At 63.7% G+C, this 115343-nt stretch carries 110 protein-coding genes and 4 tRNA genes (1 of these 114 running past the window's edge); 65 read left to right on the top strand and 49 right to left on the bottom strand.

Features of this window, described 5'->3' with window-relative positions; all coding sequences use genetic code 11:
* The 7 genes from BH683_RS17800 to BH683_RS29000 all read left to right on the top strand — a co-directional run.
* A protein-coding gene (locus tag BH683_RS17800; protein ID WP_084837608.1) for an RND family transporter crosses the window boundary here: on the top strand, positions 1–1133 show its 3' end. It extends 1777 nt beyond the left edge of the window; only the last 1133 of its 2910 coding nucleotides appear in the window; its start codon lies beyond the left edge, outside the window; it ends in the stop codon at positions 1131–1133.
* A 109-nt stretch (positions 1134–1242) separates the two neighbouring features.
* The gene (locus BH683_RS17795) at positions 1243–2007 is read left to right on the top strand and encodes an SDR family oxidoreductase (RefSeq protein WP_084837607.1); all 765 of its coding nucleotides are present in this window, start codon (positions 1243–1245) and stop codon (positions 2005–2007) included.
* Positions 2008–2088: 81 nt separating this feature from the next.
* Positions 2089–2469: a hypothetical protein gene (locus tag BH683_RS17790; protein ID WP_084837606.1), complete on the top strand. Its 381-nt coding sequence runs from the start codon at positions 2089–2091 to the stop codon at positions 2467–2469.
* 5 nt (positions 2470–2474) lie between these two features.
* Positions 2475–3398: an RNA polymerase sigma-70 factor gene (locus BH683_RS17785; protein WP_084837605.1), complete on the top strand. Its 924-nt coding sequence runs from the start codon at positions 2475–2477 to the stop codon at positions 3396–3398.
* 216 nt (positions 3399–3614) lie between these two features.
* Positions 3615–4049: a hypothetical protein gene (locus tag BH683_RS17780; protein ID WP_143696079.1), complete on the top strand. Its 435-nt coding sequence runs from the start codon at positions 3615–3617 to the stop codon at positions 4047–4049.
* A 944-nt stretch (positions 4050–4993) separates the two neighbouring features.
* Positions 4994–5473, top strand: a complete 480-nt coding sequence (locus BH683_RS17770) for a hypothetical protein (protein WP_246833445.1) — start codon at positions 4994–4996, stop codon at positions 5471–5473.
* Positions 5427–5711, top strand: coding sequence for an alpha/beta hydrolase (locus tag BH683_RS29000; RefSeq protein ID WP_246833444.1), 285 nt, complete (start codon positions 5427–5429; stop codon positions 5709–5711). Before BH683_RS17770 ends, BH683_RS29000 begins: the two co-directional genes overlap by 47 nt.
* Before the next feature lie 176 nt (positions 5712–5887).
* On the opposite strand, the gene BH683_RS17765 is transcribed toward BH683_RS29000, so the two are convergent.
* Positions 5888–6622, bottom strand: a complete 735-nt coding sequence (locus BH683_RS17765) for an SDR family NAD(P)-dependent oxidoreductase (RefSeq protein ID WP_246833443.1) — start codon at positions 6620–6622, stop codon at positions 5888–5890.
* A 58-nt stretch (positions 6623–6680) separates the two neighbouring features.
* Between BH683_RS17765 and BH683_RS17760 the strand changes: the two genes are divergently transcribed.
* Positions 6681–7223: a TetR-like C-terminal domain-containing protein gene (locus tag BH683_RS17760; protein WP_084837602.1), complete on the top strand. Its 543-nt coding sequence runs from the start codon at positions 6681–6683 to the stop codon at positions 7221–7223.
* Between the two features lie 48 nt (positions 7224–7271).
* On the opposite strand, the gene BH683_RS17755 is transcribed toward BH683_RS17760, so the two are convergent.
* Genes BH683_RS17755 through BH683_RS17740 form a run of 4 tightly spaced genes read right to left on the bottom strand, consistent with a single transcriptional unit; the run spans position 7272 to position 13486 of the window.
* Positions 7272–8051 carry an enoyl-CoA hydratase-related protein gene (locus BH683_RS17755; protein ID WP_246833442.1) on the bottom strand — a complete coding sequence of 260 codons (780 nt, stop codon included), beginning with the start codon at positions 8049–8051 and terminating at the stop codon, positions 7272–7274.
* Entirely contained in the window at positions 8048–9865 is a 1818-nt protein-coding gene (locus BH683_RS17750) for an acyclic terpene utilization AtuA family protein (protein WP_084837600.1), read from the bottom strand. Before BH683_RS17750 ends, BH683_RS17755 begins: the two co-directional genes overlap by 4 nt.
* On the bottom strand, positions 9862–11886 hold the full coding sequence (locus BH683_RS17745) for a biotin carboxylase N-terminal domain-containing protein (protein WP_084837599.1): 2025 nt from the start codon (positions 11884–11886) through the stop codon (positions 9862–9864). Before BH683_RS17745 ends, BH683_RS17750 begins: the two co-directional genes overlap by 4 nt.
* Position 11887: 1 nt before the next feature.
* Entirely contained in the window at positions 11888–13486 is a 1599-nt protein-coding gene (locus BH683_RS17740) for a carboxyl transferase domain-containing protein (RefSeq protein WP_084837598.1), read from the bottom strand.
* A gap of 428 nt (positions 13487–13914) precedes the next feature.
* Here BH683_RS17740 and BH683_RS17735 point away from each other — a divergent pair, with 428 nt between their 5' ends.
* The 8 genes from BH683_RS17735 to BH683_RS17700 all read left to right on the top strand — a co-directional run bounded on the left by BH683_RS17735 (position 13915) and on the right by BH683_RS17700 (position 21378).
* Positions 13915–14826, top strand: coding sequence for an alpha/beta hydrolase (locus BH683_RS17735; RefSeq protein ID WP_084837597.1), 912 nt, complete (start codon positions 13915–13917; stop codon positions 14824–14826).
* 57 nt (positions 14827–14883) lie between these two features.
* Positions 14884–16530: an NAD(P)/FAD-dependent oxidoreductase gene (locus tag BH683_RS17730; RefSeq protein ID WP_084837596.1), complete on the top strand. Its 1647-nt coding sequence runs from the start codon at positions 14884–14886 to the stop codon at positions 16528–16530.
* A gap of 27 nt (positions 16531–16557) precedes the next feature.
* Positions 16558–16842 carry a YciI family protein gene (locus tag BH683_RS17725; protein WP_084837595.1) on the top strand — a complete coding sequence of 95 codons (285 nt, stop codon included), beginning with the start codon at positions 16558–16560 and terminating at the stop codon, positions 16840–16842.
* A gap of 103 nt (positions 16843–16945) precedes the next feature.
* Entirely contained in the window at positions 16946–18538 is a 1593-nt protein-coding gene (locus tag BH683_RS17720) for a class I adenylate-forming enzyme family protein (RefSeq protein WP_084837594.1), read from the top strand.
* Positions 18539–18590: 52 nt separating this feature from the next.
* Entirely contained in the window at positions 18591–19262 is a 672-nt protein-coding gene (locus BH683_RS17715; RefSeq protein WP_168187072.1) for a TetR/AcrR family transcriptional regulator, read from the top strand.
* Between the two features lie 538 nt (positions 19263–19800).
* A complete protein-coding gene (locus BH683_RS17710; protein ID WP_084837592.1) occupies positions 19801–20211 on the top strand; it encodes a nuclear transport factor 2 family protein in 411 nt (136 codons plus the stop codon).
* A 60-nt stretch (positions 20212–20271) separates the two neighbouring features.
* Complete coding sequence (locus BH683_RS17705; protein ID WP_246833440.1) at positions 20272–20628, top strand: GIY-YIG nuclease family protein; 357 nt, start codon at positions 20272–20274, stop codon at positions 20626–20628.
* A gap of 306 nt (positions 20629–20934) precedes the next feature.
* Positions 20935–21378 carry a DUF6308 family protein gene (locus BH683_RS17700; RefSeq protein ID WP_281492324.1) on the top strand — a complete coding sequence of 148 codons (444 nt, stop codon included), beginning with the start codon at positions 20935–20937 and terminating at the stop codon, positions 21376–21378.
* A gap of 123 nt (positions 21379–21501) precedes the next feature.
* Here the strand turns inward: BH683_RS17700 and BH683_RS17695 are convergent.
* The 3 genes from BH683_RS17695 to BH683_RS17685 all read right to left on the bottom strand — a co-directional run bounded on the left by BH683_RS17695 (position 21502) and on the right by BH683_RS17685 (position 21830).
* Positions 21502–21575, bottom strand: a tRNA-Phe gene (locus tag BH683_RS17695).
* 70 nt (positions 21576–21645) lie between these two features.
* Positions 21646–21719 (bottom strand) — tRNA-Asp (locus BH683_RS17690).
* Between the two features lie 38 nt (positions 21720–21757).
* Positions 21758–21830: transfer RNA gene (locus BH683_RS17685), tRNA-Glu, on the bottom strand.
* A 275-nt stretch (positions 21831–22105) separates the two neighbouring features.
* On the opposite strand from BH683_RS17685, the gene BH683_RS17680 reads away from it, so the two are divergent.
* The 4 genes from BH683_RS17680 to BH683_RS28445 all read left to right on the top strand — a co-directional run bounded on the left by BH683_RS17680 (position 22106) and on the right by BH683_RS28445 (position 24443).
* Positions 22106–22178 (top strand) — tRNA-Lys (locus tag BH683_RS17680).
* 128 nt (positions 22179–22306) lie between these two features.
* The gene (locus BH683_RS17675; RefSeq protein WP_084837589.1) at positions 22307–22915 is read left to right on the top strand and encodes a DUF4145 domain-containing protein; all 609 of its coding nucleotides are present in this window, start codon (positions 22307–22309) and stop codon (positions 22913–22915) included.
* Between the two features lie 23 nt (positions 22916–22938).
* Positions 22939–23805 (top strand): hypothetical protein, encoded by an 867-nt coding sequence (locus BH683_RS17670; RefSeq protein WP_084837588.1) that lies wholly within the window; start codon positions 22939–22941, stop codon positions 23803–23805.
* Positions 23802–24443 carry a hypothetical protein gene (locus BH683_RS28445; RefSeq protein ID WP_143696078.1) on the top strand — a complete coding sequence of 214 codons (642 nt, stop codon included), beginning with the start codon at positions 23802–23804 and terminating at the stop codon, positions 24441–24443. The genes BH683_RS17670 and BH683_RS28445 overlap by 4 nt, the downstream gene beginning before the upstream one ends.
* Here BH683_RS28445 and BH683_RS17665 read toward each other — a convergent pair.
* The 6 genes from BH683_RS17665 to BH683_RS17635 form a co-directional block, all read right to left on the bottom strand.
* On the bottom strand, positions 24355–25815 hold the full coding sequence (locus BH683_RS17665; protein WP_084837587.1) for a site-specific integrase: 1461 nt from the start codon (positions 25813–25815) through the stop codon (positions 24355–24357). The two genes, BH683_RS28445 and BH683_RS17665, sit on opposite strands and share 89 nt — an antisense overlap.
* Positions 25815–26573 carry a recombinase family protein gene (locus BH683_RS17660; protein WP_084837586.1) on the bottom strand — a complete coding sequence of 253 codons (759 nt, stop codon included), beginning with the start codon at positions 26571–26573 and terminating at the stop codon, positions 25815–25817. Before BH683_RS17660 ends, BH683_RS17665 begins: the two co-directional genes overlap by 1 nt.
* Before the next feature lie 619 nt (positions 26574–27192).
* Positions 27193–29436, bottom strand: coding sequence for an AAA family ATPase (locus BH683_RS17655; RefSeq protein WP_094647557.1), 2244 nt, complete (start codon positions 29434–29436; stop codon positions 27193–27195).
* Positions 29437–29710: 274 nt separating this feature from the next.
* Positions 29711–30571 (bottom strand): hypothetical protein, encoded by an 861-nt coding sequence (locus tag BH683_RS17650; RefSeq protein WP_084837585.1) that lies wholly within the window; start codon positions 30569–30571, stop codon positions 29711–29713.
* A 912-nt stretch (positions 30572–31483) separates the two neighbouring features.
* A complete protein-coding gene (locus tag BH683_RS17640) occupies positions 31484–32689 on the bottom strand; it encodes a hypothetical protein (protein WP_084837736.1) in 1206 nt (401 codons plus the stop codon).
* 167 nt (positions 32690–32856) lie between these two features.
* Positions 32857–33108: a helix-turn-helix transcriptional regulator gene (locus BH683_RS17635; protein WP_084837583.1), complete on the bottom strand. Its 252-nt coding sequence runs from the start codon at positions 33106–33108 to the stop codon at positions 32857–32859.
* 163 nt (positions 33109–33271) lie between these two features.
* Here BH683_RS17635 and BH683_RS28440 point away from each other — a divergent pair, with 163 nt between their 5' ends.
* Positions 33272–33667: a hypothetical protein gene (locus BH683_RS28440; protein ID WP_143696077.1), complete on the top strand. Its 396-nt coding sequence runs from the start codon at positions 33272–33274 to the stop codon at positions 33665–33667.
* Between the two features lie 358 nt (positions 33668–34025).
* A complete protein-coding gene (locus tag BH683_RS17625; protein WP_084837581.1) occupies positions 34026–35453 on the top strand; it encodes a hypothetical protein in 1428 nt (475 codons plus the stop codon).
* On the opposite strand, the gene BH683_RS28725 is transcribed toward BH683_RS17625, so the two are convergent.
* A complete protein-coding gene (locus tag BH683_RS28725) occupies positions 35450–35599 on the bottom strand; it encodes a hypothetical protein (protein WP_168187071.1) in 150 nt (49 codons plus the stop codon). The genes BH683_RS17625 and BH683_RS28725 overlap by 4 nt on opposite strands.
* A gap of 405 nt (positions 35600–36004) precedes the next feature.
* Here BH683_RS28725 and BH683_RS17620 point away from each other — a divergent pair, with 405 nt between their 5' ends.
* The 4 genes from BH683_RS17620 to BH683_RS17605 all read left to right on the top strand — a co-directional run bounded on the left by BH683_RS17620 (position 36005) and on the right by BH683_RS17605 (position 40193).
* Entirely contained in the window at positions 36005–37135 is a 1131-nt protein-coding gene (locus tag BH683_RS17620) for a phosphatase PAP2 family protein (RefSeq protein ID WP_210405235.1), read from the top strand.
* A 184-nt stretch (positions 37136–37319) separates the two neighbouring features.
* Complete coding sequence (locus tag BH683_RS17615; protein ID WP_084837580.1) at positions 37320–38507, top strand: sensor histidine kinase; 1188 nt, start codon at positions 37320–37322, stop codon at positions 38505–38507.
* Positions 38507–39166 (top strand): response regulator transcription factor, encoded by a 660-nt coding sequence (locus tag BH683_RS17610; RefSeq protein WP_084837579.1) that lies wholly within the window; start codon positions 38507–38509, stop codon positions 39164–39166. The genes BH683_RS17615 and BH683_RS17610 overlap by 1 nt, the downstream gene beginning before the upstream one ends.
* Positions 39167–39302: 136 nt before the next feature.
* Entirely contained in the window at positions 39303–40193 is an 891-nt protein-coding gene (locus tag BH683_RS17605) for a type II CAAX endopeptidase family protein (RefSeq protein WP_168187070.1), read from the top strand.
* On the opposite strand, the gene BH683_RS17600 is transcribed toward BH683_RS17605, so the two are convergent.
* Complete coding sequence (locus tag BH683_RS17600; RefSeq protein WP_143696076.1) at positions 40190–40876, bottom strand: TetR family transcriptional regulator C-terminal domain-containing protein; 687 nt, start codon at positions 40874–40876, stop codon at positions 40190–40192. The two genes, BH683_RS17605 and BH683_RS17600, sit on opposite strands and share 4 nt — an antisense overlap.
* Positions 40877–40965: 89 nt before the next feature.
* Between BH683_RS17600 and BH683_RS17595 the strand changes: the two genes are divergently transcribed.
* Positions 40966–42432: a serine hydrolase domain-containing protein gene (locus BH683_RS17595; protein ID WP_084837576.1), complete on the top strand. Its 1467-nt coding sequence runs from the start codon at positions 40966–40968 to the stop codon at positions 42430–42432.
* Here BH683_RS17595 and BH683_RS17590 read toward each other — a convergent pair.
* Complete coding sequence (locus tag BH683_RS17590; protein WP_168187069.1) at positions 42332–42994, bottom strand: TetR/AcrR family transcriptional regulator; 663 nt, start codon at positions 42992–42994, stop codon at positions 42332–42334. The genes BH683_RS17595 and BH683_RS17590 overlap by 101 nt on opposite strands.
* 117 nt (positions 42995–43111) lie before the next feature.
* Here BH683_RS17590 and BH683_RS17585 point away from each other — a divergent pair, with 117 nt between their 5' ends.
* From BH683_RS17585 to BH683_RS17575, 3 genes are read left to right on the top strand one after another with little or no spacing between them, the layout of a single operon-like run.
* Complete coding sequence (locus BH683_RS17585) at positions 43112–43798, top strand: hypothetical protein (protein WP_084837574.1); 687 nt, start codon at positions 43112–43114, stop codon at positions 43796–43798.
* Positions 43795–44601, top strand: coding sequence for an SDR family NAD(P)-dependent oxidoreductase (locus tag BH683_RS17580; RefSeq protein WP_084837573.1), 807 nt, complete (start codon positions 43795–43797; stop codon positions 44599–44601). Before BH683_RS17585 ends, BH683_RS17580 begins: the two co-directional genes overlap by 4 nt.
* A 41-nt stretch (positions 44602–44642) precedes the next feature.
* Entirely contained in the window at positions 44643–46028 is a 1386-nt protein-coding gene (locus BH683_RS17575) for a cytochrome P450 (protein ID WP_084837734.1), read from the top strand.
* Between the two features lie 27 nt (positions 46029–46055).
* Here the strand turns inward: BH683_RS17575 and BH683_RS17570 are convergent, their stop codons facing one another.
* Positions 46056–47054, bottom strand: coding sequence for an oxygenase MpaB family protein (locus tag BH683_RS17570; protein WP_084837572.1), 999 nt, complete (start codon positions 47052–47054; stop codon positions 46056–46058).
* A gap of 110 nt (positions 47055–47164) precedes the next feature.
* Between BH683_RS17570 and BH683_RS17565 the strand changes: the two genes are divergently transcribed.
* Positions 47165–47767: a TetR family transcriptional regulator gene (locus tag BH683_RS17565; RefSeq protein WP_084837733.1), complete on the top strand. Its 603-nt coding sequence runs from the start codon at positions 47165–47167 to the stop codon at positions 47765–47767.
* A 242-nt stretch (positions 47768–48009) separates the two neighbouring features.
* Positions 48010–49224 (top strand): HNH endonuclease signature motif containing protein, encoded by a 1215-nt coding sequence (locus BH683_RS17560; RefSeq protein WP_084837571.1) that lies wholly within the window; start codon positions 48010–48012, stop codon positions 49222–49224.
* 163 nt (positions 49225–49387) lie between these two features.
* On the opposite strand, the gene BH683_RS17555 is transcribed toward BH683_RS17560, so the two are convergent.
* On the bottom strand, positions 49388–49882 hold the full coding sequence (locus BH683_RS17555) for a hypothetical protein (RefSeq protein WP_084837732.1): 495 nt from the start codon (positions 49880–49882) through the stop codon (positions 49388–49390).
* Positions 49883–50174: 292 nt separating this feature from the next.
* Between BH683_RS17555 and BH683_RS17550 the strand changes: the two genes are divergently transcribed.
* Together BH683_RS17550 and BH683_RS17545 are read left to right on the top strand one after the other, a co-directional pair.
* Positions 50175–52418 (top strand): MMPL family transporter, encoded by a 2244-nt coding sequence (locus BH683_RS17550; protein ID WP_084837570.1) that lies wholly within the window; start codon positions 50175–50177, stop codon positions 52416–52418.
* Positions 52415–53470, top strand: a complete 1056-nt coding sequence (locus BH683_RS17545; protein WP_084837569.1) for a PHP domain-containing protein — start codon at positions 52415–52417, stop codon at positions 53468–53470. The genes BH683_RS17550 and BH683_RS17545 overlap by 4 nt, the downstream gene beginning before the upstream one ends.
* 170 nt (positions 53471–53640) lie before the next feature.
* Here BH683_RS17545 and BH683_RS17540 read toward each other — a convergent pair whose 3' ends face one another.
* Positions 53641–54321 (bottom strand): guanylate cyclase, encoded by a 681-nt coding sequence (locus tag BH683_RS17540; protein ID WP_084837731.1) that lies wholly within the window; start codon positions 54319–54321, stop codon positions 53641–53643.
* An 89-nt stretch (positions 54322–54410) separates the two neighbouring features.
* Between BH683_RS17540 and BH683_RS28720 the strand changes: the two genes are divergently transcribed.
* The gene (locus tag BH683_RS28720; protein WP_168187068.1) at positions 54411–54575 is read left to right on the top strand and encodes a hypothetical protein; all 165 of its coding nucleotides are present in this window, start codon (positions 54411–54413) and stop codon (positions 54573–54575) included.
* Between the two features lie 17 nt (positions 54576–54592).
* Here BH683_RS28720 and BH683_RS17535 read toward each other — a convergent pair whose 3' ends face one another.
* The gene (locus BH683_RS17535; protein WP_084837568.1) at positions 54593–55060 is read right to left on the bottom strand and encodes an SRPBCC family protein; all 468 of its coding nucleotides are present in this window, start codon (positions 55058–55060) and stop codon (positions 54593–54595) included.
* A gap of 24 nt (positions 55061–55084) precedes the next feature.
* Positions 55085–55969, bottom strand: a complete 885-nt coding sequence (locus BH683_RS17530; RefSeq protein ID WP_084837567.1) for an SDR family NAD(P)-dependent oxidoreductase — start codon at positions 55967–55969, stop codon at positions 55085–55087.
* 115 nt (positions 55970–56084) lie between these two features.
* Here BH683_RS17530 and BH683_RS17525 point away from each other — a divergent pair, with 115 nt between their 5' ends.
* From BH683_RS17525 to BH683_RS17515, 3 genes are read left to right on the top strand one after another with little or no spacing between them, the layout of a single operon-like run.
* Positions 56085–56444 carry a VOC family protein gene (locus BH683_RS17525; RefSeq protein WP_084837730.1) on the top strand — a complete coding sequence of 120 codons (360 nt, stop codon included), beginning with the start codon at positions 56085–56087 and terminating at the stop codon, positions 56442–56444.
* Between the two features lie 58 nt (positions 56445–56502).
* On the top strand, positions 56503–57141 hold the full coding sequence (locus BH683_RS17520; RefSeq protein WP_084837729.1) for a CoA pyrophosphatase: 639 nt from the start codon (positions 56503–56505) through the stop codon (positions 57139–57141).
* Between the two features lie 37 nt (positions 57142–57178).
* Entirely contained in the window at positions 57179–58192 is a 1014-nt protein-coding gene (locus BH683_RS17515; protein WP_084837566.1) for an iron-containing redox enzyme family protein, read from the top strand.
* A 34-nt stretch (positions 58193–58226) separates the two neighbouring features.
* On the opposite strand, the gene BH683_RS17510 is transcribed toward BH683_RS17515, so the two are convergent.
* Entirely contained in the window at positions 58227–58454 is a 228-nt protein-coding gene (locus BH683_RS17510; protein ID WP_084837565.1) for a CDGSH iron-sulfur domain-containing protein, read from the bottom strand.
* Positions 58451–59212 carry a HemK2/MTQ2 family protein methyltransferase gene (locus BH683_RS17505; RefSeq protein ID WP_084837564.1) on the bottom strand — a complete coding sequence of 254 codons (762 nt, stop codon included), beginning with the start codon at positions 59210–59212 and terminating at the stop codon, positions 58451–58453. The genes BH683_RS17510 and BH683_RS17505 overlap by 4 nt, the downstream gene beginning before the upstream one ends.
* Positions 59213–59410: 198 nt before the next feature.
* On the opposite strand from BH683_RS17505, the gene BH683_RS17500 reads away from it, so the two are divergent.
* The 5 genes from BH683_RS17500 to BH683_RS28715 all read left to right on the top strand — a co-directional run bounded on the left by BH683_RS17500 (position 59411) and on the right by BH683_RS28715 (position 64239).
* Entirely contained in the window at positions 59411–60094 is a 684-nt protein-coding gene (locus BH683_RS17500; protein ID WP_084837563.1) for a hypothetical protein, read from the top strand.
* Positions 60095–60201: 107 nt separating this feature from the next.
* Positions 60202–61677, top strand: coding sequence for an NCS2 family permease (locus BH683_RS17495; RefSeq protein ID WP_084837562.1), 1476 nt, complete (start codon positions 60202–60204; stop codon positions 61675–61677).
* Positions 61678–61775: 98 nt separating this feature from the next.
* Positions 61776–63017 (top strand): MFS transporter, encoded by a 1242-nt coding sequence (locus tag BH683_RS17490; protein WP_084837728.1) that lies wholly within the window; start codon positions 61776–61778, stop codon positions 63015–63017.
* Positions 63018–63072: 55 nt separating this feature from the next.
* Complete coding sequence (locus tag BH683_RS17485) at positions 63073–63993, top strand: alpha/beta hydrolase (protein ID WP_084837561.1); 921 nt, start codon at positions 63073–63075, stop codon at positions 63991–63993.
* Between the two features lie 81 nt (positions 63994–64074).
* On the top strand, positions 64075–64239 hold the full coding sequence (locus BH683_RS28715) for a hypothetical protein (protein WP_168176670.1): 165 nt from the start codon (positions 64075–64077) through the stop codon (positions 64237–64239).
* 88 nt (positions 64240–64327) lie between these two features.
* On the opposite strand, the gene BH683_RS17480 is transcribed toward BH683_RS28715, so the two are convergent.
* The 4 genes from BH683_RS17480 to BH683_RS17465 all read right to left on the bottom strand — a co-directional run bounded on the left by BH683_RS17480 (position 64328) and on the right by BH683_RS17465 (position 69444).
* Complete coding sequence (locus BH683_RS17480) at positions 64328–64966, bottom strand: DUF305 domain-containing protein (protein WP_084837560.1); 639 nt, start codon at positions 64964–64966, stop codon at positions 64328–64330.
* On the bottom strand, positions 64963–66522 hold the full coding sequence (locus BH683_RS17475) for a hypothetical protein (RefSeq protein WP_246833439.1): 1560 nt from the start codon (positions 66520–66522) through the stop codon (positions 64963–64965). Before BH683_RS17475 ends, BH683_RS17480 begins: the two co-directional genes overlap by 4 nt.
* Before the next feature lie 88 nt (positions 66523–66610).
* Positions 66611–67426: a hypothetical protein gene (locus BH683_RS17470; RefSeq protein WP_084837559.1), complete on the bottom strand. Its 816-nt coding sequence runs from the start codon at positions 67424–67426 to the stop codon at positions 66611–66613.
* Positions 67423–69444, bottom strand: a complete 2022-nt coding sequence (locus tag BH683_RS17465) for a serine/threonine-protein kinase (protein ID WP_084837558.1) — start codon at positions 69442–69444, stop codon at positions 67423–67425. The genes BH683_RS17470 and BH683_RS17465 overlap by 4 nt, the downstream gene beginning before the upstream one ends.
* Before the next feature lie 171 nt (positions 69445–69615).
* On the opposite strand from BH683_RS17465, the gene BH683_RS17460 reads away from it, so the two are divergent.
* The 6 genes from BH683_RS17460 (at position 69616) to phoU (ending at position 76153) form a co-directional block, all read left to right on the top strand.
* The gene (locus tag BH683_RS17460; RefSeq protein WP_084837557.1) at positions 69616–70116 is read left to right on the top strand and encodes a hypothetical protein; all 501 of its coding nucleotides are present in this window, start codon (positions 69616–69618) and stop codon (positions 70114–70116) included.
* Positions 70116–70616, top strand: coding sequence for a nuclear transport factor 2 family protein (locus BH683_RS17455; protein ID WP_084837556.1), 501 nt, complete (start codon positions 70116–70118; stop codon positions 70614–70616). The genes BH683_RS17460 and BH683_RS17455 overlap by 1 nt, the downstream gene beginning before the upstream one ends.
* Positions 70617–70834: 218 nt before the next feature.
* Entirely contained in the window at positions 70835–71833 is a 999-nt protein-coding gene (locus BH683_RS17450) for an acyl-ACP desaturase (protein ID WP_084837555.1), read from the top strand.
* A gap of 97 nt (positions 71834–71930) precedes the next feature.
* A complete protein-coding gene (gene dusB / locus BH683_RS17445; protein ID WP_094647555.1) occupies positions 71931–73064 on the top strand; it encodes a tRNA dihydrouridine synthase DusB in 1134 nt (377 codons plus the stop codon).
* Between the two features lie 200 nt (positions 73065–73264).
* Positions 73265–75412: an LCP family protein gene (locus BH683_RS17440; protein WP_084837553.1), complete on the top strand. Its 2148-nt coding sequence runs from the start codon at positions 73265–73267 to the stop codon at positions 75410–75412.
* Positions 75413–75493: 81 nt separating this feature from the next.
* The gene (phoU, locus tag BH683_RS17435) at positions 75494–76153 is read left to right on the top strand and encodes a phosphate signaling complex protein PhoU (RefSeq protein WP_084837552.1); all 660 of its coding nucleotides are present in this window, start codon (positions 75494–75496) and stop codon (positions 76151–76153) included.
* Between the two features lie 98 nt (positions 76154–76251).
* Here the strand turns inward: phoU and BH683_RS17430 are convergent, their stop codons facing one another.
* The 8 genes from BH683_RS17430 to BH683_RS17395 form a co-directional block, all read right to left on the bottom strand.
* Positions 76252–77109 carry a protein kinase gene (locus BH683_RS17430; RefSeq protein ID WP_084837551.1) on the bottom strand — a complete coding sequence of 286 codons (858 nt, stop codon included), beginning with the start codon at positions 77107–77109 and terminating at the stop codon, positions 76252–76254.
* Positions 77099–78493 carry an FHA domain-containing protein gene (locus BH683_RS17425; RefSeq protein WP_143696075.1) on the bottom strand — a complete coding sequence of 465 codons (1395 nt, stop codon included), beginning with the start codon at positions 78491–78493 and terminating at the stop codon, positions 77099–77101. Before BH683_RS17425 ends, BH683_RS17430 begins: the two co-directional genes overlap by 11 nt.
* 53 nt (positions 78494–78546) lie before the next feature.
* Positions 78547–79323: a phosphate ABC transporter ATP-binding protein PstB gene (gene pstB / locus BH683_RS17420; protein ID WP_084837549.1), complete on the bottom strand. Its 777-nt coding sequence runs from the start codon at positions 79321–79323 to the stop codon at positions 78547–78549.
* A 53-nt stretch (positions 79324–79376) separates the two neighbouring features.
* Complete coding sequence (pstA, locus tag BH683_RS17415; RefSeq protein ID WP_084837548.1) at positions 79377–80270, bottom strand: phosphate ABC transporter permease PstA; 894 nt, start codon at positions 80268–80270, stop codon at positions 79377–79379.
* 1 nt (position 80271) lies between these two features.
* On the bottom strand, positions 80272–81321 hold the full coding sequence (gene pstC, locus BH683_RS17410; protein WP_084837547.1) for a phosphate ABC transporter permease subunit PstC: 1050 nt from the start codon (positions 81319–81321) through the stop codon (positions 80272–80274).
* A gap of 50 nt (positions 81322–81371) precedes the next feature.
* On the bottom strand, positions 81372–82427 hold the full coding sequence (gene pstS / locus BH683_RS17405) for a phosphate ABC transporter substrate-binding protein PstS (protein WP_084837726.1): 1056 nt from the start codon (positions 82425–82427) through the stop codon (positions 81372–81374).
* A 259-nt stretch (positions 82428–82686) separates the two neighbouring features.
* Positions 82687–83553: a mycothiol synthase gene (gene mshD / locus BH683_RS17400; protein WP_084837546.1), complete on the bottom strand. Its 867-nt coding sequence runs from the start codon at positions 83551–83553 to the stop codon at positions 82687–82689.
* Positions 83543–84340: a response regulator transcription factor gene (locus BH683_RS17395; RefSeq protein ID WP_084837545.1), complete on the bottom strand. Its 798-nt coding sequence runs from the start codon at positions 84338–84340 to the stop codon at positions 83543–83545. Before BH683_RS17395 ends, mshD begins: the two co-directional genes overlap by 11 nt.
* A 178-nt stretch (positions 84341–84518) precedes the next feature.
* Between BH683_RS17395 and BH683_RS17390 the strand changes: the two genes are divergently transcribed.
* The 3 genes from BH683_RS17390 to BH683_RS17380 all read left to right on the top strand — a co-directional run bounded on the left by BH683_RS17390 (position 84519) and on the right by BH683_RS17380 (position 86747).
* A complete protein-coding gene (locus tag BH683_RS17390) occupies positions 84519–85331 on the top strand; it encodes an LmeA family phospholipid-binding protein (RefSeq protein ID WP_168187067.1) in 813 nt (270 codons plus the stop codon).
* Between the two features lie 271 nt (positions 85332–85602).
* Positions 85603–86436, top strand: coding sequence for a sulfurtransferase (locus tag BH683_RS17385; RefSeq protein WP_084837543.1), 834 nt, complete (start codon positions 85603–85605; stop codon positions 86434–86436).
* Between the two features lie 5 nt (positions 86437–86441).
* A complete protein-coding gene (locus BH683_RS17380; RefSeq protein ID WP_084837542.1) occupies positions 86442–86747 on the top strand; it encodes a DUF1416 domain-containing protein in 306 nt (101 codons plus the stop codon).
* Positions 86748–86902: 155 nt separating this feature from the next.
* On the opposite strand, the gene BH683_RS17375 is transcribed toward BH683_RS17380, so the two are convergent.
* Positions 86903–87226: a hypothetical protein gene (locus tag BH683_RS17375; RefSeq protein WP_143696074.1), complete on the bottom strand. Its 324-nt coding sequence runs from the start codon at positions 87224–87226 to the stop codon at positions 86903–86905.
* 323 nt (positions 87227–87549) lie between these two features.
* Here BH683_RS17375 and BH683_RS17370 point away from each other — a divergent pair, with 323 nt between their 5' ends.
* The 3 genes from BH683_RS17370 (at position 87550) to BH683_RS17355 (ending at position 90463) form a co-directional block, all read left to right on the top strand.
* Entirely contained in the window at positions 87550–89079 is a 1530-nt protein-coding gene (locus BH683_RS17370) for an alpha/beta hydrolase (RefSeq protein ID WP_084837540.1), read from the top strand.
* 44 nt (positions 89080–89123) lie between these two features.
* Entirely contained in the window at positions 89124–89678 is a 555-nt protein-coding gene (locus tag BH683_RS17365) for an LppA family lipoprotein (RefSeq protein WP_084837539.1), read from the top strand.
* A 170-nt stretch (positions 89679–89848) separates the two neighbouring features.
* Positions 89849–90463, top strand: a complete 615-nt coding sequence (locus BH683_RS17355; RefSeq protein ID WP_084837538.1) for an FABP family protein — start codon at positions 89849–89851, stop codon at positions 90461–90463.
* Here the strand turns inward: BH683_RS17355 and BH683_RS17350 are convergent.
* Complete coding sequence (locus tag BH683_RS17350; RefSeq protein WP_084837537.1) at positions 90451–91323, bottom strand: NAD-dependent epimerase/dehydratase family protein; 873 nt, start codon at positions 91321–91323, stop codon at positions 90451–90453. The two genes, BH683_RS17355 and BH683_RS17350, sit on opposite strands and share 13 nt — an antisense overlap.
* An 88-nt stretch (positions 91324–91411) precedes the next feature.
* On the opposite strand from BH683_RS17350, the gene BH683_RS17345 reads away from it, so the two are divergent.
* Positions 91412–91777 carry a helix-turn-helix domain-containing protein gene (locus BH683_RS17345; RefSeq protein ID WP_084837536.1) on the top strand — a complete coding sequence of 122 codons (366 nt, stop codon included), beginning with the start codon at positions 91412–91414 and terminating at the stop codon, positions 91775–91777.
* Here BH683_RS17345 and BH683_RS17340 read toward each other — a convergent pair.
* From BH683_RS17340 to BH683_RS17315, 6 genes are all read right to left on the bottom strand, one after another.
* A complete protein-coding gene (locus tag BH683_RS17340) occupies positions 91768–92355 on the bottom strand; it encodes a hypothetical protein (protein WP_084837535.1) in 588 nt (195 codons plus the stop codon). The genes BH683_RS17345 and BH683_RS17340 overlap by 10 nt on opposite strands.
* A 242-nt stretch (positions 92356–92597) precedes the next feature.
* A complete protein-coding gene (cydC, locus tag BH683_RS17335) occupies positions 92598–94286 on the bottom strand; it encodes a thiol reductant ABC exporter subunit CydC (protein ID WP_084837534.1) in 1689 nt (562 codons plus the stop codon).
* Positions 94279–95985: a thiol reductant ABC exporter subunit CydD gene (gene cydD, locus BH683_RS17330; RefSeq protein WP_084837533.1), complete on the bottom strand. Its 1707-nt coding sequence runs from the start codon at positions 95983–95985 to the stop codon at positions 94279–94281. Before cydD ends, cydC begins: the two co-directional genes overlap by 8 nt.
* Positions 95982–97043, bottom strand: coding sequence for a cytochrome d ubiquinol oxidase subunit II (cydB, locus tag BH683_RS17325; protein WP_084837532.1), 1062 nt, complete (start codon positions 97041–97043; stop codon positions 95982–95984). Before cydB ends, cydD begins: the two co-directional genes overlap by 4 nt.
* An 18-nt stretch (positions 97044–97061) precedes the next feature.
* On the bottom strand, positions 97062–98681 hold the full coding sequence (locus BH683_RS17320; protein WP_084837531.1) for a cytochrome ubiquinol oxidase subunit I: 1620 nt from the start codon (positions 98679–98681) through the stop codon (positions 97062–97064).
* A 202-nt stretch (positions 98682–98883) separates the two neighbouring features.
* Positions 98884–99795, bottom strand: a complete 912-nt coding sequence (locus BH683_RS17315) for an aminodeoxychorismate lyase (protein ID WP_084837530.1) — start codon at positions 99793–99795, stop codon at positions 98884–98886.
* A 111-nt stretch (positions 99796–99906) separates the two neighbouring features.
* Here BH683_RS17315 and BH683_RS17310 point away from each other — a divergent pair, with 111 nt between their 5' ends.
* From BH683_RS17310 to BH683_RS17300, 3 genes are all read left to right on the top strand, one after another.
* Positions 99907–100959: a folate-binding protein gene (locus BH683_RS17310; protein ID WP_348639228.1), complete on the top strand. Its 1053-nt coding sequence runs from the start codon at positions 99907–99909 to the stop codon at positions 100957–100959.
* On the top strand, positions 100956–101597 hold the full coding sequence (locus BH683_RS17305; RefSeq protein ID WP_084837529.1) for an MOSC domain-containing protein: 642 nt from the start codon (positions 100956–100958) through the stop codon (positions 101595–101597). Before BH683_RS17310 ends, BH683_RS17305 begins: the two co-directional genes overlap by 4 nt.
* Positions 101598–101733: 136 nt before the next feature.
* Entirely contained in the window at positions 101734–101913 is a 180-nt protein-coding gene (locus tag BH683_RS17300) for a DUF3073 domain-containing protein (RefSeq protein ID WP_084837528.1), read from the top strand.
* Positions 101914–102108: 195 nt separating this feature from the next.
* On the opposite strand, the gene purM is transcribed toward BH683_RS17300, so the two are convergent.
* From purM to BH683_RS17285, 3 genes are all read right to left on the bottom strand, one after another.
* Entirely contained in the window at positions 102109–103206 is a 1098-nt protein-coding gene (gene purM, locus BH683_RS17295) for a phosphoribosylformylglycinamidine cyclo-ligase (RefSeq protein ID WP_084837527.1), read from the bottom strand.
* Positions 103207–103377: 171 nt separating this feature from the next.
* Positions 103378–104943 carry an amidophosphoribosyltransferase gene (gene purF, locus BH683_RS17290; protein WP_246833437.1) on the bottom strand — a complete coding sequence of 522 codons (1566 nt, stop codon included), beginning with the start codon at positions 104941–104943 and terminating at the stop codon, positions 103378–103380.
* A gap of 110 nt (positions 104944–105053) precedes the next feature.
* Positions 105054–105440: a sterol carrier family protein gene (locus tag BH683_RS17285; RefSeq protein WP_084837526.1), complete on the bottom strand. Its 387-nt coding sequence runs from the start codon at positions 105438–105440 to the stop codon at positions 105054–105056.
* Between the two features lie 127 nt (positions 105441–105567).
* Between BH683_RS17285 and BH683_RS17280 the strand changes: the two genes are divergently transcribed.
* The 5 genes from BH683_RS17280 (at position 105568) to BH683_RS17255 (ending at position 111356) form a co-directional block, all read left to right on the top strand.
* Positions 105568–105759: a hypothetical protein gene (locus tag BH683_RS17280; protein ID WP_084837525.1), complete on the top strand. Its 192-nt coding sequence runs from the start codon at positions 105568–105570 to the stop codon at positions 105757–105759.
* A 228-nt stretch (positions 105760–105987) separates the two neighbouring features.
* The gene (locus BH683_RS17270; RefSeq protein WP_084837523.1) at positions 105988–107427 is read left to right on the top strand and encodes a hypothetical protein; all 1440 of its coding nucleotides are present in this window, start codon (positions 105988–105990) and stop codon (positions 107425–107427) included.
* The gene (locus tag BH683_RS17265; protein ID WP_143696073.1) at positions 107424–108113 is read left to right on the top strand and encodes a hypothetical protein; all 690 of its coding nucleotides are present in this window, start codon (positions 107424–107426) and stop codon (positions 108111–108113) included. The genes BH683_RS17270 and BH683_RS17265 overlap by 4 nt, the downstream gene beginning before the upstream one ends.
* A 51-nt stretch (positions 108114–108164) precedes the next feature.
* Positions 108165–109802, top strand: a complete 1638-nt coding sequence (locus BH683_RS17260) for an ABC-F family ATP-binding cassette domain-containing protein (RefSeq protein WP_084837521.1) — start codon at positions 108165–108167, stop codon at positions 109800–109802.
* Between the two features lie 45 nt (positions 109803–109847).
* Positions 109848–111356 carry a glutamate--cysteine ligase gene (locus BH683_RS17255; protein WP_084837520.1) on the top strand — a complete coding sequence of 503 codons (1509 nt, stop codon included), beginning with the start codon at positions 109848–109850 and terminating at the stop codon, positions 111354–111356.
* Positions 111357–111377: 21 nt separating this feature from the next.
* On the opposite strand, the gene BH683_RS17250 is transcribed toward BH683_RS17255, so the two are convergent.
* Positions 111378–112178: an AraC family transcriptional regulator gene (locus tag BH683_RS17250; RefSeq protein ID WP_168187066.1), complete on the bottom strand. Its 801-nt coding sequence runs from the start codon at positions 112176–112178 to the stop codon at positions 111378–111380.
* A gap of 176 nt (positions 112179–112354) precedes the next feature.
* On the opposite strand from BH683_RS17250, the gene BH683_RS17245 reads away from it, so the two are divergent.
* Entirely contained in the window at positions 112355–113461 is a 1107-nt protein-coding gene (locus BH683_RS17245; RefSeq protein ID WP_084837518.1) for an ABC transporter substrate-binding protein, read from the top strand.
* Between the two features lie 68 nt (positions 113462–113529).
* Here BH683_RS17245 and BH683_RS17240 read toward each other — a convergent pair.
* Positions 113530–115343, bottom strand: a 1814-nt coding sequence (locus BH683_RS17240; RefSeq protein WP_210405234.1) for an HNH endonuclease signature motif containing protein, incomplete at its 5' end; no start/stop codon positions are given.

Raw genomic sequence — 115343 nt, 5'->3', positions numbered from 1 at the left:
GCAATCCCGCAAAAGATCTCATCGAACGCGTCCCAGGCTGCCGGAACATCGAACCGTGCAACGCAGCACTGACCAGCCTGTCCCTTTTCGACGACACTTCCAAGCTCGGGCCACTGGCAAACCAGTTGCTGGCCAGCGCCGACTCCGCAGCCCGAGCACTACCGCTGGCGGCGACAGAGCTGCCGCGCATCAAAGCCACCATCGTGCAGCTCCGCGATCTCATCGCGCCGCTGCGCAGCACCCTCGGGGCCCTTATGCCGCAAGTGTCGGAGATAACCACCTTCCTCGACGAGGTCAGCAGCGCATACACGGCCGGGAACCCCGGCGCCGGCTTCTTTTTGCTCTCCCAGGCCCTGGAGAGCCCACTGTTCAAAAGTGGTATGCCGTATTACTTTTCGCCGGACGGGAAGGTGACACGAATGATCATCACCCCCACCGAGGAAGGCTTCAGTCGCGAAGCCATGGACCTGAGCGCGGACATCATCCCGACTTCGCTCACCGCGATCAAAGGCACCTCGCTGGCAGGGTCCACGGTCAGCATCGGCGGACCCGGAGGCACCCTGCTCAACATCGAATCGTTCCTGCACGAAGACTTCATCGCCATCGTCATCGCAGCGCTCGCATTCGTGTTCTGCGTCGTCCTGGCGCTGCTGCGCAGCCTGGTCGCAGCGTTCGTCGTCATCGCGACCGTGGGCCTGTCATTCCTCACGGCCTGGGGTATCGCGATCTTCCTGTGGCAGGACATCATCGGCAACCCGCTGCACTGGTCGGTAGCACCAGTGGCATTCACCTTTCTCGTCGCAGTCGGCGCCGACTACAACATGCTGCTCGTCAGCAGGTTCAAAGAAGAAATGCATGCCGGTACCAGCACCGGACTGATCAGGGCAATGGTCGGCACCGGCAGCGTCGTGACGACCGCGGGCCTCACATTCGGCGTCACCATGTTCGCCATGCTCGCCAGTTACGCCCACAACATCGCCCAAATCGGGACCACTGTCGCCATCGGACTCCTGATCGACACCGTGCTCGTGCGTTCCCTTGTCGTCCCAGCGACCGCACGGCTACTGGGTCGCTGGTTCTGGTGGCCCACCAATTTTGTTCAGTGGAACAAGAGACCGTCCCATACCAACTGACGTCCCACCCGTCACCGACGGGTGCTGTCACAAATCGAGGAGCTACTCGGTCGAATGCAGTGACCGGACAGCCAACCACGGCGTCCAGCACACAGCGGAAGAGACTCTCATGAGAATTGTTGTCATCGGCGGTACAGGACTGATCGGCTCGAAGCTCGTCACCAAGCTCGGAGCACACGGGCACGACGCCATTGCCGCGTCTCCCAACTCCGGCGTCAACACCCTCACAGGTGAGGGTTTGGCCGACATCCTCGTCGGAGCCGATGTAGTCGTCGACGTGTCCAACTCTCCGTCATTCGAAGACGCAGCTGTCCTCGACTTCTTCACGCGCGCAACGACGAACATTCTCGCCGCAGAATCCACCGCTGGTGTGGGTCACCACGTCGCACTGTCGGTCGTCGGAACCGAACGACTCACCGACAGTGGCTACATGCGGGCCAAGGTGAAGCAGGAGCAATTGATCAAGGAGTCGAAGATTCCGTACTCGATCGTCCATGCGACGCAGTTCTTCGAGTTCTTCAAGTCCATCGCTGGCGGGGCGACGTCTGATGATCAGGTGCGCTTGTCGTCGGCGTCGATCCAACCGGTCGCGGCAGACGAGGTCGCGAGCGCAGTCGCACGCGTCAGCGTCGGAGCGCCGCTGAACGGCACTGTCGAGATCGGCGGTCCGGAAGTGTTCACGCTCGCCGACTTCGTTGCCCGCGGGCTCGAAGCGCATCGGGACCCCCGAACCGTTGTCATCGACGACGACGCACTGTATTTCGGAGCCCGCTTGGCCGATCGTGAACTCCTTCCAAGTGCCGACGCCCAGCCCGCGGAGACCACGTTCCAGGAGTGGCTCGCGGTTGATGTCGTCAGCGGCCCCAAGCCGTGATCAATCGCCGCCAGGAGTTCGACCGGGCGGCGCGTGCCGAGGCCTGATGCATACTGACGACACCACAGGAAGGCTCGTCGAATGATGCATCCATCGAACGCCTACGACGCAGCAGTGGTTGCCGTCGCCACGGCATGCAGAACCGGTGATTCGTTGACGGTGAGCACATGGCTGGCGGCGAGCGTCGTCGCTGTCGTCGACGGGGAAGGCGAACGGACCGGACGAGGCAGTGTCAGCACGCTTCTGGTGCAGCACGCAACCACTGATCACCAGAGTTCGGTCAGTGTGGAGTGGGTCAACGGGCAGTCAGGACTGGCGTATCGGCGGGGCGGTCGCGTCGTGGGGATTGCTGCCATCTCGGTCGAACATGGACTGATAGAACGGGTTTGGCTCGTACTCTCACCTGACAAGCTTCACCACTGGACACTCGGCCCCTTCGACCTCGACCAACAGGAAGACTGACCGCGATGCCTCGTAATCCCCGTTCCGAACTCGACGACGTCGCGGCCGAGTTCAACCTCGTGCGACCCAGATTGTTCGGAATCGCATATCGGATGTTGGGCAGCGCCTCCGAAGCCGAGGACATCGTGCAGGACGTATGGCTGCGGTGGCAGGCCTACGACAGATCGAAAGTCGAGAACACTGCAGCATTCCTCTCCACCACCACAACCCGATTGGCGATCAACGCAGTGCAGTCTGCCCGGGCCAGGCACGAAACCTACATTGGGCCGTGGCTGCCCGAACCCGTCGACACCAGCGCGGACCCAGCACTCGGAGCCGTCAGGGGCGAAGCCCTCGGGTTCGCGGTGCTGCTGCTACTCGAAAAGCTCACACCGACCGAGCGGGCCGCGTATGTCCTGCGGGAGTCGTTCGACTATCCGTACCGTCAGATCGGCGAGATCATCGAGGTGACGGAGGCGAACGCACGTCAGCTCGTCACCCGGGCACGCAAACACATCGCAGCCGGCCGCAGTGCGCCTGTGAGCACCTCGGATCACCGGCGACTACTCACTGCGTTTGTCGATGCCGCACAGACGGGCGACCTCGAGGCACTCACCGCGTTGCTGGCCGCCGACGTCGTCAGTAACTCCGATGGCGGCGGAATAGAAGGTGTTCTCGCCGCGCGCATTCCGATCATGGGCGACGAGCGAGTGGCGAAGTTCGTCGCGGCCTTCTCCTCTCATTTCTGGACCGGCGCGCAGATCACGTGGGTGCAGGCGAACGGAGCGCCGTCCGTGCTGCTGTCCCGAGACGGCGAGCCCTATACCCTTCTCAGCGCCACAACAACCTCTTCCGGTATCGAGCAACTGCACTGGGTGATGAATCCGACCAAACTGGACGGGTTCAGGAGCAGCGCCGGCGCTGCTTCTGAACACTCGACGAGCGGATAGGGCGGACGGATCCAGGGCTAAGAACTTCTTGGCGCTCGAGCGGCACCTCACGCTGTCAAAGCGCCGGGCTAAAAGCGGCTGCTTGCCCATGAAACTAAGAATCCGGCCCTCGTGTAGCTGCACCGAAGCGCTACTCCAATGAACATGGACGACTGTCTAGACAGTAGACCAGAACAACAGTAGGGTGCGGTAGACACGTCGCTTACCGAGACAGAGGTGACCATGAGTTTGGTACCTAGCCGTCGGGCACGCCTGGCCCACGCAGCCGTTCACGCCGAGCTATGGAACGCAGGTAAACGCGAGGAATGGGTCGCGTCGTGGCGCACCATCGTGCCCGGCGAGGTCAGAATGTTCGACCCGGTGGGCACCGAGGAAAAGACTGGCTTCGACACAGCCACGACTCACGCCTTCGACCTCTTTCAGAAACACCTGCGCATTAACATGATCACCGTCCATGTCAACGGCAATGAGATGGCGTGGGTGTGCGAGAACTACTTCGGCACAGGCGAAGAAACGATGACCTCCCACAGCATCGAGACGTTCGCGTGGGACGACAACGGCGACCTACTCATCAAGACCTACTACCCCATGCCGGAAGAAGTCGGCGCTGACAGCGACCCGTATGCCCACCTTCTCGAAGGCCGAGACTGAACTCCCGGCGCAATCCAGCAAAACTCGTCTGACGTAGCGCCTATTGCAGCCGCAATCACTGATACTGCAATCCATTTCGTCACCAGCGACGAAATGAAGCATGAAATCCGTGCGTGCACGCACCGGTCGCCACGACACCTGGGCTGCCTTCATAGCGCTAGCTTCACATGGCGCTAGCCGATCCTCAGAGTGTGCTGATCGTGCTCAGGTGTTGATCGTGTCTGCACGTTTTGCCGATAGGTTGCCCGGTCGGCGACGTGACCCCTGTAGTCGCGATAGCTTTCTCTCAATCTGCCCGGACGGTTCAGCACTGGTTCGGCGCAGTCGAGGAGGTAATGCCGTGAGCCCCGTTCGAGTGACGACGTCAGGGGTGGCCGCGCGTGAGCGTGCAGACATGGTCCGAAACGTTGTCTGGACAATCTTGTTCGGGTTGAACTCGACTACGAAGAACCTGATGTATTGGCAGCGAAATTGACGTTGGGCCAGACAGGTAACTTCACGGTGTGTACGGCTGAGGAAACATCCACATCGACAACGATGCGGCGCACACAGTCTCTGATCCGCGACGATGCTGAGCCATGTGTCTTTCTCGGCATCCAGCTGTCAGGGTCCAGCATCATCATTCAGCACGACCGGGAAGTAGTACTGCGGCCTGGCGAGATGGTTCTGTACGACGCAACCCAGCCCTACACCCATGTCAACAGCAGTGGGCTGCACAAAGCATGCTTCCGTATTCCGCGGACAGCACTCGGCCTCTCCCAGAAGGCGGTCGAGGCGGTGTCGGTGACCAGTCTGAACGGGGACTCCCCGGTGGCGGAGATCGCGGCAGGGTACTTCGCGGATGTCGCCAGACACGTGCATGAACTCGGCGACGGACTCGATGAGTTGGCGGCGCCGAGCATCGCATCTCGCAATACACAGGCTTCCAAAAGTCTTTCGACGAGATGGCCGCCTTCTGCGCCGCCGGCCCGCAGTGCCCGCTCGGTAGCGACCCCAGCAAGGCCACCGAAGCATTTCACGACATCACGCGACCGCTGATCGACAACCCGATCGTTGGCCCGGACGGCCGCCGGATGGACTTCAACGGCGTCGTCGACGCCGTGGCCGCCGGACTTTACGACAAGAGCGCGTGGCCGGTGATCATCAAAGGACTCGGTGAGGTGCAGGCCCGCCGATCCGACACCCTGACCATTCTCACCGACGCCGTTGCCGGCCGCGACGCAAACGGGCGCTACCCCAACTTCAACGAGGCCCTGCTGGCGATCAACTGCATGGACGAACAACGCAGCACCCCACAGGAGCAGGTCGCTCTGCGGGCTCAGATTCAGCAGGCCACCCCGTTCACCGACCCGGACAAGGACCCGGCCGGTGCACGCGATGTATGCGAGTCCTGGCCCGCAGAGCCGACATTGGGATATCCGTAACGCCACCGACATCGACGGCCTACCGGACACGTTGACCATCTCGATCACCGGCGATCCGTCGACACCGTATGACGGCGGAGTCAGTCTGGCCGACACCCTCGGCGGCTCGTTACTCACCGTCGACGGCCAGCAGCACACCGTCGCATACTCCGGCGCCAACACCTGCGTGAATGCCGTCGTCGCGGACTATTTGATCAACCTGTCCAGCCCGGACCCGAAGACTCGCTGCACACTGTGACGCATACGGACAACCTCACCGACCTTCCACGATCCGTCGGGCAACGCAAGCGCACCGCCGTAGGGGCGGCGAGGTTCAAAGTCAGCGACCGCAACGGTCCCTGTAGCGAGGGTCGCGAGCGTAGTCCCTTTCGCGCAGTTGTAGCGCTGCGTGCACCAGGGCGGGCGCGTCGTCCCCTACGAGGAGTCTGAGGCGCTGGTCATCTTCTGCGCGACGTGGGCGAGTATGGCCGCGGCTGCATCTTCAGACTTGGTTCCTTCGCCAGAGTCGCCTCGCGGCCAGGGGATTTCGTTGGTGCCGAACAGTTCTGTCCGCACATCGTCATAGTCGCTGCAGGGTGCGCTGAACTGCATGCTCGCACCAGCCCAGTCGGTGTCAAGCGCGCCGGGTTCAACAAGGGTCACCCGGATTCCAAACCTCGCCACTTCCGATGCCATCGCTTCGCTGAACGCTTCGAGCCCCCACTTCGAGGAGTTGTAGAGCCCGAGCATGGGCATTGTGCCCACCGCACCAACAGTCGACACCTGCACGACATGCCCGGTGCCTTGAGCGCGCATGATCCCAATAGCAGCCTGGCTGAGCCAGAGAGGTCCGAGCAGGTTGGTGTCGAGGATCGCCCGTGCTTCGTCTTCGCCCGTCTCCTCGATAGCACCGATGAGTCCGTACCCGGCGTTGTTCACCAGGACATCGAGCCTGCCAAGGTGGGTTGCGGCCGACTCCACTGCCTGCTGCGCCGCATGCCGATCGCGCACGTCGAGCTGCTGCACGTAGAGGCGGTCGTGGTCGGGAAGGGAGTGCTCGCTACGTACCGTCGCGACCACTGCATGGCCGGCGCGCAAAGCCGCGAGGGTGAGTGCGCGGCCCAGTCCCCGATTGGCTCCGGTGATCATCCATGTCTGCGGTTCTGCCATGCGATCGACGCTAGCTCAAAATGGACGCTCCGTCTCGTTTTTTGAGTAGAGTGCAAATATGGCGACTCCCCGAATCCGCAACAAGGTGCATGAAGCAGTGCTGTCCCTCGCCCGCGAAAATCAGGTGGGAGCGATCACCATGGAGGGGATAGCCGCACGCGCGAGCGTCAGCAAGCAAACCCTCTACCGGACGTGGCCCTCCACCGGAGCGGTTCTCTTCGACGCTCTACTGGCTGGAAGCACGAACGCGGCAGGGGTTGTCGCGGTACCCAATTCTGGCGATGTGGCCGCAGATTTGCTATCGCTGGCCTCGGCAACGGTCGCAGAATTGACCGATCCCACCCAAGAACCCCTACTTCGAGCAGTCACCGCCGAGATACAGACAGACGAAGATCTCGCCGCGCTATATCGAGATCTGCTCTTTCGGCCGCAATTCGATGGCATTGCAGATCGATTGCGGCAAGGGAACTGGCCTGATCCCGACGCCGCGACCGAACTTTTTCTAGGCCCCATCTTTCATCGATGGTTACTCCGAACAGGCCCACTCGATCCCGCGTGGATCGCGGGGCACGTCACTCGGACATTGCGAGCTTCCTCCTGAAATACACGCGCCTCTAGCAGCATTCGGCGTCGTCGAAGTCACCGTGGGTTACGCGGTCCCCGCCCACGCTGGCAATCGTTTTTCACCGAATGCACGGACGCCCTCTTGGCCGTCTTCGGAGGAGAAGTATTGGGCGGTGAGCTGTTGCATCTGGGCCATTTCCTCAATCAGCTCACGCCGGTTCGGCCCCAGCAGCTTCTTGACGCCGTTGAGTGCGTGGGGCGATGCCAAATTCAGGGCGGCGGCCAGTGTGTCGATGGCGTCATCTAGGTCAGCCTCGCTGGTGACGGTGTCGACCAGACCGATCTGTGCCGCGTGCTTCGCATCGAAGAGGTTGCCGGTCAAAAAGAGTTCTCGGAGTGCTTGAGGTGCGACCCGGCCCCGCAGGGGAACCGAGATGATCGCTGGGACTACGCCAAGGCGGACCTCCGAAAAAACAAATGTTGTCGATTCGGTGGCGACCACGAGATCACATGCGGCGACCAGACCGATACCTCCGGCCCGTGCCGGCCCGGCCAGGCGCGCAATCACCGGTTTGTCTGCTGTCATCACTGCGGTGAGTAGCCCAACCAACTCCGAACCTGCGGGCGCCGCGTCGGCGCCGCGGGCCTCTTTGAGGTCGGCTCCTGCGCAGAACACCGGTCCGGTGTGAGTCAGGACCAATAGCCGCACGGAGTCGTCGCGTAAGGCGCTCTCGATGCTCTCGGCGAGCTCTGCGCGGAGCTGGTTCGACAGAGCATTGCGGTTGGTGGGGGAATCAAGGGTGATGGTCGCGACACCGTGTGCCACAGCAGAATGCACCACGGCACCCGGGTCCGATGTGGTCAACGTGAAATCCTATCGGTAGACCTGAATGGGTCTGCTAGATTGCGGGTTTCATTGGTGAGGGCGACGGGGATGTCGATTGCTTTCGCGCGTACGTACTCCCCAAGACCCTTACCCTGCGAATCGAGGTCGAGGTTTGCCGCGACGCCCCGGCCGAGGAGACCAACGACGGTTACACCGCAGGCACGCAGGTGCGGCAGTTCCCAGACCCGAAGGCTGCACTGCTCGGCTTCCGGAATGAGCTGACGTATGGCCTCGGGCGTCCACCAGGACCGTAGCCAGTCATGTGCGGCGTCGGTGCGTGCCCAGATACCCAGTGTCGCGTTGCCTGCTTTGTCGCCGGAGCGGCTCCCAAACAGTGAGCCCAGGGGCTGGCGCACCGTGGGGCCGGTGGGTGGCTGAGGCCGTGGCTCCGAGGCGGGGTCAGCCATCGGTGACGCTGTGCTGTCCACCGATGGTGGTGGTGGCACGACAACGTGCCTCTCCCCCAGCGTGAACCGTTGCGGGAAGATGGCTGCCGGCATCAGAGTCGGCCAGAACACGCTGATCTCACTCGCCGGTGAGGGCGGGGCTGTGAAGTAGAGCCCTGGGTAGCTTGCCAATCCTGTTTCGATGGCCGCCCGAGGAAAGGCTGTTGCCTTCTCCCGTGACGGGTCGTTCACGGTGATGGTCAGCAGAGCAACCGCCTCAGACATAGTGCGTGGATCGGGTTGATCAGCGCGCAGCAGGCGGACGGTCACGTTCTGAAACGAGTCTTTGCCCTCGGGCAATGCTGCCCATAGAGCGCTTTGCGCGAGTTCGGCTTTCGCTTCGATGTCCGAACCGGTGAGGACGAAGGTGATCTCATTGCGCCATCCGCCAGAGACCAGAGCCCCGACCTTGACGCGTGTGGGTGCGGGTTCGCCCTTGACGCCTGAGACTTGGACTCTGTCCTCTCCGATGTGCGCGAGCCGCACGGTGTCGAGTCGAGCGATGACATCGGGGTTGGCGTATCGAGGGCCGTCGATTTCATACAGCAGTTGGGCGGTGACGGTTTCGACGGTGACCGCGCCCCCGGTGCCTGGCTGTTTGGTGATCACCGAGGATCCGTCTTCGCTGATCTCGGCGATGGGAAACCCGGTCCGCTCCATGCCGGCCACTTCGGTGAAGAACGAAAAGTTCCCCCCGGTTGCTTGGGCGCCGCATTCGATGATGTGCCCGGCGACCACTGCGCCCGCCAAGGCATCCCAGTCCGTTCTGGACCAATTGAAGTGCCAGGCCGCTGGCCCCAGGATGATGGCGGCGTCGGTGACTCGACCCGTCACCACGACGTCGGCGCCGGCATCGAGAGCTTCTTTTATCGCCCACCCGCCGAGGTAGGCACTGACAACGTCGGGATCTTGCCCGGCCGTGGAGAATGGCTCGCCAGTATCTAGATGTTCTGCGAGCCAGCCACTTCGACGGGCTTCCTCGAATGCATGGGTGGCGTCGTCGCCGTCCACTACAGCGATCTTCACCGGCCGGTCGATGCGGCGGGCGATGTCAGCGATCTGGGCGGCACACCCGTGCGGGTTGAGTCCACCAGCGTTCGAAACCACCTTGATGCCTTGGTCGAGACAGGTCTCGAGGACCTGATCAAGCTGGCTGACAAAGGTCCCCGCAAAACCTTTGTCTGCGTTTCGCTTTCGCTGTTTGACCAGCACCCCCATGGTGAGCTCTGCCAGCCAGTCCCCGGTGAGGACGTCGATCGCTTCGCCGTGGACCATGTCGTACGCCGCCGACAGCCTGTCCCCGAAGAATCCGGAGCAGTTTGCGATGCGAAGTGGGCCCAGAGTCATGACTGCTCCTCTTGCGGTGCGGCGAGGGTGACCAGGACGGTGTGCGCGTCGACGTACTGGCCGACGGAGACATTGATCTTCTCGACAACACCATCAGTCGCCGCGGTGGCCGGGTGTTCCATCTTCATCGCCTCGACCACCACCAGTTTCTGTCCGGCAGTGACGCTGTCTCCCACCTCGACGCCGATATGGACCACGGTTCCGGGGATTTCGTTGACCGGTCCTAGAGCGGTAGCGGCGAGATCGTCGGGGTCGGGCAGACGCGGCGCTGGGTGCCAACCGGACTGGCTGCCGGCGTCATTGACCCATACGGACCCATCGGGATAGGTCCAGACCGTGCACGGGTAGTCCACACCGTCGTAGTTGATGCGCACGCTCTCGGGGGTGAGGTCGCTGAGGGTGAACCCGTGTGACTCGTCGTCGACGACGATGGTCAGGTCGGCCTGGCCGGACCAGCCACCGAGGTGATAATCCACCTCCAACGGCGTCGAGTCCCCGGCGCGATGCCACGTCGCGTGCGTCAGCAGCCGGGTGGCCAGGGGCCGAAATCCGGGCCGGGCGAGACCGTGAGTTGGATCCGAGGCCTTGCGGCGGGCAGCGCCAGTGGCGACTGCGGCGGCCAGGTGCACGGGCCATGGGGTCGACATCGGCGGGTCGAGCAACTGGGGGTGGTGCTCGAGGAAGTCGGTCCGGGTTGCCCCTGCGAGGTAGTCCGGATCGCGGAGCAGTGCCGCCAGGAAGGCTCGGTTGGTGGTGACGCCGTGGACCTGGGTGCCGTCCAGGGCTGCGGCCAAAGTGAACGCAGCTTCGGAACGGGTCGCGCCATGGGCGATGATTTTGGCGATCATGGGGTCATAGAACGAGGAGATTTGTGACGGCGCAGCGATTCCGTCCTCGTACCGCAGCCCAGCTCGATCCGGATGTTCGTAGCGATGCAGGGTGCCCGGCGTGGGCGCGTAGTCGGCGGCGGGGTCTTCGGCGTAGAGCCGGACTTCGATGGCATGACCATTGATCTGGACATCGGATTGTTCGAAGCCGAGCTGCTCGCCGCGCGCCACTCTTAGTTGAAGCGCGACCAGGTCCAGCCCGGTGACCTCTTCGGTGACGGGGTGTTCGACCTGCAGCCTGGTGTTCATCTCCAGGAAGTAGAAGCCACCGGTGGTGTCGTCGAACAAATACTCCACGGTGCCGGCGCCGATGTAACCGAGTTCGCGGACCAGCGACACGGCGGTGGCGCCCATGCGTTGCCGAACGTCGGCGGTGATGACCGGTGAGGGTGCTTCTTCGAGCACCTTTTGATGTCGCCGCTGGATGGAACATTCCCGTTCCCCGAGATGTACCGCATTGCCATGCTTGTCACCGAAGACCTGGATCTCGATATGCCGGGATGCGGTCAGGTAGCGCTCGAGGAACACTGTGGCGTTGCCGAACAGATTCAAACCCTCCCGCCGCGCGGCGGCGATGGCCTCGACAACATCATCAGAACGTTCGACTAGGCGCATCCCTTTACCGCCACCACCCGCAACGGCTTTGACCAGCAACGGGAATCCGACCTCGGCGGCGGCCGCTGTCCACGCATCGGTGTCCTCGCCGGTGATGACCGCGTCGAGCAGGACCGGTACCTCGGCCTTGCGTGCCCACTCTTTGGCCCTGTCTTTCAGACCCATCTCTCGGATGGAGTCCGGGCTAGGGCCGACGAAGACGATGCCTGCCGCCTCACAGGCCTCGGCGAACTCTGCATTTTCTGAGAGGAAGCCATATCCGGGATGGATGGCGTCCGCCCCGGTGCGTGTGGCGGCGTCGAGTATTTTGTCCCACATCAGGTAGGACTCGGCACTGCTGGCACCGCCGATGGGCACCGCGAAGTCGGCATCGGTGACGTGGGGGGATCGGACGTCGGGGGTCGAGTAGACCGCAACCGTCCGTATACCCAAGGCGCGGGCGGTACGGATGACGCGCCGGGCGATCTCGCCGCGGTTGGCAATGAGCAGTGTCCTGATGGGGGTGGTGTTCACAGTCATCTCACAATCGGAAGGTGGCGAAGTGGTCGGTGCCGCGGACCGGAGCCGAGTGGGTGGCCGACAGCGCCAGACCCAGGACCGCCCGGGTGTCGCGGGGATCGATCACGCCGTCGTCCCAGATCCTTCCGGTGGCGTAGATCGCGCCGGACTGGCTGTCGATCATTTCTTCGGTCTCGCGGCGAACCCGGGCGTCTTCGGTGTCGCTGTAGGGCACTCCCGCGCGGTCGGCAGCAGACCTGCGGATGATCGACATAACGCCACCGAGCTGGGGCCCGCCCATGACCGCAATTCGATGGTTGGGCCAACTGAAGACAAAGCGAGGGTCATATGCACGCCCGGACATCGCGTAGTTGCCCGCGCCATAGGATGCGCCGATCATCAAAGTCAGGTGCGGGACAGCCGAATTGGATACCGCGTTGATCAGCTTGGCGCCGTCTTTGATGATGCCGCCGCGTTCGGCGGCCGATCCGACCATGAACCCGGTGATGTTCTGGACGAACACCAACGGAATGTTGCGTGCATTGGCCAGCTGAATGAAGTGGGCGCCCTTGTTGGCTTCGTCGGAGAACAGGATGCCGTTGTTGGCGAGGATGCCGACCGGGAACCCGGCGATCGATCCCCACCCCGTGACCAACTGGGTGCCGTACAACGGTTTGAACTCGTTAAACCGTGATCCGTCGAGGACCCGGGCCAGAATCTCGCGGACCTCGACCGATCGTTTGGCGTCTGCCGCCGCGCACGCAAGCAGCTCCTCGGGGTCATAGACCGGTGGATCGGCGGGCAACGTGGGCCCTGGCCCAGCCTTGGTCCACTGCAGATCGGCCACTATTTGTCGGCCGAGGCGCAGCGCGTCACGTTCGTCCTCAGCGAGGTAGTCAGCTAGCCCGGAGACGCGGGCGTGCATTTCGGCGCCGCCGAGGGACTCGTCATCGATGTCCTCGTTGATGGCCATCTTCACCAACGGTGGGCCGCCCAAGTACACCGACGCGGCCTGCTTGACCAGCACCGTGTATTGGCTCATACCCGGCATATAGGCCCCGCCCGCGGTCGAACTCCCGAACACCAACGAGATGGTGGGAATCCCGGCAGCAGTGAGCCTTGTCAACTCGCGAAAGGTACGCCCGCCGGGGACAAAAATGTCGGCCTGTTGCGGCAGGTCTGCGCCTCCAGATTCGATGAGGGTCACCACTGGAAGCCGATTGCGTTCGGCTATATCCAGAGCGCGGAGCTGTTTGGCGACGGCATCAGGATTGAGCGATCCGCCTTTGACCGTCGACTGATTGGCGATGACCATGCACTCCACACCTTGGATCGGCCCGATCCCGGTGATGAGCCGGCCACCCGGTTGCTCGGAGGGGTCGTGTGCACCTGCGTAGCAGGACAATTCAAGAAATGGAGCATCCTCGTCGAGGAGCAGATCCACCCGCTCGCGAGCGAGGAGTTTGGCTCGCGATCGATGCCGCTCGACCGACTTGTCCCCACCTGCCGCGAGCACCTGAGCGGACAGGGTCTGCAACGGTTCGAGTGCGTCGAGCATCGCCTGACTGTCGAGATGAAACTGCTCGGACTCAGTATCGAACTGTGTGGAAATGACAGTCATAAAACACCTCGATCGATAAGTGAAGGCAAGTGAACAAGTCGCGAGAGCACGAATATCAACCTCGTTTGTTGAGATCGCCATGACCTGGTCGCGCTGTCCGACGCTGCGGCATCGCTGGGTTGAGGTCGACTACCCGCCAGGGCCTTGCCTGTCTCATATAACCCTTAGTTGATTTATCAGTCAAGTACGCGACTCAGGCAACTCTTCCCAGCTTAGGGCCCACGAAACTCCGGTCATTCCGACGGAGTCCGAGCCACGTTCGCCGAATAGTTGACTGGTCGATCAACTGTGTCTACGATCACAACCAGGGCCTGCTAGTGGTGACCGCGCACACAAATCGATCCAGATGTGGCCGTGCGGCGGACAGCCTGCGACGCCCACGACGCGCCCCGTTTCAACTGGCACAACCGTTACGCCGAGGAGGCATCATGCCCAGTACCGAATCCGCAGCTTTGAAGGCGCACTACCAATCGATTACTGACCGTTTGGCAGCGAACCCGGAGATGGGTCTGGCTGCGATGCGGTCGATCTTCGAAGAGCTCGCGGTTCAGACCGCCGAACCCGAAGACGTCACCTACGCCGAGGTCGACACGCAGGAAGTACGTGGGCTGTGGTGCGTGCCCGCTGGCGCACCTGCGGATAAGGCGATCCTGTACACACATGGTGGTGGTTTCGTAGGAAACACTGTCCATAGTCACCGTAAAGTCGCCGCTCATCTAGCCAAAGCCACTGGCGTGCGAGCGTTTGTGCTCGACTACCGGCTCGCCCCCGAGCACCCGTTCCCGGCTCAGATTGATGATGCGGTCGCCGCGCACCAGTGGCTACATGCACAGGGATTCTCGGGAGCGAACCTGGCGGTCGCCGGCGACTCGGCCGGCGGGAACCTCGCTATCAGTTCGGTCTTGAAACTGCGCGACCTCGGTGAGGAACTGCCAGCAGCCATCGTCACCGTGTCCCCCTGGTTGGATATGGAACTGGTGGGCAAAACCCTCGAGAGCAACGCCGACAACGACGCGTTGATCAGCCTCGGCGTGGTGACCATGATGTCGCAAATGTATTTGGGATCAGACGGTTCCGCGACAGACGGCCTCGCCAACCCGCTACACGCCGACCTCTCCGGGATCCCACCGCTGCACATCACCGTCAGCGAAGCCGAAGCGCTGCTCAGCGACTCCGAGCGCCTCACCGAGCGGGCCGGCCAGGCCGGCGTGGACGTCGAGCTTCGTACAGTGCCCGATCAGCAGCACGTGTTCACCTTCATGGCCGGGCGCGCACCAGAAGCAGACGACGCCATTGCAGCGGCGGCAGCCTGGCTGCGCCCCCACCTCGCAGTGAACTGACGGTGGGCAACCGCGCGCTCGCTGCACCTTTCATCGAACCAATCAAGGAGTGACCAGATGTCCGACCAGGAATCAACCGCAACGCCCTTACACACCGATGCCGTGGTCATCGGTGCTGGATTCGGCGGCATACGCATGCTCATCGAACTGCAGAAACTCGGGCTCTCTGCGGTAGCCCTCGAAGCGGGAACAGACGTCGGAGGAACGTGGTATTGGAACCGCTACCCGGGAGCTCGTACTGACAGCGAAAGTTGGTCGTACTGCTTCCCTTTCCCAGAGATCGAACAGGAATGGAACTGGGCCGAGCGTTACCCCGGTCAGGTGGAAGTGCAGAAGTACATCGCGTTCGTCGCCGACCGTTTCGACGTCCGCCGCAACATCCGTTTCAGCCACCGCGTCCTGGCCGCGACATACGACAAGCCGAGCAACTTGTGGACCATCACCGCAGAAAACGGGCAGCAGTTCACCTGCACGTACTTCCTGCCTGCCCTGGGGCATCTGTCCGTGCCGCAGGAACCTCAGTTCGAGGGCATCAACAGTTTCACCGGAGACATCTACCGCACCTCGCAGTGGCCCAAGGACCACGTCGACCTGACCGGCAAGCGAGTGGCCGTGATCGGCACCGGCGCCTCCGGCATCCAGACCATCCCCCACGTGGCCGAAGCCGCCAAGCATCTGACCGTGTTCCAGCGGACCCCCAACTACGTCATGCCCGCCCAGAACCACGACCTCGACGATGAGTTCCGCCGAAAGATCAAAGAGGATTATGCCGCGGTGTGGGACAAGGCCCGAGGCCACGTCTTCGGGTTCCCCATGGATCCGGCCGGCCGAATGTATGACGATGTCGATATAGAGGCCGAACGCGAGCGAATCTTCGAAGAAGGCTGGCAGAACGGCGGTTTCCACTTCGTCTTCGAAACCTTCGACGATCTGATTCTCGATCAGCGATCCAACGATGCCGCTGCCGACTTCATCCGCAAGAAAATCGCAGAGACCGTCAAAGATCCAGCGATCGCCGAACTGCTCACCCCACGTGGGTACCCATACGTGTCCAAGCGGCCACCCTCCGGTACCAACTACTACGAAACCTTCAACCGTGACAACGTCACCCTCGTCGACATTCAGAGCAACCCGATCGAGGCGATCACCGCCAACGGTCTGCGCACCAGCGACCGTGACTACGAGTTCGACGTCATCATCCTCGCTACCGGGTTCGACGCGGTCACCGGCGCTTTGAACAACATCGACATCCGCGGCGAGGACGGGGTGAAGCTGTCCCAGTACTGGGCTGGCGGCCCCGAAACATTCCTGGGTATCGGAACCCCAGGATTTCCCAACATGCTCATGATTTGCGGACCGCAGAGCGCGTACGCCAACATTCCGGTCATCATCGAAGGGGTCGTCAACTGGCTCAGCCGCGCCCTGAACTTCATGAAAGACAACGGTTATGACCGAATGCAGCCCACCGAGGAGGCCACCGAGCAGTGGACAACGCACGTCTCGGACGTATTCAACATGACTCTGCTCCCCAGCGGAGAATCGGCGAACAGTTGGTACCTGGGCGCCAACACCCCCGGCAAACCGCGCCGCGTGCTGTTCTACTTCGGCGGGGCCGCCGGATACTTCCAGGAACTCGAGAAGAGCGCAGGCAACGATTTCGCCGGCTTCGAGTTCTCGAAAGTTCCCGTCAAAGCCCACAACTGACCGACCGCACAACGAAAGCAGGCGCGCATGTTCGTCATCTCCAGCACCTACACCCGTCCCCTGGAACGAGGTGAAACAGTCGTGACCGAACACTTGGCGTTCCTCGACCAATGTTATGACGCTGGACGATTCATCGCCTCAGGACCCCGCCACCCGTTCACCGGCGGTCTGATCATCGCGAGGGGTGACGACGAGAACGAAGTTCGCGCTCTCATGGGTAACGATCCCATGGTGCGCGAGGGAGTCGCTCACTACGACTACCTGCACTTTCACCCATCGAGGGCAGTGCATCCCGACCTCGTCGAATCGTAGGACGCACCACCAGGCGACGTGCCAGTCTCGACATACCGACCTGGCACGTCGCCGATCCACTACAAGTCCGACCCCCGCCTGACGCTAGTAAAAGGACCCACCCATGACCATCGATGCCGAGCACGATCACACGCTCACCCACAGCACCGCGACCCTGCCGGCCCTGCTGGACGAAACATCGCTGCACGCATCCGCGCCGTTCCTACTGTGTCCAGACCAGACCTTGAGCTACGGCCAGTTCGCTGAGCAGGTCGACCAGTTCGCCGCGGGTCTGCTCTCACTGGGAATCACGCGCCACGACCGCATCGCCATCGCCGCACCCAACTCCGCCCAGTGGCTGATTACCTGGTTCGCCGCAGCGAAGATCGGCGCCGTACTGGTCACACTCAACGTTGCCTACCGGGACCGCGAGTTCGACTACATGCTGAACCAATCCGGCGCCGTCATGCTCGTGTGCTGCGCCAGCGACAACAACTTCGACTTCGTCGAATTCCTCCAAGGTCTGCGCCCCCGCATTCAGGCGGTGCACCACTTCGTTTTCCTCGGCGGCGCCGGCTTTGCCGGCAGTCACCGCTGGGAGGACCTTGTCACTGCGCCTGATTCGCAGACCCTCACTGCCCTTCAGGCGCAAGTGCAACCGGACGATCCGGCGGTGATCCTGTACACCTCGGGCACCACCGGCCAGCCCAAGGGCGCCACTCTGACGCACGCCAGCATCCTGTCCTCGGCCACTGCCCAGGCGGGCCATCTGCACCAAACTGCCAACGACGTCGCCATCGGCCATATGCCGCTCAATCACGTGGGCGGGATGACCTGCACCGTCACCGCCTCCATGGTCGCCGGAAGCACCGTGGCACTACTGCCCCGCTACAGCCCCCAGTTGGCACTAACGACGATCGAGCGCCACAAAGTCACCATCTACATCGGTGTACCGACCATGTACACCATGATGATGGACCTCGAGGAGTTCGCGGGCACCGACACTTCTTCGGTCCGGACCTGCATCATCGGAGGCTCGAACGTCGAACCCGCCATGGGTCGCCGCATCCTCGACACATTCGCCGGCGCCCGGATGGCCAACCTCTACGGCTTGTCCGAGACCTCGGGCGGCTGCATCATCTCAGCGCTCGGCGACGACCTCGAAACCCTGGTCGCCACCTTAGGCGTGGCAATCGGAGACTTCCAAGCGCGCATCACCGACGACACCGGACAACCCCTGCCCCCCGACACCGAGGGCGAACTGCACATCCGCGGCGGCTGCGTCGCCGGCGGCTACTGGGACAACCCGGCCGATACCCAACGAACGTTTCTCTCCGACGGGTGGCTCGACACCGGCGACATGGCTACCCAACGCCCCGATGGACGGATAGCGCTGTGCGGGCGCAGGAAAGAGATGTACGTCCGTAGCGGATACAACGTCTATCCCGTGGAAATAGAGAACGTCCTGGCCAGCGACGAGGCTGTGGCTATGAGTGCGGTCATCGGAGTACCCGACGCCCTCTACGGCGAAGTCGGTCACGCCTACGTCGTGCCCACACCAGGAGCCACTGTCGATGTCGAAGCGCTTCTCAACAGATGCCGCCAGCAGCTCGCAAAGTACAAAATTCCTGCCCACATCCACGTCGTCGACTCACTCCCACTCACCCCCTCTGGAAAAATCAAGAAGGTGGCTCTGCGCGAGTCGGCGGCGACCTGACTCGGTACCGTAAACTACGTTTGATCTGTGGCCGATCTCCCGGAAGGACGACGTGACACTACAAGACGGCAGTCGGTCCGACACCGGAATCGCCACTGCCCCGGTGGCACCAACGCGGCCCTCCCAGCAAGAAAAGCCCACTACCCAACGTGGGTGGCGTACCCGCGGCGCACTGGTCGCCGCAGCGCGGGAACTGTTCGAAGAAAAGGGATTTCGGGATACACGAATCTCGGATATAGCTGAGCGATCCGGTACCTCTTACGGCACTTTCTACCACTACTTCGAAACAAAAGACGACGTCCTACACGAGCTGTTCAGTGTGGTCGCGGGCGAGATGTTCACCGCATCGCAGACCACCGGCGCCGTCGGTGACGACGCAATCACCAAGATCGAGGCGGCGAACCGCCAGTACTTCACCGCCGCAGCACGGAACGCCAGGCTCATCGCCGTCATCGACGAGATGGCGATCCGCGACGACCGGTTCCGGACACTAAAACTGCAGATCAGGGATCTGTTTCTCCGGCGCAACGAAGCCGGCATCCGCCACCTGCAGCGAACTGGCGACGTAGAACCTAGCCTCGACCCCACCATCGCCGCCGCCGCCCTCGGCGGGATGATCGAACACTTCACTCAGATGTGGTTCATCCACGGGGCCAAGTTCGATGAGGACGCTGCCATCACGACCCTGACCCGGTTGTGGTCTCAAGCTCTCGGCCTGAAGTAAACCAGCCGCCCAGCACCAAGCCGGCGCGCAACCGCTGATCCCCTCCCTGGCATAGCCATGCCACACACTTAGCCCCAGGGGGCAGGACGCACCCCTACCTGCGTGAGGTGTGGCGCCATCGTTAAAATGGAATCCACTCGGTGGCAGCATATTTCGCGCCCATACACGGGCAGTCCCCGCTCTCTGTTCCATAGCAGTGGAAGGCCCACGTCTTGCCTGTCGACCACTGAACATTCTCATCGTTCCCATGAGTTGACTTTTCAGTCATATTGTCGACCCTGCTTCCTACCTGACCCAGTATGGCAATTGCGGCATCTCCGGGTAATTGACCAGTCATCGTAGTTGACTCATCGATCAAGTGTGCTTATGATCACACTGTGCTTGAAGCGGCGGAGTTTCCGCCACTACGTCAGCACCAGCGAGGCGCGTCACGCGCGACAGCATTGCCATACGTTGCGTGTTTTCAGCGATAGAAGGCCCCACATCGCCTGCGGCCCCGCGTTCATCGGCATCAATCCGCTACCCCAGGAGGCTCTCAATGTCCGTCGAGAAGAACAAAGAAATCGTCCTCAACGTCTGCCAGTACATCAGCGACCGCAACTTCCCGGCACTGTTCGATCTCATCGACGACGAAGGAACGTGGACGCTCCCGAATCGCAAAGATCGCTTCGAATACGGCGGCCCCAACGACAAGGCCGGCACCAAGGCCCTCCTGGAGGGGTTCCTAGGACCTTTCGATCAGTTCCGATTCGATGTCCACAGCGTGACCGGTGAAGAGGACCGCGTCGTCGTAGAGGCCACGACCGAAGGAATCGGTCCGGGCGAGGCCAAGTACAACAACAACTACCTGATCATGTTCCGCCTACGAGACGGCAAGCTGATCAAAGTTACCGAGTCGCTCGACCCGTTCCAGGTTCTCGCCTACGTCGAACAACTCCCGACCGCCTAAGCCCGCCGCCCACCCGGTCCGGTAAGCGAGATCGGGCGACGAGTCCGGTCCGCACGCCACGTGCGGCTCATCAGGGCGATTCCCAACCCACAGCCGTCTAGGCCACACGGGCAGACGACGCCCTCCCCAGTCGCCTATCGCCTGCTCCCGCCACGCAAAGAACCGTCGCACGCTTCGGCCCCCTTCCCCTCCGACGTCCACGCCGTCTACTTCTCTGCCGACGCAGTCAAACTCGAAAACCAACTGCATAAACAGTTCACAGAACTTCGCCTGAACCACGCGAACCCACGACGAGAGTTCTTCGCCACCCCCACGCAAGTCCGCGACGTCCTCGCCACGAAACTCGGCAACCTCCTCGAGTACACCACCGAACCCGAAGCCACCCAATACTTCCAATCCCGCCACTGCTGGCCATAACCACCACGAATGCGGCGCAACTCCCCACGGTCAAGTCATGAAGCCACTCCGGGCACTACGCCGACAACCGCACGTACCCACTTCCCGAATCGTGGAATCCCCTCGACGAACAGACCCTGCAAATAGCGCTCTCGCAAACGCTCGACGCCATCACCGGCGACGACCCACTCCGCCGACTTGGCTACTTCTACTACCCACTTAGGGAGTACGCCGGCACCAGATTCCTCGACGCAGGCGACAACTTAGACACGTCAATCGCAGCAGACGACCTGTACGCCGTGAGCCGCCTCAGAATTGACGTGACCAATCGACGGGAACGATGTCGCCCGAGGATCCGCACGAGATCGAGCCACTGAAGTCTTGGCGGCCTTGCCCCCATCGCTCACCATCACCGCCAGTCTCGGCGCCGGCGTCCTTGAGCAAATGTGGGAGCTACACGATCTCTTCCGCACACTGCTCGCCACCGACACCACGGATTCGAACCGCTGGGTGTTCGCAGCCAAACTCTGCGCCCGCAAACGACCAAACCTCTTCCCCGTACGCGACAGCCAAGTCTGCGGCTACCTCTCCGGTTATAAAGCGCTGGGCGCCGGCCCGGCAGGCTCGGACGCTGCAGCAAACTTCGACCTCCAGGTGGACGACGAGCCGCTGCGCCTTCTCGACGCGTGCTGTCGGCAAAGCCACAGTCACCCGGTAACCACGCCGTTGGATCCTAGCTTTGGAGCCAATTTCTCGATATGCCGGCTCTGACGTCGCCTGATCTGCCGGTAGCGGGGAAGCAGTCATGACTGTTGCCCCATCGAACGCAAAAATCCGGTCCTCGCGGAGGACCGGATTACGTCAGAAAACTCGCTGACCTGGTAAAACTAATTGTGGCCAGAGTCGGGATCGAACCGACGACCTTCCGCTTTTCAGGCGGACGCTCGTACCAACTGAGCTACCTGGCCGGACGGCACTCGAACCGAATGCCACACCTACTGCTGTCTTGCGGCCTCCGGCGAACCGGAGACGGTAAAGCGACCCTGACGGGACTCGAACCCGCGACCTCCGCCGTGACAGGGCGGCGCGCTAACCAACTGCGCCACAGGGCCATGCTTTGTGCTCAGCCATACGTCACTATGGCCATGCGTACCCCCTACGGGATTCGAACCCGCGCTACCGCCTTGAAAGGGCGGCGTCCTAGGCCGCTAGACGAAGGGGGCCGGTAATCTCCGTTGGGAGCTGAATCAGAATATGACACCGATGCGGCAAATCCCAAATCAGCACGTCAACCTCGGTTTTCTGCCATTTCGACACCTCACTCGGACGTAGCTGCCGCACCGTGTGGTGCTCCGCGCACCGGATTGATCCGGTGCGCGGCAGGCACCAAAGGGTGCGCGAGCCCAAGCCCCTCCGACAGTGGCACTGCCCCGTTTTCATCTATGTGCACCTCATCTGTAAACTTCGTGACGCCCTGAAACCGACAGTTCCGGGGCACGCCCCTTTAGCTCAGTTGGTAGAGCTACGGACTTTTAATCCGCAGGTCCTCGGTTCGAGCCCGAGAGGGGGCACCGCGAACACCCTGGTCGGAGCGCTACGGCGTTCCTGACCCGTCCGACTCACCCCCGCCATCCCGGTTTTACCCCGGCGACCGCGCGTCACGCCGGGTTTGTCGGGGTCGAGTGCGATCATTCGTTCCATGTTTGAACCACACATGGCGATGCGCACCTGCGGGTACTGCGGGCTGAAACGCGCCCACATGGGACTGGTTCTTTCGGACCATCAGTCAGTTACCGCACGAGGCAGTGTCCTCACCCACACGATCCTCGAATGTCCCGATTGTGGTCGTCTGACAATGCTTCAGACCGCTAAGCCTCACCAGGCCCGAGCAACCATCGTGCGTGTGATTCCCGACGCGGACGATATGAAGATGGATGTGAAGCACCTACCCGAGGACGTCCGCAACTACTACAACGACGCCCGAAGAGTATTAGATGCAGGCGTTCCTGATGCCGCGGCAGTGCAGTTGCGGCGAACGCTTGAGGCAGCCGCCGCACGGTTCGAAGTCCGAGAGCGCGTTCTTCAACGGAGCATTGAGAAGTTGATCGAGCAAGGGCTCGTTACCAAGCAATTCGGCGAAGCGATGCACCGGATACGTGCGGTGGGCAATATGGGGGCCCATGCGGGTGATGAACGAGTCGACGAGGAGACGGCAGAACAGGCTCTCAATTTCACTACGCAGCTCCTAAGAAACTTGTTTGAGGTCCCTGGAGAACTTGAGTTGCCCAACACCGATGACGCCGAATAGGCGACGAGAACAGAGGATGCTCCGTGGACTGGCTTGAGGGCATTTGGGACAATCTCTGGGCACTCCCGTCCGGAGCGTGGGCGGCCATCGCAGCCTGGGCCACAGTCCTGATCGCGGGCGGCACCGTCGTCGTGACAGGCCGGTACGCAAAGAAGCAAGTCGAGCAAGCGCGGGAGCAAATAGGCCAAGCGGAGCAGGCCAGAATCGAGCAGGCGGCGGATGCCCAGAAGCTTCGCCAGGAACAGGCACAGCCGAATGTCGTCGCGTTTATGGAGCCCGACGAAAATCACTGGGGTTTCTGCGACCTCGTAGTCAAGAACTTTGGGCTGACACCCGCCTACGACATCATGCTCGCGTTCACCCCGGAATTGGACGTGACGCCGTTCGAGCGGCTGGACACCGGCGAACGTGTCACTCATCTGATGTATCCGCGAGAGATCCCGATGCTTGTCCCCAACCAAGAATGGCGCACAAATTGGGATGACCTGGCTTCCCGAAACGAAGCCGATACACAGCTGGAATCAAAGTTCAGCGCACTGGTCACATATCGAGACAGCCACGGCAGAGCACTAAACACCGAAGCCGTGCTCGACTGGACGCCGCTTCAGGCGAAGGTAACGGTCGAGACCAAGAACCTACACAGTCTCGCGAAGGACCTTGAGGCGAAGCTCGGGGCACAGAATGCGCAACTCGCCTCGATCGCGAGGTCGCTGACTGAGTTTGGTGATGAGCACAAGGGCGTCTGGGTCTACCCGACCGATGCCGACGCTGAGCGGGCCCGCCGCGCTGAAGTTTCAAGACAACGGGCAGAACGGGTGCGTCTAGCTCAGGAGCGCCGTGAACAGCGACTTTCGCAGCGGGCGGAGCGGCGAGACGGGGGTGGCGAATGAGCGACATCTACCCGCTGATCGGCAGCGCTCTTATCGCGCTGGTCACGCTAATCGTCCTGGTCGCAAACCAACGTCAGAACCGACAGACCCTTGAGCTCGCGCGGAAGCAGCATAGTGAAACGTTGGAGGCTGCGGCGTCGCGTGAGTGGCTTCAATGGAAGAGAAATAAGCTAGCGACACTATGTGATGAAATCTTGTCCGTGGCGCATCAGGCGTCGAGCCGAATCAACGCTGCACCTCAGTGGAAAATGACCGAGTTTGCATCAAACTGGATCAACGAGACGAACCGAATTTCAGTTATCCCCGACCTGAGCGCCCGCGTTAGTCTCGTAGTGCGCGACCAGCTAGAGGCCGAGATTTCAGACGTCTGGAACTCCCTCATAGAAGCGCTTGCGGTAGCACAGTCCGACCCGGTCGGCCTCACGTCCCATGTCTCACCGATTGGATTTCTGAACGACACACAGCAACAGCTACAAGCCGCGACCAAGAAAGTCGCGCTCTCTTCTCGGGATTTTGCGAATGCCGCACGACTCTTGCTCGAAGCACCGCCTACCGACCAAACAAGCTCACCACATTCGACGGAACCGACTGATCCCGCTGCGCCAGGTGCGCCGGGTGCGCCAGTTCAGGACGCGTAAGCGGCGCTTTCTTGCCACCCTCAGCCTCCGAGATGTAGTCGGCGTACACGTTCAACGTCGTCACGAAGCTGGCGTGACCTAGCCACTTCGACACCTGCATGTAGTGCTCGCCGGCGCTGAGGCTCAGCACCGCGAACGTGTGGCGCAGGTCGTGCCAGCGGGCCGCAGGAGCGCCTACAGCTGCCAGGGCGGGTGTGTAGTAGCGGTCCGAGACGTTGTCGGTATTGATCGGCTCCGACCACTTCACAGTCGCCGTCGGGTCATTCGCGTTCACTCCTGCTGCCTTCGCGTCGGCTCGGGTCATCCTGCCTGGAAACAACGGCGCAGCCGGGTCGAGTCGGCGAGGATGGCCCGCAAGGTACGTCCGGAGGTCGTCCGCCAGCCAGCCATCAATCGGCACTATTCGCGTGGACCGAACCGACTTCGGGGTGCCCACCTCCCAACCGCCCTTACGTCGCGTCTTCGTGCGCGTGATGGATACCGAGCCGAGCGCGCCCGAACGGTCCGTCAGGTCGAGGTCACCTATCTCCAAGCCCCGCAGCTCGCCCGCTCGGACGCCGGTGTAGGCGCTGAACGTGACGGCGAGAGCGTCGATGGGGCGGCCCATCGTCTCGGCTACGTGGCCGGCCACTGCGGCGACCTGAGCGCCGGTCAGCGGTAGCGGCTTGAACGGCTCTTTCGGCTTTCCGGTCGTCGGGTCCGTCGTCCTGGCGGTCGCGGCCTGCCGGGGCAGTGGCACGGAGTGCACCGGGTTCGCGTGGATCGCCCCGTCCACTACGGCGACATCCAAGATTCGCCGGAGAACGTCGTAGGCGTGCTTGACGGTCGATCGAGACAGCGTCACGAACTCCGTCGCGTTGCCTGGGTCGACCTCAGTGCGGTTCGCCGAACGGGTGTCGTAGCTACGGCGCGGTCTCGGCGACAACAGGTCCGCGCGGAAGTGGCGAACGTCCGCAGCCGTCACGCTCGCTACTGCCCGGCCTCCGAATGGTTCCGCGATGTAGCGCAGGTACACCGACTCCGTCTCGCGGACCGTTCTCGGCTTGACTGTCCCCCGCATGGACTCGATGAACTCCCGCGCGTAGTGGCCGATTGGTAGGTCTCCTGCCTTGCGCTGGTCCGCGAGCGTGGCCGTGCCTGTAGCGGTACGCCTCGCCGCGTTCAGTTGGTCCCGCCGCTCCTCCGCAGCTTCGCGGGTTGCGTAGCTCTCCTGCCGCGACCGTTGGCGCTTCTTACCGGTCGGGGTTGTCGGATCGACGGACACCGGAAGCCCCATCGCGTCCCTCACAGGCTCGGTCCACACGACCTCGTATCGCTTGACCGCTTTGCCATTGCGACGCTGGTTCGTTTCGTGGGCGCGTATGTATGCCATCAGGCCACTCCCTCTCGTTTGAGTACGCGGCGCACTGTCGCGTAGTGCCAACGCTCACCACCACCAGGCGTCGGTATCTGCGCCTGATCCAGGTACGTCGCTATCGCTTTCGGCCCCAGCCCTTCGTCGCGTCTCATCAACACGATCTCCTCCACCACAATTGGGTCGATCCGACTTGGCCGGCCAAGCTTCTTACCCTCGCGCTTCGCACGCGCCAGCCCTTCCTTCGTCCGGATGCTGATCCGCCTGCGCTCCTCCGCTGCCACGGCGAGCCGAATGTCAGCCGTCAGCCTCTGGCTCGGGTCGCTGCTGTCTGCGTTGTCGCAGTCCATCAACCGCCATCCGCGCTTCTCTGCCTGCTTGTAGAGGGATGCAGCGTCGAGCTGGTCACGCGTTGCCCGATCCAACGCGCGCACCAGCAACCCGTCCGCGAGGCCCGCTTCGATCGCTGCGATGGCTACTGCCCTGCCATTCATCTGTTCCGCCTTCGTTCCGCTGATCACATCGTTTGTGACAGTGAGCAATTGGTGTCCGCGTGCCGCGCACCACTGCGCCAGAAAGTCCTCCTGGGCGCGTAGTCCGTAGCCCTTCACGTGCTGAGTGGCCGTCGATACCCGCGCGTAGCCGACCAAGGTCAGCGGAAGTATCTGCTCTGCAGCGGTTTCCACCTTGGTACCAGCTGAATCAACGGTGTCCGGCTTGCTGCCAGATGCCAGGGCGCGGCGTAGGTTCTCCGCTCGATTGGATGACTTGCTCATGGTTCGTGCCTCCTGCTTGTTCCGCCTGCTCGCTGGGCGTCGGAATCGCTCAACGACCGTTTACCGGTTTACGACGCCGCCTACCGTACGCCAAGTACACGTCCTCGCATTCTCCATAATCTGTTCAACCACTTGCCTTCTCATCATCTTGCGTGTTGCGCACGCCTCGCGGGGTTCCGCTACCCGGCGCAGCAGCGGCGGTTCTACCCAGCTAGCTCCAACGCACGCCATCTTGACTGCGGGTCCGGCCTCGTTAGGTGAGTACGTCCCTTCAACTGGCTAGCGTGGCGATGGCCTGGGTTGCTGCCAGGCAGGACAGCCGAGGCGTGTTGCCGCTTACGAAGTGGCGATGAGCGAGCGGAGAGCCAGAGAACACCTGTGGCTAAACGGCCTAGCTGGCATGACGCACCAATCGGAGCGCATCGCGGTCGCGATGCAGCGTCCTCGCGCGCGACCTACTCCCCCTTTCTTCTAGTACTTCTAGGGGTATCTAGAGGGTTCTAGGGGAACCTGGGTCTGACAGCCGATTGGCAATTGTTCTGCCCCGTAACTGGACTCGAACCAGGTACCCAGAATCCCCTAGAACCCCCTAGTCGATAGAGGAGGGAACCGAGGGCATCTAGCCTCCGCCCGCATCCCCGCCGCTCCTCTCCAGACGGCCCGACAGCGTCCACATCCAGTGAGTGACCCTGCCGCTACTGTCGCGAACGGCCTTCTTAATTACCCGCATCTTGTTTGCAGCGTTGGCGACTGTCTTTGCGCTGCAACCGACCTCTCTCATCACCGCCCTCCGAACCTCCTGAGCGTCCATCGGCCCGGCTGAAAGTAGTTCCCCGATCATCCGTTCCGCTTCGTCTCTCGCTGGGGCCGACTTGCGCGCGTCGCCTGCGATCCCGTCCGCACCGACGAGTTGGTCAGCATTCTCATCCAGCACACCCTCCCACCGCACCACTGGTGAATCGGCATCGGTCAGGCTTGAGATGAGCCGGTAGCCCAGAGCCTTCGGCTCCCTGCTCAGGTTGCCTTTGATGGAAGCCAACCCATGCGTCGCCTGCGTGTTCTCGCGGTCGTCGGTTCGCGGGAGTTTGGCTGCGATGAGCGCGGATCGCGCGAGCGCCGTGAAGGCGATTGAGCCGCCGCCCCGATGCTTCGCATTCATTCCCGTGGCCTTGTTAAGGTGCCGCACCAGCACCACCGCCGCACCTGTCTGTTCTGCGACGTCCACGAGTTCCATCAACGCCTTCCGGTTTGAACTGTCGCTCCCGGCCTTCACCGTGTCCGACATGAAGGCACTGATCGGGTCGATAACGACGAGCTTGGCTTCGACCTCCTCGATTGCCCGTTTGAGCTTGTCCACGTCTTCCGGGATCAGGAAGGGAATTGGGCGGCCATCGCGGTCGCGAGGACGTGCCATCGTTGAGATGCGAGAGAGGTCGGCACCCGCAGCGTTCAATCGGGGTACCACTGTGTCGGCGAGGTCGTCCTCCATCCCAACCAGCACAACATCCGCTGGTTCGTGCAGCCCCTTCTCATTGCTGCTCATCGTTTCGCCCACAACTGAGCGGGGCCAGCTCCCACCGTTCGACACTGTTGCGGCCCAGGCCAAAGTCATCGTCGACTTGCCTACGTCCGGCTCACCTTCGAACATTGTCAGCTTGCCCAGCGGAATCCACGGCCACCAGAGCCATTGCACCTTCGTCGGTTCAACTCCCGCCAGGGACTGCGTGAACTGCCGACCCTCAGGTGACCGGACCGGCTGGCCGTCGATAGTGCCCGGGTGGCGGTAGGCGTTCCCGCGCGGGTTGTCTGGGTGCCAGGCACCACCCGGCGCGAAAGCCTCACGGCCCATAACCCAGTCGTCTTCAGTCATCTGCGCGGCAGGATGGTTGGCCGCCATCTTCCGCAATGCGCCTTGGATCATGCGCTCGATCTCCCCGCGCGCTGCATCCTGCCCACGGATCGGGCCTATAGCACCCAGATATTGGTCCTCGATGGTCCGCAACGCGGGTGCCACACCTGAGTGCCGCTCGAGACCGAAACCCACCAATGCGAAGATCGCGTTCCTACAGGCATCGAATCTGCTGGCACCATTGTGGATCGCGTCCAAAACACCGTTGACCTGCTCTGCTACTTCGGGCGTCATTGGTCCGCTCTTGAAGCTGCTCCATACCTCTCTTCCCTCCGCCACAGTCGCCTTCGTGAGTGCCTCCACATGGTGATCGAGACCCTGCAGCCACGACACGGGCAACTCAGGAAGCTCGCTCGGACGCGGCAGCTGCACACATTCTTCCCCGGCAGGATCGAACGCGCGGACCCTCGTGCCGGAGTGGTGCACGGACGGAGGGGCAACCGCGTAGCGGTGATGACGCTGGAGAATTTCAACACCACCCTCTGCAAGAACACCCGGACCTGCCCACCCCACGGGCACGCGAAAGAACAGCTTCCTGCTTCCGTCAGTCCGCGCGGTCAGAGACCACGTTGCAGGCAGCGAACCCCATTTCGCCTCGTGTCGTCTGATCGTTTCCGCGCCAGGCTTACCGTCATAGCAATCGATGTCGATACCAATGACGCCCATAGGCATTCGGGTGCCAAGGTTCATTCCGCCTGCCCGTGTGGCAAGCCTGTCGGCCCACTTCCGAAGTTCCTCGGTAGTTTCGATGTCTTTGCCTTCGTGGCCCGTTACCCCGATCACTAGCGGCGTCTTACCTTTGACATCGGCACGACCGTTGCCGAGCGGAATCGGATGCCATCCGAGATCAAGTAGACGTTTGCCATGCTTGAAGAACTCCTCTGGCGTAAGCCGCTCGAACTCTCCTCGATCTGAAGCACCGGGGCTATCGACTACCGCCGAAGGGCCTTTCATCTCGACTGCGGCACTCTCGGCGGGTCCGTTCGGCGGATTAACGAGCGAGGGCGCACCGTCGCTAGTAGGCGACTCGTAGGAATCTACTTCGACTCTTGGTTCACTCTCGGTCGACGGCCTATCGGGATCGTACGATATACTCATATTTGCGTATTCTTTCTGCGACACAGTGGAATTCGTGAGGAGCGCCGCCCTCTGGATTGGCGGTGGGTCAGGTTGAACCGTGGTGACTGCGAGAAACCCGGCCCACCGCATCCAGCAAGGCGTATCGGCGTCAGTAGTACTTCTCTTCGGGGTGGCCGATCTGCTCGAAAAAACCGTCATTGCCCATGAACGTCAGAACACGCGGGTCCAGGGCCTCGGTTTCGTAGTACGGGCGCTCGATCTCAAACTTGCACGACTGGCACGCCGGGAACACATGGACCCGCTGCCCCCGACCGACAACCAGGGCAACGTCGGGGTAAGCTCCCCGCTCACGCGGTAGGCGGGATACTGTTGTGCAGAAGCGGCATTCAGTTGCGAACAGCGACATCAACCGCATCACCAGCCGTTGAACCGACCATGCGTAGTTGGGCTCGGTATCTTCGCCAACCGCAGGCCGGTCCATCGTAAAGTCGTCGGGTACGTCCACCTCGGTGCTGGGCAGAACCGGGAACGCGATGCACGTTTCCTGTCCTTGGTCGCCGCGCTCCACTGGCGCCTCCTTGTCATGGAGAACGACCTCTACCTGTCCGGGTCGGCCATGCGCTGACCAACCGAGAAACTCAGCGAACCGATCGATCCGCTCAGGATCCAAGAACCGGCATTCGGTTCGGTCAATCAGCTCGCTATCCGAGTAGCCGCCAGCACACCACGGGGCGGCGCGGCGTCGGGACATATCTGAGTACAGGTAGTCCATTGCCCCGAACAACAGCTCGCCATCCGCCAACGTCACTGGCTTGTCGTAGTCTTCCCGGCACAACCGCCTGATGATGGGATCCGCGGACGCTCCCGGCGATAGGCGTCTGGTGAGCAGGGCGCTCTCTTCGTCGGCGTCGATTGCAGGGTGGCCGGTCCAGTCTTGCTCGCGGATGCGAGCTATTCCAAACTTATCGATGAGCCGTTGTCGACGTTGAGGATTGAATCGGCTGCTCATCGCCCGTCACCCGCACTTGTGGCGTTCCGCTTTGTCGACTCTAGCCAGTTCAGGACGTCACCGACGCGCGCGAATCGTCGGCGCGCGACCACGTAGTAGGGCAGTTCTCCGCGTTCGAAGATGGTCTTAACGAAGCGCGGCGTGGTGGGTATACAGATACCGGTCAGGTATTCAGCGACCCCATCCTCACCCCGCAACATCCGGTCAGTGTGCGGTTCGTCTTTCAGGTTGCTTGGCGTAACGGACATGCCCGTTCGTCCTCTCGGGTTGGCGCCGACCCGGAATGGGCACAGATCGGCAGTCAGCAAGGTTGATTAGCTGACCCTGGGCGTGACGCGGCCTACCCGGCTCGCCCTATCCTCGCTACGCTGGCTTCTCACCCCTGAGGGGCGGCTTCACCAACGCCTTGCGACGCGCGTTCGTTCGCTAATGGAGGGCATTTGCCTGCTTCAGGTACCTATCGAAGCAGTCTCCGAGTCCCCCGGAGACGTCTTCTACTATAGCGCATCCGACTCGAGGGCGATCCGCCGAAGGCTCAGCAGGCCAACACCTTACGAGTTCTGAGGGTCAATTTCGGGTACCCCCATACCGGGCCGTTCTTCGAAACGGCGCTCAGGGCATCTGAGGGCGACGAATTTTCTTTGGCAGCGGGACCGTGGCCGGCCGTCGGAGCGGCTGATGCAGCTCCGTGTCGTCGGTCGGCTCTGATGGCGACAAGCCACGGTAGCGCCCGCCATCAAGCGTCGGCGCAGCGACCGCAGCGTCACGGCCAGGGCGGAGTCGGCGATCTACAAGCGAGAACTCAGAGTCTCGGTCATCGTTCTTCATGCGAACTCCTCTGGAGTGCGGAACGGCCACCCGCACCGCGCCTGTGCACGATGACGGGTGGCCGTTTGAGCGTTCCTGTTGGGGCTAGAGCGCGAACGTCGGCGCGGTGTACGTCGAGCCGCTGGTGACCTGGATCGCTGCCGCAGCGCCTCGGCGACGGGTACCCACACCGAAGGATCGCTGGAGGTAGCTGTTCTGAAGCGGGTAGCTCCCGGCACCGGGGATAATTCGAAGACCTTGGTAGACGGTGTTGGGGTGCTGGCGGATAGCGAGCGGATTCTGGTCGCTTCCCGGCCCACCCGTCGCCACAACGGCGACGTACCCCGGAGGGATGACGTTGGATTTGATGATGAGCGCCTCACCGTAGCTCCCGTAAACCGGCAGGCCATTGAACGTGCCCGGCGCTTGCTGACCAACGATTGTCTCCTCGGTCAGGTACGCCGGGGCGCTGGCACTCAGAACAAAATCAAACTTGGCGATCGGGCCGGTCGCCCCAGAGTCGGTCGTCAGCTCAGCAGCCGTCGCGTCACGAGAGGGCTCGCCGCGCCGCCAGGTGCTGATGACGTCCGCTTCGAACTCGCTGCAGAGGATGACCAGCTGCGCACCTGCCGCCGGGCCGTAGCCCTTCGAGGTGATCGCCTTGATCGCACTCTCGATGTCGCGACTATCCAGCACTGGGGTTTCGGTCGTAAAGTAGTGCGTGGTGGACTCGGCGAACTCCACCCCCATGTATGGCGGCGGGGTCACGCCGTCCGTGCCGGTATACAACCCGTAGACCTTCCGGCCATCGTCGTTCATGCCAGGTTCCGGATCGAACAACCGGCGCAGGACCGACCCGGTTACGAGCCTGTTGTCTGCTTCCATCGCCTCCGCGAGGTTAGCCGCAATTTGACGAGAGTCGGCATCTCGCAGAAACTTCCATGATGTCGCGAGGCGCAGATCGAAGTCGGTGAACGGGTAACCAAGCTCAAGTGGCGTCGCGGTAGCCCGGCCCGAAGCGGGCACACCGAACTCTGACGCCTCCTCAAACTTCATCTGCGACAACGTCTGCGGCACAGCCTCGCCACGCAGGGTGGTGAAGTAGCTGAGCAGCGACGCAATCGACGTCCGCTCTTCATTCCACAGAGCGAGTACATCGATCCATTCATCCCAGATGACATTGAGGTCGATTCCGTCGGCGGTGGCTGAGACGAGCGCGTCACCTTGAGACGAGATGCCTCGGCTGATGCGAGGCTCGGCACCGAAGATGGGTCGGCTGTAGTTGAACGGATCAAAACCGTTGTGAGACATGAATACTCCTGGCATAGGGCATTGAAATGAGGGGGTGTGCTCACTCCGGGCCACTAGCCTCGGGAGTTGCGCGCTCAGCGCTGCATTTACACGACGTACGACGCGAGCCGCCTCCGGCGACTACGCACTTCCGATAGTACAGCGCGCATCGCCCTCAGCCTCGCACGCTAGTTTTCTGTTCTAGGTAGCCCGTCTAACAGCTGCCCTGGCGTGGTTTGCAAGCCAGCAGCGATCCGGAGGATGTTCTCCACCCGCGCGCTTCGTTGCCCGCGCTCGACCTGCCCTAGATGGGTCCAGTGGACACCGATCTCTTGTGCGGCTACCTCTTGGCTCCAACCAAGCTCGAGCCGCCTCGCCCGAACGCGCGCACCAAACGCACCCAGCGTTGAGTTCAGGGGTGGCTTCGAGGCGGCAGTCATGGCACACCAACCCCATACGTCTAGCGCGCATAGGTCCAGAGCGGAATCGTCGTGTCCGCAGTTCAAGGGCTCTATTGGTGTCGTATGCTTCCTACGCGACCACGACAGAGGGTCCCAAACCATAGGACTTCACACGATGCGACCGAAGCTTCTCTCAGCCCTCATGGGCGTTCTCGTGCTGGCTATGTCCGCTTGCGGAGGCGGCTCGACCACCACGACGAGCACAAGCAGCGCACCAAGTGCGACGCCCGCTACCGCCTCGGCTACGCAAGGCACGGACGCCGACCCAGAAGGCTTTCGCCGAGAAGTGGCGGGATACGGCAACGGCGAGCTACTCGCGGTCCAGCCGGAAACGTGGGCGGGAACCATCTGCGAAATGTTCGAGATCGGCGCGACCAACGCGTCTGTTGCCCTCTACGTCAAGTCGGGCCTGAACAAAGAGCACCGTGCATCAGCCCCCAGCGGGGTCAACGGCTGGTCAGATTTTGACACCGGGAGCCTGGTGTACTTCTCGGTTCAGTACTACTGCCCCGAATACCTGCCAGCCCTAGAGTCTTAGGGTCACTGCGGGCCGCGCAGGGGCCTCCAGTTGAAGCGATTTGCTCCCGTCCCGAGCCGGTCGAGAACCGTCCGAAGACGTACCCGAAGCGCCCTCAAATGTAGCCTTGATCAGGCGAAACGCGAGACCAGCCTAGGCGTCTAGCTGCGAATACTCGAACAGCCGCCTCAACCCGGAAATAGCTTCCCAAGCTGCATACGCGGGTTCGATTTCCGTCATCGGCTCCATCATCGCCGCCGGTAAAGAAGTTTTTTGGCCGTCGAACGCCTGATCTCCGCGACACTTAATACACTCCCCACACACTCCACCTGATGGCGGGCTTCCGTAGCCACCGCGTTCCTCGTGTCAGAATGCTCGGGTGACATCTGCGGAACGTGAGATCCTTCGAGTACCCGACAGGTTTGAGGCGCTCGCCACTGAAGACGCCGCAACCCTCCGCGGCGTTGTTACACCAGTCGAAGCGAGCCTCAGCGCCATCGACGAGCGATTCCTCGAGATACGCTCTGCAGAGCGCGGGGGGTTAATGATCCTGAAAGGCGTGTCGGGTGCCGGGAAGTCAACCTTCGCCAAGACGGCAAATCTCTTTCGAGAAATTGACATCGTGCCGGTCGACAGCCAGCAAGAACTGACGGTAGCGCTGCGCGAATTGCCCGCGACTAACAACCCTCGGCTCGTGATCGTCGAAGGTCGCGAAGCTCTGGGTGAGGTGGCTCGCGAGTCCATCGAGAGCTACCTTCACGCGGCCAACAACTTCGTCCGGTCCGAAGCCGGGCGCACAAGCCTCCTGGTATGGCCGGTCAACACCGACAATATGGTGGAACTGCTCACCGACATAGCTCGCAGCATCGGAGCGAAGGCACTGCTGGGTTTCGAGGATGAGTTCCACCTGTTTACCGGGCCACCTAAGTCTGATTTTATCAAGATCGCCGATCAAACAATCGGCGCACTCAATCAGGGTGCATCTATCTACAACCTGGGGTTGAGCGTCGAGAGAGCCGATGAGTTAGCAGTCCGTAGCGATACAATTGGCGAATTCTTGGGCCGCGTACGGATTGAACTTCAGAAAAATGTGGAACGCATCCAAGGGTTGATGCCCCAAGAATCGCTGCGAGTTTGGACCATCGTAGTTTCCGACTCGAACGCGGAGAGTGCGGTCAACGCGGTTACACGAGGCCGCGACGCCTACGCCGATATCGATCGCATGATGACGTCGACTAATGCCAATATTGTCGCAGACCTGCAGAAGTTCCCAGACCGGTTGGGCATACTGGGCACGGTTCTGGATGCCCGAGTCGTCTACTTAGACGTCTTCTCCGCACTCGCGGTTGCACGCACGTTTGCGGACGACAGTCTGCGCCAGCTAATGACCGAAAAAGGTATGTCAACTAGCAAAGATTCCAAGGCGATTGACCGAATTGGGGACTCTACGCTCGGCATACTTCTCCAGGGCTCTACGCTCGGCACAGGGCGTCGCGGCGCGAAGGCAAAAGGCAACACCTTGTCGGCTTTTTCGAACCTGACGGCGATAGCGTCAGACAATGACACGCTAATAAACATTGCCATCGCAACCGCTTTGAAACAGACTGGGATAATTACGGACTTTGAACCAGAGAAACTGTTCGGCAAAGACCGGAAGTACTACAGCGATCTCATCGTCACATTGCCAACCGGCGAATCAATTCGCCTTGAATTCATGTGGCGGAACTCGACGGGATCAGCTGACATCTCGAACTATGTGCTCAAGAAACTTGAGATTTACGGCAAGTCGATTGGCCTATTTGACTAGCGTCGTAGCCGTACCACGTTCTCGCCTCGCGGTTGGCCCATCGCCCCGAGCCCGGCCATGGCGTCGGTGTGGTCATCCTCGAACAGGTGCGCGTACACCGACAGGGTGGTGGTGACCTTGGCGTGCCTGCAGAGTCGCTCGGTCAACCCAGGACGGGGTCCCGCGAGGCTCCCCCGGCCTCACCCCGGCGACCGGGGGCGATTCGGGCCCGACCGGGACCGACCGCAAAGCGACCCGAAGCGACTGCTAACGACCTATACTGCCTGGTCAACGGGCATAGTTGGCGCTTCGGGCGCGCGTTGATGCAGGTTGCACAGCTACGAGCTATCGCCTCTGCTACGGACTTTGAATCCGCAGGTCCTCGGTTCGAGCCCGAGAGGGGGCACCACCATCTACCCGGGCAGCGACAGCCGCGTCCAGCACCGGCAGGGTTGCCACCGGATGAATACCGCTCCACATCGCGGTAACCGGTACGGCGTTCGCCCAGTACGCGCCCCGATCAGCGATTCGTAAACTTGTGCCCGCGGTCGGCTTCGGGAAATATCCTGGTCATGTCGTTTTCGCGTTCACGGTCCATCGTCTTGACGATGCTGGCGGCCGTCGCCCTCGTTTTTCCGGTAAGCGGGGTTGCCACCGCGGACACTGCTCCTCAGAGCTTCACCCCTGTCCAGCTGATCGGTCCGTACCCGTCGGACCTCCCGGCAGGCGGCACGTATCTGCCGGTCCTGGATGGCTTCACCAAATTGCGCGACAAGAACCCCGCCCTGATGGCGCAGAACCTGCAGACCGTCGTGCGTATCAATAATGAGGCGACCCCTGAGGCACAACAGGACGCGATCGAGATCAACTATGACGACCGCCTGGTCTCGCTCGCCGCAGCGCTCGGTGACAAGCTGGGCCCCGTCTTCCTGAAGCTATTGGACGACGGCAAGCTTCCGAAGGTTGCCGCGTTGGCCGAGGGTGACTTGGCTCGCGCCGGTCTGCCGTCGGGAACGACGCTGCCCGAGAAGCAGTTCTTCAACAATCCGCGACCGTTCGTCGCGGCACCGGCCAGTATCAAGCGGTATGACGAGCCCGGCGGCCACCTCTACTCCGAGCTCGAAGGCAACGGCTCGTACCCGTCGGGTCACGCGAACATGGGGTACTGGAAGGGGGCGCTGCTGGCGTCGTGGCTGCCGGAACTCGGCCCTCAGATCATCGCTCGCGCCGGCGAGATCGGACTCGGACGCGTCGTTCTCGGCGTCCACTACCCGCTCGACGTGATGGGCGGAAGGCTCATGGCCATGGACCTCACCGCGGCCCGCCTCTCCGATCCCGGCTTCGACCGGCTGATCGACGAGGCAGGCACCCAACTTCGCGAACAACTCGAGAAGGCCACGGGGTTGCCGCTGGCCCAGTTCATCGCCACCGATACCCCGTACCTGACCACCGAGCAGGCCGTGTCGGAGCACCAGGCACTGATGACGTACGGGCTCCCGCAGGTGAACCCCGGGCAGCAGAACCGAATCCCGGCAGAGGCCGCTGCGCTCCTGCGGACCAAGTTCCCGCACCTGACTGATCAGCAGCGCCTGGGAATCCTCGAGCAGACGGCCATCCCGGCCGGCTACCCGCTTGACCAGTCCGGCCCCGACGGCGGCTGGTTGCGGATCGACCTCGCTGCGGCGTACGCGGCAACGCCGTAACACTCACTCTCCACCCGCTCTGAACTGTCGTTCGGCCGCTCACTGGGGCAGGTGGGGTCAATGTGGCTCAGGTCACATTTGTGCGCCAGCTGCCCGAGTGACACTACGACGTACGTTTCGGTGCGCGTCGGTGCGCAGCCCGCGCTCGGCGTAGCATCCGCGACATGAGCAATCGGCTGGTGTGATGCAACACGAGGGCGGCATGTGGGCCCGGGCCGCGGGACGACTCGCACCCTTCCTCGACATCGCCATCGCGGTCGCAGCCACCGCGCTCTCGATCGGTGCGCTGTTCGCCGCGGACGTCGAGAACATCGACCCACGCCTGGAGGGTCCTGACGCTGTCGCGATCGTCGGCACTGTAATCGCCACAGGTGCCCTCTACTGGCGCAGAACATACCCGGCGATCGCCTACGCAGCATTCGGGGGCGGCTGCCTGGTTGTCACTCTGACCGGTCACTACATCGGGCTACTGTCCGTACTCCTGCTCTTCGCGCTGTACTCGCTGGCAGCATACGGCCGACGACGACATGCCGCGGTCGCGCTGGTCGCGACGATCCTGACATTCGCCTGCCTGGCCGCCGCGAACATCCCCGACCTCCGCACCTCAGATCTCCTGCAGGCCTGGGCCCTGGTGATCACGGCGTGGGCGATCGGCGACGCCATCCGGGCGCGCAGAGGGCAGCACCGCGACCAGCTTCTTGCCGCTGAACACGATGCCGCCTTGGCACGTGAGCAGACGGGCCGCGCAGTCGCCGAAGAGCGTCTACGTATCGCCCGGGAGTTGCATGACGTGGTGGCCCACAGCATGTCGCTGATCGCCGTCCAGGCGGGAGTGGGCGCCCATGTGATCCGCACCGACGTCGACGCGGCCGAACGGGCGCTGCAGATCGTCGCGGAGACCAGCCGCGAGGCGCTGGCGCAGACACGGTCCATGCTCGGGGTACTGCGCCAGGAGGACGATCCGGTCAGCGGACCGGTGCCGCAAGGCATCGACGACATTCCGGGACTAATCACGGTGGTGCAAACAGCCGGAGTCGACATCGATCTCGAGATCGAAGGCGCTCCAACCCGACTGGACCCCGCAGTGGAATTGGCGGCATACCGCATCGTGCAGGAGTCGCTGACCAATGTGCTCAAACACGGTGGACCCCGTGCGCATGTTCAGCTGACATACCGCGCCGACGAACTGGACATCGAGATCACCGATCCCGGCGGACGGTCGGTTGCACCAAGTCAGGACAGCGGCGGACACGGCCTGAGCGGGCTCCGCGAACGCGCCCACCTCGTCAGCGGAAGGTTCACCTCCGGCCCTACCCCTGACGGCGGATTCCGAGCCCACGCAACACTTCCCCTCACAGAGAACGGCTCCTGATGACCACGGTGGCAGTTGTCGACGACCAGGCTCTGGTTCGTTCCGGGTTTGCGGTGCTCCTTCATTCCGAACCGGACATAGAGATCGTCGGCGAAGCGAGCAACGGCCAACAAGCCTGGGACCTGTGCCGGCGCACCACCCCGGACGTCGTGTTGATGGACGTCCGAATGCCCATCATGGACGGCATCGAGGCAACGCAGCGAATCGTCAACGATCCGTTGTGCGCGGGCACCAAGGTGCTGATCCTGACAACTTTTGATGAGGACGAGCTCGTTGTCGCAGCGCTGCGCGCCGGTGCGAGCGGGTTTCTTCTCAAAGACACCAGACCTGGGTTGTTGCTCGACGCCATCACGGTGATCGCCGCCGGAGAAGCGCTACTGTCCCCCACCGTCACCCGCCGTATGATCGAACGTTTCGCCGCACTGCCGGATACGACACCTCGCGAGAGCGCGGCGAATGGACTCACCGAACGCGAACGCGAGGTGCTGCTCGCCGTCGCACAAGGGTTGTCGAACAACGAGATCGCCGCTGCGCTGCACATGGGATACGGGACCGTGAAGACCCACGTCAGTCATCTGCTGACCAAGCTGGACAGCCGTGATCGCGCGCAACTGGTGATGTACGCCTACGAATCGGGACTGGCCGTACCGCGAACCTGATGCTCGCGTCTCTGTCTGCAGATAGAGACGCGCCGACAAAACCGGGGCCTGGCGCCAGATGCCGGGCCCACCCCTCCTGGAGGAGATTGATGGAACACGGCCACCAGGGCCGCATCCCACCACCAGGAGTCCCCCGATGTTTCGCACCCCAGTCATCCGTGAGATCACCGCCTTTGTGGCCGTGGCGTTCTCGCTGGCCATCGCGGTGGCCACCGCTCTGCCCGACGCCGAGATCAACATGGTGCTCAGTGTCTTCATACCTGCGCTCACAGTTGCGATCATGACGTTCACCGTCATTCCCAGGGGCTCCCGCAAAGAACTGTGGCGGAGCTTCGGACTCAACAAATCCGGCGGGTCCGCGCTCAGGCCGGCTCTGACGGTTCCCGTCGTCCTGCTACTGCTCGCCTACGGCGCCGCGGTCCTGACCGGTGTCGCCGACTTCGTCTCGATCACTGCCACTCCCCTCGGCACCGCGAGCTGGGTCGTCGACCTCATCGTCGAACTCGGCATCGGCACTCTGTTCATCCTCGGTGAGGAAATCGGCTGGCGCGGATACCTGTTGCCACGTATGCAACAGCTCACCGGAATGCGCCGGGCCGCACTGCTCACTGGGTTCATCCACGGGCTGTTCCACCTCCCGCTGATCCTGATCGCCACCACCTACGACGCCGACGGTGCCCGCTGGATCGTTGCCCCGGCCGTGGTCGCCACCATCACCCTCGCCGGAGTGTTCTACGCCTACCTCTGGGACCGCTCACACTCCGTGTGGACCGTGGCAGTGGCGCACAATGCAGCCAACACCGCCTTCACCCTGGGCGCCACCGCCGTCATCGCCTCCAACCCGGACCACCTGGCGTACGTCGCCGGCGAAAGCGGGCTCGCCACCTTCGGCGCGGTTGCTCTGGTCGCCACGATCTATCTACTTCGGGCACGGGTGTGGCGCGACAACGACAAGGGCGCAGTTCACGACACCCTCCATGCCTCCAGGGAGGTCTTGCATCCCGAACCGGTGGCCACCGTGCGCTAGTGCCGCCCGGCAACGTTGAGGCCCTGCATCTTCGGATGCAGGGCCTCACCGCTGTTCACCCGGCGATGTGCGCACTCCCCCGGACACAGCTCGCGGGCGCGTGCCCGGAGAGAGTCGAGCGCCCACTTCTTCTGCGCCGCCCCCGCGTGGACCAGTAACCGCGCGGCAAGCCCGTCGGTCAACGCCACCAGCGCGTAGGCCGCCTCATCGACGTCGAGACTCGGATCGACCTCACCGCATTCCTTGCCGTTGGTCAGACCCGTGGCAACCCGTTGCTGCAATTGTTCATTCGCTGCTCGCAGATGCCCGCGGAGAGTGGGGTCTTCAAGAGCCAGTCCGGCGAACGCGTGCGCGACGTACACCTCGTCCCGCTTACGCGCACCGATCGGCAACAGCTGACCCACACTGTCGACCAGCATCTGCTCGATACGCGACCCCCGCTTCTCAGCGCGGGCGATCTCGGCGTCGATCCTGGTGAACACGTCAGCACGGACCGAAGCGAAGGTGTCGATGAGGAGTTCTTCTTTCGACGAGTAGTAGTGCTGCACCAACCCCACGGACACGCCGGCCGCCTCCGCCGCGCGCGCGACTGTCACCCGTCCTATCCCCGAACTGGTTGCGACGGTGCGCACCCCACCGAGAATTTGCGCCCGCCGTTCGTCGTGATTCGCCGTTCGTGCCATCAACCGATGGTAGCCCACTTGCGCTTGGAAACAATATGGCTATATTGGCCTTCAAAACAATATGCACATATTGGAAAGGATGAGCGAGCATGCTCAGATGCGTCCGCACGATCCTCGCAGTCGCGACATTCGGTGCCGTACTGATCTCGACCGCGGCCGGCCCGGCGACAAGCGAACCGACCGCGGCGATCGCCGCCGGGAACACAGCCGTCGCGGACTACCTGGCCGAAGTAGCCGCGGACCAGCAAATTCCGGGCCTGGCCGCCACGGTGCTGTCACCCGGGGTGGCCGATTTCGACTGGACGTCTGGTGCTGACGGCAACGGAGCTCCGGTCACCCGGGACACCCCATTCTTGATCGGATCACTGGCGAAATCGATGACCGCCGCCGTGGTCATGCAGCACGTCGACAGGGGCGTCCTGGCGTTGACCGACCCTGTCGGGGATCACCTCCCTTGGCTCGTGGCCACGTCCCCCACGGTCGAGGAACTCCTCACCCACACCAGCGGGTTCTCGGGCGCCGATGGTCTCGCGGTCGCCGAACGGTTCGACAATGCTCCCGGCGCTGTCCGACGTGCTGCAGAAGACCTGAAGTACTCCGGCACGCGAGGGCAATACGAGTACAGCGACGCCAACTACCTGGTCCTCGGCGCGCTCGTGGAACAACTCGACGGCAAGCCGTTCGGTGAAGTACTCAGGACCGACCTGCTCGAACCGCTGGACATGCGCGACACCGCGAGCACCTCCGACGCCGCATCAGACCTACCGCCCGGCCATCGCTACTGGTGGGGATCGCCTCGCAGGTACTCCCCCGGATTCGACGAATCAGGAACACCTTTCGGCTACGTCGCGTCCACTCTCGACGACCTCACCCGCTACGCACGTGCCCAGGCCGGCGCCGACCCCGATGTTCTCGACCCAGAATTGTTGCGACAGTTGCACACTCCGCGAGTCGATGCCGGTGACGACGACTACGGTTACGGCTGGCGGATCACACCGTCGGATCTCGGACCGTTGGTGCACCACACCGGAGCCACACCAGGCTATTTCGCCCATGTGATGCTCGGCCCGGACGGCCAGTCCGTGGTTGTCCTGGCCAACGCCTACAGCGAAGCCAAGGCCCCTGCACTCGCCTCGGTCGCCGAAAACTTGCTGCTGATACTCGATGGACAATCGCCGACGGCGACAAGCGGCGACCCGCTGCTGACGGCGCTTCCCTGGGTGGTCTCAGCAGTCGCGGCACTCGGTCTCGCGATAGCCTTTGCGTCCTGGTGGCGTCCGGCGCGACGCGTACTGCGCTGGACGACAGCCGTCGCCGCAATCGTGATCATCAGCGGACTCTGGTTGCTGCCGAGCTTCTTTGGCGCCGACCTTCGGGTGATGCGGCTTTGGATGCCCGACGCCGCGATCATGCTGATCGTGTCCCTCATCACCTGGTCACTCGCCGCGGCGCTGCTCATTCTTCCGGCTCGATTCTCGATCGTGCGATCCCGGAGGCACTCTCCCCCAGCGCCAGCCACAGGGCAGCAATATCCTCGATCAACTGCTCGCGACTGACCGCCAGGTCTGCGTTCACCCAGGACAGGATTGTTTGCGCGGTTCCGCCGATGACAAACGCCGGACCGGTCGCGGCAAGCGAATCACGCTCGAGCGCAACGTCATGGATCTTCCGGGCATGGTCGACCAACACCGTCGTCAGCCCTGAGATCGCTGCCCTGCGCTTGTCGTCCTGACTGGCCGCCGTCGACACACCGCCCAGCAACACCAACGCCTTCCGCCGATCCTCACCGAGTACGTCGACCACGGTCGCGACCACAGCGCGTGCCTGCTCGTCCAGCGGAGACCCCGCAGTCGCGCTGAAGCCACCGATGGCGGCAACGACCACTTCGCCGGCCACCGCGTCGATGACCGCGTCGGCGAGCTTGTCGAGATCGTCGAAACTCTCGTAGAAGTAGCGCTTGTTCAAGCGCGCCTCGGCGCACACGCTCGCAACAGTCGCCGAACGCCAGCGACTCTGCGCCATCTCGGTGAGCGCAGCATCCAGCAAGCTCGCACGCCTCTTCTCGACGCGAGCCGCTGCACTCGTGCCCGCATAGTTGCGCTCACCGCCACCAGTCACGCTCGCAAGTTTGGCATTCACCGATCGATAAACCTGTTGACGGGCCCAGACAATCTGGTACCGTTTCGTCCCACAGTGCAGTCTGGCACTGATTCGTACCAGAATAGGAGGCTCCGGATGAGTGCACCGGTTCACCAGGTCGACCCGGCACAGACGGGCGAGCCGGAAGCGTCGGCCGTCAGAGCGATGCTCGTCGAACTGCGCAGCTTGGCCCGAACCCGCCCCACCGTCGCCCGGGCCGCGACCTGGCAATACATCAAGGAACTCGGCGATCGAAATGATCTGCCTGCACTGGCGATCCTCTTCGGCGAAGGTACGGCACCAGACGGCCCCGACGGCAAACTCGAAGGACTCATCGTCGGAAAGCTCTTCGGGATCCCGGAAGCACACCTGGCCAACCCCTTGATGCGCATCAATCCCACCTGGGAAGGGAAGACGTTCGACCTCCAGGCCGGCACCGGCTTCAACCGCCTCGCTCCGATCGCTCGCCTGGCGATGCCGATCGTCGCTGTCGGCTACCGGGGATTGCGACGGGGCGACGGCGAGGTGGAGGGTTTCGATTTCGACCATGCGATCGAAGAAGGCCACATCGAGCCCCGGGTGATGGTCCGCGCACTCGATTATGGGGTGCCCCAGTACAAGAATCCCAGCGTCCGAACCTTCCCCATCAAGCGCACCCGCGACGAGATCGTCGAGGTCGTCCCCGGGGTCTACCTCGGCCGAGCACTACTCACCATGCGGTCAGGAGAGGTTCGCCTCATCGCGCACTTCGCCTTGCGGCAGCCCATCGGCAGTCCGCTGTGATCGACCTCGACGGCGCCCGAGTGGGTGTGACGGGCGGGGCACGCGGCATCGGTAAGGCAACTGCCGCGGCGATGGCAGCACGCGGCGCGATCGTCACCATCGGCGACATCGACCTCGATGCCGCCACCGAGACAGCCTCGGACATCGGCGTGCACGCGCATCATCTCGATGTCACCGACCCGTCGAGCTTTCGCGACTTCTTGGTGGCCACCTCCGACGGTGGCGATATCGACGTCTTGGTGAACAACGCCGGAATCCAGCTCATGGGGCGGTTCGCGGAGATCGGCCTCGATGCGCTGCACCGTGAACTGGCCATCAATCTGGGTGCCGTGATCACCGGAACCCGGCTTGTGCTGCCGCGCATGATTGCTCGTGGTCGGGGGCATATCGTCAACGTGTCGTCCATGGCCGGCAAGGTCTCGACTCCGGGGATGGCCACCTACTGCGCCTCCAAGTTCGGGGTTGTTGCGTTGTCGCGAGCGATTCGCGCCGAGCTGACCGGGACCGGGGTCACCCTGACCACGGTGATGCCTGCCGCCACCCGCACCGACCTGACGTCCGGTGTCACGTTGAGACTCCAGCCCACCCTGGAACCTGAGGACGTGGCACGGGCCATCGTCGCCAGCACCCGGCACGGTCGTCCAGAAGTCACGGTGCCGCGCTGGCTGGCCCCGATGGGTCTCGTCGAGCAAGGGGTGCCGGAGAACCTTCTCCTGGGCGCCAAACGTCTCGTCGGGGGAAGAGAACCCGGCGCTTTCGACCCCGGTCGACGCAAGGCCTACCTCGACAGGACCACACCGTGAAGACCGCCGGCCTGCTCTCGAAAACCACACTCGCTCAAGCAATGCAGCGCACCGGTGCGCGGGTGACGTCGCTGTACCCGGCCACGGCACAACCGCTGGCGACGCCTCCCGCCGGCAGTGGCCTCAAGCCGGTGATGGGCAGCTACGGCATGCCCGGTCTCGGACACGCACTCGAGAGCATCGCCGAACCACTCGAATTCGGACGCGATCGGTATCGACGATTCGGGCCGGTGTTCTGGACCGGCGCGGTGGGGTTTCGGGTTGTCACGGTTGTGAGCCCTGATGCGCTGCACGAAGTGTGGCTCGACCGGGGCAAGGTCTTCTCCAGCGAAGCCGGCTGGAAGCCTATGATCGGCCCCTTCTTTCATCGCGGACTCATGCTGCTCGACTTCGACGAACACCTCCTCCATCGCCGAATCATGCAGCAGGCGTTCACCCGCGCCCGGCTCACCGGCTATCTCGACATGACCCGACCCCTCGTCGCGCACACTTTGGCGACCTGGGCACCGGGAGATCAAATCCCGATCTACGACCAGGTCAAGAGCCTACTGCTGGCAATGGCGAGTCAGGTTTTTGTCGGAGAACCCGCAGATGGAGACACCGCCCGACTCCTGACACGCGCCTTCGATGATGCGGTAGGCGGCGCACAAGCCATTGTGCGACAGCCTTTTCCGACAGGCCGCTGGTCCCGGGGCCTGCGCGGACGTCGGGAACTACAACGTTACTTCCGTGGCGCGATCGGCGACCGGCGCGCAGGAACCGGCGATGACCTCTTCACCGCGCTGTGCCACTCCGAGACGGAGGAGGGACAGACGTTCAGCGACGACGACGTCATCAACCACATGATCTTCCTGCTCATGGCAGCGCACGACACCAGCACCATCGCCCTGTCGATGTTGCTGTACCACCTTGGCAAAGACCCTGCGCTACAACAGCGATTACGCGAGGAGGCGTGCCGACTGCCGCGTGACCCGACCATCGAGGAACTCAACTCGGCACATCTTCTCGACTGCGCGTTCAAAGAGTCGCTCAGGATGTATGCACCCGCAGGTACGTTGTTCCGGCAGGCCACCGCGGACACCAGTATCGCCGGTCACTTCATCCCGCACGGCACCGAGATCGCTCTGAGCGTCCACACGTCCATGCGAATAGACACCTGGTGGGACCGACCGGATGTGTTCGACCCCGGCCGATTCGACGATCCGGCCACGCTGAAGAAGCTCGAGAGGTACGCCTGGTCACCGTTCGGCGCCGGTGCGCACAAGTGCATCGGAATGCACTTCGCCGGACTCACGGTGAAGGCGATCCTGCACAGGATGCTCCTCGACTTCGCCTGGACTGTCCCTCAGTCGTACACCCCACTGATGACGTGGGGAACCGGGCCGACACCCGCAGATGGATTGCCCGTGCGACTGACGAGGAACTGACGCGCGGTGCACCACGAATGAAATCGGCTATGCCATGGTCGCTTCCACGGTCTCTCGATCGCGCACAGGATCCGTGCCCAGCTCGTAGGTCGGCAGGGTGTTCGGCACAGATGTCCCGCCCGCCACCCGCGCCTTGGCCGCAGTGAACTCCGGCGCAGTACCCATGGCCGTCTGCAATGCGTTCAGTGAGGTCCACACCGCGCTGCGACGGGCGGTGCGCTCGACGATGTTCGGCGGCTTGTACATCACCAATTGGGCAGCCCAATCCGGCATGGTGTCGCGGACCGCCCAGTCGACCGCACCCTGGAACGGATCGGTGACGTTGATGCCGGTGGCCACCGCGTTTCCGTGCGTCAGGCCGAGCTTGGGAAGGTACGACTTGAGGCAGTCGAGCGTCTCGGCCTTGGTGGTAGGTAGATCGGTACCGCCGAGCGCATGACCGACGCGCACGAACTCACCGTAGTACTGATCCAGTTCGGCGCCCCGCAGCGGACGCGGATGGTAGATCTCATGAGCGGTGGCGATGCCCCATACGACGGTGGCGTAGTTCCACCGCAACCATTCGGGATCGTCCGCATCGTAGGAGAGCCCATCGGGGCGAACCCCCTTGATGGTGTGATGCATCGCCCGCACGGTGCGTGCCAGTCGCTCCGCGGTCTCCGTCGATCCGTAGGCGGTTCCGATGAAGAACGCCACCGAATGGCCCAGCCGAACCGCGATACCTGCCGGATCAAGCCGACCGGTCGCCTCACCGTCGCCGTCTTTCTCCACGAGCCGCGAGTGGTGCATCCCCATCCAGAAGATGCTGGGATCGAGACGCTCGAGGTACGACGCGCACTGTAGCCCGAAGATGAGCACCGACGTGTGGGAGTGCACATGCCAGACTGCGCTGCCGGGTCCGAACCAGCCCGGGTCGCCCTCGGGCCCTGCGAAGTCCATTCCGCGGAAGTAGTTCTTACGGATGTTGTCGTCGAACCGTTGATTGAGCCATTGACCAGCTAGTTGGTGGGGCAAGACCGGCAACATGAGATCAATCCTCCGCGGTGGTTTGGCTACGTCTGTGACCAGAATAGGTTCTGGAGACGGCTGTGACCAGAGCCTGACCGAAGAAATGCAGAACGATCTATTGTGTGGTGATGTCCTCCCCCACCCGATGGGCCGGCGTTCCGTTGCACGACCGCCGCACAGAACGACGCGCACTGCTCGTCGACGCAGCGTTCGGGCTCTTCGGGTCCGGCGGCGAGGCAGCGTTGTCGGTCCGGTCGGTGTGCCGCGAGTGCGAACTCAACACCCGCTACTTCTACGAGAGCTTCACCGACACGGACGAACTCCTGGGAGCCGTCTACGACCGAGTTGCCCTCGACCTCGCAACCGACGTCGAGCGGGCGATCACCGCAGCCGGCCCTTCCGTTCGCGCGCGCACCCACGCCGGCATCAAGGCCGTACTGGGGTTCAGCTCCACCGACCCCAGACGAGGACGCGTCCTGTTCACCGATGCCCGCGCCAACCCCGTGCTGGCCGAGCGTCGTGCGCTCACCCAGGACCTGCTGCGCGATGTCGTCTTGACCGAGAGCGGACACATCAAACCGGCGTCCGATCCGGTCGCGGCCCGGGTCGGCGCCTCGATGTACACCGGGGCGATGGCCGAGCTCGCGCAGGAATGGCTGAACGGCAACCTAGGAGACGATCTCGACGCCGTTGTCGATCATGCGGTGCGGTTGGTCTTGCCCCGACCTTGACTGAAATTCTCGATGTCAGAGGCCTTCGGTAAGCTGCCATCGGCAAATTCGTGCCTGTTGTTCGTGCGACGAAAAATGTTGCACATCAGTCGAATTGATCAAAGACACCTCTTGCGCACATACGTTCGACGGGTTACATTGGACTCAGTCGGCCCCACTGATGACGAATCTGGATACATGCCCCTTCCCGGGAAGATGCCGCCGACTGATCCTTGACGGTTTCTCATGGGAGGTGTTGTGCAATGAATGTTCTCGATTCAGTCGACGCTCTGATTGAGCTGAAGGTGCCTGATGATTCGGCAGGTGTACTGCGGCTGGTGAAGGATCTGATCACGTTGCGTAATGCGACGGAGCATCAGTTGTCGGTGTGCGCCGCGGTGATGGAAAGGCTGGGTGTCGCGCGGGAGGCGGGCTCGACCACGTCGAAGTTGTTGCAAGCCAATGGTGCTGCGCCGTCTGCGGCTGCCCGCTGGGTACGGGTGGGCACCGGCCTGGTGAACCTCGATCGCACAGCCGGATATTTTCGAGATGGATTCCTCTCGACCGAGCACGTCGACGCCATCGTCAAGGGACTTCATCATATCGATGGACGCTCCGAGGTGGGAGTAACGACGGAGGAACGATCTGGGTACGAGAGCACTCTCCTGTCGCACGTTATCTCCGGGGCACCACCGGCAGAAGTCGAGAAGACCGCTCGCGGACTGGGCAATCAGATCGCAGACGACACCGGCGGCCCCCCGCCGGCAGAAGATCCTTCGCTCAACAGTTTTGACTTCGAGGTCAATGAAGGTCGCCTGGTCGGCCGGTTCGATGTGGACGCGCAGATCGCCGAGAAGGTGCACTCGGCACTGAGCTTCTGGAGTAAACCTCGGCCCCAGCCTGATGGTTCCAAGGATCCGCGGAGCAAGACACAGATCCGGGCGGACGCGTTTCACCAGCTGCTCGATTGCGGTGGCGGCGGCGGGGATGGGTTCATTTCGGCGCCGCGGACCGAGGTGAATGTATCGGTGCCGGCCGACCATCCGAACCGGGCGTCGCTCGAGTGGATGGGTCCGATCACCGAAGCCACCGCCGCCATGCTGGCGTGTGACTCGACCATCAGCTCGATCACCCTGGACGGCCAGGAGGTGCCGATCGACTTGAGCCCGCCGAAACGCCTGTTCACAGGACTTGTCCGTAAAGCCATCATCATTCGCGACACGTGCTGCATCAAGTGCGGGGCACCCGCCGGTTGGTCAGACTGCCACCACATCATTTACTGGTCGAACGGCGGTACCACCACGGTCGGAAATGGATGCTTGTTGTGCCGAACCTGCCATCGCGCAATCCATTACACCGAGTGGGAGGTCGAGATGGGTAGCGATGGCCATCCGTGGTTGATTCCGCCGGCTGATGTAGATCCGCTGCGAAGACCCTTGCCCGCCTACAACCGCCGGACCATGTCACTCGCGGCCTGACCCCTACCCCTCGACCCCACAGTCTTTTTTCAATTCCTGCCGCACCCGACCAACGTCGGGACCGCGCTTGTTTCCTTGACAACTCCATAGTGTGAAAAGTGCATGGTGCTGCCGCCCAGATGGGCTGGGCGGCAGCATCATCGCCGTCGCCCTGCTCGGTGCGTCAGGCCAGGTTGTAAGTGACGTTGGCGTTCGGGAAGGACGACGCGATGTTGGCGTCGATCATGTAGTGCCCGGCGTTGTTGTTGTAGACCCCGGTGTTGAACAAGTTGGTGTTGCCTACCATGTTCTCGATCGAGTAGTCGGCAGTCGGCCCGAACAACCCGACGTGATAGTTCACGTTGACCGTCAGTGAGGTCTGACCCGGCGCGACCGCGACGACGGTCTCCGACGCGCCCGGTGCGAGTTTGCGCTGCGGGGCCTGGACCCACTGGCCACCATTGGGGCCCGAGTCTCCGAGGTATTCGGTCTTGTCGGTGTGGTTGGTGATCGTCATGGCGACCGAAGGCTCGGAAGGATTGGTCACCGGCACCGTGCCGGCGTGAGCCGCACCGGCACCGGCAACCAGGATTCCGCCGGCACCCGCGACGCCGATGGCTGCGGCTGCAACCCGGGTGCGAAGGCGAGTCTGGGAGAGGGTGAGCTGTGAGGCGTTCATCATCGTTCCTTCGTCTCGAGTGGTTGTTCACCTCGTGTTGCGGCGATGAGACAACAGTGCGCCCGGACTTGGTGGACAAGTACCCGCTGATCAGGGGTTCTGTCGGATGACACGCCTTGTCCCCCGATAGATGGACACGAACACGACAAGGGGCAGACATTGACCTTGCGCGGGTCTACCGTTGATCCACCGATGAGTTCAGGGAGATATCAGGGTCAATCCTGATATCGCTGCCCTCCGAACAGGGCAATGATGAGAGACGTCCACTCGACCACTGCCCGGGGAGCACGACATGGACCGTTACATCGCATTCATCATTCGCAGGCGCTGGTCTGTCATCGGGGCCTGGGTGGTGGTTCTCTTCGCGGCGATCGCGGCGGCGACCATGTGGGCGGGCCCCACCACGACAACCTTCACCAACGACCTCCGGACAGAGTCGGGCAAGGCCGGTCAGCTACTCGAAAACGCCGGGCAAGGCGACGAGGCGACGGCCGGGCAGATCGTCATCGCGGCGGTCCCGGGGGTACCCGGTGGTGTCCGCAATCCGCAGGTCAGCGAGGCTGTGAACAGCCTGGTCGACGAGATCAGGCGTTCTTCACCCGACGTCACCGTCGGCGATCCCTATGCGCCCGGCGCGCAGATCTCGCAGGACGGCCGGATCTCGGTGACCACCCTCGACCTCGGCACCGGCACAGACTCCGAGGTGCAAGATCGCGTCGACAGCATCAAGACGATCGCTGACAAGACCGAGATACCCGGCGTCGGAGTCGAGTTCAGCGATCCCCGCTTCGACGAACAACCGCCGAACGGGGCTGCCGAGGGCGTAGGAGTGCTACTCGCGCTCATCATTCTGCTCGTCGCTTTCGGATCGGTTGTGGCAGCCGGTCTCCCGATCCTGTCAGCGCTGTTCGGAGTCGGTGTCGGGGCGTCGATACTGTTCATCGTCCAGAACTTCATGAACATCCCGAACTTTGCGATCTCGGTGACGTTGATCCTCGGCATCGGCGTGGGGATCGACTACGCGTTGCTGATCGTCACCCGCTTCCGATCAGGTCTGCACGATGGCCTCGACCCCGAACGGGCTGTGACGGTCGCAATGCAACGTGCCGGCCGTTCGGTGCTGTTCGCCGGATGCACCGTCATCATCGCGATGTGCGGCATCCTCATCTCCGGCGGAGAACTCGGTCCCGCGCTCACCTTTGCCGCGATCATCGGCATTCTCGGCACGCTGGTCGCCTCGATGTCGCTGCTCCCGGCCCTGCTCTCGGTCATCGGCACCCGGGTGAACCGACTGTCTCTGCACTGGCTGCGCAAACGCCGCGGCAAGGACCCCGATCGCGCGCTGGAAGGGGTCTGGGCGCAGAAGTGGAGTCAGAAGATCCAGCAGCGGCCCTGGGTCGGGGTCATCGGCGCAGTGCTGGTCCTGGTGATCCTCTCGATACCGGCATTCCAGATGCGGTTGGGCTTCTCCGACGCCGGCAACCGGTCGACAGAAGCGACCACACGAGTCGCCTACGACTACGTCACCGAAGGATTTGGGATCGGGGCGAATGGCCCGTTGATCGTCGTGGCGAAGTACCCGGAAGGCAGCGACCCCGCCGCTGCCCTGAGCACTCTCACCGACCGGATCTCCGCTGATCCCGACGTCATCGACGGCGGCATCACCCCGGTCGTCCCGGTCGGCGCCACCGATGGGTCAGAGATCGCGGTGATGACGGTGATCCCGAAGAGCGGACCGCAGGACGAGGCGACGACCGATCTTGTCAATCGGCTGCGCTCAGAGGTCATCCCCGAGGCGCTGGGCACGAACTCGGATGTGTCGGTGCAGATCACAGGCATCACCGCCGGTTCCATCGACTACGCGGAGGTCACCCTGGATCTGCTCCCGTGGTCGATCGCAGCCGTGCTGGCGGCGGCATTCCTGCTCCTGGTCCTGGCATTCCGGTCGATCGTCGTGCCGGTCAAGGCCGTGATCGTCAACGTGCTCTCCCTCGGCGCCGCGTACGGCGTCATCGTGGCGATCTTCCAGTGGGGCTGGGGCGCATCGATATTCGGTGTCGGACGGGCGGGCCCGATCGACAGCTGGGTACCGATGATGCTGTTCGTGACCGCCATCGGTCTGGCGATGGACTACGAGGTGTTCCTGGTGTCGCGGATCAAAGAGCGATACGAGAAGACCGGCGATGCAACCACGTCGGTGGCGGAAGGTCTGGCCAGCACAGCGCGGGTCATCACCTGCGCGGCCCTCATCATGATCTGCGTCTTCCTCTCCCTGGCATTCCTGCCCGACCGCAGCCTGAAGATCCTCGGTGTCGGGCTTGCGGTCGCGGTGCTGATCGACGCCAGCATCGTGCGTCTGCTACTGGTGCCGGCGACCATGGAGATCCTCGGCAAGGCAAATTGGTGGTTCCCGAGCTGGCTCGAATGGATTCCGCGCGTGGACGGAATCCACAACGACTCCGACGACGCCGACCCCACCCCTGTCGACACCACCCCTTCCGGCAAGACTTCCGACAGTGGCAAGCTGGTGAGGTGAAGTCCGTATCGCCACTGACCGCGCCCGTCACCGCAGCGGAGTCGCTGCGCCGCATCGCACTGCTGCTCGAACGCTCTCGCGCAGGCACCTACCGGGTGGAAGCGTTCCGCAAGGCGCTCAAGGTGGTCGACAAGCTCTCCGACGACGATCTGGCGGCCCGCGTCGACGGCGGCCGGCTCACCGAGCTGACCGGCATCGGCAAGTCGACGGCGGCGGTCATCACCCAGGCGGTACACGGCGAGCTACCCGAGTACCTGGAGTCGCTGCAGGACAAAGAGATCGGCGCACTTGCCGACGGCGGCGAAGAGCTGTACGCCGCCACCATCGGCGATCTGCACACTCACTCGGACTGGAGCGACGGCGGCTCCCCGATCATCGAGATGGTCCGCACTGCCATCGACCTCGGCCAGGACTGGATGGCCCTGACCGACCACTCCCCCAGACTGACCGTCGCCAACGGTCTGTCAGCCGAGCGGCTCACCGAGCAGCTCGGCGTTGTGGACAAGCTCAACCGCGCGCTCGGTGAACAGTTCCGATTGTTGCGGGGCATCGAGGTCGACATCCTCGACGACGGATCGCTGGATCAGACCGACGAAATGCTCGGTCAGCTCGAGATCGTCACGGCATCAGTACATTCCAAGCTCAAGATGGATGCCGGGCCGATGACCCGGCGAATGGTTGCTGCAGCACGGGATCCCCGCGTGAATGTCCTGGGGCACTGCACGGGCCGACTCGTCACCGGCGGCCGCGGCCAGCGTGCGCAGTCGAAGTTCGACGCTCGTGCCGTCTTCGAGGCGTGCGCCGAATCCGTTACGGCCGTCGAGATTAACTCACGGCCCGAACGCGTCGACCCACCCGATGAACTCATCGAGCTGGCCCGCGACCTCGGCTGCCTGTTCGCCATCGACTCCGATGCACATGCACCCGGCCAGCTCGACTTCAAAGAACTGGGCTGCGAGCGTGCCACCCGCCTCGGCATCGACGCCGATCGCATCGTGACGACGTGGCCCGTCGAGCGGGTCCTGGAGTGGGCTAACAGTCGTCGACAATAGAAATTGCATCCTGCGTGCACTGTGCCGGCAAAAAAGAATACCGAGCAATTTCTGATCTTCTGTGTCATGATCTAGCAGGCCGCTCAACACGCTCAATTTCGACGTGGGATAAGACTCAGTCAGTTATGCCCGATCTCTAACCTCCTGCCCAGCAGGAGGTTAGAGATCACCTATCGGAGATCGACGGCGATTTCCGTACCTAGTGCATACCCCGGGGCCAGCGGAAGCGTGTCGCCGCTCCAGAACTTTCCCGGGTCGAACCAATTCGCATGTTTCTCGGTCGCGAGCAAGCCCATCTGCTCATAGGTCATCGCTACCACTTCGGCACAATATGCGGTTTCCAGTCCCGCATTTTGCTTGTTCTGATTCCTCTTCTCGACAGTCTTACGAACCTTTCTGTCGAGGACGGGGATTCCTCGGGTGACATCATTTACCGTCGGAACTCGACCCCGGAACCAGCGGCCGGCCAACCGCGCAGTGGTAGGGAATGCCGTGCCGTCCATCTTCGCGATGACTTTCAGCAGCAGATCCTCCTGCTCGCGCTGGGCGTACGGCGTGAGCTGACGCAGCCAGCAACGCTGCCCGTACTTCTGCATCCACTGCAGCGCCGCGTCCCGTGCGTCGTTCAACTGCACTCCGCGGTGATTGGTGCCGGTCCACATGTCGGTGAGCTTGTTCCCGAGTTCGGCATGCCACATCAGCGGCGGCAGATCGTCGATCGCGACGGTCATGGCGACGTGGTTGACCGGGCTGTTGGTGAGCGTCTGAATCGCTCGATCCGGCCCGGAGCGACCGCGGAACAGCCAGATGTCTCCTGTCCTCGCCTGTTCCAGCGCCTGGTCGAGAGAGATCGGAGGGGGCCTGTGGGGATGCACCCCCAAAGACTAAACGGATCGACACGACTTACGCAGCACCGCAGATCGGCGATAGTCTCACCGGTGTGGGCAACGCGTGGAAGTGGATCGGACTGGCCGGGGTCGTCGGGGTCGCAGCGAGTGGCGTGCTCGTCGCTCGCGATCAACGGCAACGAAATGCGTACTCGGCAGATGACATTCGCGACCGGCTTCGCAAGCGATACGAAGAGATCGACACCCCCGACAACTGACCCCGATTCCGCCTCGGTCAGGCGAAGCGAGCAGCCAGCGCCTTCAACGTGCCGCTGATACCGTCACCGTTCTTCTTGTCGAAGCCCATCACGGTGATCATCTGCGGAATCTTGGCCGTCGAGTAATCGAATGTCTCGACCACCGTGGTTGTGGTCGGCGAGGTCTCCTGGAGCTCCCAGCGCCACTTGTGCCCGAGCGGGTGCTGCCATTCGACGACCCTGTTGTCCTCGAAAGCCGTCACCGTCGAGGTGATCTTGTAAGGAACGCCGAACTGCTTCATCCCGACGCTGAACTTCGCGCCGGAGCTGAGGCGGTCCGGTCCCTTGACGGGGGTGTCGCGGACAGTGCCCGACCCGTCGAGTTCTGGATGTCGGTGCGGATTTGCCACCAGCGCAAAGATCTCGGCTGCCGGCGCGTTCACCACAACCTTGCGCGACACCTTCTTCGGTCCGGAATCAACTGTTGCCACGGTTGCATCTGCCATGTGTGCCAACCTACGCGGATTCGTTCACAACGGGTATGACGTGCCCGTTTCCTTCTCGGCAGCGGCCCAGAGCCGGCCGGCGAGATCGTAGTCACACGCTAGAGCCGACCGCCCGTAGAGCACGGGCACCCCTCTGAGGGCTCGCAGACCGTCGACGCTGACATAGGAACCCGGGGGAATCGGTTCGGTGAGGCAGTAGAGCGTGGGCGCGGCACCGGCATCGATGTCGTTGGCGAACGTGTTGGCCGCCGCCTGCACCACTTTGTGGACCACGCCCAACTTGGGCTTGTTGGAGATGTTCGACGCTGCCCACCCGGGGTCGCACAGCATCGCAGTCACCGGCGACCCGCCCTCCCGCAGCCGCCGATCGAGTTCGAGACCCCACAGCATCACCGCGAGCTTCGACTGCGCGTACGAGCGCGAGATACGCCATTTCACCTGCCGGAGATGGAGGTCCTCGGGGTCGATGGTCGCGTTCCGGTGAGCGTTCGAACCCACCAGGACCACCCGCTCGCGCACCCGTGGCAACAGCAGGTTGGTCAGCGCGAACGGACCGAGGAAGTTGGTGCCGATCGCGGTCTCGAATCCGTCGACCGTCGACGCGCGATGTTGCGGGACCATCCCGGCGTTGTCGATCAGGATGTCCACCTCGCCGTCGAGTGTGTCGACAAACCGGCGCACCGAGGAAAGATCGGCGAGATCCACCTGGGCCACCTCGGTGGTCCCGCCGATCTCGGCCTCTCGCTCGTTACCCAGCTGCGCATTGCGAACCGCCAGGACAACCTCCGCGCCTGCCCCCGCCAATGCTCTGGCCGTCGCGAACCCGATGCCGTTCGTGGCCCCCGTGACCACGATCCGCTTGCCCCGAACGATGCCCAACCGGCTGGGCGACCACGACGACGGTTCCATGCGACCGAGGGTATCGACCGATACCTACGAGCGAATCAAGATCCGCCGGACCGCTGTCTTTCGTCGTCACCGGGGCAAGAATGAGAACGTCCCGCAACCGATTCGAGGAGTCGCCATGCAACCCACCGGCATCGTCGCCAACATCGCCGTCCCCGACATCCCCGAGGCCCGCGAGTTCTACACAGACTTCCTGGGGCTCGGCGTCGAGGCCTTCAACCTCGGCTGGGTTGCGCACTTCCAATCACCGGACGGCCGCGCAGCGGTCCAATTGGTGACGCGAGACGCAACCTCGCCGGCCGACTCGGTGATGTCGGTGCACGTCGGCGACGGCGTGGACGCAGCATACGAAGACGCGCTTCGCCGCGGGCTGGAGATCGTGCACCCGCTGACCACCGAGGAATGGGGTGTGCGCCGATTCCTGGTCCGGGCGCCCGACGGGAACGTCGTCAACATCGTCAGTCACAAGGACGACTGAGGACCTCTCACCGACGCCACCTGAGCAGGTGACCGGACCGTACGGCATTGTGAAGTACATGAGCGGCATCACCACGACCGGCGCAGACCAGGACAGCCCCGAGGAGCTACGCGCCTCGATCGTCCGACGCCTCGAGGAGTTCGACCACACCACGGCACCACTCGACGGGGCCCGCGGAGCCGCGGTGGTGATCGCCGTGACGAGCCGCAACGGTGAATACGGCATCTGGCTCACCAAGCGACCGTCGAAGATGCGCGAGCACCCCGGACAGTTCGCGTTGCCCGGCGGTCGCATCGAACCCGGCGAGGACTACGCGACGGCCGCACTGCGCGAACTCCACGAGGAACTCGGCGTCGAGGTGGACCGGGCCGACGTGCTTGGGCGACTCGACGACTACGTCACCAGGTCCGGGTACGTCATCACCCCGATCGTCTGCTGGGCCGGACCCGACAGGGAGACCACCCCCAGTCCGGGCGAGGTCGCGCAGCTCTTCTTCATCCCGATGGCCGACCTGCAGGTCACGCCGCGGTTCATCGACATCCCCGAATCCGATCGCCCGGTCATCCAGATGCCACTGGTGGGATCGCTGATCCACGCCCCGACGGGCGCGGTGATGTACCAGTTCGCGGAAGTTGTCCTCGGAGGCCGAGCCACCCGCGTCAACGACTTCGAGCAGCCGGTGTTCGCATGGCGCTGAACGTTTCCAGCGACCTCCGACCGGGTAGCTGAGCACAGTGACCTCCTCTCTGAGCCCGATCACCCGCACACTGCCCGCGCCCTGCGGGCCACTGTCGTCGGCGGTGACCGATGCCCTGGCCGGAACACCCACCACGTCATGGGAACTGCCCAACGTCAGCCAGAGCGCCTGGGACACCCAGGCCTATGGCAAGGACCTGCAGCTCGCGCTCTACATCTGCTACGAACTGCACTATCGCGGCTTCACCGACGTCGATGACGAGTGGGAGTGGAATCTGGACATCCTCCGGTTCCGCGCGCAACTCGAGCAGGTCTTTCTCGGCGCACTGCGCGCAGACGTCGAAGCCGGCGACGACGCCACCGCGGAGATCGAAGCACTGTCCATCGAACCGGGTGAAAGCGACGGACCGTCGTTTCACCTGCGCGACGAAGGCACCTGGGAGCAAATGCGGGAGACCTTCGTCCACCGCTCGATCTACCACTTGAAAGAGGCCGACCCCCACGCGTTCGCGATCCCGCGACTGACCGGGCAGGCGAAGGCCTCGTTCGTGGCGGTCGAATTCGACGAGTTCGGGGGCGGAAAAGGCGAGAACCTGCACCAGCAACTCTTCGCCGACCTCCTCACCGCCGCCGGTCTCGACGCCGGCTACCTCGCCTACATCGACCACGTTCCCGGCGAGTCGTTGGCACTGGTCAATCTGATGTCGATGATCGGACTGCACCGCTCGCTCCGGGGCGCCACGATCGGGCACTTCGCGGCCACCGAGATAACGTCATCGCCCGGGTCACGGCGGCTGATGGAAGCACTCGAGCGCATGGGCGCGCCGGAGGCCTGCGTGCGGTTCTACCGCGAGCACGTCGAAGCCGACGCCGTGCACGAGCAGCTGATGCGCCACGAGGTCGTCGGCGACCTGCTGGCACGCGAACCAGAGCTGGAATCGGATGTGGTCTTCGGGATCCGAGCATTCGGATACCTCGAGGACAAGCTGGCGGACCTGCTGATGACGGCGTGGCGCGAGGGTCGTAGTTCGCTACTCATCCCCGTCGACTGACGCGGCCTGACCCGCGGTAACCCACCCGCGATGGTCAGTCCCGTTGCGGGAGAGCCTTCTTGCGACGGTGACTGGTGTCGCAGAGCGGAAAGTTCTTGCTGCGCTTGCACGCACACAGGGCAACCGTGAAACGGTCCGACTCCACGACGCTGCCATCGGGCATCTCGATACTCACCGGACCGTCGACCATGATCGGACCGCCCGCCACCACACGGATGTGGGTGGTCGGGCGGCGTTCTGTCGGACGGTCCGCTGCGGTCATCTACGAACGCCGCCCGACTCGTCCGCCCGAGCCTTGTCGGCCCTGATCACGACCAGCTCTTCTTCCCGGCGACCGGGCTCCAACCGACCGAGCACCTCGAGCCAACGGGCGTTCGCATTCAACACAGGTCCGAACGGGATCTTCTGACGGGCAACCACTTCGGCGCGAAGACCGCCCGCACGCAGGCCGATCAGGGAACGGTCGACATCGGAGAACTCCGACTGCACCAGGAGCATCGTCCCGCCGGGGGCGAGCAGATCGGGGGCGGAGACACACAGCGGGTCGAGCAGCGAGCGACCGTCCCGGCCGCCATGCCAGGTCCGGGTCAGTCCGACCCCGGCGTCCGACAGGGTGTCGGCGGGTACGTACGGCGGATTCGACACCACCACATCGTAGGGACCGGCGTCCAGCGCCTCGTGGAGCGAGCCTTTGTGGGCATCGACGACCACGCCGGCGGCCGCGGCGTTTGCGCGAGTGGCCAGCACAGCCCTCGGCGCGATGTCGTAGGCACTGACGCGGGCTGCCCCCAGCACGGCTGCCCCGACCGCCAATACGCCACTACCGGTACACAGATCCAGGACACGACGTCCGGCCACCAGGTCACGCTCGGCCAACGCAGTCAGCAGCAACAACGAATCCTCTTGCGGCGCATAAACTCCGGCGGGCACGCGAATCGACTCATAGATCTCGAGTGCTTCATCGACCGGATCGGACGTCTGGGTGTCGAAAATTGCCGGGACTGGCTGGGCTGCGACCATCTTCTTCGCTCCTCGCGATTGAGCTGCTGCGCGACGCCGACGCGACTTCTTTGCGGCGGGTCCGAACTCCTAATGCCCCCCCGAGCAGGTGGCGTAAACCACTCTCATCAGATCACGTTCCGGTTTCGCAATGCCCAGGTCAGGGTATCCGCCACTGAAATCCCCTTCGTCCAGCCCACCTTCGGGCCGAGGAGAGCCATGAAAGCTGCCGAACTGGCCGGTCTCCCGATCAGAGCCGGGGCCGCCATCCGCGGGGCCCGCCTTTTCCATCCGAACGGCGTCCTGGCCACCGGAACCCTGACGCGGACCGCATCTGAAAACGTCGGCCTGCCGGTGGAGACCGGTGCCGTGATCGCCCGGGTATCGAAGGGTGTGGGCCTACCGGGCGCGTTGCCCGACGTCATCGGACTCGCGATTCGCATGGAGCCCCACGACGGCGACGACACCCCCTGGGACGTACTGTTGGCCAGCGCTCTCGGCGGGACGGGCTGGCGTAAGACGATTCCCTTTCCCGCGCTTTCGCTCGGGTCCTCCGTACTCAGTACGCTTCAGCCCCTTGACCACGACGGCGTCAGTTGGTGGCTGCGCGCGACACTGGCCACCCGGCCCGATGGTCACAACCCTTCGCTGAGCGAGATGAAGAGGGGCATCGACGACGGCGGCCTGGTGTTCGAACTCGAACAGACACGCGGACACACCCCATTTCTTCCGCTGGCCCGGGTGGAACTCACGGCCACCGTGCCCGAATCCGACTATCCGGACATCGGGTTCGACCCGACCGCGAACACCACCCGCGGTGTCCGCCCGGGACCGGGCTGGCTTTGGTCGATCCGAGAAGTCGCCTATCGACGCAGCAGACAGGGCCGCGACGCCGAGAACTGACCCCACACACCAGGTCCGCGATTGTGCTCGACCGGTAGGGGTTTGTACGATCTCGAACGAGTCGGTCTCGGCCATCGTCGGTCGAGTCGGGAGGGGCGCGGCACCAGATGACGACCGGCAGCGACAAGGTCACCGATCAGTCCGGACCACAGTCCGCGATCGACCGGTATTTCAAGATCACCCAACGCAATTCGACGCTTGCCCGCGAGGTGCGCGGCGGTCTGGTCACCTTCTTCACGATGGCCTACATCGTGGTCCTCAATCCGATCATCATCGGCGGCGTGCCCGGTAACGCCAAGAACGCCGACGTCCTCGGAAACGTGCTGCCACTGGCGCAGGTCGCCGCGGTCACCGCCCTGGTCGCCGGCATCATGTCGATCGTCTTCGGTCTCGTCGCCAACTATCCGTTCGCCATCGCTGCAGGTCTCGGCATCAACAGCTTGCTCGCAGTGTCCATCGCCCCTCAGGTCACGTGGCCTGAAGCCATGGGATTGGTCGTCGTCGACGGCATCATCATCGTGTTGCTGGCGGTCACCGGTTTCCGTACGGCGGTGTTCCGGGCGATACCCGGTGAACTCAAGGCGGCCATCGCGGCCGGCATCGGCGCGTTCATCGCGTTCATCGGCTTCGTCGACGCAGGTTTCGTCAAACGGATCCCCGACGTCGCAGGCACAAACGTCCCGGTGAGCCTGGGCATCAACAACTCCATCGCGACCTGGCCGACCCTGATCTTCGTGTTCGGGGTGCTGCTGATGGGCATCCTCGTGGTGCGCAAGGTGCGCGGTGGCCTGCTGATCGGCATCGTCGTGACCACCGTCGTCGCGATGATCGTGCAGGCTTTCGCCGACCTCGGCCCCTCCGTCGACGACAGCAAGGGCTGGAGCCTCAACATCCCGGATGTCCCGTCCTCGGTCGGCGATCTTCCGGACCTGAGCCTCGTCGGCGACGTCGACTTGTTCGGGGCGTTCACCAGGATCGGTGTCCTGTCGGCGTCGGTTCTCGTGTTCGCACTCGTCTTGTCGAACTTCTTCGACGCCATGGGCACCATGACCGGCCTCGGCAAAGAGGCCGAACTGGCCGACAAGGACGGCAACCTGCCGAACATCGGCAAGGCACTGGTCGTCGAGGGCACCGGCGCCATCGCGGGCGGCGTCGGATCGGCGTCGTCGAACACGGTGTTCGTCGAATCCGCATCAGGTATCGCAGAGGGTGCCCGCACCGGGCTCGCCAACGTGGTCACCGGCGTGCTGTTCCTGATCGCGATGTTCTTCACCCCGCTGTATTCGGTGGTTCCCCTCGAAGCGGCCGCGCCTGCCCTGGTGGTCGTCGGCGCGATGATGATCTCGCAGGTGCGCGACATCGACCTCACCCGCTTCGACTACGCGCTCCCCTGCTTCCTGACCATCGTCGTCATGCCGTTCACCTACTCGATCGCCAACGGCATCGGCGTCGGATTCATCACCTGGGTCGTCCTGGCCACCGCCCGCGGCCGGATCAAGACAATCCATCCGTTGCTCTGGGTGGTCGCCGGATTGTTCGTCCTGTACTTCGCGAAAGAGCCGATCGAGACCCTCATCGGTTAACCCGATCTTGGTGGGTTCCGGCGACCGTTTCCCCAGGTCGCCGCCGCCAGAACCCACCACAACCGTGAACTAAACTGGGGCAAATGCAGCTGCCGTTGATGTTCTCGTCCCTCGGGGTGAGGAACTATCGGCTCTGGGCCGGCGGCCAGGTGGTGTCGCTGACAGGCACCTGGATGCAGCGCATCGCCCAGGACTGGCTGGTCCTCCAGCTGTCCGGCGGCAGTGGTGTGGCGGTCGGGATCGTGATGGCTCTGCAATTCGGGCCCACCGCGATCCTCTCGCTTCCCGCAGGCGCCCTCGCCGACCGATTCGACAGACGCAAGCTGCTGATCGGCACCCAGGTCGCGATGGCCCTGTGCGCGTTGATCCTCGGCGTCATCGACGTCAGTGGCGCCGCGAATCTGCCGCTGGTCTACGCACTCTCGTTCGCCCTCGGGTGCAACTCGGCGGTCGACGCCCCCGTCCGGCAGTCGTTCACCATCGAGATGGTCGGGGTCGAGCAGCTTCCCAACGCGGTGGCGTTGAACTCGCTGACCTTCAACCTCGCCCGGATCGTCGGACCGGCGCTGGCCGGACTGTTGATCACCCTCATCGACACAGGGCCCATCTTCCTCATCAACGCCGGGAGTTCGATCGCCGTCATCATCGCGCTGCTGGCCATGCGCAGCAGCGAGCTGATGCGCAGCGCCAGATCCATTCGTGATCGGTCGATCCGCAGCGGTATCCGGTACGTCCGGCGTCATCGTCATCTGGTGGTGGTGCTCGCGACAGTGTTCATGGTCGCCACGTTCGGCCTGAACTTTCCACTGTCCCTCGCGCTGCTCACGGCCAACACCTTCGAGGGTTCGGCCGGCGGTTACGGACTGTTGTCGACGATGCTCGCCATCGGCACCCTGGGCGGAGCCGTGGTGGCCGCGCGACGCACCAAACCTGCTCGGGTGCGTCAATTCCTGGTGGGGGCCTTTGCGTTCGGGATCGCCGAGGTCATCGTCGGATTCATGCCGACCTTCTGGCTGGTGGCCGTGATGCTGATCCCGGTCGGGATCGCCAACATCATGTTCAGCACAGCAGCGATGAACATCATGCAGCTCTCGGTCGAATCGGACATGCGCGGCCGGGTCATGGGTATCTACATGCTCTGTTTCCTGGGTGGCACACCGATCGGCAGTCCCCTACTCGGGTGGCTCGCCGAGATCACCGATCCGCGGACCCCGCTGATCATCGGTGGGATCGTCAGCGCCCTCTCGGCCGCGTTCTGCGCGATCGTGCTGCTGCGGTCGACGCACCAACGTCCCGGACTCGATCACGGGAAGCTCGTCCTGACCGCAACCGGCGAATGACCCGGTCAGACGCGAATCGGACCACCGCGGTCGTTTTGAGTGCCATCCTGGGTGGGTGATCGACATCGACCGTCCCAAGCTCGAAGGCAGTGTTGCCGTGGGCGAAGGCAGGCGCATCGGGTTCGCCGAGTTCGGATCCGCGACCGGACGCGCCGTCTTCTGGCTCCACGGCACCCCTGGAGCCCGCCGCCAGATCCCGCTAGAGGCCCGCACCTACGCCGAACGGAACGACATCCGGATCATCGGACTCGACCGTCCGGGGGTGGGTTCGTCCACGCCGTACAGCTATCCCAACGTGTTGTCGTTCGCCGACGACCTCGCGACCGTGGCAGACACCCTCGGCATCGACCGCTTTGCCGTGATCGGGCTGTCAGGCGGCGGTCCGTACGCCCTGGCGGTCGCTCGTGCGATGCCCGAGCGGGTGGTGGTCACCGGCATCCTGGGTGGGGTCGCTCCGACCATGGGACCCGATGCGATCGACGGTGGCGCGATGGTGCTGGGCAAGTTTCTCGCACCGATGTTGCCGGTCATCGGGGCACCGATCGGCCGAGTCCTGAGTTCGTTCGTCCGCGTCGCACGGCCGATCGCCGAACCGGCCATCGCCATCTACGGCCGCCTCTCCCCCGCGGCGGACAGAGAACTGCTGCAACGGCCCGAGTTCAAGGCGATGTTCCTCGACGACCTGCTCAATGGTGGTCGCAAACAGATGGAGGCGCCGTTCGCCGATGTTGTCGTCTTCGCCAGGGATTGGGGTTTCGCGGTCGGCGACATCACCGGACCGGTCCGGTGGTGGCATGGCGACCGCGACCACATCATCCCGCACACGCACGGCGAACACATGGTGCACCTGCTCCCCGACGCCAAGCTCTTCACCATGGCAGGCGAAAGTCACCTCGGCGGGCTCGGGATGGCGGTGGACATCATCACCGAACTCATGGCTGTCTGGGATCAGGAACAGCCCCTCATCCCGCGTTGACCCAGATCGCGCGAACCCCCACCAGTAAGCTGACCGAAGGTGCCGCACAGGTGCCTGCGAAGCAGCAGGGAGTGTTGGGACATGTCGGACTGGGTGCACAAGATCAAGGAAGAAGCCAAGGGCTTCGTCGCGAAGGCCGAGCAGGAGTTCACCGTGCTCGAAGGTGTAGACGGCGTCGATCCGCTGGACAAACGGGCCGGCGACGTCGAGGCCCACGAGGCGGAGAGCGCACCGAAACCCGAGTGACCGCCACCTCGCCGGGTGAGCGAGCCATCTTCGGCACGCTCGGCGGCAGTTTTAGCACGCTCGCCGGCAGCTTCGGCACGCTCGGCCGTCAGACCGGGTAGGGCAAGGCCTCGCCACCGCGCTGATGCAGCATCACCGTCATCACGGCGATCTCATCGGACTGGCCCTTCACCATGGCGACCGCAGCGCGCCTGATCTCTGGGTTGGCCACCGTGCGACTCGCGTGTCCTGCCATGTCGATCCCGCCCTGATGATGCCGGATCATCAACTGCAGGAACAAGATCTCACCGGGTACGCCCGACGCGGTATGCAGTGCCGTGAGTTCGTCGCCGTCGGCCATCCCGGGCATCTCCCCGGTGTCGCCGGCGTGGCCGTGCCCGGCCTCGCCCATCCACCTCATCGGTTCAGCGCCTTGGAGCGGTGCGTCGAGCATCTGCAGCCATCCCATCATCTGCCCGATCTCACGCCACTGCGCGCTACGGATCTGCGCGACCAGTCCACGCACATCCGGTGCGGCAGCGCCCGGCACCAGATCGCACATCATCACCGCCTGCTGATGATGCGCGGACATGTCTTGGGCGAAGCCGATATCGACCGCCGTGGCCACCGGGGCCGCCACCGCGTCGCTCTCCTCGCTGTCGACGGCAAGGCCGACGCACAGACCGATGACGAGCGCGACGATCGCTACGACGACCGGCCAGAGCCATTGACGGAGCGCGATGTTCATGTCAGCGGGTAGACCGCCGGGTCGAGCTGCAGAGTCATGAACCCGTTGTCCATACACGTCACCCACAATTGGTCGCCATGGAACTCCGGTGGCGACAAGCACCAATCCGCGGACAGATCGCCGCCGACCAGCCGGCTCTGGTCGTTGATGATCCCGTCGATCGGCGAATCACCCTGCAGCACCGCTCTCGCGACCGCCAGCGTCCCGATGATCGGCGGTGCGGCAATCGACCCGAGCAAGGCGTGGATCGAATTGGTCAGCTGCAGGTGCTTTCCCGTCTGGGCGGGCGGGTTGTAGTAGGCGATTTCTTTGAAGTCATCCGGGTCACGGATGTCGAAGACGCGGATGCCTGACTGGATCCACCCGCACGCCATCGCCGTCGGGTCGTCCTGCCGATCGATCGCGCAGTAGTGGGCGTCGTAGCCGAACACGCCGTTCGCCGTGGTACTGCCGGCCCAACGATTCGCGTTCTCGGGCAAATTGATTGCCAGCTTGATGGCGTTGCGCTGGCGTAGATTCGACGAATCGACCGCATCGAACAATTTCACCCCACCCGAGCCGCCCTCATCGACAGAGAACACGTGAGGTGTGCCGTCGTACGTGGCGTAGATGGTGTGCTGGGTGATCTGTCCGTCGGCCCACAGCTTCTCACCGACGTGTGGCATCAACTGAGCCACAATGGTTCGCGGCTTCCGGTTCTGGACCGCGGTGACGTCGATGACCGTCAGCCCCAACAGGTTCGAGAGGTACAGCGTGTTGCCGTCGGGCGAGAAGCCCACCCCGTGCGCTTCGATGCCCGTGATCCCGGACCACACGATCATCGGGTTGCGCGGATCGGTGAGGTCGACCGCACTGACGTAGCCCGGCGCGATCCCGGTCACCCAGTACGTATTGCCGTCCGGGGAGAAGTCGCCCTCGTGGGTCGTGATGGGGATCGGCATCGTCAGTTGCGAACCCGCGCCGCGGTTCAGCAGTCGCGGATGTGCACAATCCTGGGAGATGTCGTAGACCGAGATGTATCCGGCACCCTCGAGGAGACCGACGCCGGTGCCGACGAGCAATCCGCGTTTCTGATTGACCTTCAACGACTCCCACGTACCGCCGACCATGGCCGGCTCGGTGAGCACCGCAGACAGTTTGGGTGCGCGAGGATCGGACACGTCGAGCACCTGCACACCCGGGTTGGGTCCGAGAAAGTTCGTCGGAAAGGTCGAGCCGGTGTACGAGCAGTTCTTGTAGGTCGCACTGACGATGCCTGCGCCCTCGCCCTGATACCGGCCGACGAGATCGATGTTGCAGTTGTAACCCTTTGTGCTGCGGCCCGACTTGCGGTCTCCGAGCGGCACCTCACCCTGGATGCCGGTCTCGACCTGGTCGCCGTCGCGACAATTTGCCTCGCCGACGGCGGTCGGCCAGACATCGGTCAGATCGTTGTACCCCGGTGGCGCTGTCGCCATCGCCGGACTCATGGTCAACGCCGTCGCTGCGGCAGTCACCACCGCCAGCGTCACCGCCGCCCTGATCATCGATCGTGCAGTCCCCACCCATGTACCCACGCGACGCCCCCTACGGCTTCATTGCCGGTCCTCGGGGCGACGATATCGGCTGCGCCTCCGCGGTGGAGGGTTTTCGCGGAACCGCGTATCAGTTCACCGGGAGACTGTCGGCGACCTGGGCCAATTTCTCCACGGTGGTGCTCTTGTCGACGGCCGACAACTCTATGTACAAGTCGGGAATCGAATCGACCGACATACCCATCCAGCGGGTGTCCTCGCCGCCGCCGCCGTTGATCGCACGACCGTGCTGCCAGGTCGTCGAACTCACGCCGTCCCAGGTCCGAATCTCGTCCATCCGGCTGTTCAGCGCCTCCGGACTGACGTAGAAGTCGGTCCACAGATCGTATTCATCGCCGTCGACCTCGACGACACAACGGAAACCGGCCTTCAAGAACTGCTCCCCCGACCCGTTCACGTCAGCTGCCTCCTCCGGCGGGACGGCGTCCATGCGTGTCTCACACCGCATCCCGTTCCAGCCCTCGTCGGACGGCGAGGCCGGCAGCAACTCCGGCAGGGTGGAAGCCGGTTGTGCGAACAACCCCCATCCGGGTCCGACCTCGACCGACTCGGCACCGCTGGGCGGCGAGACCCGCCCCTTGGAGTCGACGGCACGCACCGAATACGCGACGGTGTTGCTCCCGGTAGGCGCGATGGCCGAGATGTCGCGGAACTCGGTGTCCGGGCCCGAGTACACGACTTCCTCGCCTCGACTCAAGAGGTATCCGGACGCCGTCGAATCCGCCTTCCAGGATACCTTCACGGCTCCGTCGTCCTCGCTGACGCTGAGACCAGTCGGGGCACCGACCGAATCACCCGCACCACGCACGAAGTACGTAACCGCCAGCGACACCACCAGAGCCACGATCGCACCGACGATCAACAGCGGCCACGCCCAGCGCTTCACAACGGCAACCTGTCCAGTTGCGCCTTCGCATCGGCGTCCTTGCCGTTCTCCATCGCGACGGACACGTCGTAGACCTCCCGGTCGCTGTCGTCGAAAGCCAGGATGGCGGTCCCCGCCCAGTCGCTGGTCGGGCTCGGCGACTGGTAGAGAACACCCGACGCGCCCTGGTCTGTGGTCTCCGACGACGTCTTGAGACCCAGCGAGGCGAGGTAGTCGTCCCGCACCTGCCGCGAGGGGTACTGCCTGATCCGAATCGTGAAGTCGCCGCCGGAGTCACGGCACAGGACGCTGCCGGACTTCGGGATCTCGGCGTCCACCGTGCCGGTGCCGCCGAAGCAGGCTTCTCGGCCGTAGTTGTCGCTGGACAACGGACTCGGGCCGACGATCTCGGGGAAGGTGGCGGCGATCTGTTCCAGACCGTGCCAACGCTGTGCGACGTTGACCTCACCACCGGCCTCGCTGTACGGCGATTCGTCCCGGTCACCGGAGCGTGCGGACACCGAGTAGGTGTAGGTGCCGGGCAGTGGCATGGGTTGGGAAAACCTCGGTTCGCTGCCGACATAGATGATCGACTCACCTTGCCGAAGAACATATTCCGAGGCACCGTCGACCTCGGGCCAAGTGATGTCCACGGACGCATCCGCGACCGTGGCGGTCGGTGGCGCCGGAGTCGCGAGTGCGCCCCCTGCGCCACCGGACAGCAACAGTCCCGCAACCACGCCGACGACGAGCGCCAGCACGATGATCGGACCGGCCATGACGGCTACGCGCTTGAACCACGGCGCCTGCGGCGCCGACCCACCCGCGCCGGCGGCGCCGTACATCGCACTCCCGGGCCCCGCAGGAGGCGGGGTCCCCGCACCACCGTAGGGCTGATATTGACCGCTGCGCATCTGCGGACTCGACGGCGACGACCGGACGCCGACCGGAACCGCAGGCCGCGACGTCCCGTACCCCTGATCGACCGGGCCGGGCTGATACGGGCCCGACTGATAAGGGTTGGACTGGTAAGGGGTGGACGGCCCCCGCCCGGGCTGCGGAGCAGCCTTCGGCGGAAAGGTCACGGCGCCGACCGGCGTGCGCGGCGAACTGTGTTGCGGCGGGACGGGCTTGATCACCGGCGGCCGGACGAACGCCTGTTGCGCGCGCGTACTGTTCGGCGCGCCGCCGCCCTTGAGCGCCTCCTGCGCCGCGTCTGCGAGTTCACGGCCCGAATTGAACCGGTCCGCAGGCTTCTTCGCCATCGCCTTGGCGATGACCGCGGCCATCGCGGCCGGGACCGCGGGGTTGGCGGCGGCAGGATTGGGCGGCGGGTTGAACATGTGCGCCGCCATCAGCCCCTGACTGGTGGGTGCATCGAAAGGAGCGGTGGCGGTGAGTAATTCGTACAGACTGCAGCCCAGGGCGTAGACGTCGGCGCGATGATCGATCTCCTCGCCGCCGATCTGCTCGGGGGCGCTGTACCGCAGCGTGCCGACTGTCATCCCTACCGAGGTGAGGCTGCTGTCGGTCTCCTGCGCCATCCGGGCGATACCGAAATCGGTCAGCTTCACCGCATCCGGGTTCATCGGGTCGGCACCGGGAGTGATCAGGATGTTGCCGGGTTTGACGTCACGATGGAGCAGACCTTTGCGGTGGGCATAGTCGAGACCATCGGCGATCTGCGAGACGATCCGCACGGCGAGGCGCGGATGCAGCGGACCTCCCGAGAGCAGTTGCGCCGCATCGGTACCCGAAACGAACTCCATCGCGATCCAGAGCTGGCCCTCGTGCGTCCCGCGGTCGAGGACATTGACCAGATTCGGGTGACTGAGCGGCGCGACCAGGTCCGCCTCCCGCTCGAAACGCGCCCTGGTGTCGGGATCGGTGCCGTAAGTGCTGTTCAGTAATTTGATCGCGTCGGCACGCGGCAGCCGCGGATGCTGGGCCTTGTAGACCTCGCCCATCCCGCCACGGCCGATCAGCTCCAAGATCTGATAGCCACCGATATGGGAACCGATCGCCACGCCCATCGCCATTGCCTTTCACCTGACCTGCTGTCGGCAGGTTAGGCAGATACTATCCAGCGCCGCGGCGACCACACCAGCTATCGCCCACCGAATACACCGTCTGATCGATCGGGGCGAATCCTTAGCGTCGATCGGGGCGAATCCTTCGCGCGCCTTCCGTTAAGCACATACGCTCAACTCATGAAATCGCCTGGTTCCAGGGTCCTCGCCTGCGCTCAGCTGGCCGGGGCCGCGCTGTTCGTGGTCCCCGCGCTGTGCCTCATCCCATCGACGGCTGCGGCAGCTCCGGTCGCCACCTGCACCCCGGCGCAGCAACTCGCCGGCGCCGAGACATACGTCGCGGCATTGGCCGATCCGTCGTTCGCCTACGACGTTCCCGTCGCCGACGACGTCGTCCGATTCGAGAACGGTGTGCAAACCGGCTTCTCCGGGGACGTGATGCAGGCCGAACTGGCCGCACACCTGCAGTACGCCGGCATCACCGCAATCAAGAACCAGCACTGGTCGGCGGCCGGAAATCTCGTCCGCGTCGTCTACGACCTCGAGTACGGCGTCGGCGATCTCAACCTTGCCGATTCCACCATCGACGAGACCTTCGCCTTCAACAACGCATGCGACATCGCGCGCATCGACGCGACCTTCTCCATCCGGCCGGGAAACTCGATCACGGGAGGCAACTGATGGGGCAGTTCAGCAGAGCAGAACTCGAGGCGGAGTTCGCCAAGTTCAAGGCCGTCAACGACAAGGTCGCGATCACCCAGGACTGGGATCCGTGGGCCGACCAGTTCACCGTCGACGCCGACTACGTCGAGCACGCCCTGGGCACCTTCAAGGGTCGCGAAGAGATCCGGACCTGGGTCAAGAAGACGATGGGACGGTTCCCCGGCAATCACATGGTGGGTTACCTGTCGCTGTGGCACGTCGTCGACGAGGAGACCGGCCGCATCATCTGTGAGATCGACAACCCCATGCGTGACCCGGGCGACGGCACGGTGTTCACCGCCACCAACATCACCATCCTCACCTACGGAGGCGATGGACTCTGGGCCAAGGAAGAGGACGTCTACAACCCGATGGAGTTTGCCCAAGCGGCGAAAGCCTGGTGCAATAGGGCCCAAGAGCTGGGGAATCTGACCGACGACGCCACCAAATGGCTCGAAACGGTGGGAAAGTACTTCTGATCGGATGCGCGGAATCTCGACCACCTGCGCGTTAGCTGCACCACACGGTGCCCAGCCCGGCTAACACCAGCCCCACCGATGACGAAGCCGTACAGAGACAGAACCTTGATCGATGTGACGCCGATGAGTGACACGGCGCGTTGTTTACAACTAGGGTGGCGGCGCAGCGACCCCGTATCCTGGAGCCTTACAGCCTAGCCTTCTTGGAGGAATATCTAATGGCACGCGAGTTGACCCAACTTGAGCTTCTGAAGGAACTTGCACCGGCGGCCGAGGAAAACGTCAACCGCCATCTCCGCACCACGAGGAACTGGCACCCCCACGATTACGTGCCGTGGGACGAGGGCCAGAACTTCGCCGCCCTGGGCGGCAAGGACTGGGATCCCGAGCAGTCACAGCTGGACGAGGTGGCCAAGGCCGCCATGATCACGAACCTGCTGACCGAGGACAACCTGCCCTCCTACCACCGCGAGATCGCGGAAAACTTCACGATGGACGACGCGTGGGGACACTGGGTCGGCCGGTGGACCGCCGAAGAGAACCGTCACGGCATCGTCATGCGCGACTACCTCGTCGTGACCCGCGGCGTCGATCCCGTGGCCCTCGAAGAGGCCCGCATGATCCACATGACCAACGGCTATTCGTCGATCGCCGCCGCCGGCGACCGCGCAAGCGAGTTCGACAACGGTGAGGGTTCGGCCGGAATCCTGCGGTCCGTCGCCTACGTCACCTTCCAGGAGCTCGCGACCCGCGTCTCCCATCGGAACACCGGCAAGGCCTGCAATGACCCGGTCGCCGACCGCATGCTCCAGCGCATCGCCGCCGACGAGAACCTGCACATGGTCTTCTACCGCAACATCTGCGGCGCCGGACTCGACCTGGCCCCGGATCAGACGCTGCGCGCCATCTACGAGGTCGTCTCCAACTTCCAGATGCCGGGCGCGGGCATGCCCAACTTCCGCCGCAACGGCGTCTTGATGGCCAAGCACGGCATCTACGACCTGCGTCAGCACCTCGAAGAGGTCATCGAGCCCGTCTTGCGCAAGTGGAGGATCTTCGAACGCGAAGACTTCAGCGCCGAGGGCGAGAAGATCCGCGAAGACCTGGCCGCGTTCCTCGAGAAGCTCGGCGCCGACACCCTCAAGTTCGAAGAGATGCGCGATCGCGCGCTGGCCCGCGAGGCCGCCAAGCGCGAGAAGCTCTCCGCCGCGTCCTGACTCTAGAGAAAGCACTGCTCTGACCGCCGTACTCGCCCAAACGACAACTGCCCTCGCTGCTGAACAGACGGGTCGAGCTCCGGCTTCGCCTTCGTCTCTGCGCATCGGGTCCATCGAGCTCTCGAGCCCGGTGGTCCTCGCCCCCATGGCCGGGGTCACAAATGTTGCGTTCAGAACGTTGTGCCGCGAGCTCGAGCTGGCCCGCACCGGCACGGTGGCGGGGTTGTATGTGTGCGAGATGGTCACCGCACGTGCTCTGACCGAGCGTCATCCGGTCACCATGCACATGACCACGTTCGGTCCGGACGAGAATCCCCGGTCGATGCAGCTGTACACGGTTGATCCCGAGTACACCTACGCCGCCGCGAAGATGATCGTCGACGAGAACCTTGCCGACCACATCGACATGAATTTCGGCTGCCCCGTCCCGAAGGTGACCCGCAAGGGCGGCGGATCGGCGATCCCCTACAAGCGCCGCCTCTTCGCCAACATCGTCGCCGCAGCTGTCCGGGCGACCGAGGGCACCGATATCCCGGTGACCGTCAAGTTCCGGATCGGCATCGACGACGACCATCACACCCACCTGGACGCGGGCCGCATCGCCGCTGAGCAGGGCGCCAAAGCCGTTGCACTCCACGCTCGTACGGCATCGCAGCGCTACTCGGGCACCGCGGCGTGGGATGAGATCGCCCGCCTCAAGGAACACGTCACCGAGGTGCCGGTGTTGGGCAACGGCGACATCTTCGAGCCCGGCGACGCCACCAGGATGATGCAGCAGACCGGGTGCGACGGCGTGGTGATCGGCCGCGGCTGCCTCGGTAGGCCATGGTTCTTCGCCGAGTTGAGCGCCGAGTTGAACGGCACACCTGCCCCAGCGGCACCAAATCTCGGCGAAGTGGCGCAGATCATCATTCGGCACGGACAACTCCTCTCCGATCATCACGGGGAGTTCAAGGGCATGCGAGAGATCCGCAAACACGTCGCCTGGTACCTGCGCGGTTTTCCGGTCGGTTCGGAGCTGCGGCGCGAGATGGCGTTGGTGGAGACTGTGCAGCAGCTCGCCGACCTCGTCGGTCAACTACCCGCTGACGTGCCCTTTCCGGCCGACGGTCACGGTCCTCGCGGTCGGCAGGGCTCACCGTCCGCGGTCGCACTCCCCGACGGCTGGCTCGACGATCCCGACGACGAGGCCGTTCCGGACGGCGCCGAGGTGATGCATTCCGGCGGCTGAGTTCGCCTCCGCGAATCCTGCATCTGGAAACGCCGGTTTCATGTTGTCGAATGCGAACGCGTCGTGAACGATGTGTATCCCCTTGCCACACCCTCCTCACGCGGTCGGCCCAGTATCATCGACACCGCGCCGTGCCCGGCTGGCCAGAGTCCATCGGGCCTGAGATCCAGCCCGGCGCCCATGAGGCCTAAGGAACATGTGTGAGCGACGACGAACTGCGGGGGCGCACGCCCGAAGAACGCCGCAACGAGATTCGCCGTCGGCTCGGTGCACCGTCTGACGAGGTCCTGCGCGAGCCCGCCGTTCGCCCCAACGATCCACGCTCGGGCGACAACCGCCTGACGGTCCGCGAACTGCTCAACCGGATGAACGCCGCCGGCAGTCCGGATGCCGACACCCCACCGCCTGCCGGCGCTCCGGGGCCACAGTCAGCCGCCGACCAGCCTGCCCGCCGGCCGCGACGTTTCCGGCCGGCCGATGCGCCCACCGAGACGATTCTCGGCGCCACCGGCCGCCCGCCGGCCGACGAACCCAACACCGAGGTCATCCCGGCCACCCCCCGTGGCCCGGATCAGCCCGACGCTGCCGCCGACGATGTCGAGGTGACCCGGTACATCGCTCCGGTCGACACCGACAACAGCCCCGATCTGTCGGGCACCGCCACCGCCCGCCGCGCTTCGAGCGAATCGCAGGGGCAGGTTCCCCCCGCTCCCCCTGCGGACGACGACAACCCCACCACCCGGGTCCCCCGCACGGTCGCGCCGGTGGCCACCGGCGGCGGCAGACGCCATGCCGCCCCCCGGAGCCAACGCGATCGTCTGCACCTCATCCGCACCGCCACCATCACCGGTCGCGTCGTCATCGCAGTCGCCTGCGTGATGGCCCTGCTCGGCACCGGTGTCGTCTGGGGATATCAGAAGGTCAAGGACGGCAACTGGAACACCGTCGACGCGGTCAACTCCGACAGCGAGAAGATCCGCGACAAGCAGCTCCAGACCGGTGACGAGACCTACCTCATCGTCGGCACCGACACCCGATCCGGGGAGAACGGCAAGATGGGCGCCGGCGGTGCCGAACTGTTCGAGGGCGCTGCGCGTTCGGACACCGTATTGCTGGTCAACATTCCTGCCGACCGCAGTCGCGTGGTCGCGGTGTCCTTCCCACGTGACCTGCAGGTGAACCGCCCCGAGTGTGTCGGCTGGAACAACGACGCCGGCGCGTACACCACCGATGTGCTGCCACCGGCCGACGGCGTGAAGTTGAACAGCGTGTACGGGGAGGGCGGCCCGAAGTGCATGGTCGAAACCCTCACCGACATCAGCGGACTGAACATCAACCACTTCATCGCCATGGATTTCTACGGTTTCGAGAAGGTGGTCGACAAGATCGGCGGCGTCGAGGTCTGTTCGACGGTTCCGCTCAATGATTACGAACTCGGCCCGATCCTGACCAAGGCGGGAAAGCAGACGCTCAGGGGCGGCAAGGCGCTCGATTACGTACGCGCCCGCAACATCGAGACCGAGGGCACCGGCGACTACGGTCGGATCAAGCGTCAGCAACTCTTCATGTCATCGCTGCTGCGTGCCTCTCTCTCCAGCAAGGTGCTCGCCAACCCGGCGACCCTCAACGGCATCATCGACACCTTCATCAAGTACAGCTTCGTCGACCAGGTCAACACCGACGACCTGCTGCAACTCGCGCAATCGATGCAGGGTCTCGACGCCGGCCGGGTGACCTTCCTGACCGCTCCGACGTCAGGAACCGCCGAAGACGGTTCAGGCAACGAGATCCCGCGTGACGACGACATCCGCGCCATCTTCGATGCCATCATCAACGATGAGCCGCTGCCCGGCGAGAAGCAGGAAGCACCATCCACCACCTCGAGCAAAACAACGACCACGCCCACCACCTCGGCGGCGCCGAAACCATCCGTGACCACCGTCAACGCGGTGTCGCCGTACGCCGTTTCGTTGCGCATCCTGAACGGCACCGGCACCACCGGCGTCGCGAGCGGCATCTCCGAGAGCCTGGCGGCGCAGGGATACCAGGTGAACGGCGTCGCGGATGCCTCGGAGAACCGGACCGACACGGTCGTCCGCTACGGCGCAGGTCAGCAGGCTGCCGCCGCGACCGTGGCGCAGATGTTCCCGGGCGCGTCCATCCAGTCGGACCCGAACCTCGAGGCGGGAATCGAGGTGATCGTCGGCAGTTCGTTCACCGGCGAGCTCGGCGAGGCGCCGTATGAGGGTGCGCAGATCAGCGCGGACGAGCTGGCCCGCGAAGCCGACGGCGGCGAACTGCCCAACGACCTCACGGTGACCAACGCCGGCGACACCAGCTGCAGCTGATCCCCAGACGTCGGACACTCGTTCATTCGCAGTTCACCGGCCGACCACCAATTACACCGATTGTGGCAGTACGGTTGATACATGCGTAGTGCCTACATTGAGCAGATGGCGGAACTCAACGGAGTTCTGGGACAGATGTGCGAACTGGCCGGGGTGGCGATGGAACGATCCACCCAGGCGTTGCTCCAGGCGGACCTCGCGGTCGCCGAGGAGGTCATCGGGAGCCATGAACACCTGACGACCTTGTCGACCCAAGCCGAGGAACGGGCGTTCGCCATCCTCGCGCTGCAGGCACCGGTTGCCGGCGACCTGCGCTCGATCGTCAGCGGTTTCCAGATCGTCGCGGACATCGACCGGATGGGTGCGCTGGCCCTCCACGTCGCGAAGGTCGCGCGCCGCCGGCACCCCGCCAAGGCACTGCCGGAAGAGGTCAACGGCTACTTTGCCGAGATGGGCCGGCTGGCGATCACCATGGCGTCGAACGCTCGCGAGGTGCTGACCACCCAGAACCCGGAAGACGCCCTGAAGCTGCAGGACGACGACGACGCGATGGACGACCTGCACCGTCACCTGTTCACCGTGCTGATGGACCGCGAGTGGAGCCACGGCGTCGCGGCGGCCGTCGACGTGACCCTGCTGGGTCGCTACTACGAGCGCTTCGCCGACCACGCCGTGCTGATCGGCCGGCGAGTCGTCTTCCAGGCGACCGGTCAGACCCCGGAACAGTTCATCGAGGTCTGACTCTTCTCCACAGAAGCACACGCTCCGGTCAGAATCACACGTTGCAACATGTGATTTTGACTGGAGAGTGTGCTTTTGTCGTTGTGCTGCAGAATGATTCAGCGTGACGACGAACGAAGTGCCGCGATCCGTTCGGCGAGTTCGGCTGCAGTCCTGAAACGATCACTGTGCGGTGCAAGGCATTCTGAGATCAGGTCACGCTCGGCGGGTGACAGCGACTCACTGAGCCTGGGCTTGGTCGACTGTACGGTACGGATTGCGACCAGTGGCTGCATGTCGGGCAATTCGCCGTACAGCCCCTCACCGGTCAACGCCCGATGGATGGTGGCCCCGAGCGCCCACAAATCCGTTGCACGAGAGGGTGTCTGACCGACCAGGGTATCCGGATCTGCGAACTCCAGAGTCGCTGACGACCCAATGCCGCTGACGGCCGTGGCAGCGGTGATCACCCGAGCCAATCCGAGCCCGGAGAGGGCTCCCGCCGGCCCACCGGCACCCGTCCCGGCGATCATGACGTTGGCAGGCTTGATGTCGCCGTGCACAAGTCCCGCCTCGTGCATGTCGTGCGCTCCCCTCGCCGCACACTCCAGCACCGCGAGCGCCTGATCCCGCTGTAGCGGCATCGCGGGGGCCGCCATCGAGCCACCCGCGAAGTAGACCATCGAATACATGAAGAGGTCGTGCAGCGCCGCCTCGTACAAGTGCACGAGGTACCCCGAGTCCACCGCTGCGAAAGTCCGCAGTTCTCGGGCCCCTCGATGAAAGGCATCCTCACCACAAGGATTCGAGAACACCTTCAGTGCAACGTGTTCGACCTCGAGGCCCAGTCGATCGGGCGGTATCGCGAGGTAGCAGAGACCGTGACTTCCCGCGCCGAGCCCGCGAACGATGCGGTAGTCCGCGATCACCGGCGGGACGCGGCGGGAATCAGTGCTGGGCGTGCCGTCAACGAACATCGCTGATCCTCCCGTGGGGCGCCTCGAACAGCAGCGACCGGCTACCCACCCGGAGCTGGGACCCCGGGTACAGCACCGCTTCCTGCCCGCGACGCAGGGTGATCCATCCCGACGCCCTGGGCAATCGGACGTAGGTTCCGTTCACCGAACCGGCATCCACCACCCGAACCTCCCAATCGACAAGGCGCAGTTCGCAATGCGCTCGCGACATCGAGCCGGAGGTGTCGTTGATGCGGATCGGGTCGAGCGGGCCGATCCCCACGCTCGCGATACCGCCGCGGCTTGCCACCATGGGCTCCGGGTCGCGGCCGATCAGCAGGTCACCTGCCACCACGAACGTGGTGCCGTCGTCGATCACCAAAAGCCCCAGTGGCGGGCGGGGTCCTTGCACCAGTGCGCCGGTCATGCGATCGATCCGGATCCCGCAGCGGGTGCACACCGGCAGCCGGGGATCGTTGATATGGCCGTTGGCACACAGCAATCCGTTGATCTGTAGCTGCTGATCACGCAGCGCGACCTTGGGGTTGACCGCACTGACGGGCCGGTTCGCGACGTCGGTGGGCGCCGACGACAACGCCGCATCGGCCGGGCCCACGACGTCGCGCGGAGGCACCAGTGTGGGTTCGGCGATGCCCTGCCGGAACGCCGCCGGTGCACGGGGCCCGCCGACGATGGGCAGCGGGATGCGGGCCGATCTGGGCAGCGGCGGGACGTCGTCGAGACGGACGGCGAAAGTTGGTGGCACCAGTGGGGTCGCGTCTGCCGGGGCGGTTGCGGATCCGACGACGACGCCATCGCCGGCGATCGGTTCCGGTATCGCGACCGGGGGCGGTTCGGGAATCGTGTAGACGGCGCTGTCCGTCGACGGCGAGGCCGAAGGCCACAGAATCATTCCGGCGCCCGGCGCAGCCCCCTTCTCGAGACTGAAGATCTCGGACGGGGCGATCCCGGTTGCCCCGATCGGTCCCCCGGCCAGCGGGTCGGTCGCATCGATCGTGAGCGCCAGCGCGAAGATCGTGCTCGGGTAACTGCGCTGGACCAGGAACCCGGCGTCCGCGCCCCGGATCACCTCGGGGGTCGCGAACTCGGTGACGTACACCCGGACCGTCGCGGCGCCGTAGGCGAACACTTCGAGCCCGCCGTGCCGGTCTGAAGAGATGACCGCGAAGTCGGGACTGCTGTCCTCGTTCGCGAGCAGCCATTTCGTCAACGACCGCAGCCGTGACCCTTCGACGCCATCGAGCGACTCCGTCGCCAGCTGCGCGAGTTCGGTCAGCGTGGCGCTGGTCCGCATCGGATCCGCGTCCACCAACAGCAGCGATGGTCCACGCCTGAGTGCGACACCGCGGCCGGGCAGCACGCTGACCGGATGTTTAGCCGTCACCCATCCATCATTGCAGTGGCGCCCCGGGAGCGAAGGGCTGGGCCGCGCGCGAACTATCCAAATCTGCCGGAGATGTAATCTTCCGTCGCCTTCTGGGCGGGGTTGGAGAACATGGTCTCGGTGTCGCTGACCTCGATCAGCTGCCCTGGCTGGCCGACGCCTGCGAGGTTGAAGAACGCGGTCTGGTCGCTCACGCGCGCAGCCTGCTGCATGTTGTGCGTGACGATGACGATGGTGAAGTCCTTCTTGAGCTCGTTGATGAGCTCTTCGATGGCCAGCGTCGAGATCGGGTCGAGAGCCGAGCAGGGCTCGTCCATCAACAGCACCTCGGGCGAGACGGCGATGGCGCGGGCGATGCACAGACGCTGCTGCTGCCCACCGGAGAGACCACCGCCGGGCTTGTCGAGGCGGTCCTTGACCTCTTCCCAGAGGTTCGCGCCGCGCAGGCTGCGCTCTGCCGTCTCGTCGAGCTGCTTCTTGTCCCGCAGGCCCTGCAAACGCAGGCCGGCGACGACGTTGTCCTTGATCGACATCGTCGGGAACGGGTTCGGACGCTGGAAGACCATGCCGATGGTCGAGCGCACGGACACGGGGTCGGTTCCCTTGTTGTAGATGTCCTCGCCGTCGAGCAGCACCTTGCCTTCGACACGGGCACCTGGGGTGACCTCATGCATCCGGTTCAGGGTGCGCAGCACGGTGGATTTGCCGCAACCGGACGGGCCGATGAACGCCGTAATGCAGCGTGGCGGGACTTCGAGGCTGACGTCCTTCACTGCGTGGAAGGCACTGTAGTAGATGTTCAGATCTTTGATGTCGAGGCGCTTTGCCATGATTCGAGTCTTTCTTTAGCTTCGGCGGTAGTTGCTTGTGTCTCGTCAGGTCGCTAGAACTTCTTGGGCGAGAAGACCTTCGAGACGACTTTGGCGCCGAAGTAGACAATCGCCACCAGGATCACCAGGGTCAGTGCGGCGCCCCACACCGTGTCGAAGGCACCGGGACCGTTGTTGTACTGCTGCACCATCATCAGCGGCAGCGACTGCTGATTGCCTTCGAAGGGGTTGGAGTTCAGCACCTTGGTCGATCCCACGAGAATGAGGACCGGCGCCGATTCACCCATCACCCGGGCGATCGCCAGCATCACGCCGGTGATGATGCCCGAGAGCGCCGTCGGGAGGACGATCCTCACGATCGTCTTCCACTTCGGAACGCCCAGCGCGTAGGACGCCTCGCGCAGATCCTGCGGGACGATCTTGAGCATTTCTTCGGTGGACCGGACCACGATCGGCGCCATCAGGAGCACCAGGGCCAGCGAGACCACGAACCCGGAGCGCGGGAGGTCAAAGGTGGTGCGCCACACCGCATAGATGAACAGCGCGGCGACGATCGACGGCACACCCGAGAGGATGTCGACCATGAAGGTCGTGATCTTCTGCAGTTTCGAGTTGTTGCCGTATTCGACCAGGTAGATGGCCACGAAGATACCGATGGGGATGGCGATGACCGCAGCGATGGCGGTCTGCTGCAGCGTGCCGATGATCGCGTTGAGGGCGCCACCGCGCAGCTCGGACTTCTGCCACCAGCTCGGATCGATGATCGCTTCGAAACCGCGGGAGACCAGGGTCCAGAGCAGCCAGATCAGCGGGATCATCGCGATGACAACGGCTGCCGTGACCAGGACGGCGGCACCCTTGTCGCCGATCTTGCGGCTGCGCTTGACCGGGGTGAAACCCGAGGGTGTGCGCTTGACCGGGGCGGTACTTGCGTCGAGTGTCGTCATGTCACTTGGCCTTCCGTCCGGTGATGACTGCGCGGGCCGCGGAGTTGACGATGAACGTCAGGACGAACAGGGTCAGGCCGGCCGAGATGTAGGCGCCGGTCTTGGCCGGGGAATCGAACTCGGCCGCGTTGTTCGCGATCTTGGTGGCGAAGGTCTCGCCACTCTCCATCAGGTTGAAGTCGATCGGTCCTGCGGTCGAGATGATGAGCAGCAGGGCCATCGTCTCGCCGAGTGCACGACCGAGGCCGAGCATCGATCCGCTGATGTAGCCGGAGAATCCGAAGGGGATCACCGATACGCGGACTACCTCGAACTTGGTCGCGCCGAGGGCGAGTGCGGCCTCGCGGTGGCCGACCGGGGTCTGCACGAAGACCTCCCGGGTGACCGAGGTGATGATCGGCAGGATCATCACCGCGAGCACGATCCCGGCCGTCAGCATCGTGCCACCGGTGGACATGTTCGCCACCTGCGAGGGCTCCTGGAAGAACGGGAGGAAGCCCAGGTTGCCGACCAGCCACTCGTTGAGCGGAACCAGCGCCGGACCCAGGACGAGGATGCCCCAGAGGCCGTAGACGATGGAGGGCACTGCGGCGAGCAGGTCGATCACGTAGGAGATCGGGCTGACCAGCCGCCGGGGCGCGTATTCGGTGAGGAAGATCGCGATACCCAGCGCGACCGGCATCGCGAGCAACAGTGCGATGAACGACACCAGCAGGGTTGCGTAGAGCAGACCTGGGATACCGAACTTCATGTCACCGTCGGTGATCCACGGACCGGTGTAGGTGAGGAAGTTCGCAGTGTTGTCGAGCAGCGACGGGACTGCCTGGATGATCAGGAACAGCGCGATCAAGCCGATGATCGCCGAGATGAAGACACCCGAACCCACCGAGAGTGTTCGGAAGATCCGGTCACCCAGGCGAACCGCGGATCCGTCTGTCTTGATCAGCGAGTCGTCTGGTCCGGCCGGTCCGCCACCGATGGTGGTGTCTTGTTGAGTCGTCGAGGAGCTCATGTGCCCTTTCGCCCTCGTCGTATCGTCGAGCTCAGTCATCCTCGACTACCGTCATTTCGAATCATCTTGGGAGTCCCGTCGCTCTCAGATCACTTCAGAGCGTCGATGGACGTCTGCAGTTTAGCTTTGAAGGCATCCGGCAACGGTGTGTAGCCCAGCTCGGACAGTCCATCCTGGCCCTCGTTGAGGATGGTGGTGAAGGCGTCCTTGATGGTCGTCTGGATGTCGCCTTCATAGCCCGCCGAGCAGACGATCTCGTACGTGGTCAGCAGGAGCGGGTACGCACCTGCTTCCTTGATCGAGAACAGTGCGTCGGTGTCGACAACCAGGTTGTTCGAGTTAGGGTCTTTGAACGTGACCGCGTCGAGCGCCTTCGCCGAGGTGTCGGCGGTCAGTTCCGTCGCTCCGGCGCCGAAGTCGAGGCTGGCAACGCCGAGCTGATTCTCCTGGGCGAAGCCCCACTCGACGTAGGTGACCGAGCCCGGGGTCTTCTTCACGGTGTCGCCGACGCCGGTCGACTTGGCCGCAGCCGAGCCGCCCTGGCCCTTGAACGCCTTGTCGTGTTCGTAGGGCCACGCCTGCGGAGCCGCGTTCTGCAGGAAGCGCTGGAAGTTGTCCGTGGTACCGGAGCTGTCGCTGCGGTGCACCGGCACGATCGCGGTGCTCGGCAGGGTCACGCCGGGATTCAGGGCGGCGATCTCCGGCGCGTTCCAGGTGGTGATCTTCGAATCGAAGATCCCGGCCAGGACCGTCGGGTTGAGCACGAGGTTGTCGACGCCATCCAGGTTGTAGGCGATCGCAACCGGGCCCGCGACCATCGGGAGGTTCCAGGCCTCGTTGCCGCCGCAGCGGGTCGCTGCCTCGGTGATCTCGTCGTCCTTCAGAGCCGAATCCGATCCGGCGAAGTCGACGTCGCTGCTGAGGAACTTGGCGACACCGTCGCCCGAGCCCGAGCCCGTGTAGTTCAGGACGACGCCACCGTTGTCGGCGACCACCGTCTGGAAGTGCTCCATCGCCTTCTGCTGCGCGGTCGAGCCTTCACCGCTGATGGTCCCACCGCTCGAGTCCTCGCTGCTGCAGCCGGCCATCACCAGAGCAGTTACTGCGGCCGCACACACGATGGCGCCACTTGACTTGATTCTCACCGAAGATTCCTCCATGGGCTTTGCTCATGACACCTCGTGATTTCGGGATGCCACGTCAGTTTCCGAACGCCTTACGCGCTACCTGATGAAAGCTAGAGCCCGGTCATGGACGGATTACCTACACATGGTTAACCGAAGATGAATTGAAGGGTGTCGGAATTCATCGGTTCGGCGCAGGTGAAAATCTGCCTGGACACGCGTCGTTCACCTTCGGGTCACCAGGAGTACGAACAACCCTCGTGAGCAGCGGTGTTCAGGCCTATCCGTACGCCACATCGATGGCGTAGCGAGTGAATCCGAGCTTGTTGTAGGTGTTCAACGCGGCCGTGTTGTCGCCTTCGACATACAGTTCGACCTCACCGAGACCGAGATCACGGAGGTGATGCAGCCCCGCGAGGGTCAAGATCCGGCCCAGTCCCCGCCCCTGGGCGGCAGGGTCCACCCCGACGATGTACACCTCGCCCAATTCCGCTGTGTCCCCCTCCGCTGGGTGCACCTTGGTCCAGTGGAACCCGAGGAGTCGATCGGGGTCCGCGGCGTCGAAGGCCAAGAACACCCCCGCGGCATCGAACCAGTCGGAGCCGGTCCGTTCGTCGATCTGCTCGGCACTCCAGCCACCCTGCTCGGGGTGCCACGCGAACGCCGCGTTGTTCACCCGCAGGATCTCGGGGTCGTCGGTCGGCCCGGCGTAGGTGCGCAGGACGAGATCGTCGGGCACGAGGAGATCGGGCAGCGGATCGGTGAGGGGACGACGCAGTTGGAGCAGCTCACGAAGCGGGGTCAGACCCATATCCTCTGCCAGCGCGCTCGCCGCGGGCAGATCGCCGTGCGCCCAGACTCGCCGATCGCCCTCCACCTGGCCGAGAACCGTTGTCAGCAAGCGTTTTCCGTGGCCCTGCTGGCGGTGCTCGGGGTCGACGACGAGTTCGATCATCGCCGGTTCGCCGTCGCGGGAAGGTTGCACGTTGGCGTATCCGACCACGTCGTCGCCGCTGGACACCGTGAACTCCGCGATTCCGGGACGCCCGATCGCCGCCACCGCCTGCTCGCCGAGCGGTGCCACCCTGTCAGCGAGCGTTGCCGCGGCGACAATGTCGCGGACCCGCTGGGTCGACTCAACTCCCATTGGTGCTGGAACTGAACTGTTGATCGGGGAAATCGACGCCGTCGGGGCCGGTCACGTCGTCGAGATCGGGACCGTCGGTCGGATCCTCGGGAGGCTCGGAGCTTCCGCCGCGACCACCGCGGTTCGGTCGGACCGCTTTGTAGCCGACGTTCCGGACCGTTCCGATCAGCGATTCGTACTCACTCCCGAGCTTTGCCCGCAGTCGTCGTACGTGAACATCCACGGTGCGGGTGCCGCCGAAGAAGTCGTAACCCCACACCTCTTGCAACAGCTGGGCGCGGGTGAACACCCGGCCGGCATTCTGGGCGAGGTACTTGAGGAGCTCGAACTCCTTGTAGGTCAGGTCGAGCGGACGGCCGCGCAACCGGGCCGTGTACGTGCCCTCATCGATGACCAGATCGCCCAGCGTGACCTTGCCACTGGCCTCTTCGGCAGTGACGCCACGGCTGCGGACGACAAGGAGGCGCAGTCGCGCATCCAGTTCGGCCGGGCCCGTGGCAGGTAGGAGGAAGTCATCGAGGCCCCACTCCGAATTGACGGCGACCAGGCCACCTTCTGTGAGCACCGCAACGACAGGCACGGACGAACCCGTACTCCCCAAGAGCCGACACAGGCCACGCGCGGCGGCAAGGTCTGACCGCGCGTCAACGATGGCGACATCAGCGTTTCCGGCCTCCATCAGCGACGACACCTCGGTGGGTGCAACACGGACGGTGTGAGCCAGCAGCGACAACGACGGCAGTACGGCTTCAGGGGTGGGATCGGCTGTCAACAACAAGAGATCCACAAACCACTCCGATCTCGATTATTCGTATATGTACGCTGCCTTACGGGCGTGTGCGAGATAGATGACAGAATAGCGTCATTTCAGTCAGTACCCGTTAACAAGTCCTCTCGGGGACCTGGCCAGGGTTCCGCCGGCGCCGTTGCCGAAGCGAGCAAAATTCGTGTGTAGAGGGGATTTGGTGCGCAAACTGCTCGCCGGGGTGCTCATCGTCCTCTGCGTCGCGACTGTTACCGACTTCTCCGTCGCGGCCTACGCAGAATACCGTTATTCCCGGGCACTTCGGGCGGCGTCGGACCTCGACTTCGACCCTGAGGTCACGATCACCGGATTCCCGTTCATCGTGCAGGCGACCGGCGACGACTACGAGCAGATCGGTATCACAGCCAGGGGCACTGACCTGGGGAATGGGCGTCGCGGCGACCTCCGTTCGAGGCTGTCCGGGGTGCACCGCATCGGGGGCGATTGGGTGATCACCGAATCGACGCAGCTGCGGGTCGACAAGGTGACCGGATCCCTGAAGATCGATTCGGTCAATCTGGGCCGATTTCTCGGTATCGAGGACCTCACGGTGACGACACCGGCGCCTGAGGACAAGGCAGGTGGCGGCGGTCCGGGCGACGGGATCCTGACGAGCGACAAAGGCATCGTTCTGACCGGCACGGTCAATTTGCCCGATAAGGGTAATTCCGGTCACACCACTGCACCGCCGCGAGAAAAGGTCAGCGTCTCGGCTGATCTGTCCGTGCGTGACGGCGCCCTACGGATCGACGCCACCTCCCTGTATTCGGGGTCGGCCGATCACGTGGAGAGCGACGTCACCGACGCCGAGGTTCCCTTCGTGCTTGCGCAGTTCAGTCAGACCCTGCCGGTGCTGCCGTTGCCCTGGTCGCTGCGCGCCGTCTCCGCGGCCAGTCAGGGCAGCGATGTGGTCGTCGACGGGGAGGCGAAACCGCTCGTGGTGACCGCGCAGGACTTCCTGCCAGGGTCGTGATCGGGTCCGATTTCGCTGCGGTACGCTGACTGCCATGCAACTGGGCCGTGAGTTGATGCTCACACGTCGCCGGGCGATCGACTTCTGTCGCATCGCCAACTGTTGCTGTCTGAGCCGGTAACGGCGGCTCCGCAGTTCGTCTGCGGCCGCATCCGGCGTACCCCTGGTCGCATCTTCTGGCCCCAGGCGATCACTGTGCGCCCCAGCAAGCACCCACAGCTGTATCTTCATCGCGGTCTCTCACTGCCGCACCCCCAACGAAAGGAAAACCATGGCTCGCTCCGATGTCCTGGTCAGCGCCGACTGGGCTGAGCAGAACCTGAAAGCAGACAAGACCGTCTTCATCGAGGTCGACGAAGACACCTCGGCGTACGAGGGCGGCCACATCGAAGGCGCCATCCGTCTCGACTGGCGCAAGGACCTGCAGGACGGCGTCCGTCGCGACTTCCTGAACCAGGAACAGTTCTCCGAACTGCTCTCGGCCAAGGGCGTTTCGAACGACGACACCGTTGTCCTGTACGGCGGCAACAACAACTGGTTCGCTGCATACGCGTACTGGTACTTCAAGCTGTACGGCCACAAGGACGTCAAGCTGATCGACGGCGGCCGCAAGAAGTGGGAACTCGACGGCCGCCCGCTGTCGAAGGACGAGGTCAACCTGCCCGCCGCCACCTACAAGGCAGAGGCACCCAACAACGACATCCGCGCCTTCCGCGACGAGGTCATCAACGCCATCGGCAGCAAGAACCTCGTCGACGTGCGTAGCCCAGATGAGTTCTCGGGCAAGATCCTCGCGCCGGCCCACCTCCCTCAGGAGCAGGCTCAGCAGAAGGGCCACATCCCCGGAGCCATCAACATCCCGTGGAGCACCACCGCCAACGAGGACGGCACCTTCAAGTCGGACGAAGATCTCACAAAGCTCTACGCCGACAAGGGATTTGACGAGAGCAAAGAAACCATCGCATACTGCCGTATCGGCGAGCGTTCGAGCCACACCTGGTTCGTCCTCGATCAGATCCTCGGTAAGACCAATGTCAAGAACTACGACGGCAGCTGGGTCGAATACGGCTCACTCGTCGGCGCCCCGATCGAACTGGGAGAGTAAATAATATGTGTGCTGCGCCTAAACAGGGTCAGAAACTGCCCGCCGGTGTTGATACCGAGAAAGAGACCGTGTTGACCGGTCAGGTGCTCGACACCGACGGCAACCCGGTGGCCGGCGCGTTCGTGCGGCTGCTCGACAAGACCGGCGAGTTCACCGCCGAGGTTGTCGCCAGCGGTACGGGCGACTTCCGCTTCTTCGCCGCTCCGGGCACCTGGACGCTGCGCGCCCTGTCGTCGACCGGCAACGGCGACGTCACCGTGCATCCAGACGGTGCCGGAGTCCACGAGCACGACGTGGTCGTCAGCAAGTAAGAGCTCCACTTCCAAAGCCCGGTCCGCCTGTCGAGGTGGGCCGGGTTTTGTTGTGCGACAGACGTTATGCCCACCACATTCGGCTCCGCCTGGACCGCTCGAGGGCATATGTCCCTCGACGCCCACGCAGGGGCCGAATCTGGTGATACCTGTGGCTAGAGATCCAGAACCGAGCTTCTCTGTGCGGACGCATGTTTCGCGACCACCCGAAGCTGTTCCCCCGCATCCTGATCGGCGGTGCCAAGAGCGATGGCGGCTCCCCGCAGGCCCTGCACGATGTCATCCACCGCGAAGTCCAAAGACTGTCGCCGTTTGCTCAGGTAGGTGGTGAACTCTCCCAGCGCCCCGTTTGCAGTCCCACGGAACGAGTCTGCACCGCCAGTATTGATTCTTGTCTCGCCCTCTGACAGCTCGTCGTCGGCCAGCAACCCAGCCTGCACTGTCATCGTCGCCGCGGTCATGACATCTTCGATTGACACGCGCAGATCTTCTGACACAGCTCCCCCTCGCTTGACTCCCCGAGCAATACCCTAGGCTATTGTCCGCCACACCGAGTGTCGTGGCTTGGTCGTTCGAGGGGGCGAATTGGACCTGGGGGATATTCGTGCGTGGGACGTCGCGGGACTGTCCACGTTGCAGACGACGCTGTCGAGTCGAGGGGACACGCTCACGGACGTCAAATCAAAGCTGCAGTCAATCGGCCAGTTGCCGGGCTGGCAGGGCGAATCGGTTCACGCGGCGAGGCAAAAAGTTCACCATCACCGCCGGTGACCTTTCCGACGAAGTTGCGACGGTCAGCGCCGTGCAGGAACTCGCGCGACAGACAGAAGTCGCAGTAGAGCATTTGCAGGCCGAGTTGAAGAAGCTCGACAGCGATGCCGCTTCGAACCAGATGATGCTGCACGACGACGGGCAGGTCACCTACAGCACAGACTGTAAAGAAGCCGACGAGATCGAAAGATTGAAGCGCGCGGAGTTGCAGATCGAGACAGCCGCGCGCGCCTTGATGACGCAGGCCGCCGACGTCGATTCCGACGCAACTGCCGTGCTGCGAAAGGCTGCATCGGGCGAGATAACCGCCGGTGACGCCACGTCCACCGAAGAAATCAAGAGGACTGGTCGCGAACAGGGAAGTCTCACAACAGATCCGCCGGCACCACAACTGACGCCGCTGGAGGCCAAAGAGTACTGGGATGCGCTGTCGCCTGAGCAGCAAAACTACGTCCTCTCCCAACATCCTGGATGGGTCGGCAACGTCGACGGCATTCCGGCCGCAGTTCGCGACAAGGCCAACCGAGCGATGATCCCAGTCGAGAGGGCCCGACTCGAAGCGGAACGTAAACGTTTGCAGGACAACATTGACGACAATCACTTCGGCGGCACGTTCACGAATGAGGACGCAGCACTCTGGTATGTGGAAGAAAAATTGAAGGATCTGGATGCGGTTGCGGCAGAGCTTGGGAGACTCGTACCCGACGATGACCAGAGCACGCCCGACCGACCTCGAGATTTGAAATTGATGCTCCTCGACATGACCAGCGGCGAGCGCGGCCATGCGGCTGTGGCTGTCGGCGATCCCGATACCGCCGACCATGTCTCTGTGACCACACCGGGCTTCGGCACAAATGTTAACGGCAGCTTAGAAGGAATGGTCACCGAGGCATCGAACCTTCAGAAAGAGGCACTACGACAGCTGGACTTCGTCGGAGAAGAAAACCAAACGGTGGCCACAATTGCCTGGATCGGATATGACACCCCCAATTCGACCGGGCCCGGCAACCTCGACACCGCCAGAGGTGGAATCGACGTTGCTTCCGACTCGAAGGCTGACGACGCCGCAACCGATCTTGCGAACTTCTACAGGGGGGTCGACGCCGCGTCTGAGACGTCTGATCCCCACATCACGGCGTTGGGTCACTCGTACGGCTCAGTTGTCACATCTCACGCGCTCCAGGAATCGCATGGTGCCGGCGTGGACGATGCAGTGTTCTACGGTTCGCCGGGTCTGGGTGATGCCGGAACAGTGTCCACTGTCAACGCCCGCACGTTGGGTCTGGACGAGGGGGATGCATTCGTGATCGAGAACGAGGGTGACCACATTGCAGACTTTGGAACCTATGGCGGCGACCCCACCCGAACCGGGGACCTCATGCAGTTGTCGGCTGATGAAGGCGTCGACCGCACCGGCATTGCCCGTGAGGGAGGGAGCGGCCACGCGGACTATCCACGATCGGTCAAAGGCCCCGACAACAACGAGTGGCTCCGGATGGCCGGCTACAACTTGGCGTCTGTGCTCACCGACTCAGGCCTCGAGATCGAAGAACCAAAGTGACCGGGCCATCGAAAACACCCAAACGATGGCTCCGACCATTACTGATGATCTGCGCCGTACTCGCAGTCATCGCAGCCATTCTTGTGATCGGCCTCTTTGCACTCGGCAAGGTGTACGAGAGCTCCAACGACTCCGAAGGAGAGCAATTGTCAGCTGAAGATCTCGCCCGCAACGACCGGCACCTCCGTGCTCAACCCTCGTTCGAAGAAGCCGCTCAACAGCTCAATACATTTCTCATCGAGACCAGCAACGTGCTGTCTGAAGCGTTCCCCTATCTCCAGTTCAGCTGGAACCGCGACTTCACTACGACCACCTGCCCCGGCTACTCCGACAACGCGTTCAGAGGGCAGTCCGCGACTCGCCTCGCGGACCTACCTGTGGCACCGGACGATTGGGATCGAGCGTTCCAGATCGTCGTCGATCACGCCTCGACGCTCGGAACGGTGAAGACCGGGGCGCTGCACGATGAATCGACAGTGCACGACACCCTCATCACGGCGGGTGGCTTCAGCATCCGGTTCGGATCCATCAAAGCAACCGGACTGAGCGGCGACACTCCCTGTCGACTCCCGCAATCCGTCCTCGATCAGGCGCCCTGACGTGACTGATCAGCCCGTCTGAAGTGAGGTAATCCCCACACGCACCGAGCAGGCGGCGCGAGTTAGAATGCCTAGGTGGTCATCTTCTTCGAAGCTCTCTTGGTTCTGGCGAGTATCTTGATCGCCTGGTTCGGCGTGTACGTCCTTTACCGGCTGGTCACTGACGAATCGTGACCCGTTCCGGCAACGAGGCGGTCAACCAGGCTGAGATCCGGGCGCAGGAAACCGGCGCCCGGAACGTTCCGGCGCTGCCTGACCTGCCGTTACCCGACGACACCGCCAACCTCCGTCAGGGTGCTGACCTGCATCCGGGCCTGCTCGCACTACTCCCGATGGTGGGTATCTGGCGAGGTGAGGGCGAGGGTAACCACCCCGAGACCGGCGACTACCGCTTCGGACAGCAGCTCATCGTCAGCCACGACGGACAGAACTACCTGAACTGGGAAGCCCGCAGCTGGACGATCGACGACGATGCGAACTACGTCGGCCCCGACGCCCGCGAAACCGGCTTCTGGCGGATCGGCGACGACGACACCATCGAACTCCTCCTCACCCACGCCGAAGGCTGGGTCGAGATCTTCTACGGCAACCCGCTGAACCAGACGTCGTGGGAACTGGCCACCGATGTCGTGATCAAGGCGGCGTCTGGCGTCAAGGCCGGTGGAGCCAAGCGTTTGTACGGTCTGGTCGAAGACGGGGATCTGGCCTACGTCGAAGAACGTGTCGACTCGGACGGTGACCTGGTGCCTCGCGCCTCCGCCAAACTGAGTCGCTACGCCGGCTGACCCGCGCTCCGATAGCCCGCCGCGAGCTCGTCCTGCAAGGACGTCTGCATCGGTTGCCACCCGAGATCCCGGGAACGCACCTTCTCGCTGACCACTTGATCGAGCAGAAGAGCGTCTGCGAACGCAGCGCCCAAGCGGGCACGCGTGTCATCCACATGCTCCGCAGTCAAGGTCGCTCCCGGGTGTGCAGCGCCGTACAGGTCGGCAACAGTCGCCGAACTGCTCGCCCCGATCAATCGGCCACCTGGATTGCCTTCTAAAGCAAGCACATACAGCTTCGCGAGATCACGGACATGGACCGTTCCCCAGTGCTGCGAACCATCGCCGATGAGTACGACCTCACCGGTTCCCGCACCGGGGGCATCGACGACGATGTTCGCGATGCCACCACCCTCGCCGTACACGATGCCGGGAGCCACGATCGTTGCCGCCACCGTGGATTCGAGCAGCCGCTGCTCCTGCTCCAAGCGCCAGGCGACGATGGCCGGCGGATCGAGAGGCGAATCCTCCACGATCTGCGACTGCGAACCCCAGATCCACACCCCACTGGTGTGCACGTAGTGCTTATCGGTCCCGCCGAACTCCGCGAGCACCGCGTCGATCACTGCCGCGTCGAAGGTCTCGCTGGTGGCATCGCCCGGGCTCGCCGTGTGGATGGCGCCGTCCGCACCTGCCAGCAGCACGCGCACTGCAGCGACGTCCGCGAGGTCGACGCTCACCGCCTCCGCACCCTTTGCCCGAACGGTGGTCGCCGCAGGCTCAGACCGCACCAACGCGATCACCTGCTTGCCCCGGGCGAGGAGTTCGTCGAGCACCGCTCCTCCGATGTATCCGGTCGCACCGGTCAACACAACAGTCATTTCAGCACCTCTCCGCAGGCATTTTCTAGCACGTGATCAGGACAGTATCCGCCGGATACCGGTGACTTCAACGTGCCATACTTACCTCATGGAAAGCATCCAGGCTGACGTGTTGAAGCCGAACTGCCCGAGCCGCATGGTCGTCGAGCGCCTCGGCGAGAGATGGACCCTCTTGGTGCTCATCGCGCTGCGGTCCGGCCCCGTCCGCTTCACCGCGCTGCGCGAGAAGATCGGCGTGGTGACGCCCAAGGTGCTGACCCAGACGTTGCGTGGACTCGAGCACGACGGCCTGATACTCCGCACGATCTACCCCGAGATACCACCGCGAGTCGAGTACGAATTGACCGCACTCGGAGAGTCCCTGATGGGACCGGTCGATGCACTCAGAGTGTGGTCCGAAGCCAACAGCAACCAGATCGTCGCCGCGCGAGAGGCCGCCGACCGTCAGACGTGACCAGCGTCGGCTGCGAGGAAGGCGCGACCACGCTCGGACAGTTCGTATCCGACAACGAGACTGTGCGTCAGACCCAGATTCTTCAGCTTCCGTACATCCAGTTTGAATGAATCCTTCTCACGGTCAACCTTTTCCGCGAGTTCAACGGCACGTAGGCCTGGATACTCCGCGATCAGATCAAGTGTGGCCCTGGTCCACGGTCCGACCGGGCTACGCGCATCGAAACGGGCCAACCTGGCGGTGATGTCGGCGAGGTCGGCGGGGCTGAGATCATCGGCGCCGCGTAGGGCGATACGCGGATCGGGCCCGGCCCATTCCAGACCGATCCTGAAAACGGGATCGGAGTCCTTGCCTCGGAATCGTCTTCGAATGCTCGCGACGGATGCCTCGCCCGCGGCGCGTGCATCGTCCTCGCTGATCGATGCCGGGTCGATGTCGTCGATTGCGGTAATCCGCACCAAACCCGCATACGTGTGGAAGACCTCGTCCACCCTGACCCGGGCCTGTGCCCAGCGACGGAAGGCGAGCGATACAGACCCGTCGGCTACACCGGTGGCCACCGCCATCGGCAGAATCATTGCTGCCCACCCATCCGGATTCGGAATCCACCTCACAACGAGAACAGACCCCGCACCACCCGCAAGAAGCGGGTTGACCGACCTTGGACGAGGTCGAGGTGCGGGGTCCGGTGACCACCGTGGATTAGCTCCATACCGCCTGAGGCACAGAACATTCCACAGAACGGCCGGTTAGCTGGTGGTCACCTCACGTGTCCTAGAAATCAATTTCAGACCACCTCCTTCCTCGTGTACCGACGAAACTACTCCCGGTTCCAGGACTCGGCAACAGCTTTTTCTGCCGGCGAAAACGAGGAGAGGTCGACGACCAGGTCAGCCCGATGATCGCGGGGCAATTGGTGGGTCACCATCACCATGGCCCGCTCGCGTTCGAGCGTGCGGCCGTGGACGTCGAGCAGCTGAGCCTGCAGAATTGCCGCATCGTCGCGGTCGAGGTTTTCCGCGGGTTCGTCGATGAGGAGGATCGGCGCTGCGTTGATCAGTGCCCGGGCCAACAGCAGGCGGCGCCGCTGGCCGCCACTGATCGAGTCGGCGCCTGCAGTGAGTTCGGTGTCGAGGCCGTCGGGCAAGCCGCGGACCCAACCCGTCAGTCCCACCCGTTCGATTGCCGAGGTCAACTCGTCCTCGGAGGCGTCTCCCCGTGAGACGAGCAGATTCTCGCGAACGCTGGTCACGAAGATGTGCCCGTCCTCGGCGAAGTATCGCACCAGCGATTCATCGTCCTCGGTGTGTTCGACACTGCCCGTCAGCGGCTCCAGCAGCCCGGCGAGGGTGAGCAACAGGGTCGACTTGCCGCATCCGCTCGGCCCCACCACAGCGATCCGCGTGCCCGGGGCGACGTCGAGGTCGAGACCGGCGGCTCCACCGAACTCGGCACCGCCTGGCCAGCCCCAGCGCAGTCCGCGGACCCTCATCTCACCGGGCCCCAGGTCGGCCGAGACCCGCCGCTGCACCGCGCGGTAGTCGTCGGACCTGTCGACCATCGCCATGATGCGGCGGGCGGCCCCACGACTGCGCTGCAGCTGCAACGCGGCCTCGGTCATCACGCCGGTCGACTCGAACGCACTCAGCGGCAGCAGGATCAGCACGCCGAGGGCCATCGGTGAGACCTCGTTCGCCAGCCCGATCCCGACCATCGCGGCAACGATGACCGAGATACCCACAGCGAGTGGCAACGCGGCCGTTCCCCATGCGCCCTGCGCCGCGCCCTGATCAGCGGCCCGTTCGGCGTCGAGCTCGGCGGACCGCGCATCGGCGAGGACACCCTGTTGCCGACGGGCGACGGCAAGTTCGGGAGCGTGGTCGAGCAACGTCATCACGGCCTCCGCGCTACGTTGCTGCGCGACAGCACCCTCATGCGTGGCCCGCGCCGCACCACGCGCGGCCAGCCACGGCGCGAGCATTGCGCTGACTGCAAGACACAGCGCCAACGCCAGAGCCGCCCACCAGGACACGATCGCCATGACCGCGACGGCAGCGCCTGAGACCACAAACGACACCCCTATCGGGATGAGCGCACGAATCACCGCGTTGCCGATCTCGTCGACGTCCGAGCCCGTGCGCGCGAGCAGTTCGCCCCGTCGGAGACCGACCGAGTAGCCGGCAGGTCCTCCGGCCAGTGCCAGGTAGAGCCGCCGGCGGGCGGTCGACATCGCGTCCAGGGCCAGGTCATGCGTCGCCAGTCGCTCGAAATAGCGGAACAGACCACGCGAGATCCCCAGCGCCCGTACCGCTGTCACCGCCACCGAGAGGTACAGCACCGGCGGCATCTGCCACGCCCGGGTGATGAGCCAGGCGGACAGCGCGGCGAGAGCCAACGCGCTGCCCGCACCGAGGACCCCCAGCCCGAGTGACTTGGCGACCGGCTTTCCACGCAGTCCGAGCAATCCCAACGCAGACCAGAGCGGGTCGCCGCGCAGTCGCTCACGCATGACGCACCCCCGCGATATCGATGATGTCGTCTCCTGCCGCGATCATCGCCGGGCGGTGCGCGACCACCACGACCGTGTCTCCCGACCGCGCGCGGGCCTGCAATGCTCGTGCCACAGCGACCTCCGATTCGGGGTCGAGGTGGGTGGTGGGCTCGTCGAGCAGCAGCAGTGGGGCCGGCGACGACAAGACCCGCGCCAATGCCAGTCGTTGCCGCTGCCCTGCTGACAGACCCACGCCCCCGCTGCCGAGCCGGGCCTGCCAGCCACCCGGGAGTTCTTCCAGTACACCGTCGAATCCGCTGACCTGGCAGGCGGTCTCGCGCTCCCGATCGCCGACCGGCCCGAGCAGTTCAAAGTTCTCGGCGACGGTACCCGGCACCAGGACAGGATGCTGAGGCAGCCACGCCACCTGCTCCCACAGCGCCTGCCGGTCGAGTTCGGTCACCGGCACCGAACCGATGAGGACCGATCCTTCGTCGGGCAGCTGGAGCCCGAGCATTGCCGCGAGCAACGTCGACTTGCCACTGCCGTTGGGTCCGGTCAGCACCGTCAACCGACCCGGGGAGATGGTGGCGGTCAGATCGTGCGGTGCCCAGCCATCGCGCCCGTGTACCCCTAGCCCGACGACGGAGATGGCCGCGCCGGCGATCGCCACCGAACGGCTGGCGGGCGTCATACCGGCCTTCTCGCCTTCGATGATCGCGAAAACCTCTCGGGCACTGGCGACCCCGGCCTCCGAGTTGTGGAACTGTGCGCCGGCCGTCCGCAATGGCAGGTAGACCTCGGGAGCCAGGATCAGCGCGAGCACAGCGCCATACAAACCCATCTCCCCGAACACCAGTCGCAGGCCGATGCTCACCGCCACCAGGGCCACACTGAGCGTCGCCAGGAACTCCAGGATGGCACCGGAGAGGAAAGCGACCCGCAGAGCCTGCATCGTGCTCCGGCGATGGGCCTGCCCCAGCTCGTGCACCCGTGCCGCTGGATCGCGCTCACGACCGAGGGCCCGCAGGGTCGGGATACCGGCAATGAGGTCGAGGAGCTGTGATGACAGGCGGCTCATCGCGTCGAGGCGATCGGCGGTGCGCTCGCGCGTCATCAGTCCGATGAGAATCATGAAGATCGGGATGAGCGGTAACGTGATCACCACGATGACGGCGGACGTGAGGTCTGCCCAGGCCATCACGATCACCAACACCGGAATCACGACCACCGAGAGAATCAGCGCCGGAACGTATCCGGTCAGGTACGGGCCAACTGCTTCCAGCCCGCGGGTGAGCGTGGTGGCCAGCCGATCCCGTGCCCGCAGCAGCTCCCGCGGCGATGTCCGGGCAGGGTCTGACACCGCCGTCAACGCGGCGTCGCGCAATTCCGCGATCACCCTGGTACTGGCGCGGTGGGCGTAGCGATCGTGGAGGTAGACAGCCCCCACCCGGACAAGAATCGCCGCCGCCAGGGTGATCAGATGCGAGGCCTGCGCATCCAGACTCCGCAGACTCGGCGACACGATCAGTTCCGACAGGATCGAGGCGACCATCGTCGCGGTCACTATCACCGAGATCACCTGGATGAGCGCCATCAGCACGGTGAGCGCCACGTACCGCCGAGATGCCGACGAGTACTTCAACAAGCGCGGGTCGATGGGCGGCCCCGACCTCGAGCGGCGTCCCGCCTTGGTGGGCTGGACGGTCGAGGTCATGTCGACTTCTCGGTCACCTTGCGTTCTCGCAAGGGAAGTCCGATCGACGGCGGGATGTGACTGGTCGAGATGCGTTGGCGGAAGACCCAGTACGTCCAGGCCTGGTAGCACATGACGATCGGGGTGATGATCGCTGCCGCCCAGGTGATCACGACCAGGGTGTAATGGCTGGAGGCACTGCCCTCGATGGTCATGTTGAAGGCCGGATCCGTGGTCGAGGGGATCACGTTCGGGAACATCGATCCGAGGATGAGGATCACAACGCCCGTGATGGCGACGGTGGTAGCGACGAAGGCCCATCCCTCTCGGCGGGCGAACGCCAGGACTGTCGCCGAGATGATCGCCACTGCCGCGGTTCCCAGCGCGATCCAGGTCCAGTCCTTGCCGTATTCGATCTGGGTCCACAGACCCCACACCGCTGCCACGACGGTCGTCGGCACCGCGATCCACAAGGCCGCCTTCATCGAATCCTGTTGCAGCTCATCCGAGGTCTTGAGAGCCAAGAACACCGCGCCGTGGGTTGCGAACAACATCGCTGTGGCGACACCACCGAGAAGTGCATACGGTGAGAGCAGATCGAAGAAGTTGCCGGTAAACTGCTCTTCGCCGTCGATCGGCAGGCCGCGTACCAGGTTCGCGAACGCAACACCCCACAGGATCGCAGGTAACCACGATCCCAGGCCGATACCGACGTCCGCCCACCACCGCCACCGCGGATCGTCGATCTTCCCGCGCCACTCGATGGACACCACCCGCACGATCAAACCGACGAGGATGAGGAACAGCGGGATGTAGAAAGTGCTGAACATGGTTGCGTACCAGGCGGGAAACGCCGCGAACAGCGCGCCGCCACCGGTGATCAGCCACACCTCGTTGCCGTCCCAGACGGGGCCGATGGTGTTGAGCATCGCGCGACGCCGAGTGTCACCGGGTACGCCGTGCTTGGCGCGACCGAGGAACGGCATCAGCATGCCGACGCCGAAATCGAATCCCTCGAGAATGAAGTATCCGAGGAACAGGAAGCCGACGATCGCGAACCAGAACTCTGGCAAACTCATTGAGTACTCCTGCCGATCTCAGTAGGCGAACGAAAGATGTTTGGGTTCGTCGGATTTGGGACCGCCCTCCGGCGACGACGGATCGTCCGGCCCGCCGCCCCCATCCGGACCACTGGCCGCGGCGCCGGCGATCGGGGCCGCCGGACCCTCACGGGTGTACTTACGGATGAGCGTGAACCAGATGAGTCCGAGCGCTCCGTAGAGCAACGTGAAGATGATCAGTGACGTGAGCACCAGATAGCCCGAATGCCTGCTCACACCCTCTTGTACCGTCAGGTGGATGTTCTCCAGGCCGCCGCCGGCCCCGAGCGACTCCGGATTGGGCGCCACCATCCAGGGCTGTCTGCCCATCTCGGTGAAGATCCAGCCAGAACTGTTGGCCAAGAACGGGGTCGGGATCATCCAGATCGCGAACGTGCCGAACTTCTTCGAGTCCGGTATTCGTCCGCGTCGCATCAACCAAAGTGCGAGCAAGGCCAGAGCGCCCGAGCCGACCGCCCAGCCCATCATCGCGCGGAACGCCCAGTAGGTCACGAACAAGTTGGGCTTGTAGTTTCCGGGCCCGAAGTTCGCAACGTGCTCGGCCTGCAACTCCTCGACACCTTGCAGCGTCGAATCGAAGTTGTTGTCGGCCAGGAACGACAGCAGGTTGGGGATCTCGATGAGGTGCGTGACCGCTTCGCAGTTGTTCTGTGTTCCGATCGCGAGGACAGAGAATCCGACACCGGTTTCCGTGCTGCACAACGATTCTGCCGACGCCATCTTCATCGGTTGCTGTTTGAACATGAGCTTGGCCTGCTGGTCGCCGCTGATGGCCAGTGCGATTCCGCTGATGATCATGATCCACAGCGCCAGTCGTGTGACCGGACGGTACAGGGTGCGGGCGTCGCGCTCGAGTTGATCGGCCGATTTGCCGTGCATCGAGGGCGCGAGGTCGTCGGCGACGGCTGTTGCCGAACCCCCTCCGGCGCCCGCAGGCACCGTGTCCCGAAGCTTTGTCGCGCGCCGCATGTTTCGGACCATCCACCAGCAACCGATGCCCGCGACGAAGGTGCTCGCGGTCAAGAATGCGCCGGCGATCGTGTGAGGGAATGCGGCCAGCGTCGTGCTGTTGGTCATGACATCCCAGAGGCTTTTCAGCTCGGGGCGCTGCTTCTCCTCATTCCACTGCGCGCCGACAGGGTGTTGCATCCAGGAGTTCGCGGCGACGATGAACCACGCCGAAGCGTTGACGCCGATGGCCACCATCCAGATCGTCAGCAGGTGAACCTTTTTCGGGAGGCGGTCCCAGCCGAAGATCCACAGACCCAGGAATGTCGACTCCAGGAAGAAGGCAACGAGACCCTCGAGCGCCAACGGCCCGCCGAAAACGTCACCGACGAATCGACTGTATTCACTCCAGTTCATCCCGAACTGGAACTCCTGGACGATGCCGGTTGCCACGCCCAGCGCGAAGTTGATGAGGAACAACTTGCCGAAGAACTTGGTGGCACGCAACCAGGCTTCGTTGCCGGTCACTACCCACACTGTTTGCATGATCGCGACCATCGGCGCCAGGCCGATGGTCAGTGGAACCAAGATGAAGTGATAGACCGTCGTGATTCCGAACTGCCACCTGGAGACGTCCAGTGCATCCATTTTTGCCTCATTCGACGTACTGCTACTACCGACCGTAGTAGTTGCAGGCTACGCCGCTCGAGCAGCCCCGAACAAGCAAATCAGGCCAATTTCGACGTGCCGCTGACCACATATGGGTTACTCGGGGACACGGTCCCACCACCACGAGGACCCATGTCCCCGGGTTGGTAGTCGCAGGCGCCTTGGCGATGGCGCCGACGGATCAGTCGATTGCGCGATCGACCAGTGCCGAGAACTCCTCGGGATGCTCCGGGGCCGACATCTGATAGCCGTTGAACTTTGTGATCCGAGCGGCAAGAGTGATGCTCGACACCAGCCACACCGCATCGGCACACACCAGATCTGCGGGCCGCAGCGTCCCGATCTCGGTCTGCCAGCCTTCTTTCTCGGCCTGCGCGAAGATCGCCTGTTGCATTGTGCCGCCGAGGATTCCACTCTCGGCCGGCGGAGTCATCAGGTTCTTTCCCTCGACCGCGATCACCGTCGAGCGCGGGCTTTCGAGCACGATCCCCTCGCTACTGAGGTAGATCACGTCGTCGGCTCCCTGATCCTGCGCATAGCGAAGCGCAGCCATGTTGGTGGCGTAGCTCAGGGTTTTTGCGCCCAGCAGCTGCCACGGCGCCGAGGCGGCGAGGTCGATCGAGTAGCCACGCGAGGCGGTGATCACCTTGACGCCGTTCTCACGGACCACGGCGGCACGAGAGGGGACCGGACCGACCGTCAGGTATTCGGTTGCCCCGCCGATGTCGCGCGTGAGTCCGGTGTCGTCGCGATCCCTGCTGACCACCGCGTCGACGGGCGCAGATTCCCTGCCGCGTGAGTAGACCACGCGCATCAGCCCTTCTGCGTTGTCGCTCTTTTCGGCCCACACCCGGGCGCCGGTATCGATCGCCGAAGCCCACTTCTCCTCATCGGGCGCCGGCAGGTCCAGCGCCTTCGCGCTGCGGGCAAGCCGCTGTAAATGCAGGTCAACGATCCGCGCCCGACCGTCTCGGACCAGAAGGGTCTCGAATACACCGTCGCCACGCACCGCTGCGAGGTCGTCCCCGTGCAGGATCGGGACGTCTGGATCGAGGACAGCACCGTCGATGGTCACCAAGATCGATTCAGCCATAGCGGCAAGAGTAGCGAGGACGCTCGTACCATTGACAACGTGACTGAATTGTTGGACTCATTGCGCGCCATCGGTGCCGTCGGCGGCCCGGAAGAATCACTCGACGAAGCCGTGGCTTGGCACTTCGGCGACCCGTTCGGCGAGCAACGTGCCGCGGCGACGTCGGCGGTGATGATCGACCGCTCCCACCGCGGCGTCATCACGTTGACCGGCCCCGAACGCCTCAGCTGGCTGAACACCATCTCGAGCCAACTGGTGACCGATCTGTCCGAAGGGCGGAGTGCCGAGAACCTGAGCCTGGACGGCAACGGGCGGGTGGAAGACCACTTCTTGCTGACCGACCTCGACGGGACCACCTGGATCGACACCGAGGGCTTTCGCGTCGAGGCGCTCGCCGGCTTCCTGACCAAGATGGTGTTCTGGGCCCAGGTCGAGGTCGCAGCGCGTCCCGATATGGCGGTACTGACGCTCATCGGGCCCGAGACCCGAACCGGCGCCATCGCTCAATTGCTTCAAATACCGAGCACAGCAACAGTTTACAATGCCGGCCCTCTCGCTGAGGGCGGGTTCTGGCGGGTCATGCCGGCCGTTGGCGAGAATGCGGCCACCGAGACGATCGACCTGATCGTGCCGGTCGATCAGCTCACCACATGGTGGTCCAGCCTGACCGCTGTGGGCGTACGCCCCTCCGGTACCTGGACCTACGAGGCCATGCGGGTCTCGGCGCTGCGCCCCCGTCTCGGCGCAGACACTGACGAGCGGACGATTCCGCACGAGGTCAATTGGATCGGCTCACCGTCCGAGTTCGGTGCGGTGCACCTGAACAAGGGCTGCTACCGCGGCCAGGAAACGGTCGCGCGAGTGCACAACCTCGGTAAGCCACCCCGGCAGATGTTGCTTCTACATCTGGACGGCAGCGCGGATACGCGCCCGGTCACGGGCGATCCGGTCACTGCCGGCGGACGAACCGTGGGGCGCATCGGCACCGTCGTCGACCACTACGAGTACGGACCCATCGCGTTGGCCTTGATCAAGCGGGGCGTCCCCGCCGACACGGCGCTGGAAACCGGTGGCACGACCGCCGCCATCGATCCCGCCTCGGTCCCCGCGGACGATCGCGTCCAGGCCGGGCGGGCCGCCATCGAGCGACTGCGCGGGAAATGACCCTTCCCGAGGGCAAGGTCATCGCGGTCTGCGCTGTGCATGAGGATCTGCCGCTTGCGGGAGCCGTCGGCCGCAGTGCGATCGACAAGCGACCCATCGAAGGTCCTGTCGCCATAGATGAGTTCGGTCTGACAATCGACCACAGCTGTGACGTCAAACATCACGGCGGGATCGACCAAGCCGTTTACGCCTACTCCGAAGACGAGGCCCGACGCTGGGCGAGCGAACTCGGTCGCGACCTCGGCTACGGCTGGTTCGGCGAGAACCTGCGGATCTCAGGCATGCCGACCACCGACGCCATGATCGGTGAACGCTGGCAGATCGGCGAGACCCTGCTCGAGGTCACGATCGCACGCACCCCGTGTCGCACCTTCGCCGATTGGTCCGACGAGGACCATTGGGTCAAACGCTTCTATGAACGCGCCGACGTCGGCTGCTACCTGCGGGTCATCGAGGCCGGTGTGATTGCGGCCGGAGACGACGTCCGGGTGACCTCCCGCCCCGATCACGGCGTACTGGTCCGGGATCTGATCACCGGCCCCGATCCCGCTTCGCTGGAGAAGCTCCTCGCCGGCGAGGACCTCCCACCAAAGGTCGTCAGGGACGCGACTCGCTGGCAACGCAAGATGTCCAAGTAAATTCGCCGCTCCCGAGCCGAGCCGGTCCGCATCATGCCTGCGGGCGCGCTAGACTGTCTCTCACGACCATATTTGTAAACACAGAATGGGGCCGCCACACGTTTGGCCGCCCCTTCATTGCGCGAGGGGGTCCCCTATGGGCCGCGGCCGGGCTAAGGCGAAGCAGACTAAAGTTGCTCGTGAACTGAAGTACAGCACACCGAATACCGACTTCGACAGTCTGCAACGAGAGTTGTCAGGCGGTGATTCCGTAGATCCGAACGATGAGATCACGGACGATCGGTGGTCCGACGAAGAGAGCTGGCGGCGCGCCTGACAACGCGCTCGGAGGCACAGCCCTAGCGGTGGCTTCCAGCCCATCTTTCCCAACCCCCTGACAGCTCGCCTCAGGCGGTCATATCTCTATGCCCACGCCGACTGACTCGTTCAGCGGCCGATGGTCACAAGCAAAAACCCCGGGACTTCAACATCCCGGGGTTTTGCTTGTGCAATCAGTAGGTCTTGCGGCGGATCAGAACCTCGGGTGCTCGCCCATCAGCTCCGCTACGCCGGTCTTGGCATGCTTCGCGTGCTCGCCGGTCTTGGTCGCATGGGACTTCTTGATCGAGCCCAGCACCCAGCAGTTCAGATGGCGGGCCGTGAGCACAGCGAGAGCGCGGTCGGTGTCTTCGGGCGCCACCACGGCGACCATCCCGACCCCCATGTTGAAGGTGCGTTCCATCTCGACACGCTCGACACGGCCGCGCTGCGCGATCATCTGGAAGATGGGCGCAGGGGTCCAGGTGCCGCGGTCCAGTTCGGCCACCAGGCCGCTGGGGAGCACCCGCGCCAGATTGTCGGCGAGTCCGCCACCGGTCACGTGAGAGAACGTCCGCACATCGGTCTCGGCGGCCAGTGCGAGGCAGTCCTTCGCGTAGATGCGCGTCGGTTCCAGCATCTCCTCACCAAGCGTGCGTTCGAACTCCTCGACGTGTCCACCGAGATCCATGTGGCCCCACTCCAGGAGCACCTTGCGCGCCAGTGAGTAGCCGTTCGAATGCAGGCCGGAGCTGCCCATCGCGATCACCACGTCGCCCGGCCGAACCCGGTCCGGGGAGAGCACCGAATCGGCCTCGACGATGCCGACACCCGTGGCGGACAGGTCGTAGTCACCTTCGGCCATCAGCCCGGGGTGTTCGGCGGTCTCGCCACCGAGAAGGGTGCACCCGGCCTCGACACAGCCGTCGGCGATGCCTTTGACGAGCTCGGCGACCACTTCAGGAACAACCTTGCCCACAGCGATGTAGTCCTGCAGGAACAGCGGCTCGGCACCGCAGACGACCAGGTCGTCGACGACCATGGCAACCAGGTCGCGGCCCAGGGTGTCGTGCTTGCCCATCGCCTGCGCGACGGCGATCTTCGTGCCGACGCCGTCGGTGGACGAGGCCAACACGGGCTCGCGATAGTCGCCCTTGAGTTTGAAGAGGCCGGCAAATCCGCCCAGTCCACCCATGACCTCCGGTCGCAGGGTGCGCTTGGCATGCGGTGCAAAGAGCTCTACCGCCCGTTCGCCGGCATCGATGTCCACTCCCGCCGCAGCATATGAGGCGCTGGGCTCGTTGTCGGTCATCGGCGTGAGGTTCCCGTTCTCGAAGGTGGCAGTTCGAATCTGCCGGGTGAATAATCCGGTCTCACGCTACCCGAGACGTACCCCACGGCTTTTCCATGGGATCGAATGTGCAGATCTGAAGACGCAGTCGACTGATCCGACGACGTTGTCGCCACCCACACGAGCGGCGGCTCAGGGCCGACGGACCGCGCTGACGTTGTCGTTGTCGGCCAGGGCGTTCTGACCCGTCGCCGCATTGGTGAGCATGGTCTCCAGCACCGCCTTGCCCATCGAGGTCTCCTTCGGGAGTTCAATCGGGTACTCGCCGGTGAAACATGCGGCACAGAGATTTTCGGCCGGTTGCTCGGTGGCCGCGATCATCTCGTCCGTGCTGATGTAGCCCAGGGAATCAGCGCCGATGGCGTGCCGCACGCCGTCGACGAGATGCTCTTCGGAGTCCATGCCGTTGGCGATCAGCTCTGCCGGAGAAGCGAAGTCGATACCGTAGAAGCACGGCCACCGCACCGGACTCGACGCGATGCGAACGTGCACCTCGGCCGCGCCTGCCTCGCGGAGCATCCGGATCAGCGCACGCTGGGTGTTGCCGCGAACGATCGAATCGTCCACCACCACAAGTCGTTTGCCACGAATGACCTCTTTGAGCGGGTTCAGCTTGAGCCGGATGCCGAGCTGACGAATGGTCTGCGACGGCTGGATGAAGGTGCGGCCGACATAGGCGTTCTTCATCAGACCCTGGCCGTACGGAATACCCGATTCCTGTGCGTATCCCACGGCGGCCGGGGTGCCGGATTCAGGCACCGGGATCACGAGGTCGCCGTCGGCCGGGAACTCACGAGCCAGGCGGCGGCCGATCTCGACGCGGGTGGTGTGCACCGACCGGCCGTTGATGACGCTGTCGGGGCGGGCGAGATAGACGTATTCGAAGACGCAGCCCTTGGGGGTGGGCTTGGCGAAGCGCGAGCTGCGGACGCCGTCGGCGTCGATGGCAAGCAGTTCGCCGGGTTCGATGTCGCGGACGAACGATGCGCCGACGATGTCGAGAGCGGCGGTTTCGGAGGCGACGACCCAGCCGCGGTCGAGGCGGCCCAGGCACAGCGGACGCACACCGTGCGGGTCACGCGCGGCATAGAGCGTGTGCTCGTCCATGAACGTCAGGCAGAACGCGCCCTTGAGCGTGGGCAGGAGCTCCATCGCGGCTTGCTCGATGGTGGAGTCGGCAGCTCCGTGAGCCAGTAGCGCACCGACGACGTCGGAGTCCGAGGTGGCTCCCCCGGCACGGCGCGAATCCATCAATCCGAGTTCGCGAGCCTTGCTCGCGAGGTCGGAGGTGTTGACGAGGTTGCCATTGTGGCCCAGCGCGACGCCGGTGCCTGCGGCGGTGGTGCGGAAGATCGGCTGGGAGTTCTCCCAGGTGGTCGAACCGGTGGTGCTGTAGCGGCAGTGTCCGATGGCGACGTGGCCCTGCATGGCGCCTAGTGTCTGCTCGTCGAACACCTGTGAGACCAGGCCGAGGTCCTTGAACACCAACACCTGCGAGCCGTCGGCGGTGGCGATGCCCGCCGCTTCCTGGCCTCTGTGCTGCAACGCATACAAGCCGTAGTACGTGAGCTTGGCGACATCCTCGCCGGGGGCCCAGACACCAAAAACCCCGCATTCTTCGCGGGGTTCGTTTTCTGGCTCGTCGGCATCGAGCAAGTTCTTGCTGTTGATCGACAGCTCGGTCACTGGCACTCCCATGAGGTTGGGCTGGGGCTGGTGGAGGGCGTAGCACCGAGTCTACGGGCTGGGTCCTGACGTAAGCGAATCATCGCGGCGTGTCTACGTGACACCCCGCGTCCACCCCCTGGTCAGACCCTCGTCAGCGGCAACCAGTGCACGATGTCACCCGCGCGACTCCCGGACGCCGAAGCTTTTCCGGAGTCGAGGGCGCCGGCGAGGTCGAGACGGCCGGTCACCAGCAGCAACCAGGTCCGGGCATCGGTCTCGACGACGTTCGGCGGTGTTCCCCGGGTATGCCGGAGTCCTTCGATGCACTGCACCGCGACGAACGGCGGCACCCGAACCTCGACCGAACCACCCGGTGCCAGCTGCGCGAGAGTGCGTGCGGTGGTGCGTACGGCGTCGGCGAGTTGCGAGCGCGTCGGCTCGGCGGCGTCGGGGTCGCGCAGCCATTCCGCAACGGCGTCGACGGCGGCGCGCATCGCGGCCGGCTCGACTGTCTTGTAGGTGGCCACACCCCCATGGTGTCAGTTATCCACAACCTGCTCGGGCTTCGGTGCCGCTGTCGGATTCGAGCGCTATTGTCATCGTCATTGGGAGGGGGGCCATCCGATGTCAATTTTTCGCGCAGACGCTGCGCACATGACAACGAGTGCGGCGAAGTACCGCGCATTTGGGGCGGAGATCGAGGAACTCGACGCCTCATCGGCAACGAACGGGGTCGCAGGCGCACTGGCAGGGTCGAAGACCGCAGCGGTCGCGGCACGTAGCGGTGAGGCCTTTGACGGCGCCGAGGATCTGGCGTCGCGTGCGTTCTCCGGGCTGTGGCTTTGAGATGGGCTACACAGTCGGCGGCGTCAGGGGGTGGCGACCGTCGGAGCTCGGCGATGCGGCGACCGCTCTCGCGACTGCGAACAGCGACTTCGAGGCCACGCTGAACGCGGCCAGAGCCGTGGCGCAATCGCTTCACGAGGGCTCCCAGGGTACGACCGCGGTGCGGCCTGGGACAAAGCAGATAAGGACCATCGCCTAGGAATACGAGTCGCGGACGCCACAGATGCGGTGATCGAGGCTCTCCGGAGCGGCTCGGCACTGCAGTCGGTCCGGGACAACGCGATTTCCAAGGTCGACTCCGCGATCTGGAGTCAGTTCCAGGTCGCTGACGACTGGAAGGTGGGCCACTACGCGATGGCCGGTCCCTTCACAAGGGACGAAGTCGCCGCACAAGAGTCAGCGCGCAAGGCTCACCAAGAAGCCATCGACGACGCGGTGAAACAGCTGACCGACGAAGACGAGGCAGTCGCCTTCGCGCTCGACAGCGCGAACGACGAACTGGACGCCACCAAGGGCGATGTCGCCGCCGGACGCGACTACGCACCCCCTTCGCTGATCGGCTTGACGCCTGAGCAAGCCAAACTCGTCATCGACGACCCGCGGTTCCAAGAGTGGGTGAAGAACCATCCCGACGCGGCAAAGCCGTTGTTGGATGCAGCGTTTGATGCGGGACTTCTTCCAGAAGGAAGCTACCGAGAGTTCATTAGGGGCTACTGGCTACGTGAATCGTTGGAAGACGCTGGCATCGATCCATCGAAGTGGGACCCGTCGAGGGGCACGGAGTTCAACAGCGAGACGATCACCAAAGTCTACGAGTACTACGGACAACTGTTTCTCGATAATCCCGAAATGCAGTGGGCCGGTATGGCGAACATGATCGGCCCATCCTTCGCCGGAGGCTTCTACGATCTAGCAGCGATGCGCGACATCGCCAAAGCCGTCAAGGGGCCTGCCGGCGTGATGCTGCCCGACGAGATCGAAGCGATGACCCGTGCAGTCGCGGGCATGAGCGCAGACGAACTCGCGTACTACGAGCAGAAGTTTCTGAGCATGCAGAAGGAGATATTCGAAGACCAAGCGCCGATGCATGAGGCGTACCTGCACGGCGGGACCACGGAGATCGACCGGATGCAGAGGGCTGGCCTGATCGACAGTAAATCGCAGAACGCGTGGCACCTAATCGATCTTGGTACTGAGCATGACGACCCGGCTCGCATCGCCGCGGGAAACACAAAGTTACTCCATCGCGAACAGTTCGACATCATCGCCGACGACTACGAGGAGATGCGCGATCGGCCAGTCACCGGTGAGGCGATGACATGGATGTTGACGACTGTCGGCACGCCGTCGATTCCGGGCGCACACGCCTATCCCGAGCTGTATCCGGAGGAGACCTCACACCCCAGCGGGCGGTACATTCCGGGTGAGATCATCGTCGAGACTCCATTCCCTGAGGGCAACATCGCGGACAAACACGAGCGGTGGAGGTTGATCACCGAGGACACGCTGCCTGCATACCAAGAGCTGCTTGCCGACAACCCCGATAAGGCCCGGCGAATAGTAGGTTCCGACTTCGATGCCCGGATCGACGATCAACGTCTTTCGAATCAGTTCGGCAATGTTCTCGGCCGGTTGATCCAGGACTGGGAAGTGAAATACCGATGGTGAAGTACATCAAGAGTATCGCCGTTGCGGTGATGACCACATGCGTTCTGGCGGCCTGCGCCACACCGGCGAACAACAGAGAGAGCAACCTCGTGACATCACCGTCCCGTACTGGAGCTCAGCCCGAGTTCTCGTTGCTCACCAATGAAGGTGTGCAGCAGATCAAGGACAGTCGGCGCGCACGCTTCGATCTGCGCGACCTCACTCTCACGAATGAAGAAGCGGGCGTGCCACCCGAGTCCACGGGCGAGGTCATCATCGGCAACCCCGGCGACCCCGACATCGACCTCACCCTCGTCGGACCCAACGGCGAAGTGACCATCAGCACCCAAACCATCTGGTTCACCCACCTCTACGAAGACACCTTCACCGAGATAGTTTTCTGGCGCTCCTTCGACACCCCCGAAGGCGCACAACAGGAACTTGCACAAGCAAACCCACGCTGGGGAATAAGGCCTTCGAAGGTCGAGACCTGGACCGGGATCGCCAAGGACGCCGGCGATGAGAAAGAAAAGTGGAGCCTCGGTTCGGGAATCGGACCCACCGGCCTCATCGTCGACATGAACGCCAGCACCAAGAACGGCATCCAAGTCTTCCACTACATCGTCGACCTCGACCCACGGAACTACAACCCTGTCAACCTCGAGAACATCCGCACCACCGGCATCGGCAAACGAGTAGTGGAATGACCCCGACTACGCTTCTCGGAGAACCTGCACTTCGTAAGGAGCGTCACCGCCATCAGCGCCACCCTGCACGCCTCCGGCCTGTCCGCCGGGCACGGCGAACGCACACTCTTCTCCGATCTCGACCTCACCGTCTCAGACGGAGACGTCTTCGGTCTGGTCGGCGCGAATGGCGCGGGCAAATCAACGCTGTTGACGCTGCTCGCAGGGGTCGGAACTGCTGATCAGGACGGTACGATCACCCTGAGCCCGCCGGACGCCGAGGTCGGTTACTTGGCGCAAGAGGCTTCTCCCACCCCCGGCGAGACCGTGCGAGAATTCCTGTCCCGACGGACCGGGGTCGCGCAGGCCCAGTCCGCGATGGACGCGGCGGCGGAAGCGCTGGGCGACGGTGGTGAAGACCTCTACTCCCCCGCACTCGAACGATGGCTCCACCTCGGTGGCGCAGACTTCGACGAACGAGCCGACCAGGTGGCCGCAAACCTAGGCCTGACGGTCGACCTCGACCTCCCGATGCAGGCGCTGTCCGGCGGGCAGGTGGCACGCGCAGGCCTTGCGGCACTGCTGCTCTCCCGCTACGACATCTTGCTGCTGGATGAGCCGACCAATGACCTAGATCTCGACGGCCTCAAGCAACTCGAAGAGTTCGTGGCAGGATCCCGCACACCCATGGTCGTGGTCAGCCACGATCGTGAATTTCTCGCCCGCACCGTCACCGGCATCGTCGAACTCGATCTGGCCCAGCAGCAGGTGTCGGTGTACTCGGGCGGCTACGAAGCTTTTCTGGTCGAACGCGAGGTCGCACGCCGACATGCCCGCGAAGCCTACGAGCAGTACGCCGGTACGAAGGACGCGCTGACGGAACGCGCGCAGATGCAACGTAATTGGATGGAGCACGGGGTACGCAACGCCCGCCGCAAGTCCAAGGACAACGACAAGGTAGGCAAAGGACTTCGTCTGGAGTCGACCGAGAAGCAGGCGTCGAAGGCGAGGCAGACCCAGCGCCGTATCGAGCGCCTCGAGGAAGTCGCCGAGCCACGCAAGGAGTGGGAACTGCGGATGGAGATCGCCGCCGCCCCGCGGTCGGGAACCGTGGTTGCCACCCTCAACGACGCCACACTCACCCGCGGCGATTTCACGCTCGGCCCGATCAGCACCCAGGTCGACGCCGGAGATCGCATCGTCATCACCGGCGCAAACGGATCAGGGAAGTCGACACTGCTGGCCCTGTTGCTCGGCACGCAGGTACCCGACTCCGGGTCTGCGTCCCTGGGATCGGGGGTCCTCGTCGGCGAGGTCGATCAGGCGCGCGACCTCTTCACCGGTGACGCACCCCTCGTCGACGCGTTCGCCGCACACGTGCCCGAGCAGACCGACGCAGAAGTGCGCACCTTGCTCGCGAAGTTCGGCCTGCGTGGGCACCATGTGACGCGGTCGGCCAGCTCGCTGTCCCCCGGTGAACGAACCCGGGCAGCGCTGGCATTACTGCAGGCGAGGGGCGTGAACCTGCTGGTACTCGACGAACCGACGAACCACCTCGACCTGCCCGCCATCGAACAGCTCGAGCAGGCCGTTGAATCCTTCGACGGCACCGTTCTGCTGGTCACGCATGATCGACGCATGCTCTCGACGGTTCGCGCCACCCGCCGCTGGGTGCTCGACGCCGGGACGCTCACCGACGCTCTGGTCTGAGTCGAAATTCTGCTGACCTCTTGGTGTCCGTGACACGATGGGGCCATGGGCACGGATGTGAGCACCCGCGAGTTCAGCCGAGAGGACCGACGCCGGTTCCGTGAGCAGGTGGGGCGCTGTACCGAAGCCGTCGCCCGCATGTTGTCGGACGGTCTCTTCACCGATCAGGGCAACCCTCCTGAGCCGCTGCTGGGCATGGAGGTCGAACTCAATCTTGTTGACCGGGCCATGAACCCGGCGATGTCGAATGCGACCGTGCTCGAGGCCATCGCCGATCCCGACTACCAAACCGAGCTCGGGCAGTTCAACATCGAGATCAACGTCGCACCGCAGCCATTCACCGGCGGTGACACGGTCTCCCTCGAAGACGCATTGCGCGACTCTTTGAATCGAGCCGAAGCCAAGGCCGCCGAAACCGACAACCACCTGGTGATGATCGGCATGCTGCCGACGTTGCGGCAGGAGCACTTCGCCCACCAGTGGATTTCGGCGAATCCCCGTTATGACCTGCTCAATCAGCAGATCTTCGCGGCCCGCGGGGAAGACATCGAACTCGACATCACCGGCGTGCCACTCACACTGGGAGGCCAAGCGGAGAAACTCAGGACTTCGATCGACTCGATCCTGCCCGAGGCCGCATGCACCTCGCTGCAGCTTCACCTGCGAGTGGCGCCCGAGACCTTCGCCGACCATTGGAATGCCGCGCAGGCGATCTCAGGCATCCAGGTCGCACTCGCCGGCAATTCACCATTCCTGGCGGGCTCCGCACTCTGGCACGAGAGCCGGATCCCGGTGTTCGAGCAGGCCACCGATACGCGTCCGCAGGAGCTGATCAATCAGGGTGTTCGTCCCCGAGTGTGGTTCGGAGAACGGTGGATCACCACGATCTTCGACCTCTTCGAAGAGAACACCCGATACTTCCCCTCGCTGCTCCCAGTGGTCTCCGACGACGATCCGCTAGCGCAGTTGGACGCCGGACAGACCCCTGAACTCACCGAACTCCGCATGCACAACGGCACCGTGTACCGCTGGAATCGGCCCGTCTACGACGTGATCGGTGGGCAAGCACACCTGCGTGTGGAGAATCGCGTGCTGCCGGCGGGCCCGACTGTGCTCGACATCATGGCCAACGCCGCGTTCTACTACGGCGTCCTGCGCGCGCTGGTCGATTCGGATCGTCCGATCTGGTCGCAGATGTCGTTCAACGCCGCGTCGGAGAATCTCCATGCCGCCGCCCGCGACGGCATGGACTGCCAGTTGTATTGGCCCACAATGGGTTGGGTGCAACCTGACGAACTGGTCTTGCGCCGGTTGCTGCCGCTGGCGGACGAAGGCCTGCAAAGTTTCGGAGTCGGCGCGGATGCACGTGGTCGCTATCTCTCCGTCATCGAGGGCCGAGCCCTCGCGCGCCAGACAGGTTCGGTGTGGCAGCGAGCGTCGTTGGTGGCCCGAGAGCAAGCAGGCGACAGCCGCGAGGTTGCGCTGGCCGGGATGCTGCGCGAGTACATAGATCGGATGCACGACGGCGCCGCGGTGCACACCTGGGATGTGTGAGAACCGCTGTGTTGTAGCGATTTACGCGGATGAGTTCTGACTGGCACGCGAGTAACGCGCCGGCGTGACACCGAACTCACTGGTGAAAGCAGAGATGAAACCGCTACTCGTGGTGTAACCAACCGCCGCCGCGGTGACGTGGACGGGTTCGGCCCGGTCGAGGAGTTGGACAGCAGCGAGCATTCGGGCACGCGTTCGCCAGCGGCCATACGTCATCGCAGTCTCAGCGGCGAATCCGCGGAGAATTGTCTTTTCACTGACACCGAGTTCGCGGGCCCATTCGGTCAGGGTTCGTTGGTCGCCGGGGTTTGCGATGATCGCACGTGCGACCGTTCGTGCTCGATGATCGTGCGGCAACACCAGGGCGTCCGGAGCGCCTTCCGTACTGTCGTTCATCACGTCATACAGCAGCTCCTGGCAGGCCCGCCGCCGAGCAAAAGGCAGCGACGCATCGGTCAGATGGGTAAGCAGCTGCACGGCCAGAGGATCGGCGGTGAGCGGTTGCGGGCGCGTCCACCGATCGCCGTCAGGGGTCCGCCCCGGCGGCGAGTACAGGCTGATCATGCTGCCCTCCGTGAGCAGGGTGATGTGGTGGATCGCGCCACCGGGTAGCCACACAAGATGATCGGAATGTACGTGCCAGCTGCTGGCCCCGACCACGACTCTCATCCGACCGCGACGCATCCAGACCAATTGATGCTCGCGGTGGTGATGTTCGCCGAAGTCGAGCACTCCGTCGGTCCGATACTCAAAAACTTCGCATGCGGTCGATGTCCGATCATCCGTATCGGCGACCGGAGATGCCACAGCGAGATCACTCACGTATGACTCCGCGGACATCCGCTATGTCCCTTCTCCACTACTCAAGTCTGTTTGTCTGCATAGACCGGCTTACATAGTAAGGCTAACCTCACTCTGTCGCGACCGCCGGAACGGCCGCGATCTGCACGCATCACACAGGTGATCTGCGCGCCCGCCCAAGTCTTTCGAGGAGTTCGATGTCCCGCCGTTCAGTCTCGTCCCGGTTCCCGATCCACAGCAGGTCGGTGATCTCGGCCTTCGTGGTGAGCGCCGCGGTCCTGGTGTCGTCTGCATGTAGTTCGAGCGAGACGGCCCCACAGGAACCGATCGACCTCAACGCCGACCCGGCGGCCTGCACGGACGCAGACAACGTCGCCTCGGCCGAGCGCGCCTCCGGCCCGTTCACGTTCACCGACGGCCGCGGCCGCACCATCACGCTGGACGAGCAGCCCACGCGGATCATCGCCGACGAAGAGTCGGCCGCTGCGCTGTATTCGATGGGCATCAAGCCCGCAGGAATCTGGTCGACGACTCCGCTCAGCGTGAGTCCGATACTCAAATGCCTCGACCTGGAGGGCGTCGAGTCCGTGGGCGAGACATGGGGCACAGTAAATCTGGAGAAGGCCCTTTCGCTGGAGCCAGATCTGTTTGTGGGCGAGTACAACCCCCGCTTCGAGCAGTTCGGCAAGCTCACGTCCGCCGAGGATTCGGCCAAGGGCGACCAGCTCGATCAGATCGCGCCTACCCTCGGCGTCACGCTCGATACGACCTCGACCACCCAGACGATCGAGAACTACCAGGCTCTCGGCGCGGCTCTGGGCGTGAATCAGAACAATGACGAGATGACCCGCATCAAAGCCGATTTCGATGCCGCGGTCGAAAATTTCAAGAAGGTTGCTACAGATCACCGAGACGTGGTCGGCATGGGCATATGGCCCCTCGAGGTTGCCTACGTTCTCGAACCGAGCGCGGACCCGGACTTCAGCGACTACACCAGCTGGGGCCTGAACATGTACAAACCCGACACCACCGATGACGGATACTGGCGCAAGTACGCCTGGGAGACGTACCCCACCGATGCCGCCGACCTGCTCTTCGTCTACCACGACGTATCAGGCGCCGCCAACGTCAACCTCGCGGATATCGGCGAACGCTTCCCGATCTTCCAGCGCAGTCCGGCCGTCTCCGAGGGCCAATTGGTCCTGTGGGACTACGGTGCAAACAAGAGTTACCCGCGATACACAAAGACCATCAACGCATTTGCCGACGCCCTCGACAAGGCAAAGAACGTCAGCGGCCAATGAGTGTCTGACAGATCACGGGTTGCCGCGCAGTGCTGCTCGCCCCATAATTGACGTGCTGTCAACATGTTTCATCCCCCGTCAGCGTGAGTCGTCGGTGTGTCGGGCGGTGGCGCGCTGAGTTCTCGGTTGCGTTGTTCGACTTGGGCTTTACGGCGGGCGAGCATGGCTTGGCGGGCCTCGATCAAGGCCTCGTCGGGATGGTGGGCCCGGTTGACCCGAGGTCGTCGCTCCGGATCCAAGAACGCCGGCGGTATCCACGCACACCGTCCGGCGTCGGGGCCTTCGGTGATCATGATCGTCTGCCACTGATGCTCACCCGGCCCCACCAGCTTGTGATGCTGCGGGCACGCCGGAGCCAGGTGCGTGATGTCGGTCAGCCCACCCAGCATCCACTCCGTGGTGTGATGGGCTTCAGCCCACATCGCCGGATTGGAGCACCCACCGAACGAGCAACCCCGGTGCGCAGCGAACATCGCCAAACGTTGAGCCTCGCTGGCCAACCGCTTCGCCCGGCCCAGATACAACACTTCGTTGCTGTGGTTGGCGAACACCGCCAACGTTTTGTCACTACGCGCGAGCAGCTTGATGGCATCGCTGATCGGCAACACTGTGCCGGTCGCGGTGTAGACCAGATCTTGCCCGTACGGACGCGTGGAGCCACCAGCCAACGTGGGCAACCAGTTCGGGTCCTCCCAGTGCGTCTGCGGATACGCACGCTCCGGCGCAGAACCCTCTGATTCAGGTTCCGGTTCGGGTTCCGGCTCGGGTTCGGGCTCGGGCTCGGGCTCGGGCTCAGGTTTCGGCTCTCGTGTTGGTTCGGGCTCTGGTGTTGGCTCTGGCGTTGGTTCGGGCTCGTGTACGTCGTCCTCGGCAGCAGCAGCTTCTTGCTCCCGAAGTGCTTCGTCGAGTTGGTCTTTGGTCATGGTGATGATCAGCTGCACCGGCAACCCACGATGAGTCTTACCCAACTGACCCGACTCGAGAAGATACAGCAGCATTGCTTTGAGGGCGTCATGATTGCGCTGCGCCTGAGTACGGTTGTCGTTGTCGGCCGCAGCCTGCAGAACCGCAGGATCCAGCGCAGGGTCATCGGCAGCCCCGGACGGGGACAGCTCATCGTCAGGGTTGTTCATCCCCGGTGCCGCCCACACCCCCAACATCACTTTCATCAACGCCGTCGTCGTCGGATCCAGATGGCCCGCCACCTTCGCCATCATGTCCACCGCTTGATCGCCCACGCTGACACCGCGCTTCTTCGCCCGATCAACATCATCAGCCAGCCTGCCGTCGGGATCCAAGTAGTCCACGATCCGCTCGCCGATCGTCTCGACCGCAGCAGGATTGTATCTGCGGCACAGATCAGCCAGCGCCACCTCAGTATTCGCCCGTTGCTCCGGATCGATCTTGTGCGGAATCTTCCCCATCACCTTCACCACCGCACCGACGTGATCGAGATCGATCACACCTTCGGCCAGTAGGGCTGCGGTCTCCGGGAACCGAGGCTCGATCACCTCACCGCTCGGAGTCACCGACGGCGTCAAAGCATCCATCGCCTGCACTCGCGCCTTCGCCGCACCCGGACGCAACCGCGCCACCGACGTCAACACCGCCGCGGGAGAGGAACATCCCACCTTCGAATACGCCCGCCGCACAGCGACTTCCCGCAACACAGGCAACCCCGCCGCCGACAACCGCCGCGACGCGACCTCCAACCGTTCCACCACCCGCACACAATCCACGTCAGACAGAGCAGTCAGATCCAACTCCGACAGGCGTGCGATCGCAGCATCCAACTCCGACACCACACCCACCACCGGCGAATCGATGACAACACCATCAGACATGCAGGCCCCCCAGCCCCAGAAACACACGCGGACAACAA

Origin of the sequence: Williamsia sp. 1138, from assembly GCF_002095435.2 — a bacterium.
GTDB lineage: Bacteria > Actinomycetota > Actinomycetes > Mycobacteriales > Mycobacteriaceae > Williamsia.
This window is presented reverse-complemented; position numbering and strand designations above follow the sequence as displayed.

Excerpts from the sequence above, each read along its gene's own strand:
- pstB (WP_084837549.1), bottom strand. The coding sequence starts at position 79,323 with ATGGCAAAGCGCCTCGACATCAAAGATCTGAACATCTACTACAGTGCC.
- BH683_RS17535 (WP_084837568.1), bottom strand. The coding sequence starts at position 55,060 with ATGGCAGATGCAACCGTGGCAACAGTTGATTCCGGACCGAAGAAGGTG.
- BH683_RS17280 (WP_084837525.1), top strand. The coding sequence starts at position 105,568 with ATGACAACGAGTGCGGCGAAGTACCGCGCATTTGGGGCGGAGATCGAG.
- BH683_RS17650 (WP_084837585.1), bottom strand. The coding sequence starts at position 30,571 with ATGAGCAGCCGATTCAATCCTCAACGTCGACAACGGCTCATCGATAAG.
- BH683_RS17615 (WP_084837580.1), top strand. The coding sequence starts at position 37,320 with ATGCAACACGAGGGCGGCATGTGGGCCCGGGCCGCGGGACGACTCGCA.
- BH683_RS17505 (WP_084837564.1), bottom strand. The coding sequence starts at position 59,212 with ATGGTCGCAGCCCAGCCAGTCCCGGCAATTTTCGACACCCAGACGTCC.
- BH683_RS17455 (WP_084837556.1), top strand. The coding sequence starts at position 70,116 with ATGGGGCAGTTCAGCAGAGCAGAACTCGAGGCGGAGTTCGCCAAGTTC.
- BH683_RS17450 (WP_084837555.1), top strand. The coding sequence starts at position 70,835 with ATGGCACGCGAGTTGACCCAACTTGAGCTTCTGAAGGAACTTGCACCG.
- purM (WP_084837527.1), bottom strand. The coding sequence starts at position 103,206 with ATGACCGACAACGAGCCCAGCGCCTCATATGCTGCGGCGGGAGTGGAC.
- BH683_RS28445 (WP_143696078.1), top strand. The coding sequence starts at position 23,802 with ATGAGCGACATCTACCCGCTGATCGGCAGCGCTCTTATCGCGCTGGTC.
- BH683_RS17620 (WP_210405235.1), top strand. The coding sequence starts at position 36,005 with ATGTCGTTTTCGCGTTCACGGTCCATCGTCTTGACGATGCTGGCGGCC.
- BH683_RS17595 (WP_084837576.1), top strand. The coding sequence starts at position 40,966 with ATGCTCAGATGCGTCCGCACGATCCTCGCAGTCGCGACATTCGGTGCC.
- BH683_RS17765 (WP_246833443.1), bottom strand. The coding sequence starts at position 6,622 with ATGGCAGAACCGCAGACATGGATGATCACCGGAGCCAATCGGGGACTG.
- BH683_RS17305 (WP_084837529.1), top strand. The coding sequence starts at position 100,956 with ATGACCCTTCCCGAGGGCAAGGTCATCGCGGTCTGCGCTGTGCATGAG.
- BH683_RS17460 (WP_084837557.1), top strand. The coding sequence starts at position 69,616 with ATGAAATCGCCTGGTTCCAGGGTCCTCGCCTGCGCTCAGCTGGCCGGG.
- BH683_RS17510 (WP_084837565.1), bottom strand. The coding sequence starts at position 58,454 with ATGACCGCAGCGGACCGTCCGACAGAACGCCGCCCGACCACCCACATC.
- BH683_RS17605 (WP_168187070.1), top strand. The coding sequence starts at position 39,303 with ATGTTTCGCACCCCAGTCATCCGTGAGATCACCGCCTTTGTGGCCGTG.
- BH683_RS17570 (WP_084837572.1), bottom strand. The coding sequence starts at position 47,054 with ATGTTGCCGGTCTTGCCCCACCAACTAGCTGGTCAATGGCTCAATCAA.
- BH683_RS17340 (WP_084837535.1), bottom strand. The coding sequence starts at position 92,355 with ATGATTCTGCCGATGGCGGTGGCCACCGGTGTAGCCGACGGGTCTGTA.
- BH683_RS17350 (WP_084837537.1), bottom strand. The coding sequence starts at position 91,323 with ATGACTGTTGTGTTGACCGGTGCGACCGGATACATCGGAGGAGCGGTG.
- BH683_RS17495 (WP_084837562.1), top strand. The coding sequence starts at position 60,202 with ATGACGACCGGCAGCGACAAGGTCACCGATCAGTCCGGACCACAGTCC.
- BH683_RS17255 (WP_084837520.1), top strand. The coding sequence starts at position 109,848 with ATGGGCACGGATGTGAGCACCCGCGAGTTCAGCCGAGAGGACCGACGC.
- BH683_RS17770 (WP_246833445.1), top strand. The coding sequence starts at position 4,994 with ATGGCCGCCTTCTGCGCCGCCGGCCCGCAGTGCCCGCTCGGTAGCGAC.
- BH683_RS17790 (WP_084837606.1), top strand. The coding sequence starts at position 2,089 with ATGATGCATCCATCGAACGCCTACGACGCAGCAGTGGTTGCCGTCGCC.
- BH683_RS28440 (WP_143696077.1), top strand. The coding sequence starts at position 33,272 with ATGGGCGTTCTCGTGCTGGCTATGTCCGCTTGCGGAGGCGGCTCGACC.
- BH683_RS17520 (WP_084837729.1), top strand. The coding sequence starts at position 56,503 with ATGAGCGGCATCACCACGACCGGCGCAGACCAGGACAGCCCCGAGGAG.
- BH683_RS17500 (WP_084837563.1), top strand. The coding sequence starts at position 59,411 with ATGAAAGCTGCCGAACTGGCCGGTCTCCCGATCAGAGCCGGGGCCGCC.
- BH683_RS17300 (WP_084837528.1), top strand. The coding sequence starts at position 101,734 with ATGGGCCGCGGCCGGGCTAAGGCGAAGCAGACTAAAGTTGCTCGTGAA.
- BH683_RS17490 (WP_084837728.1), top strand. The coding sequence starts at position 61,776 with ATGTTCTCGTCCCTCGGGGTGAGGAACTATCGGCTCTGGGCCGGCGGC.
- BH683_RS17750 (WP_084837600.1), bottom strand. The coding sequence starts at position 9,865 with ATGACTCTGGGCCCACTTCGCATCGCAAACTGCTCCGGATTCTTCGGG.
- BH683_RS17245 (WP_084837518.1), top strand. The coding sequence starts at position 112,355 with ATGTCCCGCCGTTCAGTCTCGTCCCGGTTCCCGATCCACAGCAGGTCG.
- BH683_RS17720 (WP_084837594.1), top strand. The coding sequence starts at position 16,946 with ATGACCATCGATGCCGAGCACGATCACACGCTCACCCACAGCACCGCG.
- BH683_RS17760 (WP_084837602.1), top strand. The coding sequence starts at position 6,681 with ATGGCGACTCCCCGAATCCGCAACAAGGTGCATGAAGCAGTGCTGTCC.
- BH683_RS17640 (WP_084837736.1), bottom strand. The coding sequence starts at position 32,689 with ATGTCTCACAACGGTTTTGATCCGTTCAACTACAGCCGACCCATCTTC.
- BH683_RS17600 (WP_143696076.1), bottom strand. The coding sequence starts at position 40,876 with ATGGCACGAACGGCGAATCACGACGAACGGCGGGCGCAAATTCTCGGT.
- cydB (WP_084837532.1), bottom strand. The coding sequence starts at position 97,043 with ATGAGTTTGCCAGAGTTCTGGTTCGCGATCGTCGGCTTCCTGTTCCTC.
- BH683_RS28715 (WP_168176670.1), top strand. The coding sequence starts at position 64,075 with ATGTCGGACTGGGTGCACAAGATCAAGGAAGAAGCCAAGGGCTTCGTC.
- BH683_RS17320 (WP_084837531.1), bottom strand. The coding sequence starts at position 98,681 with ATGGATGCACTGGACGTCTCCAGGTGGCAGTTCGGAATCACGACGGTC.
- BH683_RS17380 (WP_084837542.1), top strand. The coding sequence starts at position 86,442 with ATGTGTGCTGCGCCTAAACAGGGTCAGAAACTGCCCGCCGGTGTTGAT.
- BH683_RS17430 (WP_084837551.1), bottom strand. The coding sequence starts at position 77,109 with ATGTTCGTTGACGGCACGCCCAGCACTGATTCCCGCCGCGTCCCGCCG.
- BH683_RS29000 (WP_246833444.1), top strand. The coding sequence starts at position 5,427 with ATGTATGCGAGTCCTGGCCCGCAGAGCCGACATTGGGATATCCGTAAC.
- BH683_RS17660 (WP_084837586.1), bottom strand. The coding sequence starts at position 26,573 with ATGAGCAAGTCATCCAATCGAGCGGAGAACCTACGCCGCGCCCTGGCA.
- BH683_RS17740 (WP_084837598.1), bottom strand. The coding sequence starts at position 13,486 with ATGACTGTCATTTCCACACAGTTCGATACTGAGTCCGAGCAGTTTCAT.
- BH683_RS17530 (WP_084837567.1), bottom strand. The coding sequence starts at position 55,969 with ATGGAACCGTCGTCGTGGTCGCCCAGCCGGTTGGGCATCGTTCGGGGC.
- BH683_RS17745 (WP_084837599.1), bottom strand. The coding sequence starts at position 11,886 with ATGACTGTGAACACCACCCCCATCAGGACACTGCTCATTGCCAACCGC.
- BH683_RS17585 (WP_084837574.1), top strand. The coding sequence starts at position 43,112 with ATGAGTGCACCGGTTCACCAGGTCGACCCGGCACAGACGGGCGAGCCG.
- BH683_RS17560 (WP_084837571.1), top strand. The coding sequence starts at position 48,010 with ATGAATGTTCTCGATTCAGTCGACGCTCTGATTGAGCTGAAGGTGCCT.
- BH683_RS17730 (WP_084837596.1), top strand. The coding sequence starts at position 14,884 with ATGTCCGACCAGGAATCAACCGCAACGCCCTTACACACCGATGCCGTG.
- cydC (WP_084837534.1), bottom strand. The coding sequence starts at position 94,286 with ATGCGTGAGCGACTGCGCGGCGACCCGCTCTGGTCTGCGTTGGGATTG.
- BH683_RS17635 (WP_084837583.1), bottom strand. The coding sequence starts at position 33,108 with ATGACTGCCGCCTCGAAGCCACCCCTGAACTCAACGCTGGGTGCGTTT.
- BH683_RS17610 (WP_084837579.1), top strand. The coding sequence starts at position 38,507 with ATGACCACGGTGGCAGTTGTCGACGACCAGGCTCTGGTTCGTTCCGGG.
- BH683_RS17735 (WP_084837597.1), top strand. The coding sequence starts at position 13,915 with ATGCCCAGTACCGAATCCGCAGCTTTGAAGGCGCACTACCAATCGATT.
- BH683_RS17785 (WP_084837605.1), top strand. The coding sequence starts at position 2,475 with ATGCCTCGTAATCCCCGTTCCGAACTCGACGACGTCGCGGCCGAGTTC.
- BH683_RS17665 (WP_084837587.1), bottom strand. The coding sequence starts at position 25,815 with ATGGCATACATACGCGCCCACGAAACGAACCAGCGTCGCAATGGCAAA.
- BH683_RS17675 (WP_084837589.1), top strand. The coding sequence starts at position 22,307 with ATGTTTGAACCACACATGGCGATGCGCACCTGCGGGTACTGCGGGCTG.
- phoU (WP_084837552.1), top strand. The coding sequence starts at position 75,494 with ATGCGTAGTGCCTACATTGAGCAGATGGCGGAACTCAACGGAGTTCTG.
- BH683_RS17795 (WP_084837607.1), top strand. The coding sequence starts at position 1,243 with ATGAGAATTGTTGTCATCGGCGGTACAGGACTGATCGGCTCGAAGCTC.
- BH683_RS17345 (WP_084837536.1), top strand. The coding sequence starts at position 91,412 with ATGGAAAGCATCCAGGCTGACGTGTTGAAGCCGAACTGCCCGAGCCGC.
- BH683_RS17710 (WP_084837592.1), top strand. The coding sequence starts at position 19,801 with ATGTCCGTCGAGAAGAACAAAGAAATCGTCCTCAACGTCTGCCAGTAC.
- purF (WP_246833437.1), bottom strand. The coding sequence starts at position 104,943 with ATGGGAGTGCCAGTGACCGAGCTGTCGATCAACAGCAAGAACTTGCTC.
- BH683_RS17365 (WP_084837539.1), top strand. The coding sequence starts at position 89,124 with ATGATCTGCGCCGTACTCGCAGTCATCGCAGCCATTCTTGTGATCGGC.
- BH683_RS17565 (WP_084837733.1), top strand. The coding sequence starts at position 47,165 with ATGTCCTCCCCCACCCGATGGGCCGGCGTTCCGTTGCACGACCGCCGC.
- BH683_RS17555 (WP_084837732.1), bottom strand. The coding sequence starts at position 49,882 with ATGAACGCCTCACAGCTCACCCTCTCCCAGACTCGCCTTCGCACCCGG.
- pstA (WP_084837548.1), bottom strand. The coding sequence starts at position 80,270 with ATGACGACACTCGACGCAAGTACCGCCCCGGTCAAGCGCACACCCTCG.
- cydD (WP_084837533.1), bottom strand. The coding sequence starts at position 95,985 with ATGACCTCGACCGTCCAGCCCACCAAGGCGGGACGCCGCTCGAGGTCG.
- BH683_RS17385 (WP_084837543.1), top strand. The coding sequence starts at position 85,603 with ATGGCTCGCTCCGATGTCCTGGTCAGCGCCGACTGGGCTGAGCAGAAC.
- pstC (WP_084837547.1), bottom strand. The coding sequence starts at position 81,321 with ATGACTGAGCTCGACGATACGACGAGGGCGAAAGGGCACATGAGCTCC.
- BH683_RS17315 (WP_084837530.1), bottom strand. The coding sequence starts at position 99,795 with ATGGCTGAATCGATCTTGGTGACCATCGACGGTGCTGTCCTCGATCCA.
- BH683_RS17655 (WP_094647557.1), bottom strand. The coding sequence starts at position 29,436 with ATGAAAGGCCCTTCGGCGGTAGTCGATAGCCCCGGTGCTTCAGATCGA.
- BH683_RS17575 (WP_084837734.1), top strand. The coding sequence starts at position 44,643 with ATGCAGCGCACCGGTGCGCGGGTGACGTCGCTGTACCCGGCCACGGCA.
- mshD (WP_084837546.1), bottom strand. The coding sequence starts at position 83,553 with ATGGGAGTTGAGTCGACCCAGCGGGTCCGCGACATTGTCGCCGCGGCA.
- BH683_RS17480 (WP_084837560.1), bottom strand. The coding sequence starts at position 64,966 with ATGAACATCGCGCTCCGTCAATGGCTCTGGCCGGTCGTCGTAGCGATC.
- BH683_RS17725 (WP_084837595.1), top strand. The coding sequence starts at position 16,558 with ATGTTCGTCATCTCCAGCACCTACACCCGTCCCCTGGAACGAGGTGAA.
- BH683_RS17465 (WP_084837558.1), bottom strand. The coding sequence starts at position 69,444 with ATGGCGATGGGCGTGGCGATCGGTTCCCATATCGGTGGCTATCAGATC.
- BH683_RS17550 (WP_084837570.1), top strand. The coding sequence starts at position 50,175 with ATGGACCGTTACATCGCATTCATCATTCGCAGGCGCTGGTCTGTCATC.
- BH683_RS17525 (WP_084837730.1), top strand. The coding sequence starts at position 56,085 with ATGCAACCCACCGGCATCGTCGCCAACATCGCCGTCCCCGACATCCCC.